Annotated in this window: 107 protein-coding genes (1 of these 107 running past the window's edge); 36 read left to right on the top strand and 71 right to left on the bottom strand. The window is 63.6% G+C overall.

Annotated features, from left to right (window positions below; all coding sequences use genetic code 11):
• Positions 1-12: 12 nt before the first annotated feature.
• From H6718_27405 to H6718_27385, 5 genes are all read right to left on the bottom strand, one after another.
• The gene (locus H6718_27405; GenBank protein ID MCB9589172.1) at positions 13-237 is read right to left on the bottom strand and encodes a helix-turn-helix domain-containing protein; all 225 of its coding nucleotides are present in this window, start codon (positions 235-237) and stop codon (positions 13-15) included.
• A gap of 38 nt (positions 238-275) precedes the next feature.
• Positions 276-845, bottom strand: a complete 570-nt coding sequence (locus tag H6718_27400; protein ID MCB9589171.1) for a transposase — start codon at positions 843-845, stop codon at positions 276-278.
• 599 nt (positions 846-1,444) lie between these two features.
• Entirely contained in the window at positions 1,445-2,053 is a 609-nt protein-coding gene (locus H6718_27395; GenBank protein ID MCB9589170.1) for a DUF4145 domain-containing protein, read from the bottom strand.
• Between the two features lie 53 nt (positions 2,054-2,106).
• Entirely contained in the window at positions 2,107-3,378 is a 1,272-nt protein-coding gene (locus H6718_27390) for a hypothetical protein (protein MCB9589169.1), read from the bottom strand.
• A gap of 400 nt (positions 3,379-3,778) precedes the next feature.
• Positions 3,779-5,011 carry a hypothetical protein gene (locus H6718_27385; protein MCB9589168.1) on the bottom strand — a complete coding sequence of 411 codons (1,233 nt, stop codon included), beginning with the start codon at positions 5,009-5,011 and terminating at the stop codon, positions 3,779-3,781.
• A gap of 329 nt (positions 5,012-5,340) precedes the next feature.
• Here H6718_27385 and nrfH point away from each other — a divergent pair, with 329 nt between their 5' ends.
• The 3 genes from nrfH to H6718_27370 all read left to right on the top strand — a co-directional run bounded on the left by nrfH (position 5,341) and on the right by H6718_27370 (position 8,961).
• A complete protein-coding gene (nrfH, locus tag H6718_27380) occupies positions 5,341-5,874 on the top strand; it encodes a cytochrome c nitrite reductase small subunit (GenBank protein MCB9589167.1) in 534 nt (177 codons plus the stop codon).
• Between the two features lie 4 nt (positions 5,875-5,878).
• Entirely contained in the window at positions 5,879-7,399 is a 1,521-nt protein-coding gene (locus tag H6718_27375) for an ammonia-forming cytochrome c nitrite reductase subunit c552 (GenBank protein MCB9589166.1), read from the top strand.
• A 284-nt stretch (positions 7,400-7,683) separates the two neighbouring features.
• Entirely contained in the window at positions 7,684-8,961 is a 1,278-nt protein-coding gene (locus H6718_27370) for a redoxin family protein (GenBank protein ID MCB9589165.1), read from the top strand.
• Between the two features lie 42 nt (positions 8,962-9,003).
• Here H6718_27370 and H6718_27365 read toward each other — a convergent pair whose 3' ends face one another.
• The 3 genes from H6718_27365 to H6718_27355 all read right to left on the bottom strand — a co-directional run bounded on the left by H6718_27365 (position 9,004) and on the right by H6718_27355 (position 10,759).
• Positions 9,004-9,702 (bottom strand): hypothetical protein, encoded by a 699-nt coding sequence (locus H6718_27365; protein ID MCB9589164.1) that lies wholly within the window; start codon positions 9,700-9,702, stop codon positions 9,004-9,006.
• A gap of 73 nt (positions 9,703-9,775) precedes the next feature.
• The gene (locus H6718_27360; GenBank protein ID MCB9589163.1) at positions 9,776-10,285 is read right to left on the bottom strand and encodes a hypothetical protein; all 510 of its coding nucleotides are present in this window, start codon (positions 10,283-10,285) and stop codon (positions 9,776-9,778) included.
• A gap of 99 nt (positions 10,286-10,384) precedes the next feature.
• On the bottom strand, positions 10,385-10,759 hold the full coding sequence (locus H6718_27355) for a VOC family protein (GenBank protein MCB9589162.1): 375 nt from the start codon (positions 10,757-10,759) through the stop codon (positions 10,385-10,387).
• A gap of 228 nt (positions 10,760-10,987) precedes the next feature.
• On the opposite strand from H6718_27355, the gene H6718_27350 reads away from it, so the two are divergent.
• Complete coding sequence (locus H6718_27350; GenBank protein ID MCB9589161.1) at positions 10,988-11,434, top strand: SRPBCC domain-containing protein; 447 nt, start codon at positions 10,988-10,990, stop codon at positions 11,432-11,434.
• A gap of 104 nt (positions 11,435-11,538) precedes the next feature.
• Here the strand turns inward: H6718_27350 and H6718_27345 are convergent, their stop codons facing one another.
• From H6718_27345 to H6718_27335, 3 genes are read right to left on the bottom strand one after another with little or no spacing between them, the layout of a single operon-like run.
• Positions 11,539-11,946: a hypothetical protein gene (locus tag H6718_27345; GenBank protein ID MCB9589160.1), complete on the bottom strand. Its 408-nt coding sequence runs from the start codon at positions 11,944-11,946 to the stop codon at positions 11,539-11,541.
• A 47-nt stretch (positions 11,947-11,993) separates the two neighbouring features.
• The gene (locus H6718_27340; GenBank protein MCB9589159.1) at positions 11,994-12,647 is read right to left on the bottom strand and encodes a hypothetical protein; all 654 of its coding nucleotides are present in this window, start codon (positions 12,645-12,647) and stop codon (positions 11,994-11,996) included.
• Positions 12,648-12,673: 26 nt separating this feature from the next.
• On the bottom strand, positions 12,674-13,366 hold the full coding sequence (locus tag H6718_27335; GenBank protein MCB9589158.1) for a hypothetical protein: 693 nt from the start codon (positions 13,364-13,366) through the stop codon (positions 12,674-12,676).
• Positions 13,367-13,516: 150 nt separating this feature from the next.
• Between H6718_27335 and H6718_27330 the strand changes: the two genes are divergently transcribed.
• The 3 genes from H6718_27330 to H6718_27320 all read left to right on the top strand — a co-directional run bounded on the left by H6718_27330 (position 13,517) and on the right by H6718_27320 (position 16,337).
• Positions 13,517-14,179, top strand: a complete 663-nt coding sequence (locus H6718_27330; GenBank protein ID MCB9589157.1) for a winged helix-turn-helix transcriptional regulator — start codon at positions 13,517-13,519, stop codon at positions 14,177-14,179.
• A 139-nt stretch (positions 14,180-14,318) separates the two neighbouring features.
• A complete protein-coding gene (locus tag H6718_27325) occupies positions 14,319-14,906 on the top strand; it encodes a protogloblin ApPgb (GenBank protein ID MCB9589156.1) in 588 nt (195 codons plus the stop codon).
• Between the two features lie 261 nt (positions 14,907-15,167).
• Positions 15,168-16,337, top strand: a complete 1,170-nt coding sequence (locus H6718_27320) for an EAL domain-containing response regulator (GenBank protein ID MCB9589155.1) — start codon at positions 15,168-15,170, stop codon at positions 16,335-16,337.
• On the opposite strand, the gene H6718_27315 is transcribed toward H6718_27320, so the two are convergent.
• Complete coding sequence (locus H6718_27315; protein ID MCB9589154.1) at positions 16,283-17,875, bottom strand: hypothetical protein; 1,593 nt, start codon at positions 17,873-17,875, stop codon at positions 16,283-16,285. The two genes, H6718_27320 and H6718_27315, sit on opposite strands and share 55 nt — an antisense overlap.
• Positions 17,876-18,039: 164 nt before the next feature.
• Complete coding sequence (locus tag H6718_27310) at positions 18,040-18,510, bottom strand: hypothetical protein (protein MCB9589153.1); 471 nt, start codon at positions 18,508-18,510, stop codon at positions 18,040-18,042.
• A gap of 459 nt (positions 18,511-18,969) precedes the next feature.
• On the opposite strand from H6718_27310, the gene H6718_27305 reads away from it, so the two are divergent.
• Both H6718_27305 and H6718_27300 read left to right on the top strand, forming a co-directional pair.
• Positions 18,970-19,491: a hypothetical protein gene (locus H6718_27305; GenBank protein ID MCB9589152.1), complete on the top strand. Its 522-nt coding sequence runs from the start codon at positions 18,970-18,972 to the stop codon at positions 19,489-19,491.
• A 98-nt stretch (positions 19,492-19,589) separates the two neighbouring features.
• Positions 19,590-20,423, top strand: coding sequence for a TIGR02452 family protein (locus H6718_27300; GenBank protein MCB9589151.1), 834 nt, complete (start codon positions 19,590-19,592; stop codon positions 20,421-20,423).
• Between the two features lie 71 nt (positions 20,424-20,494).
• Here H6718_27300 and H6718_27295 read toward each other — a convergent pair whose 3' ends face one another.
• Both H6718_27295 and H6718_27290 read right to left on the bottom strand, forming a co-directional pair.
• Complete coding sequence (locus H6718_27295; protein ID MCB9589150.1) at positions 20,495-20,944, bottom strand: GNAT family N-acetyltransferase; 450 nt, start codon at positions 20,942-20,944, stop codon at positions 20,495-20,497.
• 24 nt (positions 20,945-20,968) lie between these two features.
• The gene (locus H6718_27290; GenBank protein MCB9589149.1) at positions 20,969-22,951 is read right to left on the bottom strand and encodes a sigma-54-dependent Fis family transcriptional regulator; all 1,983 of its coding nucleotides are present in this window, start codon (positions 22,949-22,951) and stop codon (positions 20,969-20,971) included.
• Positions 22,952-23,150: 199 nt separating this feature from the next.
• On the opposite strand from H6718_27290, the gene H6718_27285 reads away from it, so the two are divergent.
• The 4 genes from H6718_27285 (at position 23,151) to H6718_27270 (ending at position 26,165) form a co-directional block, all read left to right on the top strand.
• Positions 23,151-24,668 carry an aldehyde dehydrogenase gene (locus H6718_27285; protein MCB9589148.1) on the top strand — a complete coding sequence of 506 codons (1,518 nt, stop codon included), beginning with the start codon at positions 23,151-23,153 and terminating at the stop codon, positions 24,666-24,668.
• 13 nt (positions 24,669-24,681) lie between these two features.
• Entirely contained in the window at positions 24,682-25,050 is a 369-nt protein-coding gene (locus H6718_27280; GenBank protein ID MCB9589147.1) for a DUF779 domain-containing protein, read from the top strand.
• A 186-nt stretch (positions 25,051-25,236) separates the two neighbouring features.
• On the top strand, positions 25,237-25,680 hold the full coding sequence (locus H6718_27275; protein MCB9589146.1) for a hemerythrin domain-containing protein: 444 nt from the start codon (positions 25,237-25,239) through the stop codon (positions 25,678-25,680).
• A 44-nt stretch (positions 25,681-25,724) separates the two neighbouring features.
• Positions 25,725-26,165, top strand: a complete 441-nt coding sequence (locus H6718_27270) for a hypothetical protein (protein ID MCB9589145.1) — start codon at positions 25,725-25,727, stop codon at positions 26,163-26,165.
• Here H6718_27270 and H6718_27265 read toward each other — a convergent pair.
• From H6718_27265 to H6718_27235, 7 genes are all read right to left on the bottom strand, one after another.
• Entirely contained in the window at positions 26,155-27,102 is a 948-nt protein-coding gene (locus H6718_27265) for a lysophospholipase (GenBank protein ID MCB9589144.1), read from the bottom strand. The genes H6718_27270 and H6718_27265 overlap by 11 nt on opposite strands.
• A gap of 23 nt (positions 27,103-27,125) precedes the next feature.
• Positions 27,126-27,839, bottom strand: coding sequence for a hypothetical protein (locus H6718_27260; GenBank protein ID MCB9589143.1), 714 nt, complete (start codon positions 27,837-27,839; stop codon positions 27,126-27,128).
• Between the two features lie 58 nt (positions 27,840-27,897).
• Entirely contained in the window at positions 27,898-28,716 is an 819-nt protein-coding gene (locus H6718_27255) for a Crp/Fnr family transcriptional regulator (GenBank protein ID MCB9589142.1), read from the bottom strand.
• 55 nt (positions 28,717-28,771) lie between these two features.
• Positions 28,772-30,667 carry a PAS domain-containing protein gene (locus tag H6718_27250; protein MCB9589141.1) on the bottom strand — a complete coding sequence of 632 codons (1,896 nt, stop codon included), beginning with the start codon at positions 30,665-30,667 and terminating at the stop codon, positions 28,772-28,774.
• Between the two features lie 81 nt (positions 30,668-30,748).
• Positions 30,749-32,581, bottom strand: coding sequence for a hypothetical protein (locus H6718_27245; GenBank protein ID MCB9589140.1), 1,833 nt, complete (start codon positions 32,579-32,581; stop codon positions 30,749-30,751).
• A complete protein-coding gene (locus H6718_27240) occupies positions 32,578-33,486 on the bottom strand; it encodes a hypothetical protein (protein MCB9589139.1) in 909 nt (302 codons plus the stop codon). Before H6718_27240 ends, H6718_27245 begins: the two co-directional genes overlap by 4 nt.
• 81 nt (positions 33,487-33,567) lie before the next feature.
• On the bottom strand, positions 33,568-34,518 hold the full coding sequence (locus H6718_27235; protein MCB9589138.1) for a pirin family protein: 951 nt from the start codon (positions 34,516-34,518) through the stop codon (positions 33,568-33,570).
• Between H6718_27235 and arsH the strand changes: the two genes are divergently transcribed.
• Positions 34,459-35,280, top strand: a complete 822-nt coding sequence (gene arsH, locus H6718_27230; GenBank protein ID MCB9589137.1) for an arsenical resistance protein ArsH — start codon at positions 34,459-34,461, stop codon at positions 35,278-35,280. The genes H6718_27235 and arsH overlap by 60 nt on opposite strands.
• Before the next feature lie 86 nt (positions 35,281-35,366).
• The gene (locus tag H6718_27225) at positions 35,367-35,600 is read left to right on the top strand and encodes a hypothetical protein (GenBank protein ID MCB9589136.1); all 234 of its coding nucleotides are present in this window, start codon (positions 35,367-35,369) and stop codon (positions 35,598-35,600) included.
• A 790-nt stretch (positions 35,601-36,390) separates the two neighbouring features.
• On the opposite strand, the gene H6718_27220 is transcribed toward H6718_27225, so the two are convergent.
• Together H6718_27220 and H6718_27215 are read right to left on the bottom strand one after the other, a co-directional pair.
• Complete coding sequence (locus H6718_27220) at positions 36,391-36,669, bottom strand: hypothetical protein (GenBank protein ID MCB9589135.1); 279 nt, start codon at positions 36,667-36,669, stop codon at positions 36,391-36,393.
• An 81-nt stretch (positions 36,670-36,750) separates the two neighbouring features.
• Positions 36,751-37,071: a four helix bundle protein gene (locus H6718_27215; protein ID MCB9589134.1), complete on the bottom strand. Its 321-nt coding sequence runs from the start codon at positions 37,069-37,071 to the stop codon at positions 36,751-36,753.
• Between the two features lie 599 nt (positions 37,072-37,670).
• Between H6718_27215 and H6718_27210 the strand changes: the two genes are divergently transcribed.
• Positions 37,671-38,069: a DUF814 domain-containing protein gene (locus H6718_27210; protein ID MCB9589133.1), complete on the top strand. Its 399-nt coding sequence runs from the start codon at positions 37,671-37,673 to the stop codon at positions 38,067-38,069.
• A 92-nt stretch (positions 38,070-38,161) separates the two neighbouring features.
• On the opposite strand, the gene H6718_27205 is transcribed toward H6718_27210, so the two are convergent.
• Positions 38,162-39,877 (bottom strand): von Willebrand factor type A domain-containing protein, encoded by a 1,716-nt coding sequence (locus tag H6718_27205; GenBank protein ID MCB9589132.1) that lies wholly within the window; start codon positions 39,875-39,877, stop codon positions 38,162-38,164.
• Between the two features lie 331 nt (positions 39,878-40,208).
• Between H6718_27205 and H6718_27200 the strand changes: the two genes are divergently transcribed.
• Positions 40,209-41,327 (top strand): DNA/RNA non-specific endonuclease, encoded by a 1,119-nt coding sequence (locus H6718_27200; GenBank protein ID MCB9589131.1) that lies wholly within the window; start codon positions 40,209-40,211, stop codon positions 41,325-41,327.
• Between the two features lie 64 nt (positions 41,328-41,391).
• The gene (locus tag H6718_27195) at positions 41,392-42,240 is read left to right on the top strand and encodes a class I SAM-dependent methyltransferase (protein ID MCB9589130.1); all 849 of its coding nucleotides are present in this window, start codon (positions 41,392-41,394) and stop codon (positions 42,238-42,240) included.
• Positions 42,241-42,244: 4 nt separating this feature from the next.
• On the opposite strand, the gene H6718_27190 is transcribed toward H6718_27195, so the two are convergent.
• From H6718_27190 to coaD (H6718_27180), 3 genes are all read right to left on the bottom strand, one after another.
• Complete coding sequence (locus H6718_27190; GenBank protein ID MCB9589129.1) at positions 42,245-43,870, bottom strand: PD40 domain-containing protein; 1,626 nt, start codon at positions 43,868-43,870, stop codon at positions 42,245-42,247.
• Positions 43,871-43,921: 51 nt separating this feature from the next.
• The gene (locus H6718_27185) at positions 43,922-44,446 is read right to left on the bottom strand and encodes a biopolymer transporter ExbD (protein ID MCB9589128.1); all 525 of its coding nucleotides are present in this window, start codon (positions 44,444-44,446) and stop codon (positions 43,922-43,924) included.
• 142 nt (positions 44,447-44,588) lie between these two features.
• Positions 44,589-45,170 (bottom strand): pantetheine-phosphate adenylyltransferase, encoded by a 582-nt coding sequence (coaD, locus tag H6718_27180; GenBank protein MCB9589127.1) that lies wholly within the window; start codon positions 45,168-45,170, stop codon positions 44,589-44,591.
• 127 nt (positions 45,171-45,297) lie between these two features.
• Here coaD (H6718_27180) and H6718_27175 point away from each other — a divergent pair, with 127 nt between their 5' ends.
• The 3 genes from H6718_27175 to H6718_27165 all read left to right on the top strand — a co-directional run bounded on the left by H6718_27175 (position 45,298) and on the right by H6718_27165 (position 47,854).
• Positions 45,298-45,903, top strand: a complete 606-nt coding sequence (locus tag H6718_27175) for a TetR family transcriptional regulator (protein MCB9589126.1) — start codon at positions 45,298-45,300, stop codon at positions 45,901-45,903.
• A gap of 4 nt (positions 45,904-45,907) precedes the next feature.
• Positions 45,908-46,621 (top strand): hypothetical protein, encoded by a 714-nt coding sequence (locus tag H6718_27170; GenBank protein MCB9589125.1) that lies wholly within the window; start codon positions 45,908-45,910, stop codon positions 46,619-46,621.
• A gap of 120 nt (positions 46,622-46,741) precedes the next feature.
• Positions 46,742-47,854 (top strand): PD40 domain-containing protein, encoded by a 1,113-nt coding sequence (locus tag H6718_27165; GenBank protein MCB9589124.1) that lies wholly within the window; start codon positions 46,742-46,744, stop codon positions 47,852-47,854.
• Positions 47,855-47,868: 14 nt separating this feature from the next.
• On the opposite strand, the gene H6718_27160 is transcribed toward H6718_27165, so the two are convergent.
• Positions 47,869-48,720 carry a GNAT family N-acetyltransferase gene (locus tag H6718_27160; protein MCB9589123.1) on the bottom strand — a complete coding sequence of 284 codons (852 nt, stop codon included), beginning with the start codon at positions 48,718-48,720 and terminating at the stop codon, positions 47,869-47,871.
• 215 nt (positions 48,721-48,935) lie between these two features.
• On the opposite strand from H6718_27160, the gene H6718_27155 reads away from it, so the two are divergent.
• A complete protein-coding gene (locus H6718_27155) occupies positions 48,936-49,505 on the top strand; it encodes a hypothetical protein (protein MCB9589122.1) in 570 nt (189 codons plus the stop codon).
• On the opposite strand, the gene H6718_27150 is transcribed toward H6718_27155, so the two are convergent.
• Genes H6718_27150 through H6718_27140 form a run of 3 tightly spaced genes read right to left on the bottom strand, consistent with a single transcriptional unit; the run spans position 49,498 to position 52,151 of the window.
• Positions 49,498-49,992 carry a hypothetical protein gene (locus H6718_27150; GenBank protein ID MCB9589121.1) on the bottom strand — a complete coding sequence of 165 codons (495 nt, stop codon included), beginning with the start codon at positions 49,990-49,992 and terminating at the stop codon, positions 49,498-49,500. The genes H6718_27155 and H6718_27150 overlap by 8 nt on opposite strands.
• Positions 49,993-49,996: 4 nt before the next feature.
• Positions 49,997-51,646, bottom strand: a complete 1,650-nt coding sequence (locus H6718_27145) for a formate--tetrahydrofolate ligase (GenBank protein MCB9589120.1) — start codon at positions 51,644-51,646, stop codon at positions 49,997-49,999.
• A gap of 28 nt (positions 51,647-51,674) precedes the next feature.
• Positions 51,675-52,151 carry a hypothetical protein gene (locus H6718_27140; GenBank protein MCB9589119.1) on the bottom strand — a complete coding sequence of 159 codons (477 nt, stop codon included), beginning with the start codon at positions 52,149-52,151 and terminating at the stop codon, positions 51,675-51,677.
• A gap of 251 nt (positions 52,152-52,402) precedes the next feature.
• Between H6718_27140 and H6718_27135 the strand changes: the two genes are divergently transcribed.
• The 4 genes from H6718_27135 (at position 52,403) to H6718_27120 (ending at position 58,241) form a co-directional block, all read left to right on the top strand.
• Positions 52,403-54,487 (top strand): PD40 domain-containing protein, encoded by a 2,085-nt coding sequence (locus H6718_27135; GenBank protein ID MCB9589118.1) that lies wholly within the window; start codon positions 52,403-52,405, stop codon positions 54,485-54,487.
• A 372-nt stretch (positions 54,488-54,859) separates the two neighbouring features.
• Complete coding sequence (locus tag H6718_27130; protein ID MCB9589117.1) at positions 54,860-55,849, top strand: hypothetical protein; 990 nt, start codon at positions 54,860-54,862, stop codon at positions 55,847-55,849.
• On the top strand, positions 55,846-57,198 hold the full coding sequence (locus H6718_27125; GenBank protein ID MCB9589116.1) for a serine/threonine protein kinase: 1,353 nt from the start codon (positions 55,846-55,848) through the stop codon (positions 57,196-57,198). The genes H6718_27130 and H6718_27125 overlap by 4 nt, the downstream gene beginning before the upstream one ends.
• A gap of 59 nt (positions 57,199-57,257) precedes the next feature.
• Positions 57,258-58,241, top strand: coding sequence for a hypothetical protein (locus H6718_27120; protein ID MCB9589115.1), 984 nt, complete (start codon positions 57,258-57,260; stop codon positions 58,239-58,241).
• A 57-nt stretch (positions 58,242-58,298) separates the two neighbouring features.
• Here H6718_27120 and asnB read toward each other — a convergent pair whose 3' ends face one another.
• The 4 genes from asnB to H6718_27100 all read right to left on the bottom strand — a co-directional run bounded on the left by asnB (position 58,299) and on the right by H6718_27100 (position 63,439).
• Positions 58,299-60,257: an asparagine synthase (glutamine-hydrolyzing) gene (gene asnB / locus H6718_27115; GenBank protein MCB9589114.1), complete on the bottom strand. Its 1,959-nt coding sequence runs from the start codon at positions 60,255-60,257 to the stop codon at positions 58,299-58,301.
• A gap of 72 nt (positions 60,258-60,329) precedes the next feature.
• The gene (locus H6718_27110; protein MCB9589113.1) at positions 60,330-61,427 is read right to left on the bottom strand and encodes an aspartate carbamoyltransferase; all 1,098 of its coding nucleotides are present in this window, start codon (positions 61,425-61,427) and stop codon (positions 60,330-60,332) included.
• A gap of 112 nt (positions 61,428-61,539) precedes the next feature.
• Positions 61,540-63,021, bottom strand: coding sequence for an urea transporter (locus tag H6718_27105; GenBank protein ID MCB9589112.1), 1,482 nt, complete (start codon positions 63,019-63,021; stop codon positions 61,540-61,542).
• 4 nt (positions 63,022-63,025) lie between these two features.
• Positions 63,026-63,439, bottom strand: a complete 414-nt coding sequence (locus H6718_27100; GenBank protein ID MCB9589111.1) for a hypothetical protein — start codon at positions 63,437-63,439, stop codon at positions 63,026-63,028.
• Positions 63,440-63,885: 446 nt separating this feature from the next.
• Here H6718_27100 and H6718_27095 point away from each other — a divergent pair, with 446 nt between their 5' ends.
• Positions 63,886-65,589 (top strand): DNA mismatch repair protein, encoded by a 1,704-nt coding sequence (locus tag H6718_27095; protein MCB9589110.1) that lies wholly within the window; start codon positions 63,886-63,888, stop codon positions 65,587-65,589.
• A 15-nt stretch (positions 65,590-65,604) separates the two neighbouring features.
• Here the strand turns inward: H6718_27095 and H6718_27090 are convergent, their stop codons facing one another.
• Positions 65,605-66,792, bottom strand: coding sequence for an aspartate/tyrosine/aromatic aminotransferase (locus tag H6718_27090; protein MCB9589109.1), 1,188 nt, complete (start codon positions 66,790-66,792; stop codon positions 65,605-65,607).
• Between the two features lie 266 nt (positions 66,793-67,058).
• Between H6718_27090 and H6718_27085 the strand changes: the two genes are divergently transcribed.
• Positions 67,059-67,673 carry a hypothetical protein gene (locus H6718_27085; protein MCB9589108.1) on the top strand — a complete coding sequence of 205 codons (615 nt, stop codon included), beginning with the start codon at positions 67,059-67,061 and terminating at the stop codon, positions 67,671-67,673.
• A 3-nt stretch (positions 67,674-67,676) separates the two neighbouring features.
• Here H6718_27085 and H6718_27080 read toward each other — a convergent pair whose 3' ends face one another.
• From H6718_27080 to H6718_27070, 3 genes are read right to left on the bottom strand one after another with little or no spacing between them, the layout of a single operon-like run.
• Positions 67,677-68,135: a nitroreductase family deazaflavin-dependent oxidoreductase gene (locus tag H6718_27080; protein MCB9589107.1), complete on the bottom strand. Its 459-nt coding sequence runs from the start codon at positions 68,133-68,135 to the stop codon at positions 67,677-67,679.
• A gap of 12 nt (positions 68,136-68,147) precedes the next feature.
• On the bottom strand, positions 68,148-68,642 hold the full coding sequence (gene coaD, locus H6718_27075; protein MCB9589106.1) for a pantetheine-phosphate adenylyltransferase: 495 nt from the start codon (positions 68,640-68,642) through the stop codon (positions 68,148-68,150).
• Positions 68,639-69,553 carry an NAD-dependent protein deacetylase gene (locus tag H6718_27070; protein ID MCB9589105.1) on the bottom strand — a complete coding sequence of 305 codons (915 nt, stop codon included), beginning with the start codon at positions 69,551-69,553 and terminating at the stop codon, positions 68,639-68,641. Before H6718_27070 ends, coaD (H6718_27075) begins: the two co-directional genes overlap by 4 nt.
• Before the next feature lie 266 nt (positions 69,554-69,819).
• Between H6718_27070 and H6718_27065 the strand changes: the two genes are divergently transcribed.
• Positions 69,820-70,428 carry a MarC family protein gene (locus tag H6718_27065; protein MCB9589104.1) on the top strand — a complete coding sequence of 203 codons (609 nt, stop codon included), beginning with the start codon at positions 69,820-69,822 and terminating at the stop codon, positions 70,426-70,428.
• 93 nt (positions 70,429-70,521) lie between these two features.
• Here H6718_27065 and H6718_27060 read toward each other — a convergent pair whose 3' ends face one another.
• The 5 genes from H6718_27060 to H6718_27040 form a co-directional block, all read right to left on the bottom strand.
• Positions 70,522-71,910: a hypothetical protein gene (locus tag H6718_27060; protein MCB9589103.1), complete on the bottom strand. Its 1,389-nt coding sequence runs from the start codon at positions 71,908-71,910 to the stop codon at positions 70,522-70,524.
• 12 nt (positions 71,911-71,922) lie between these two features.
• Positions 71,923-72,906 (bottom strand): hypothetical protein, encoded by a 984-nt coding sequence (locus H6718_27055; GenBank protein ID MCB9589102.1) that lies wholly within the window; start codon positions 72,904-72,906, stop codon positions 71,923-71,925.
• 1,080 nt (positions 72,907-73,986) lie between these two features.
• Positions 73,987-74,463 (bottom strand): TerB family tellurite resistance protein, encoded by a 477-nt coding sequence (locus H6718_27050; GenBank protein MCB9589101.1) that lies wholly within the window; start codon positions 74,461-74,463, stop codon positions 73,987-73,989.
• A 409-nt stretch (positions 74,464-74,872) separates the two neighbouring features.
• Positions 74,873-75,286 carry a hypothetical protein gene (locus tag H6718_27045; protein ID MCB9589100.1) on the bottom strand — a complete coding sequence of 138 codons (414 nt, stop codon included), beginning with the start codon at positions 75,284-75,286 and terminating at the stop codon, positions 74,873-74,875.
• A gap of 749 nt (positions 75,287-76,035) precedes the next feature.
• Positions 76,036-76,596 carry a hypothetical protein gene (locus H6718_27040; protein ID MCB9589099.1) on the bottom strand — a complete coding sequence of 187 codons (561 nt, stop codon included), beginning with the start codon at positions 76,594-76,596 and terminating at the stop codon, positions 76,036-76,038.
• A gap of 608 nt (positions 76,597-77,204) precedes the next feature.
• On the opposite strand from H6718_27040, the gene H6718_27035 reads away from it, so the two are divergent.
• Entirely contained in the window at positions 77,205-78,266 is a 1,062-nt protein-coding gene (locus H6718_27035; GenBank protein MCB9589098.1) for a serine/threonine protein kinase, read from the top strand.
• Positions 78,267-78,282: 16 nt separating this feature from the next.
• On the opposite strand, the gene H6718_27030 is transcribed toward H6718_27035, so the two are convergent.
• A complete protein-coding gene (locus H6718_27030; GenBank protein MCB9589097.1) occupies positions 78,283-78,960 on the bottom strand; it encodes a hypothetical protein in 678 nt (225 codons plus the stop codon).
• 60 nt (positions 78,961-79,020) lie between these two features.
• Between H6718_27030 and H6718_27025 the strand changes: the two genes are divergently transcribed.
• Positions 79,021-80,325 (top strand): FliI/YscN family ATPase, encoded by a 1,305-nt coding sequence (locus H6718_27025; GenBank protein ID MCB9589096.1) that lies wholly within the window; start codon positions 79,021-79,023, stop codon positions 80,323-80,325.
• Positions 80,326-80,384: 59 nt separating this feature from the next.
• Here H6718_27025 and dnaJ read toward each other — a convergent pair whose 3' ends face one another.
• The 3 genes from dnaJ to H6718_27010 all read right to left on the bottom strand — a co-directional run bounded on the left by dnaJ (position 80,385) and on the right by H6718_27010 (position 84,132).
• On the bottom strand, positions 80,385-81,446 hold the full coding sequence (gene dnaJ, locus H6718_27020) for a molecular chaperone DnaJ (protein MCB9589095.1): 1,062 nt from the start codon (positions 81,444-81,446) through the stop codon (positions 80,385-80,387).
• Between the two features lie 125 nt (positions 81,447-81,571).
• Complete coding sequence (locus H6718_27015; protein ID MCB9589094.1) at positions 81,572-83,401, bottom strand: hypothetical protein; 1,830 nt, start codon at positions 83,399-83,401, stop codon at positions 81,572-81,574.
• 260 nt (positions 83,402-83,661) lie between these two features.
• A complete protein-coding gene (locus tag H6718_27010) occupies positions 83,662-84,132 on the bottom strand; it encodes a hypothetical protein (protein ID MCB9589093.1) in 471 nt (156 codons plus the stop codon).
• 167 nt (positions 84,133-84,299) lie between these two features.
• Here H6718_27010 and H6718_27005 point away from each other — a divergent pair, with 167 nt between their 5' ends.
• From H6718_27005 to H6718_26995, 3 genes are all read left to right on the top strand, one after another.
• On the top strand, positions 84,300-85,697 hold the full coding sequence (locus H6718_27005) for an anthranilate synthase component I family protein (protein MCB9589092.1): 1,398 nt from the start codon (positions 84,300-84,302) through the stop codon (positions 85,695-85,697).
• A gap of 13 nt (positions 85,698-85,710) precedes the next feature.
• Positions 85,711-86,265, top strand: coding sequence for a hypothetical protein (locus tag H6718_27000; GenBank protein ID MCB9589091.1), 555 nt, complete (start codon positions 85,711-85,713; stop codon positions 86,263-86,265).
• A 321-nt stretch (positions 86,266-86,586) separates the two neighbouring features.
• Complete coding sequence (locus H6718_26995) at positions 86,587-87,990, top strand: hypothetical protein (GenBank protein MCB9589090.1); 1,404 nt, start codon at positions 86,587-86,589, stop codon at positions 87,988-87,990.
• A gap of 42 nt (positions 87,991-88,032) precedes the next feature.
• Here the strand turns inward: H6718_26995 and H6718_26990 are convergent, their stop codons facing one another.
• The 14 genes from H6718_26990 to H6718_26925 form a co-directional block, all read right to left on the bottom strand.
• Complete coding sequence (locus H6718_26990) at positions 88,033-89,298, bottom strand: beta-lactamase family protein (protein ID MCB9589089.1); 1,266 nt, start codon at positions 89,296-89,298, stop codon at positions 88,033-88,035.
• Between the two features lie 4 nt (positions 89,299-89,302).
• Positions 89,303-90,289: an NAD-dependent epimerase/dehydratase family protein gene (locus H6718_26985; GenBank protein MCB9589088.1), complete on the bottom strand. Its 987-nt coding sequence runs from the start codon at positions 90,287-90,289 to the stop codon at positions 89,303-89,305.
• Between the two features lie 7 nt (positions 90,290-90,296).
• The gene (locus H6718_26980; protein ID MCB9589087.1) at positions 90,297-91,424 is read right to left on the bottom strand and encodes a hypothetical protein; all 1,128 of its coding nucleotides are present in this window, start codon (positions 91,422-91,424) and stop codon (positions 90,297-90,299) included.
• Between the two features lie 255 nt (positions 91,425-91,679).
• The gene (locus H6718_26975; GenBank protein MCB9589086.1) at positions 91,680-93,251 is read right to left on the bottom strand and encodes an aminotransferase class I/II-fold pyridoxal phosphate-dependent enzyme; all 1,572 of its coding nucleotides are present in this window, start codon (positions 93,249-93,251) and stop codon (positions 91,680-91,682) included.
• 228 nt (positions 93,252-93,479) lie between these two features.
• On the bottom strand, positions 93,480-94,352 hold the full coding sequence (gene truA / locus H6718_26970; GenBank protein MCB9589085.1) for a tRNA pseudouridine(38-40) synthase TruA: 873 nt from the start codon (positions 94,350-94,352) through the stop codon (positions 93,480-93,482).
• Between the two features lie 92 nt (positions 94,353-94,444).
• Entirely contained in the window at positions 94,445-94,795 is a 351-nt protein-coding gene (locus H6718_26965; protein ID MCB9589084.1) for a hypothetical protein, read from the bottom strand.
• Between the two features lie 89 nt (positions 94,796-94,884).
• Positions 94,885-95,538, bottom strand: coding sequence for a hypothetical protein (locus H6718_26960; protein ID MCB9589083.1), 654 nt, complete (start codon positions 95,536-95,538; stop codon positions 94,885-94,887).
• A gap of 186 nt (positions 95,539-95,724) precedes the next feature.
• Positions 95,725-96,309 carry a 16S rRNA (guanine(966)-N(2))-methyltransferase RsmD gene (gene rsmD / locus H6718_26955; protein MCB9589082.1) on the bottom strand — a complete coding sequence of 195 codons (585 nt, stop codon included), beginning with the start codon at positions 96,307-96,309 and terminating at the stop codon, positions 95,725-95,727.
• Between the two features lie 34 nt (positions 96,310-96,343).
• Positions 96,344-97,501, bottom strand: coding sequence for a hypothetical protein (locus tag H6718_26950; protein MCB9589081.1), 1,158 nt, complete (start codon positions 97,499-97,501; stop codon positions 96,344-96,346).
• 130 nt (positions 97,502-97,631) lie between these two features.
• The gene (locus H6718_26945; GenBank protein ID MCB9589080.1) at positions 97,632-99,218 is read right to left on the bottom strand and encodes a phytoene dehydrogenase; all 1,587 of its coding nucleotides are present in this window, start codon (positions 99,216-99,218) and stop codon (positions 97,632-97,634) included.
• Positions 99,215-99,838, bottom strand: a complete 624-nt coding sequence (locus tag H6718_26940; protein MCB9589079.1) for a phosphoribosylglycinamide formyltransferase — start codon at positions 99,836-99,838, stop codon at positions 99,215-99,217. The genes H6718_26945 and H6718_26940 overlap by 4 nt, the downstream gene beginning before the upstream one ends.
• Positions 99,835-100,878: a phosphoribosylformylglycinamidine cyclo-ligase gene (locus H6718_26935; GenBank protein MCB9589078.1), complete on the bottom strand. Its 1,044-nt coding sequence runs from the start codon at positions 100,876-100,878 to the stop codon at positions 99,835-99,837. Before H6718_26935 ends, H6718_26940 begins: the two co-directional genes overlap by 4 nt.
• The gene (thiO, locus tag H6718_26930; protein MCB9589077.1) at positions 100,875-102,029 is read right to left on the bottom strand and encodes a glycine oxidase ThiO; all 1,155 of its coding nucleotides are present in this window, start codon (positions 102,027-102,029) and stop codon (positions 100,875-100,877) included. Before thiO ends, H6718_26935 begins: the two co-directional genes overlap by 4 nt.
• Positions 102,030-102,107: 78 nt before the next feature.
• Complete coding sequence (locus H6718_26925) at positions 102,108-102,761, bottom strand: hypothetical protein (GenBank protein ID MCB9589076.1); 654 nt, start codon at positions 102,759-102,761, stop codon at positions 102,108-102,110.
• A gap of 259 nt (positions 102,762-103,020) precedes the next feature.
• Between H6718_26925 and H6718_26920 the strand changes: the two genes are divergently transcribed.
• On the top strand, positions 103,021-103,557 hold the full coding sequence (locus tag H6718_26920) for a zinc ribbon domain-containing protein (protein ID MCB9589075.1): 537 nt from the start codon (positions 103,021-103,023) through the stop codon (positions 103,555-103,557).
• Positions 103,558-103,629: 72 nt separating this feature from the next.
• On the top strand, positions 103,630-104,001 hold the full coding sequence (locus H6718_26915) for a hypothetical protein (protein MCB9589074.1): 372 nt from the start codon (positions 103,630-103,632) through the stop codon (positions 103,999-104,001).
• Positions 104,002-104,063: 62 nt separating this feature from the next.
• Here the strand turns inward: H6718_26915 and H6718_26910 are convergent, their stop codons facing one another.
• The 8 genes from H6718_26910 to H6718_26875 form a co-directional block, all read right to left on the bottom strand.
• On the bottom strand, positions 104,064-105,395 hold the full coding sequence (locus H6718_26910) for a hypothetical protein (GenBank protein ID MCB9589073.1): 1,332 nt from the start codon (positions 105,393-105,395) through the stop codon (positions 104,064-104,066).
• Between the two features lie 41 nt (positions 105,396-105,436).
• Positions 105,437-106,171 carry a hypothetical protein gene (locus H6718_26905; GenBank protein ID MCB9589072.1) on the bottom strand — a complete coding sequence of 245 codons (735 nt, stop codon included), beginning with the start codon at positions 106,169-106,171 and terminating at the stop codon, positions 105,437-105,439.
• Positions 106,172-106,210: 39 nt separating this feature from the next.
• On the bottom strand, positions 106,211-107,710 hold the full coding sequence (locus H6718_26900) for a hypothetical protein (GenBank protein MCB9589071.1): 1,500 nt from the start codon (positions 107,708-107,710) through the stop codon (positions 106,211-106,213).
• Between the two features lie 10 nt (positions 107,711-107,720).
• Positions 107,721-108,245 carry a hypothetical protein gene (locus H6718_26895; protein MCB9589070.1) on the bottom strand — a complete coding sequence of 175 codons (525 nt, stop codon included), beginning with the start codon at positions 108,243-108,245 and terminating at the stop codon, positions 107,721-107,723.
• A gap of 113 nt (positions 108,246-108,358) precedes the next feature.
• On the bottom strand, positions 108,359-109,975 hold the full coding sequence (gene ffh / locus H6718_26890; GenBank protein MCB9589069.1) for a signal recognition particle protein: 1,617 nt from the start codon (positions 109,973-109,975) through the stop codon (positions 108,359-108,361).
• 209 nt (positions 109,976-110,184) lie between these two features.
• On the bottom strand, positions 110,185-111,006 hold the full coding sequence (gene rsmI / locus H6718_26885; protein MCB9589068.1) for a 16S rRNA (cytidine(1402)-2'-O)-methyltransferase: 822 nt from the start codon (positions 111,004-111,006) through the stop codon (positions 110,185-110,187).
• A gap of 1 nt (position 111,007) precedes the next feature.
• Positions 111,008-112,210 carry an RNA polymerase factor sigma-32 gene (locus H6718_26880; protein MCB9589067.1) on the bottom strand — a complete coding sequence of 401 codons (1,203 nt, stop codon included), beginning with the start codon at positions 112,208-112,210 and terminating at the stop codon, positions 111,008-111,010.
• An 84-nt stretch (positions 112,211-112,294) separates the two neighbouring features.
• Positions 112,295-113,252 carry the 3' portion of a hypothetical protein gene (locus H6718_26875; GenBank protein ID MCB9589066.1) on the bottom strand. It continues 1,253 nt past the right edge of the window, so only the last 958 of its 2,211 coding nucleotides appear in the window; the start codon falls outside the window, past its right edge; its stop codon occupies positions 112,295-112,297.

Here is a 113,252-nt window from a genome sequence, read left to right as displayed (position 1 = left end):
TCTTCGCGATCGTCAACACGCGCGCAGCAAGCGATACGCAGTCGCCTCGCTGGCGATGTACTCGCCCCGCTCCGCGAGGGCCGGAATCACCTGCCGAGGCGACAGGTCGCGGAATTCGGGCGAGGTCAGCACCGCGAGCAGGCGCTTCTCCTCTCCCGGAGTCAGCTTGTTCCTCGGCACTGTGTTGGGACCGTGGCGCCCATCCTCACCACCGCCAACTCGTTTCCAGCGCTGCAAGGTGCGTAGGCTCAGGCCGACTACCTGAGCGCAGCGCCTCAGCGTCGCCCCTTTCGCTTGCGCTTCTTCAACGGCGCCGAGGAGGGCGTGTCGCTCATCGGCCTCGTGTCGGCGCCCTTTTCCGCCCACAAGGCCTTCACTTTTCCCTGAAGCACTAGGAGCGCAGCGGTCTCCGCGAGCGCCTTCTCCTTGCGCTGAAGCTCCTTCTCGAGCCTCTGAATCTCTTTCCGCGCGGCTGCCTCCGGAGTGGTGGCGCGACGAGGCTTGGAGAACCCTTCACGCATCATTGCGCGCCACTGTCGCAAGTGCTCCTCCTTCAAGCCCTTGCGGCGTAACCACACTCCGAGGTCAGCGTCATCAACCGCCGCCGCCTCGACCACTGCGTTGAACTTCTCTTCCGCCGTCCAGTCCTCAGGACGACGCTCAGGCTCTGGTTGCTCTGTCTCGTCGCTCACATCGAACAGGCTAGCGGCCTCACGCTTCCACCGCGAGAGCGTCGGCTGCGACACGCCAACCTCCTGCGAAAGCGCGTAGGCAGAAGGACCGCCTCGCCGCAGCATGCGCTCCACCATGCGAGCCTTGAATCGCTCGCTGTATTGAATCGTCATCGGTCATGTCCTGACCGCCCCCAGAGGTTGCACGAGTACTCAGCCGATCAGCTGAGGGTGACAACTTCCCTGAGACTGGGGGGTAGCGCAGATGGCCCGTCGCTACCGAGAGAGCTTTGGGTTCTTCTTCACTGTCCGTGGCCTTGAGCTGAACGCCGAACAACTTCCCGGTCGCTTCGGAATCCGTCGTGCCCGAGACCGGCTGAGTAATCTCCACCACGGCATCGATCCCGAAGTCGTTCGCTTCCCAGCGAGTTACTCGCCAGGGAGCCATAGCCTCTTCCAGGAGTCGCCGTGATTCGGACTCCGCCTCGAAGGTTCGCGGTACACGAGGCAGATTCTTCTTCGAGGAACCCCCGGTGCGTCTCTTGCCCGAGGAGCGCGCCTTTGCTGTCTTTCGCCCGTTCACATCAACCTGTCTATCAGGTAGACCGGCGCGACGCGAGCAGGGTTCGCGCCCTTCGCTCTCAACAACAATTAGTGCGCGTTTTTACGGCCGATGTGGCAGAAAAACCATGCGGTGTTAGGCGGAACACTTCCTTTCACCAACTGTGCGTGTTTTCGCGTGCTGGAGTGGGATAGCGATGCTTTGAGAAGGCCTATGAGGTCGGATTGTCTGGAGTATACCTACGTGCCATGTGAGCCATTTCGTATACCATCCTGAGCAGTTCGGCTGTGAACATGACCGTGCTTTCAGCGCGGGCGGCGTCGCTGGCGGCCAGCCGATGAGTGGCTTGATTCCCATGGCGCCGAATGAGATCGACCCAGGGCTTCATCGGCGGCGTCACGTATCCCAGGGATTCCAGCGCGGCCAAGTATGCCGCAAAACTCTCGCCTTCAGGAGCCCCCTTATCAACAGCGACGTGCATTAGGATCTTTCGGCAGACTAGTTCTGCCGCAGTGTAGGCGTTAACCTGCAAACAGCGCCTGGCTTCCTCGTAGGCGAACTGGACATCATCCGGAAGCCCTTCTATCGCAGGGCCAAACTTGATGGCCGGGAAGACGACGCCCTGAACCTCAACGGATCCTAGAGCGCATTCCGGACACGCCAACCAGCGATTTACGCGAGTCCCGCTCTTAGCCGTGTATACGGCGACCACCGCTCCCGCGACACGAGTGCCGCAGTGACCGCAGGTATACCCGAACCACGCGTCTTCACTTGTGCCGTCGAGCTTGGTGACTCGCCGATGCCCATCAAATCGAATCATGTGTTCTCCGCATTGTTCTGTGGTGCACGCCTCGCCTGAGCGTCTGGTTCTTACTATCCAATAGTTCGCGGATACCGCAGCGCTAGGCTTCGATCGGCGAGCGATCGCAGCCGTCTTAGTGCGGATTCTTCATATGGCAGGTCGAGAAACGCCCAGACCTCCTCTGGAGATCGGAAGGACCCGAAAACGAATATCCAGTTGTGAAGTAGAATGTGGATGTGGTTTAGCAGTTGTTGCGTGGATTCAGATAGCTCAGGTGGTTGGTTACCCTCATGTACCAATTGATTTCTGAGACTCTGCAAGTGCAGCAACTCCTGCCTGATATAGCTGTGGTTTGCACGGGCAGGATAGCAGGCGAGGGCTCTCTCGACGTTCGTGTCATACGCGCCGTTGAGTCCCCCGGTCAGGTATTCGAAAACTCTCCAGAGACCGTGAAACGCGTCGAGCGGTTGTGCATGATCTAGAGCTCTTACATAGGAGACTAGGCCGTCCTGAACGAAATCGAGGACATTAGAGGCCTTCAAGATATTCGCTACCCGACGCTCAAATTTGAAGAGGTTGCTCTGATTGCCTTCCCAAACTTGATTCGCACCGATGAGGGCCGCCTGATTGTATTGGAACGCACCGGTGGGCACGTGAGTGCTGGAATCATGCAGGGTTGCGAGAGGGCCCATTGTGAGGCGGGAGAGTGGTTTCGGGTGTGCCCCTAAATAGAGTTTCCAGGTTCCGTGCAGGATGGACAGATTCCAGATGCCACGTAGCACGTCAAACGAATGAGTCGCGCGACGAAGGGCCATGTTTTCGGTCCTTCCGTACGCGTGTACCGTCACCCACTTGAAGTGGGGTGAGTCGTAGCCCCCGGGCAGGGCATCAGACAAGTAGTGGTTGATGGCAGTGAGGTCCCACTTCTGGATTCGGTGAAACCTGCATGCGCCGCAAGCGAGGATTCTGGACCGAATTCGAGCGTCGTGAGGAAGAGAGACCGACGTTTGAACTACGAATGGTTGCCAGGCGCGGGCGTGGATCTTTGCCGCTTCACGCTGAATGCTCGAGAGTAGATTTTCCGGGGTGATGCTCTTTTCGGCTGCTATCGCGCCAATTCCCCGTCCGATTGCGAGGTGACGTTCCTCAGGTTCTAGACCTGTCGGCCACTCCAAAGCAGAGTAGAGGGTTGCTACCGTCGCGTGCACCCTAGTGGTGAAAGCGACTCCCTCTCCACCTTCAAACTCGATGCGAGGGTTCGCCCCGCTGCGCCTGCACTCCGAGACGCGAGCGACAATAGAAGCTGCATCAAACTTCTTCTTCCAGGCTGTCTTCTTCGGCATGGCGGCGCTTTGTGCGAGCCCGAGGACGAGGTTACACCTTCTCAATCCTGGGAGCCTACGAAGCCGCAAGATAGCGCAATGTCGGCGCCGCATGGACCTCGCAGCCGCGCGAGCGCTTGCTGAGGTCCGCTTTGGCTATGCCAGCGCCCTTGAGCCCCTGATCTCCGGACTCTCCTCCGCTGAGGACGCGCGACGCGTGGCCCCGCGTCGGTTGTGATTCAATCGAGCAAGGCTTTGGGGAGCGGCGGATTGTCGGGGGTCCACCCTGTAGCCAGGTGGAGTCCGCGTGCCCAACCGGCGTGTTGCCGTCGAAAGGAAGGCGGCGCACACTTGTGGTTTTGCAGCCGTGTGGAATTAGCTGACGCAGCCTAAGGCAGATCGCCCCGGGTTGGCTTCCGCCTCAAGGAGGCGGGGGGCCGCAGCGGAACTCGGGTTGATCGTCGGAGGAGGGGCCGCCGGGGGCGCCGGTGGTCCAGTAGCACCAGATCCCGCCGCAGGTTGGTGCGGGGTTGTTGCAGTAGTGCTTGTGCCAGACGAGGCTTGGGTTGCCGGTGCTGCAGCTGCCGTGCTTCTCATCGGTGCTGGCTGCCGGCACCCAGGGACCCCACACGCCGTTGCTGCCTTGGAGTTGGCAGCGCGAGGGGCTCAAGTCTTCGCACGCGTAGCAGCCGGCTTCGCTGCCGCCGTAGAGCTTCGTCGAGCAGTCCTCGACGAGGGAGTCGATCTGACACGCGCCGGCGCTGCACACCGTTTGCATCAGCTGCTGACCGTTGCACTTGAGGCCGCACGTCTCGAGGCGTCCGTAGCGCTGGCATTTGTTGCCCTGGCAGATTTGCGAATAGACGTGGGTTTGGGGGGGAGAGCCACTGCCGGTGGCGCACACGTTGTGGCAGTCACTGGTTTGCGTACACGGGTCGCCTTCGCCGCCCATCGAGCCGCCGCTCCCAGCCGTGCCCCCCGTTGCCGTGCCGCCGGTTCCGCTGCCTGCGGTAGCACTGCCCCCTGTGCCGCCGCTGCTCATGCCGCCCGCCGACGTTCCTGCGGCGCCGCCGGCTCCGCTACCTGCGCTACCGCCGCTGCTCATCCCCGCGGTACCGCCAGCGTTTTGCCCTGCGGAACCGCCTGAGGACATCCCGGCGGCTCCAGCGCTGCCTCCTGTTCCAGCGCTGCCTCCCGTTCCCGCGCTACCCGCGGCGCCTCCGCTTGGGTTGCCTCCAGCTCCCCCGATCGTGCTGCCCCCAGCGCCACCGGATCCGCCAGCGCCTGCGCTCGTGGCACCGCTGCCGCCCGCACCTGCGCTCGTACCGCCGGAGCCGCTGTTCCCGCCAAAGCCGCCTACGCAGCGACCCAAGCAATCGTTCGGATCGAGGCGCTCACAGGCGAAGCCTCCGCAGTCGGCGGAGTCTCGACACTCTCCGATGTTGCCTTGCACGCACTGCCCGTCGCAGCAGTCGAAGACGCCCCCCGCGTCGGTCTCGCACTCATCGCGCATCTCGCACTGCGCCCCGGCGTCTCCGCCGGTTTTGCGCTTGCTGCTGCTGTCTCCGTCGCATGCGGTGTTGAACCCCAAGCTAACTACAAGAACCACGCCCAGCGCGCCAAGGCGCGCGCCCAATGCTCGTCGCTTCCCCATGCTTCAACCCTACGTGCAGCGAAGAGGAGGGGTCGGGTGATAGATAGGGGATGCGGGTCGATTCGCCGACGAACCCTTGCCATCCAAACGACAGCTATCCGTCGAACTAGCCCGCAGGCCCGCGAAGAGGCGAGTGAGTTGTCTGCTCAGCCGTTGGGGGGTAACGATTGGGAGCTGCGCGGCGAGGGTGCCTTTTATTGCCGTGCGGCAATATTGACCCCTGTGGCGCCCCGCCGGGCGGGAGCAAAGCGCGCGTTGTTTTCGTGACTCCGGGGGTTGGGCGAAAGCGTTTCGCAGGGCAGTGGCGGCACGTGTGCTATGAGGCGTCGGTGCGTCGATTGCGACTACCTACCGCAGCACTCCGCGTCGGTCTTGTCGTCGCGTTCGGAGTCGCGATCGGAGTCGGTTCGCATACCTTTCGCTATGCCGAAGGGTTGTCGTACCTGAAGACGGACCCAGACGCCTGCGCCAACTGCCATATCATGCAGCCTCAGTATGACGGCTGGCAGCGCGCCAGCCACCACACTTCTGCAGTATGCGTCGACTGCCACCTGCCCGCGGAGTTTCCTGCCAAGTACGTCGCAAAGCTCGAGAATGGGTGGAGGCATGGTGAGAAGTTCACGACCCAAACTTTCGATGAACCCCTTCGAGTAGGACCTGCTGGAGAGCGAATCCTGGAAGCGAACTGCCGACGCTGTCACGACGCCGTCGTCCGCGATTCGTTTGGAGAGAGCCATGGCAGCGGGCTCATTGTGGACCCGAGCCACGATGCCAGCCTGCGCTGCACACACTGTCACGCCGGCGTTGGACACGGGGTTCGCGCATTAGTCGGGGGCCCACAGAGTTCAGCCTCGAGGAAGTAGAGTCATGACGAGCAATGCATCGGAGCTTCGCTGGTACCAACGCAAGAGCGTCCTTCTCGGACTGCTTTTGGCTACGGCAGTGGTTTCCGGAGGGATAGCTGCCCTCCTGGTGAATATCTCCGAGCGCCAGGCTGAAAAGCGCCACACGTTTACTCGAGTCGTGGAGGTCACTGAGCAAGACACAGATCCTGAGAAGTGGGGGAGGAACTGGCCAGCACAGTACGACAGCTACCGGCAGACGGCGCAGAGAACGGCGACGCGCTTTGGAGGTCATGGAGGCAGCGAGACCCTGCCAGCGCAGAAGATCGAGCGTGATCCGTGGCTAGCCCGCATGTTCCTGGGCTACGCCTTTTCGATTGATTACCGGGATCGGCGGGGCCACGCCTTCATGCTGCACGATCAAGAGTCAACGAAGCGCCTGACCAAGCCGCAGTCGGGTTCGTGCCTGCACTGCCACGCTTCCATCATGCCGCTCTACCGCGAGCTCGGCGGTGGTGACGCGATGAAGGGGTTCGAGACGAGCTACAAGTACTCTTACCAGGACCTCAACAAGCGGCTCCACGATTCTGGGCATGCACACCCTGTGAGCTGCCCCGACTGTCACGAGCCGACGACCATGCAGCTCCGGGTTACCCGTCCTGGATTCATCCAAGGGATCGCCGCGTTGGCGAACTCCGAGGCTGGGGTGCCCGCCATACCCTCGATCGCTCGCTGGCGCGAGGCCGGCCGGAAGGGGACGTACGACCCGAACCGAGATGCCACTCGCAACGAGATGCGCTCCTTCGTGTGCGGCCAGTGTCATGTCGAGTACTACTGCGCGAAAGAGATGACACTTACGTTTCCTTGGGGGAATGGGCTGCGCGTCGAGGACGCCGAGAAGTTCTGGGATGAGACCAAGTTCGCCAATGGTGACCAGTTCTACGACTTCAAGCACAAGGAGACGGGTGCTGCGGTCCTGAAGGCGCAGCACCCCGAGTTCGAGATCTGGAGTCAGGGCATTCACGCCCGTGCCGGAGTATCGTGCGCAGACTGCCACATGCCTTACATGCGGGAGGGCGCGTCGAAAGTCAGCGACCATTGGGTGCGGAGCCCACTCTTGAACGTCAACCGTGCGTGCCAGTCATGCCACCGTGCTGACGAGAAGGAACTGCTGGGACGAGTCGATGGAATTCAAGAACGCCACCATGAGCTGCTGCAACGCGGAGGAAAGGCGATCGTCGCCCTGATCGATGCCGTGGTCGCCGCGAAGGCGGGGGGAGCCACTGACGATGAGCTGAAGGCAGCGCGGGACCTTCAGCGCAAGGCGCAGTGGCGCTTGGATTTCGTGGCGGCGGAGAACAGCATGGGGTTCCATGCTCCTCAGGAAACGGCCCGGATTCTGGCGCTCGCCATCGACTACGCTCGACAAGGGGAGCTTTCAGCCGTGAAGCGGAGTGTACCCTCTGTTGCCGCTCCTGAGGTGCCGCCAGGCGCGCCAGCCGCCTCCACCGCGGCTCCAGCGGGTTCTGAGTCGCCTGGACACTAGACAGCGGTTCGAGAGTGGTCGAAGCTGGCAGCGTGAAGTTCATCGTCTTCTGGGCAGCTGGCGTGATCGTCGTGCTGCTGACCTGGACGCTCCCAGCGTGGGCAGCCGGGTGACCCGCCTGAAGTAACCCTAGCCTCCCGGGTGGAGGTGAGCGCCGATCCCACGATCTCTCAGCTGGCCAACTGCGCCTGAGCCTGACGGGCACAGGTACGCGTGTTGACGGCAGCCACGAGGTCGATCCGGACCAAGTCGAGCAAGGCGCAGAAGAGGTCCAGACCCACCAGGTGTCTCAGGATATCTTCGAGTTCACGCCGCTGGTTGCCCTCGCGCTGTCTTCCCGCACGGAAATCGAGCTGTCGCTCCCGCTTCGCATGGTGAAGGCGCACGCAAGCTTTCTTGATGCTGAAGGCAAGGAGGTGCCGGACTTCGAGAGCATTCATCATCGAGATGAGACGCTCTTCGGCCCAGGGGACCTGCGGCTCCTTAGTCGTTATCGCTTGGTGCAGCCCAGTCTGTCTTCGACGCTGCTCTTGGACCTGCGATTTGGCGCGTCGCTGCCAACCGGTAGGACTGAGCCAAATCCGTTCGCTTTGGGGCGGCAGGGTATCAAACACCAGCATGCCTTCTTCGGGAGTGGGACCGTAGACCCGCTGTTGGGAGTGGAGGCGTCGACTGGCATCGGGCCGCTCTTGATGAGCGCCTGGTCCAGTGCTCGCGTCCCGTACGCCACGAATCGCCACGGCTACCGGGGTGGTGCGACCTTTAGCCTTGGCGTCAACGCACACTACGACTTTGGCATTTCCACGTGGAGTTTCTTTGCCGGCCCGCAGCTGTATCACGAAGGTCAGGCGAGCTGGGAGAACGGGCGGGAGCCCGCGAAGAACAGCGGACGGACGGATCTGATCGCTGGTGTCGGGGCAGCCTGGCGCCAGGTGGAGTCGACCGCGGTCGAGCTGTCATTCAGCAAGCCGTTTACTCTGGACTCACAGGGCGGGCAGATGGAGATCCCTGTATTCGTCAGTTTAGGTATTTCCGGGAGGTTCCACGCCTGGGGAGAGCCGAAGGGCGACGAGGGCCACGAGGATGAGCATGGGCATGACGACGAGCATGGGCATGACCACGGGCAAGCTGACGGCCACGGGCATGCTGACGAGCACGGGCATGCTGATGAGCACAACGCTGAAGGTCCCGATCATCCGGACCGAGACGACGTCCGTGATCTCGCGCGCGGCGGCATGTCTTTCGACCTGGCCAAGGCGACGGTACCCGGGAAGGTGACGGTGATCGACTTCTGGGCGGAGTGGTGTCACCCCTGCGGACACATTGATCGCGCGCTCCGGGAGCTCGCTTCGACGCACCCGAACCTCGCGGTTCGGCGTGTCGAAGTGGTCGATGCAGACTCGCCGGTCGTGCAGCAGCACCTGCGGGGCGCAAAGGCTCTGCCGGTTGTCTGGATCTTCGACGCAGAGGCAAAGTTGGTCGCGCGTCTGGAGTCGACGGATGCTGACCGAGTTAGACGTGTCCTCGAACGAACGCTGGAGCGCTTCGCTCATCCAGAGTGAACTCCCAGTGTGGAAGTCGGTTCGTCGGAGCAGGTAACTGAGCTATCTCCGTAGTCCGGCAAACAGGCGAGCCAGAGGCTCGCGCGACACATGGGGCACAATACTCGGCATGCACTCCGCGAGGCGCGTCGCGAGGTGCTCCTGTTCTTTCCGCGTGGCGACGAGCTGCGCCAGGGCATCTTCTGCCGATAGACTCAGCCCACGACCCCAGTCCTGCTTGAGCCACTCTGAGAACTCGAGTTCGATCAAGCTGGAGCTTGGGTTGTAGCGGATCCTGATCGCGTCGTAGTCGTGCCCCGTCCACGGCTCGACCCACTCCGTGGTTTGTTGCTCGACGGCTTCGCGCCACGGGTCAATCTCCCCCAAGTCACAACAACAGCCGGGCACGCTGAAGAGCTCGCCTTCGACGAACACGACGAGCCCCCCATCGAACGCACTGAAAGCTTCCTCGAGATCTTCCACTCCGGGAAACTCCTCGCCGTCTTCCAGGGTGGTGTCCAGGGCGTGCTTTGCCAGCGCTTCCAGGGAGTGCGGATCGGCGAGCTGAGCTAGCTCGTAGAACCAGTTGCCCGGGCGCGACTCTGAGACCGGCCTCAAGTGATCGAGCCCGGCGTCCCGGGCGCACTGGCGCTCGTAGTCCCTGAACTCTTCTTGGCTACAGTTTGCGGCAGGCGCGGCTCGCTCCGAGAACGAGAACACCGTGATCTCCACGACCGGGAGGATCTGCACTCTGGAAGTCACCGCGGGAGTTTAGTCGTGCTGTATGACTGGACAAGCGCCGAAGCTCGATTGCGGGAGATGCAGCCTTGATGGTTCAACCCTCCGAACGTTTCCTCGAGGTTTTAGCTGGAGCGCGCTCCAGCATCGCGTTGACTTCCAAGATCGTGGCGGCGTCTTCGACGGTTTTGGTTGTCACTTCACTTCGTGCGGCCAGCCATTGCGCCACCGTGAGCCAGCTCCAGACCGGAGAAGCGCCGACTTTGGTCTTCGGTGGTGGAAAGCCGTCTCCGCGTTCGCCTCTCACCCACAACGCTACTGCCTGACGTGTCTTGCCTGACCGCTCAGCGATGGTGTTGGCGTTGGCTAGGTCATCGGGGACCACTCGAAGCACGCGGCTGCCGATGTTTGCGCGGCGCACGTCGCGGATCGCGGACGTTATCGCTCCCTTGAGTGAGGGCGCTTCGCGGTCGAACTCCAATTCGTAGACCCCTCCCGAGACACTCAACAGCGCATCGTCGCAACTCCCACCATAGAGGTGATCGGCAGCGGTTTCCTCATCAACGTTGGGTTGGCTCAGGAGCAGCGTGAAGTTGTGACTTGGCATGATAAGAGAGGATGACGGCGTGTTGACATTTGTCAACGATGTCTCTCAAAGAGACTCTGGACGAGACGAATCCCCTCCCCCTCAACAAGATAAGAGAAGCTACCAACCACCGTAAGGCACCGTCAGCGCTTCCATCAGGTGGCCATCGGGATCCTTGAAGTAGACACCGCGACCGCCGTCGTGGGTGTTGATTTGTCCCGAGCGGCGCAGGGCGGGGTCAGCCCAGTACTCGAGACCTCGCGCTTGGATGCGCTCGAAGATCGCGCTGAAGTCTTCTTCGCTGACGAGGAAGGCGTAGTGCTGAGCTGCGATGGGCGGCTTGACTGCCATGTAGTCGAGGGACACGTCGTTGTCGAGGGTCACGACGTGGAAGTGGCCGAAGCGGGTGGGAGCTGGGCGCCCAAATAGTTCCGCGAGGAACAACGCGGAGCGAGCTTGGTCGGTGCAGTGGACGATGGTGTGGTTGAGCTTCATGGCTGGCTGTTTTCCGGAAGGCGGGCGTCGCCCCGAAGCGTTAACCTTTGTGCCCCGCTGCGCGTCGCTCAAGGGTACGCGCTAATGCGTTGGATTCTTGCTCATTCATCAGGCGCTCAGAATCCCGACACCGTTGTAACTCACACCTCGGCGCCTCGCTCTCCATGATGAGTGGCGTGCCGGTGCTGACGCCGGCGGTAACTTTCCCCACGATAGGAGAACTCGAGAATGTTCGACATCATGCATCGCCTGGGTGTTCAGGCCTCGCCCCGTGCAGTTTATGATTCCCTCGCCGACTGCCAGCGCTTGAGCGACTGGTGGACTAGCGACACCACTGGCGACGCTGAGAAGGGCGGCGTGATCCACTTCCGCTTCGGCGAGCGAGGCGGCTTCAAGATGAAAGTGCTGGAAGCCACTCCAGAGAAGCGCGTGGTTTGGGAGGTGATCGAAGGTCCTCCGGAGTGGGTAGGCACGAAGGTGATTTGGGATCTCTCCCCCGAGGGCAAAGGCACCACGATTCGCTTCAAGCACGCCGGCTGGCGCGAGCAGGTCGACTTCATGGGTCACTGCAGCATGAAGTGGGGCACCTTCCTGATGAGCCTCAAGCAGCTGCACGAGGCTGGCAAGGGAGCGGCGTTTCCCAACGACGTGCTGATCAGCATCGACTGGGACTGAGACACGCAAGGCGCCTCTCGTATTCGGGAGGCGCCTTGTTGGGGTAGGCTGCCTCGGCAACGAGTTCGCCTGCACCTGGCTCAGCAAGCAACCGCTGAAGTAGCTCAGTCGTCTCTGGCGCCGAGCGTGCGCTGGAGGTCGACGTAGCTCAAGACCGCTCCGATCACACCCAGCGAGCCGAACAACAGCCCCTTCCACAGTGTACCTGGCGGCTGGTTGACACTGCCGAGGATCAACGCCGCTCCAAACGGACCTGCGCCGACGACGCCGATCAGGTTGAAGAGCGCTGCGTCGACGAACTCCAAGCGACTGCTGTTGGGCGCGGCCCGTTTCCGTGCGGCGTAGCAGAGCGCCACGAAGCGCCAGGTCCCCAGCGCGAAGATACTGAGCCACAGAGCGAGGCTCAGGCTGAACAGCTGGGCGGGGACGGTGTAGACGCTGATCAGCGCTGCCAAGAGCGTGTAGGTGACGCAGAGCACCAGGCCCACTTTGGCGAGACGGAGCCAGCGCATGGTTGTCAGTCTACGCGCCCTGGCGTGAATGGTTTCGCCAAGTGTTTCTACTCCAGGATGGCCGAGAAAGGGCACCACGTCTCGATCACGTCGCGCTCGCAGCCGTTCGAGCAGTCATAGGTCTCCGCGCAGTCGGGGTTCTGGCGGCAGCCGCAGCCGCAGTCGTCCCCAAAGCCTTCGGTGTTGGCGGGACAAGCGTAGTCGATGACCGCGCACTCCTTGGGGTCCCTCGCTACGTAGCTGACGCCACTCAGCTCTTTGCAGCCGCCACAAGCCTTCTTCGTGCAACCCCAGCCAGTCGCGTCGGGGTTCGCGATACACTCGCACTCGTTGCAGTCGTAGGCGTCGAGATGTTTGCTCCCGACGCGGAACAGTCGGCCGTACAGGCTGCAGCTCGGGTTCGGAGGAGGTTCCGTGTCCCAGCAGCCGCTGACGCAGTACTGGATGGTGTCGAGCACGCTGCGCTGGCTGCCCTCCGCGCAGGGATAACATCCGTGGGGATCTACGCAGGGCTTCCCGCACTCGGGTGTTTCGCCGTTGCCAGAGGCAGTCGCTCCCGCGTCCCCCCCGGTCGCGGCTGAGCCGCCGGAACCACTGGCGCCACCGGAACCACTGGCGCCGCCACTCTCAGGCCTCCCTCCGGTTGCGGAGCCCGAGCATCCAACTAACAAACACGCTGCCCAGAGCCAGGTCACTCTCATGCTGAGAGGATAGCTCAGCGCCTAGTTCAGTTGTCTGGTGGATCGAACAACATCATTCCACTGAACAGGCAGCTGAACGCCGCGCGCTCGTCTTGGCGCAGGTCGCGACGCAGCCACACGCGCCCGGGCGCCACTGCCTCGGCAGCGGCGAGGCCGGAGTCTCCTTCAATGCGATAGCCGATCGCGTCGCTGACCCGTGCGCCGCCCTGGGCGTCGTGCACCGAGGTGATGACCAGCGTCTCTTTCCCGAAGGTCACGTTGCCAACCGCCTTGCCGCCGTCACCTTGCAATCGGGCGTTGATGAACTCGCCGCTCTTCGCTTCGCAGCGGCAGGTCAAGACGCCATGCCGAGAAGTGATGCTCATCGATCCAAAGTTTGCCTCGCCCTTGTTTTGACGATAGGCGCACAGCCCTTCGTAGGCGGGTGAGTCACCGCCGCCGAACTTGTAGGTGTATCCAGCGCGTAGGTTTTCGTGAGATTGATTCCCGGAGGAAAAGGTTTGGCTGGTGGTCCAGTCACGGTCGACGGCCGTCACGGCGTAGGGGCCGAGGTTGAAGCTCTCGTCGATGAGGGATCCGCGCGCGCTGCTGCGGCCGCTGGTCTCCAGGACTTCGACGTCCTGGCCCAAGTCCGATGGGGCGGCCATGCGTAGGGGCGTGCAGGCGCCGAGGGCCAAGAAGGCGAGGGGGAGGAGGGATTTGGGGGTGAGGGCAGTCAAAGCAAGTCTCCTGAGATGTTCTGAGTTACGGGGACAAATAGCCGCCACTTCCTCCGCGTTAAGCAGACGCGAGTCTTCAGACGTTTGGTCGAACGCCGCGCGACTCTTAGTGCCTTGACAACTTCGGACTCCTAAGTTAGGACTCCGAATATGAGTCCGAAGAAGCGTTTGCCCTACTTCGAACAGCACTCGGAACCCATCGAGGCGCGAATTGCGACCGGGCTACACAAGATCGGGCTCGCCCTGAAGCAGCAGGATTGGCAGCAGGCGAATCAGGCCGGCCTCTCGCCGACCCAAGGACAAATCCTTGGGCTACTCGTCGGGGAGGGACCATTGACCGGCTCTGAGCTGAGTCAGCGCCTGGGGGTGACGCTGCCCACGATCAGCGAGTCCGTGAAGGTGTTGGTGGCGAAACAGCTCGTGGTGAAGAAGCCGGATCCGCGGCATCCGCGAGCGAGCTTGCTCGAGCCGACCAAGCAAGGCGCCGTGTTGGGGACGACCGCGCGCGCCTGGCCCGAGTTCCTAGCGGAAGCGGTTGGTGAGCTGAATGCCAACGAGCAGCAAGCGTTCTTCGCGGGAGTCGTGAAGATGATTCGAGGGCTGCAAGAGCGCGGCCAGGTGCCGCTGAGTGGAATGTGCGTGACCTGCACCCAATTTCGTCCGCATGTCCACAAGGGGAAGGCCCCACATCATTGCGCGCTCGTAGATGCTCCCCTCGCCGCAGCCCAACTGCGGATCGATTGCCCGGAGCATGAGCGCGCGGAGCCTGCCCAGCGTGAAGCCGTGTGGGCGCGCTTCTGCGCAGACGCTTAGTCGTCCAGGCTTCCCCAAGTAGTTCCGTGCGGATAAACATGCGGAGCTGTGCACGCCTGCGGGCGCGGGTTGACTCACAGCGTCCGGGACCACCTCGGATGACTGCACAGCGGAGCTATGCTCCGCGGGAGTATTAGCAATGACCTCGATCCCTGGTTACACCCACGGGAGCAGCAGCCTGGTGCGCTCTCCCATTACGCTCGCCGACTTTGATCGCATGCAAAAGAGCGTTTTGTTCGACGCCGAGGACGTGCGTTACCTGCACATGTCCCACGACGTGGTCAAAGACTACGTCGAAGAAATCCTAGATGTCTGGTACGGCTTCGTGGGGAGCCAGCCGCACTTGCTCGCCTCGTTCACCAACCCGAAGGATGGTCAACCGATACCGAAGTACCTCGAAGCCGTGAGGAAACGCTTCGGGCGCTGGATCCTGGACACTGCCAGCGCACGTTACGACCAAGCTTGGCTCGACTACCAACACGAGATCGGGTTGCGGCACCATCGCACCAAGAAGAACCAGACCGACGGCGCCGACTCCACGGCGATCGTGCCCTTCAGGGACTTGTTCGCCCTGGTCTTCCCGGTCACCTTCACTCTGCGTCCGTTCCTGGGCAAAGCGGGCCACTCATCTGCCGACGTCGAGCGGATGTACCAGGCTTGGCTCAAGGCTTGCCTGTTGCAGGTAACGCTGTGGAGCCACCCTTATGTGAAGGACGGAGACTTCTAGACCCAGCGCGGGGCGGCCCCTCGAGAGAACACCAGCTCAACCGGCCGACAATCCGCTGAGGCTGGTTACCCCAGGGAAACCTGCGACGAGGAACCGCCCCGATATCCCATGGCAAATGCCCCGTCCGTCGACACCGGTGTCGAGACTACCTTGAATGACACAATCGGTGCATCGAGGGGCCCTTTGCACGCTGTGACATCACGTTGCAACGAAGCAGCGGACGGGCTTGAAAATCGCGGGAGCTAAGGACACAACCAGAGTGTGGCCGGCAGCTCCAATCCTCCACGACCAGCCCATGTGCTGTTGGTCGACGACGAGCCGATGTTGCTCCGGGCGCTGACGCGACATCTCGAGCATGCCGGGTACGTCGTGACTTGCTGTATCGACGGTGCAAGCGCGGTGGAGGCCCTGGAGGAATCGACGGTCGACGTGGTGATCAGCGATGTCGCGATGCCAGAGATGAGCGGCATCCAGCTCTTGCGCGCGATCCGTCGCCGACATCACACCATCCCGGTCGTGCTCATGTCTGGCGCGCCAGATGTGAAGTCAGCGGTCGAGGCACTGGAGCACGGGGCCTTGCGCTACCTGTTGAAGCCAATTGCGGCTGCAGAGCTGCTACAGGTGGTGGGGAGGGCGGTGCGACTGCGCGCCCTGGCCTCCGTCCAGCTCGAGACGCTTACGGTTTTGGGGACTGGCATTGGTTGCCCTGGGGAAATGGCTGCGCTCGAGGCAGAGTTTGCTCAAGCCGTGGCCTCGCTGTGGATGGCCTTTCAGCCGCTGGTTTCTGCCAAGCAACGCACTGTGTTTGGCTACGAGGCGCTGCTGCGCACCCAAGGCTGTAGCCTGTACGAGCCCGCCGCCGTACTGACAGCGGCTGAACGCCTAAACGCGGTCTGGGCCCTCGGTCGAGCCATTCGCGCACACGTGGCGCGTCAGCTAGCCAGGACGGAGGCGAGCTCAGTGATGTTCGTGAACCTCCACCCCTGGGACTTGATGGATCCCGAACTCTTTGCTGAGGATGCGCCGCTGACGGCATACGCCGAGCGGGTGGTACTCGAGATCACGGAGCGCGCCGCCTTGGATCGCGTACACGACACCCAAGGGCGCGTGGGCCTCTTGCGCAGCTTCGGCTTCCGCATTGCCGTGGACGATCTCGGCGCTGGATACGCTGGTCTCGCGAGCTTTGCCCAGCTCGAGCCGGACATCGTCAAGCTCGACATCTCACTCGTGCGCGGGATCCACGGCAGCTTGGTGAAGCGGCGCCTGGTTTCCTCGATGGTGACTCTGTGTCAGGAGCTCGGCGCGCTAGTCGTTGCCGAAGGGATCGAGACGGAAGCCGAGCGTGACGTGCTGGTCGACCTCGGCTGCGACCTACTTCAGGGCTTTCGCTTCGCGAAGCCGGGGCCCCCACTGCCTCGAGCCAACTGGTAGCGGCGACGGAGCAGCGCGGCTAGTCCCATCACGACCAACCACGCGCCGCGGGAGTTGCTGTTGGAGGCGAGGTTGCAGTTGCAGCCATCGTCATCGAGCTTCTTCCTGGCGGTGCCGCCATCTGCCTCGATGCCGCCACCGTCGTACTGCTCGTCGCCGCCGGAGCCACCGATCGCGCCTCCGCCGGTTCCACCGCTCGTGCCTCCCGTACCTCCCATCCCTGCGGAACCGCCTGTCCCGCCTGTTCCGCCAGCGCACTCGTCCGCCGTCCCGTCGCAGTCTTCGTCTGCGGTGTTGCCGCAGATTTCAGCGCTGGGCGTGCCAGGGACGGCGTCGCACTCCACGCCGAGTTGATCCGTCGAGCACACGACGAACCCGGAGTTTTCGCAGGCACCGATGCCGGAGCTGCACGTGTCCCCGAGGGTGGGGAAGTCTTCATCGGTGCTGCCATCGCAGTCGTTGTCGCGGCCATCGCAGGTCTCGGTTCCGTTGGGGAAGCTCGTCGGGTCGGCGTCGTCGCAGTCGCTATCGGTGGTGTTCTCACCCCCATCCAAGCAATCTCCGTCTCCATTCTGGTCGATACCGCTCTCGCAGTAGCCGTCTTGGTCGTCATCGATGCGGGGGCCGAGATCGCGATCCCAGGTGGCGAGGCCGCTGAGCTCGAGGAGCCCGGTGCCGTCGAGGGCATAGATCGAATAGCCGCTGCCCGATGACGACGGACCGTAAGCGACGTCGAGGGGTGCTTTCCCCGTGAGTACGACCTCTACTTCCGTGGCTGGCTCGATCGAGCCGTTTCCGTTGGCATCTCGCATGCGCAGCACTTCGCTGGAACGCTCGGCAGCTGCGTAGAGCGTGTTCGTCACGAAGTCGAGCGCCATTGCAGTCGGGTTCTTGCCGGGGATCACGGCGAAGGTGGAGGTCGCCCCCGTGTGATCCATGCGCGTGACGGACGGTGAGGAGTCGTCGGATCCAGTGACGAAGAAGGAATCGTCGATGCCGTGCTCGATCTCGTCAATGTCCGAGATGCCGATTGGGACTTGGCTGACCTGGCCCGCCGGAGTGACCACCGAGATGTAGCTCCTATTGTCAGAAGCGTACACGTTGCCTTGATGGTCGAAGTCCAAGCCTGCCGCGTTACTGGTGCCGCCATCGTCGATGGTGGCGAGCAGCGGCTGCACCGTTCCATCGAGGGCGACACGGGTTATTTCCGCGGGGTATGCGTCGGTCTTGAGGGCGTACAGCAGGTTGTCGCGACCGATCTTGATGTCGCTACGACCGGCCGCAAAGCGCCCGATATTCGCGACTACGAGGCTGATGCTGCCGTCAGTGGCGACGCGGTAAATCGATGCTTGGTTGGCACCCAAGAAGTAGACGCTGCCATCAGGGCCCACTGTTGCCCCGCCCACAGGCCCGTAGGCACTGATGTCGACGTTGCGGGCGATCTGCAGGTCGCTGACCTGCAGGGTCTGAGCGGTGGCTGGTGTGAACCACAACAGGGCGGTGCCCAGAGCGGCGGCGGAAAGGAATCTCGCGTGCATAGGGACTCAATCAAGAGCGCGCATCCGCCTTCTCCTGGGAGGACTGCTGCGCTACTATCTCTTAGCCTCTAGGGCCGTTCAATCTGGATTCGGCAGGCCCAAGACGTTTCCATGCTGGAAGCGTGGCGCGTTTTGCTGTTTCCTCGAGGCAGTACTTTCCTGACTCACAACATCGCGAGCATCTGCGCTTCCGCGCAGCGGGCACGTAGGCGTGCGATTGGTGGCGTAGGGGGCACCACCACGAAGTACTGGCCGGCGCGCGACTTCCACAGCGGAACCGCATCGACGGAGTCGTCCAGGGTCCCAAGGCGCTCAGCAGACGCAGCAAAGTGTTCCGCGCGTCCCTCCTGAAGCAGCAATAGCCAGCTCGCCCGAGCCAACGAGGGAACCTCTGCTTCGAGCAGCGCGCGCGCCATGAGCACGACGCCCAAGGCGCGGGTATCCACGAAGCACACCAGCGGTGCCGGCCCGCTGTCCAGGAAGCGCAGCTTCTTCAGGTGGCTTACGTACGCATCAAGGGAACTCGTTGGTGCATCGATGATGCGTCCCAGATCACCTTCAGCGCTCCAGAGAGCAGTGCGCACGTATTCGTCTTCAGGCAGGCCTTGTGGCGCCAGAATCGGTCGTAAAGACATGGGGCAACTTGCGCCGGGGTGGGGCGCGGAGGGGGAATGCGCGCAACGTAGGGGTTCGGTACTCGTCGCGCTACCACCCTAGTGGGTGTAACCGTCGGCGGATATCGCACTAATCGTAGTTTCCGCCAGGAGCGGCCGTTCCATTCAACGCGACACTCGTGTCGAACACCAACGCCGATGTTCCAGGATTGTTGCTTTATATTTCTATGGGGAAAATGCTGCCAGGTTCGCAGGCGGTGCACCTTGATCGCCGGGATTGGGGGGTGAGGTGCTCTGAAGCAAACCTCCCAGCGCCTGGACAACACTTCTGAGGGGACCAACCAGACGATGACTGCCGTGCGGATGAACCGTGGTCCGTTAACGCGGTGTTTAGCGGACGTAACGTTAGATGAGTCCGACATTCGGCGGATAGCCGAGGAGGGGGACCGGCACCACGTTTGGGAGGAACTGGAGGTGCTGATGGACTCGATGTTGTTCCACCCCAAGCTGGTACACCTGCCGATCGCGTTGGCGGTGCTGATGCCACTCGTCGCGGGCGGTCTGCTAATCGCCTGGTGGCGCCAGTGGCTTCCAGGCCGGGCGTGGGTGATCGCGGTTTTGTTGCAGCTGTTGCTGGTTGGCTCTGGAGTGCTCGCGCTCCAGAGCGGAGAAGCGGACGAAGAACGTGTGGAGCGCGTCGTCGCGGAGACGCACATCAGTGCTCACGAACACGCGGCCAAGCGGTTCGTGCTGGCGAGCGCTGGGGTACTGGGGTTGATGCTGGTCGGGGCGGCGCTGTCTCGCAAGCGGAGTGGTCTCGGGATCGCGGCGGCGTCGGTGGCGGGTACCCTCGGTGTGCTCGCGCTTGGCTACCAAACCGGTGAGGCGGGCGGCCGCCTAGTGTACACCCACGGGGCCGCGGCGGCATTCTCCTCCGAAAATTTCCCTGGGGATAAGCCGACCGTGCGTGCAGCTGGGGCTGAGCACGACGACGATGACTAAGGATGCCTTCAGACGCGGTCACGACGCGCCTCCCCCCAAAGAAAATCGTCGGAGCGGTGCCTTGCGTGGCTTAGTGTTCGTGCTACACCAAGCGGACTATGTCACTGAAACAGGTCGCTCGCGATACCCTCGCGATTTGCGACGCGGGGTCCTACGTTGGCCCCACGGGGGGGCGAGTCGAGATTGGCTCGCAGATCGAGGCGGCGGTCGTAGGGACGCGTCTTTACACACCAAACGAGCTTGATGATCTGCTGGCGTTACCGGGAGGGCCGGGTCCTGCTCCACGCATCGAAGTCAGCGACGAAACGACTCAGGTCGGGGCGCGGCGCTTGGCTAGCGAGGGAGAGAGCCGCGTCGCGTTGCTCAACTTCGCTTCCGCTAGGAATCCCGGTGGTGGATTCATCAATGGCGCCAAGGCGCAAGAAGAGGACGTCACCCGCTGTTCGGCGCTGCACCCGTGTCTCACTTCACCCAGCGTCGAAGCGTATTACAAGGTGAACCGCGCGCTGGATTCCATGCTCTACACGGATCACATCATCTACTCTCCAGCGGTTCCGTTCTTTCGTTCGCGCAGCACGGACCTGATCGACGAGCCGTTTTTTGCTGGGGTGATCACTGCGCCTGCACCCAACGCTGGTGAGGCACTCAAGCGAGACACCGGTTGCTTGCCCGCGGTGGAAGAGACACTCCGTCGCCGCGCGGCCAAGGTACTGATGGTCGCTGCCGATCAGCGGCACCGTGTGCTGGTGCTCGGAGCGTGGGGTTGCGGCGTCTTTCGCAATCAGCCGTCGATGGTGGCCGATGCATTCGGTCAGCACCTCGGTTCCGCGCGCTTCGCTGGCTGCTTCGAGCGGGTGCTGTTCGCGGTGTATGACCGCAGCAAAGACCGCGGCACGCTGGGCGCGTTCAAGCGCCGCTTTGCGACTGCGTAGTCGGACTGGATGCCAGTGCGCGGCTTCGGGTTGCGGACGAATTGTTATGCGGAAATTGAGTGTTACAAGCGCTAGCTCAGGCGCTTGACCATCACCAGCACCTGAGCGCCGCGCTTCTCCGTTTGCACGACCGGCTCGTAGCCGAGCCTCGCGTAGAGACCGCCATCGAGCTGCTCGGTGGCCAAGTACAACTGGGGGATGCCTCGCTCGACGGCAATGCGCTCAACGTGTAGCGCGAGCTTGGAGGCGAGCCGCTTTCCGCGTCGCGCCGGGATCACGTAGACGTTGCCCAGCCAAAACTCAAAGTCGGGAAAGCTCTGGCGCATCTCGTGAGGCTTCAGCACCGCGGAGCCTACCGGCGTGCCCGCTTCCAGAGCCACCACTTGAACCGGCAACGCGTCGCAGCTGAGCTCACCTCGCAGTTCTTCGGCGACGCCGTGGCTGTCCGGGTACGGCCAACCTTTCCACGCTGAAAACCACCAGGCTGCGACTTCGTCGACGGCGTCTGGATGGTCGCTCAAGTAGGCGAAGTCAGTCAGCGCGGCTCAGCCCTTCTTGCTGACTTCGTTCAGGTCGACGCCGTGTCGGCGCATCATGCGGTAGAGCGTGCTGCGAGCGACCCCGAGGCGCTTGGCGGCCAGGCTCACGTTGCCGGCGACCTCTTGGAGTGCGCGGCGCACCGCCCAACCTTGGGCCTCCTGAAGCTGATTCTCAGGCCCATTGCTTGGCGGCGCGGGTTCCTGATCCGCGACGAGATCCGGGGGCAGATGACTGAGCTCCACGCTTCCAGCGCCTTGCGCTAGGACGAGCGCCACATCCAGGGTGCTCTTGAGCTCCCTGACGTTGCCTGGCCAGGGGTGACGTTCGACGAACGCTTCTACTTCCGCTGAGAGCCCGGGTGTGGGCACGACTTCGTGCTTGGCGGCGAGTTGCGCCAGCAGGTGCCTGGCTAGGCTCACGCTGTCACTGCGGGAGCGCAGCGGTGGCAACGTGACCGTAGCGCCCTTGAGGCGATAGAATAGATCCTTGCGGAAAGTCCCCTCCTCGACCAGCGCTGGCAGGTCACGGCACGTCGCGCACAACACGCGCACATCCGCGTGCTCCTGCTTGGTCTCCCCCACACGATGGTAGGTCCCCGACTCGAGGAAGCGCAGCAGCGCGGCTTGCATGGCGAGGGGCATCTCTCCGACCTCGTCGAGGAACAACGTCCCACCGCGCGCGGCGTGCAGCAGACCGTGCCGTCCGCCCTTCTCTGCCCCAGTGAACGCCCCCGGCGCGTAACCGAAGAGTTCGCTCTCCAGCAGCGAAGGACTGAAGGAGCCGCAGTTGACTGCGACGAACGGTCCGGCAGCACGATTGCTGGCGCCGTGGATCGCGCTGGCCAGCAGCTCTTTTCCTGAGCCCGTTTCCGCGAGGAGCATGATCGGGATGTCGCTAGGCGCGATGCGTCGTGCCCAGTCGAGCGCCGTGCGCGTCGGTTTGTCCTCCGCGAAGATCTCCGAGAAGGCGTCCTTGCGAGGCACGCTCGCAGGCGCCCTTGGCGGAGGCGGAATCGTGGACAGCCGCGAGGTCGGATCCATGAAGACCAGCAGCGCGATCACCCGGCCGCCGCTCTCGATGGGTTCAGCGTGCACCCGATGTGCGCGCCCACTGACTGGTGAGTAAACCTCGAGGGTTGTCGCGGATAGAGCGAGCTGCGTCAGCTGCTGAAAATCAAGCCCCAACAGTGCGCCCACGTCACGAGTTGCTTCGCTTCCAGCGAAGAGTTGTCGCGCCGGGCTGTTCAAGCGAGACACTCGCCCAGGCGGCTCGACCAGCGCGACGGGGCAGTTCATGCGCTCGAGGCTGCGCCCAAGCGCGCGGGTGACCGCAGCGCCCGCCAGGGAGTACGCACGGAGCCGCAGGAGCTCGGTCAATGCGGATGCAGCCGCCAGTACCGCTGAGGCGATGGCGTTGTCCGCGCGGGCAACCAGCGACGTGGCGTCGAGGACGGCGACCGGTGTGCCGTCCGCGTCGTGCACCGGAGCCGCGTAGCACACCAGCCCGTGGTAGGGCCGAGCGAAGTGCGCGGTGCCATGCACGATGACCGGTCTCCCCGCGGCAATGGCGGTGCCGATGGCATTGGTGCCGCGTATCGACTCGTTCCAGCTCGCGCCCTCCATCAACAGTACGCGACGCGCTTCGGATGCAAACGAGCCACCGCCGCTCGCGTTGACGATCACGCCGTCCATGTCGGAGACAAGCAGCATGTAGTCCTGGCTGCCAACGCTGGCGGCGGTGCGTTGCAGCACTTCGAAGCCGTCGTGGAGCACCGGTTCCACGCGTTCCGCGCGCTCCCGGAGCTCATTTCCGCGTGTCAACGCGTCTTCGGGTCGAGGCCCGTCGATGGGCGCGCCCAGCGTGCGCGAGCGCTCCCAGTGACTGATCACCGGGAGGTGAGCGCCGAACGCAATTCCGCGTGGGTGCTTGGACTGAAAGTCGAGCCAAGTCCCTTCGGTCGCGTGATCGAGCAACAGCGGGTCGAGCACTGTTCAAGAAGCGTATGCCTCAGTCGGCAGCCAAACAAGCTAGCCCAGGTTTCTGATTCGTTTCGCAACACCTGTCTTGTCGCGGGTCGCTCCACTTCGTCGAGCGCTACCACCCATTGCCGGAGTTTTCCGCAGTGTTTCGCCTTGGCCCGCGCCGTGCACTGGCGCCCCGGACAGACCCACAGAGGGAGGAAGAATCATGCGCTACGAACGACCCAACACTGCCGGCTCCAAAGTGAACTACCAGTCTCGATATGCGAATTTCATCGGGGGTGAGTGGGTAAAGCCCAAGAAAGAGCAGTACTTCGAGAACATCTCACCGGTCACCGGCAAGCCATTCTGCGAGATCCCGCGTTCTACTGCTGAAGACATCGAGCTCGCTCTCGACGCAGCGCATTCAGCGAAGGTGAAGTGGGGTAAGACCCCGGTCGCCGAGCGCGCGCAGGTGCTGAATCGCATCGCCGATGTGATGCAGGAGAACCTGGAGATGCTCGCCGTCTCCGAGACCTGGGACAACGGCAAGCCAATCCGCGAGACCCTCGCAGCAGATCTGCCTCTAGCCATCGACCACTTCCGCTACTTCGCCGGATGCCTACGCAGCGAGGAGGGGAGCATGGCGGAGCTCGATGAGCACACCGTCTCCTACCACGTGAAGGAGCCGCTCGGAGTCGTCGGGCAGATCATCCCCTGGAACTTCCCGCTGCTCATGGCGGCTTGGAAGCTCGCGCCAGCGCTAGCAGCGGGCAACGCCGTGGTGCTGAAGCCGGCGGAGCAAACGCCCTCAACCATCCTGCTTTTCGCCGAGCTCATCAGCAAGGTGTTGCCGCCGGGTGTGTTGAACATCGTCAACGGCTTCGGTGTGGAGGCTGGCAAGCCGCTGGCCCAGAACCGCCGTGTATCCAAGGTGGCTTTCACCGGGGAAACGACCACCGGCCGCCTGATCATGCAGTACGCGTCAGAGAACCTGATCCCCGTGACCCTCGAGCTTGGCGGCAAGAGCCCGAACATCTTCTTCGCCGACGTTTGGGATCAGGACGACGCATTCCGGCAGAAGGCGCTGGAGGGCTTCGCCATGTTTGCGCTGAACCAGGGTGAGGTCTGCACCTGTCCCTCACGCGCGCTGGTCGAAAAGAAGATCTACGGCGCGTTCATGGACAGCGCCGTCGCGCGCGCTGCGCGGGCTCAGCCGGGGAACCCCCTGGACACGGACACCAAGCTCGGCGCCCAGGCGAGCAACGACCAACTCGAGAAGATCCTCTCCTACATCGACATCGGCAAGAAGGAGGGCGCAAAGGTGCTCACCGGTGGCGAGCGCGTTCGGCTAGAGGGGATGGAAGACGGCTACTACGTCGCGCCGACGGTGTTCGAAGGCAACAACTCCATGCGGATTTTCCAAGAGGAGATCTTCGGCCCCGTCGTCAGCGTGGCGCAGTTCGATGGCTTCGACGAGGCGATCAAGATCGCGAACGACACCCTCTACGGGCTTGGCGCGGGGGTGTGGACTCGCAACACTCACACCGCCTATCGCGCAGCTCGCGCCATCGAGGCTGGGCGCGTCTGGACCAACTGCTACCACCTGTACCCCGCTCATGCGGCGTTCGGCGGCTACAAGCAGTCAGGCATCGGGCGTGAAACCCACAAGATGATGCTCGAGCACTACCAGCAGACGAAGAACATCCTGGTCAGCTATGACCCGAATCCGATGGGCTTCTTCTAAGGGGATCCTTCGCATGTCAGGTTCAACTGACACCGACCCTGCGCCTCCTCGAGAGGCGCAGGTCGACGCCACCCCCGCCGCGCTCGAGCTGATCGCCAAGCTCATCGCGATGCACGGTCCGCTGATGTTTCACCAGTCGGGTGGCTGCTGCGATGGGAGCGCGCCCATGTGCTATCCGCGCGGAGAGCTGCGCCTCGGGGTGCGGGACGTGCTGCTCGGTGAGATTGGGGACACGCCGTTCTACATGGGTGGCGATCAGTACGAACGTTGGAAGCACACGCGCCTCACCCTCGATGTGGTGCCGGGGCGCGGCTCGGGTTTCTCCATCGAGGCACCCGAAGGCGTGCGCTTCATCATTCGCTCCGACGTTTGTAGGGTATGACGGTCCGCGGGGTGAGGTAGGTGCGCCTCACCCCCAACCGATCCAACCGCGAAGAATTGCCTGATCGCCGCCGAGTTGTCGGCGTCAGCTTGTCCCATGCTTGGCAACTTGCCACAGTGGCCTGAAACGCATCCGCGGGGAATGCGGTGCTGGGTGGTTGGCCCGCTGTCTGCATTGCCTTTGGGCATGACGATTTTCGAAAGACTACGGGCCGACCACGACGTTCAACGCACGCTGATGAAGCTGGTGGTGAAGACTCACGGGGATTCTCGTGGGCGCCGCGAGCTCTTCGAGCGCCTGAAGAAGGCGATGGAGACCCACGCCGAGGCGGAAGAGCGCGCCTTCTACGCGACGCTGCTCTCGACCGATATGGGGCGTGAGCACGCAGCGCACTCCGTCAAGGAGCACGAGGAGATCCGTGACAAGCTCGAGGAGCTAGCCAACCACGACATGAGCAGCTCCGGCTGGGTCGCCAAGGCGAAGGTGCTGTGTGAGCTGAATGAGCACCACATGGCCGAGGAAGAGCACGAGATCTTCCAGGTCGCCGGTAAGGCGCTCAGCGAGCAGGACAAGCAGCGCGCCCTGCGGGAGTTCGAGGCCTACTACGACCAGGCGCAAGCTGCAGAGTAGGCTCTCACTTGCAGTTTGCTGGCGCCCGTGTCAGCGCATGAGTCATGACGCCGCTTGCTCTCGCGCTGTGGGAACTCCCTCAAAACCTGCTTGGGGTGGGCCTGCTCGGGTTGCACCGCGCGCTTCGGGGGGCAAAGAGCGAGACTCATGCGCGCCAGCGGCTGTTCATCGAATCGGAGTGGGTTGCCGTTTCCCTGGGGTACTTCGTGTTTTGGACGGAGCCAAAGCCGTCACGACACTTCTTCTTGGACGAAGCAACTCGCGACCACGAGTTTGGTCACACGCTCCAGTCTCGCATGCTAGGGCCGCTCTACCTGGCGCTGATTGGGGTGCCGTCCGTCTCTCGCGTGGCCTACGCGATCGCCTACCGTGAGGTCACCGGCAAGCGCTGGCGGCACTACTTCGACGGCTGGCCAGAGAAGCAAGCCGACCGGTACGGTAGCGTCGACCGCGCGCGCATCCGGCGGGGCTGGCCTAAGGACTGACGTGCTTCTCGAGCCAGTTGCGCAGGTCTCCTGTGACGTGGGTCTTCTCTGGCTCGTGTAGGAGGTCGTGATACAGCCCGCGGTACAGCAATAGCTGCTTGTCCGAGGAGCTGGCCCGCTTCACGAACTCCGCACTTCCTCGCGGATCCGTCGCTTTGTCTGCGGTGCCGTGTAAGGCCAAGAGCGGGATCTGGATCGTTTGGGGGTGAGTCCATACGTATTCCAGCGCGTCCAACAGCGCAACGCCGGTTCGCGCGGGGCCCGCTGGCTGATACACCAGGTCACTGGCATCCATCTGGGCGACGCGTGCCGGATCGCGACTGAACCACGCGTTCGGTACATCCACCAAGGGTGCGTTGGGGAGCAGCGTCCCGAAGAACGGAGTCGCCGCAGCCTCGACTGGCATCCGATCCACTCGCAGCGCTGGAGCCAGCAGTACCAGTCCGTCCAAGTCGCTCTGATGCTGCTCTGCGTACAAGGCGCTGAGCGCGCCGCCGACGCTGTGCCCCATCAGGAACAGCGGCATCGGCTGCGGCACTTCACGGCGCGCAAGCGTCACCGTTTGCTGCAGGTCGCGCACGAGCTGGTCGAAGTCATCGAGGGTCGCGCGTTGTCCCGCGGAGCGACCATGGCCGCGCATATCGGCTGCGTAGACGGCGAAACCGCGGGCCGCCATGGCCCTAGCGAACGCTGTATAGTCACCACTATGAGACTTGAGCCCGTGTTGGATCACCAAGGCGGCCCTTGGCGCGGCGCTCGGCTTCCAGCTCTGGCGATAGAGCTTCAAGCCGTCGTTCGCGGCGAAGAGCGTTTCCGTGTGGCTTTTTTCAGGTGCCTGCGCCGTCGTGTCCGGGAGCCTCGCAGCTCGTATGGGAGGCGCACAACCTCCGAGCGCCAAAGCACACATACCAACCACGCAGCTCAGCCGAACCGCCATGTTTCTCTTACTCGTGCGGATCATCACACGCCTCCCGCGAAGTCGAAGCCGAGCGACACGCCTAGCTGGCGAACTCCCGCACGGTCTGTGTAGTTCACACCAAGCATCAACCCGCCCGCTGCGGAGAGCTCTTGCCAGTAGTGATGCTGGCGACCAAAACGCAACCAGAGGCCTGCCTCGAAGTCGTCGAACGGGTAGTCTTCGTCTGCCCGCTGGCGGTTGCTCTTGAGCTGCCAGCTCGGCTGAAAATAGATGAGCGGTCGTATCGGACCCAGGCTCACCCCAGCGCGCAGCTCCGGTGTCAGCTTGAATCCGACGGGAAGCGTATCGCCGAGTCTGTCAAACCCGCCCCCTCCGCAGAGGCTGATGAAGTGTTGGCTCTGCGAGCGCGCGCCAAGTCCCAATATGAAGAGCGTCGCACCATAGCTCGCGCCAGGGTCACCGCCCCCTGCGTAGCCGTCCAGTCCGAGGCAGTAGTTCACGCTGCGTCCGAGATACACCCGGTTGCTGGTCGCGCCTTCGAAAACCGAGACATCGACGGGGGAGCTCTCGGTGGAGCGCTGATAGCGGGCGAACATGGCCGTTTCCGCGAGGTGCGGGGTCGGCTCGGGGTTTAGCTCGCTCGCATCCGCGTACTCAGCCCGAGGCTCTGCCAGAGCGAGGTGGGAGGACAAGCACAGCGTGAGCGCAGGCAACGTGAAGGGAGGCAGGGTGCGCCACAGTCGAGTGGGTGACATGGGTGCTTCTTGCCAGTGCGTGGATGTGGTGTCTGTCAACTGGTGGACACCGGGGCGATCATTCGGGTGTTTCAGTGCCAGCGGAAGTCAGCCGCTCCAAGCGCTCCAAGTGCAGCACGCAAATCACCTTTCCCACGCGCTGCACGTACAGTTCGCGGCTCAGTTCGCCGAGCACGCGATTGACCATTTGGCGCGTGGCGCCGACCAGTTCGGCGAGATCTTGCTGGTTGATCCGCACATCCACGGCGAACCCATGTTGGCAGGGCCCGTGGTTTTCCTTGGCGAGCTCGAGCAAGGTCTCCGCGACGCGGGCCCGAACGTCTTTGAAGACCAACGACTCGAGGCGCCGCACCAGGCGCTGCTGACGATCTTCGACTTCCTGCAGCACCGAGAGGGCGAGTTCCGGGTGCTCGCGGAGCAGGGTGGAAAAAGCGTCGCGCGCCAGTCCGGCAAGCTCACTGGCCTCCAGGCTCTCGACCTCGAGCGCCGTTGGTGCGCCTCCAGTGGAAAGCCGCCCAAAGATGTCCCCCGGCGCGAGAATCGCCTCCACCAACCGCCCGCCGAGGGCGCTGGTTCGACAGAGCTTGATCCCCCCGGAAACGATCACCCAGACTCGAGTGTCTTGCTCTTCGAGCAGCAGGCTGCTCCGACGACTCAACCGCCTGCGCTCTGCGCTGGCTACGAGTTCTTCGAGCCCAGACTTCGCCGAGCCGTCAAACAGCTGGGCCCCGCCGAGCGCCCACACACCTCGCTGAGGCTGACGCGTGGGGCGCCCCGTGCGTTCCTCCCGTCGGTTGAGCAGACTGACCAGCTGTCGCCCAAGGGCGCGCACCGGCGGGAGCTGCTTGATAGCGGTGAAGGGCGCTTCGTCGGACACGACCTCGCGACCATATCACTCTTCGGTCGAGGCCAAGCAGCGCCGCTGGTCGCGGCTAGCGGTCTCGGCGATCGAGGAGGTTCCGCACGCGCTCAGCCAGGACTCCGGGTGCGAACGGCTTGCGGAGGAAGGGGAACTGCTCCGCGTCGGCGTACTCCGGTACCGCTTCCGCGTAGCCGCTGACCAGCAAGACCTGCAGCTCGGGGAAGCGCTTCTTTAGTTCACTAGCCAAGACGTGCCCGGACATCCCCGGCAGCCGGACGTCGCTCACGAGTAGCGCGACCGCGTCTAGATCGGGCAGCTCCAGCGCTCGCTCGGAGCTCTCCGCGGACTGCACATGATAGCCCAGCGCCTTGAGAGCGCGCACTGTAGTGCGCCTGACCAGTGGATCGTCCTCGACCACCAGGACGTTCTCGAGTCCACCGATGCGCTGCCTTACAGACGCTGGGGCCGCGACTGGGACTGAGGCGCTGGCGATGGGGAGCCAGATGTCGAAGCGCGTGCCCACCCCTGGATACGTATCCACGAGGATACTGCCTTCGAGTTGAGTGATGATGCCGTGCACCGTCGCAAGGCCCAAGCCGGTACCCCGACCTTCGCGCTTCGTGGTGTAAAAGGGCTCAAAAATATGGGGCAACACCTCACCCGTGATTCCCACGCCCGTGTCAGCGAGCTGAACCAGCACAGACTCAGAATCCGGCGATGCCACGACCTTGGGAGGCACGCCCCGGCGAGTCGTGATGCGCAGCCGCCCCCCATCGGGCATGGCGTCTCGGGCGTTGACCGCGAGATTCAGCAGCATGAGCTGAAACTGCCCTGGATCTCCCATCAGCGTCGCGCCGTCGGAGCTCAGGTCCGTGTCCAACTGCACGCGTTCTCCAACCGCGCGCTGAAGCAGCGTGCGTACGGAAGTGATCAGCGCATCGATATCAATCGTTTGCGAAACGCCGACCTGCTTGCGCCCGAACGCGAGCAGCGCCCGCGTCAGCTCCGTCGCGCGCTTGAGGGCCGACTCCAGGTCAGCTTTCGCTTCCGTCGCGTCGGCGTCGCGCTCGGCGCCCCAGTGATCGGCGGCGCCCCACATCACGGTCAGGAGGTTGTTGAAGTCGTGAGCCACCGCGCCGGCCAGGCGTGCGAGGGCTTCCATCTTCTGGGAGTGCACGAGCTGAGATTCGAGGCTCTTCAGTTCGGTGACCTCTTGGACCCCGCCGATCACGCCCGTCGGTTTTCCCGTGGCGTCCATCAGGGGCAGCGCGCGGTCCTTCAGCCAGCGCACCTGCCCATCGCGATCGATGACGCGATACTCGGTCATGAAGGGCTTACCCGCGTTGAGCGCCTTTGCCAGCTCGGTCGCGTCGGGGATGTCGTCGGGATGGATGACGTTCAACCAACCACCGCGCGCGGCGACGTCTTGGGGGCTGTAGCTCGTGGCTTGCTCCAAGGAGCCCGCCAGAATCGTGGGCACGAGGGACACCAGATCGGCTTGGTAGACGTAGTCCGAGGCGAGCTCCGAGTAGAGCCGGAGGCGCTCCTCGCTTTGCTGCAAAGCTTGCTCGAACGTTTTCTGCGCGGTGACGTCGCGCACCGCCCCGAGCATGCAGTCGACTTCGCCGCGCTTGTTCAGCACCACCGCGCCGCGCCCTTCGACCCAGTGATCTCGGTCATCGCCGTGGAGAACTCGGTACTGAATCGCGGGTTCACTCGATGCTCCGCGTAGCGAGGCGGCAATCACAGCGGACAGTCGCTCCCGATCATCGGGGTGAATCAGCTGAACGAAGTCCTGTAGCGTTGCAGAATTGTTTCCGCGAAGAATCGGTAGGATGTGGCTCGCGGTGTCTGACCAGCGCACCACGTCGGACTTTGGGTCCCAGACCCAAATCGCTACCCCTGAGGCACGCAGTGCATGCTCTATCTCAGCGGTGGTGAAGCCCTTCAGCTCGTCCCCCGACATTTCCCATCGAGAAAGTACCGGAGCTGGCTCGCGGAAACTAGCGATCGTGTCGGCGCGAGGCACGCGATCCGTTTCGCGGGGCTAGTGAGCGTTCGCCCGAACGGTCTTGCCCACCTTTCGTAGCCGCGCCACGAGCTTCGTCTTGCCGGCGTGGGCCTGCCAGAATCCGCTCGCGCCGCCGTTGCTGGTCATGCGGATGTAAAGCTGATCCGCCTCCGTCAGCACCTGGCGCGCAGTGGGTGCACTCGAGTGCTTTTCGAGCCACTTGGTGTACGCTTCGAGGGCCCGCCAGCGTTCGTCTCCGCGCTCCATCGCCCGCTCCACTGCGCGACGCTCATTTGGAGCTTTCAGGTCTTCGTAGTGCACGCTGAGGCCACGCAAGAAGCCGGAGTCGACCTCTGCAAAGAGCTGCGTGTAGTGTTCTGCCAAGTAGCGCGCGTACGCCAGGGTGTCTTTCTTTTGGAGGCGCGCCGCTTCCGTGTAGCGGTCCTTCCGGGCGCGGTCGCGTACCAGCTTTTGCGCTGCGCTCCAGCTCTTGGCGCGTGCTGCGAGTTCGGTGTCGAGCATCGTTCGGAGCTCGCCCTTGGCTTGCTTTCGCTGCTTCCTCAGCTGCGCGTCCGACAGCGCTACCCGCACCAGGTAGAGTTGAGAGTGGGTCGACAGCTTGGGCAGGGCGAGCGCTCGCTCCGGCTGCCTGGCATTGAGGTACAGCCCTCCGAGCAACGCGGCCTGCTGGGCGTCCGCGGGAGTGCGCTCGAGTTGTTTACGTGCGGAAGTAGTCTGCCCATGCTTCGCCAGCGCGATCGCCCGTGCCTTCCCCCAGAATGCCGTCGGGGCCCGGCTCTGCCGCGGAAACTTCGCCGGCAGCGCCTGAGCCTTCGGTTGACTGGCTGCCCAGTGAAGCAGGCGCTCTTGCAGGTTGATCGACCATTTCGCCTTCTGTGCCGTCTCGCTGAGCTTCCACAGGCCATCCCAGCGCCCCGCGCTGAGCGTGTCTTCATTGCTGAGTGAGGTGAGTAGCAGCGGATCTGTCACTCGGCTCAACACCGCTGCGCTGGGCGGGTTGCCGTTACGCAGCAGGTAGTACATCTCGCTCGCTGCGCGCTGGGGGTGACGCTTGTAGACGTCCAGCAAGATGTCCCACGCCGCGTCCAAGTCTCCCGCGAAGAACTCGATACGGACGCCCCACAAGCGCACGTCGTCCGCCAGAGCGTGCCCCGGGTATTTGCGGAGCCAGTCGCTGCGCTGGTTCCTCAGGGAAGTGAAGGTTTGCTTGGGGGTGAGGCGCGCTATCTCACTCTTCCAACCATTGGGGATGTCCTTGGTCAGGGCTTTCTTCAGCGCCACACGTTCGTCGCTGGCTTTGGAGCTCGGTCGCTTCGCCCAGTAGGCTGCGCGTTTGTCCTTGCCCAGCGGCTCGAGGCTACGCTTTGCCTCGAGTAGAGCGCTTGCTGACTCGGCCACAGAGTTGAACGGGACGGCGCTCAGCGACGGCAGGTCGAGCCACGCGGTGGTCAGACGCTTGGCTTCCGCCTCGGCGGCGTCGAGATCGCCCTTTGCCATCGCGGCGTCGAGAGCGCTCAGCGAGAGCTTGGCCTGAGTCGGCTCCTCTTTGCGATAGCGCTCGAACTCCGCATAGGCCTTGGGATCGCTCTTCACCAATGGGTAGGCGAAGGTCAGCTCCTCTGCCCGAGCGAAGTCCCAGTCCACCTCGCTGTACGTGAGCTCGCTGAGCTGCGAGTCCAGGGGGCGAAGCACGCTCAGGTTGCCGTAGTCGGCTCCTCCACACGCCTCTGCATCAGGTGGCGGTGCGATGAACCACAGTACGAGGGCGGCGAAGCCACACCACAACGCTCGCTCCAAGAGCCAGCCAGAACTCGCCAAGCAACGCCTGGCGTCGATGCGCGCACTCACGATGAACTTCCTGTCGTTGCCAGGACGCGAAGTGCTCCCAGTGTGTCCTGATTGGCTGCGAACACCCACGTGCCGCGGTAGAGTGGATCCTCACGGAACGACACGGAGCGCTGGAGCCAGCAGCCGTGGTCGCTCGCCGCCTTGGCAGGCTCCGTCCCGGAGTTCGTCCGCGCGCGTTCGAACGCACCGACTCCAATGCGAAAGGGCAAACCGTGCTTGGTAAGCTGATTCTCCAGCTTGCGTTGGTTCATGCTCGAGCATTTCAGTCCCGTATCGAACAACTGCAGAATGGTTCCGTCGACCACGCCTCGCAGGTGTTCGCCGTAGCGCGCGTCGGCGACGTGACTCGGTACACTAGTGATCCACAAGGAAACGAGCCCGAGGGGCCCTTTGCGCAGTTCCCGCAAGGCATCCGCCCAGAGCCCGAGCTTGCTGACAGGGACGTCATAGTCGAGCTGGAGCTCCGCAAGCTCCACGCCGCTCTTGCTCACTTCGAGCAGCAGAGGATTCAGTAGCGCCTCGAGCTCGCCCGCGAACGTCTTGACTGAGTGCTGAGTGAGCGCCGGGTGGACGCTGTCTTCCAGACGCACGACCGCGGCGACGCGACGGGTGCCGGTGGTGACTGGGTCGATGCCTCGGCGCATCCTGAGCTGACCGCTCTCCCGACGCACGCTTCCGACTAGCAGTGCCGGTACCAGCGCTTGGTCCGCCTGGTGCGCGACCGAAAAGCGCTCCGCGTCGCGAGTCGTCCACACCCACTGACCGAGCTGCTTGACCGGCGCGGCGTTGGACAGAGATGGGGGAGGGTCTGGTCGCTGGGAGGCGCGTACGGCGAGCGCCGCCGGCAAGACTCCTAGTGCGAGTAGGAGTCCCGCCCAGCGCAGGCTTCGAGAGGAGGGACGCATGGCTTCGTTCTCGTGGTTACTGCAGGAAAACGCCAGAAACCGACGAGCTTCTTCCCTGCGCCGCTCCTTCTGTGCCGTTCGTCAGCGCTCAGGCAGCGGAATGAACTCCGCTTCGTCTCCCGGCACCCTCTCGAAACGGCTGCTTTTGCCCTCGCTCGTCAGACGTTGCCACTCGGCCTTGGCCTCGTCGATGCGCTCACGCTGGCTCGAGACGAAGTTCCACCACATGTGGCGGTCGCCATCCAGCGGCGCGCCACCGAGCAGCATCACTCGGGCGTCGCGCGTGGCCTTGACCGCCGCACCCTCACCCCCAGAAAAGACGGCCATCTGTCCTACGCCGACGGATACGCTAGCTCCGTCTGAGCCGACGCTTTCGAGCTCGCCCACGGCGACGTAGGCGGCGCGTTCAGCGTATCCGTCGGGAAGAGAAACGGTGCTGCCCGCTGAGAGCTCCGCGTCGACGTAGAACATCGGGGAGTGCACCTTGACCGGGGAGCGTAACCCGTAGGCTTCGCCAGCGATCACTCGCAGGCTAACCCCGTCTTGCTCCAGTGCCGGCATTCCTTCCGCGGGGTAATGCTCGAAGCGCGGCTCGATCTCCTCGTCCGCCTGGGGCAACCCCAGCCAAACCTGAACGCCGTGGAGGTTCTCAATCACCTCATCCGGCATGCGCTCGGAGTGCACGATGCCCCTGCCAGCCGTCATCCAGTTGACCGCGCCAGGTCGAATCACCTTCTCCGAGCCGAGGCTGTCGCGATGCAAAATAGCGCCTTCGAACAGATAGGTCACCGTGGCCAGGTTGATGTGGGGGTGAGGGCGCACCTGCATCCCGCCGACGAGGCGCCCGCCCTGCTCTCCGAAGTGATCGAAGAAGATGAACGGTCCCACACGGCGCTGCCGGATTGCGGGCAACACGCGGCGCACCTCAAGGCCGCCGAGATCCTTCCCGCGGCCGTCGATCAACGTTTCCAGATGAGACACGTGGCTGCAGTCGATACACGCTGCAGGTTCAGGATCGGTGTGGACGCTCATTCAAAGCGTGTGACTCTGCGCGCAGCCGGTGTAAAGGCTCAACCAACGGAGCAACCAGTGAGCCTGATCGACGACGACTTGCCGCCTCACGACATCGAGAACGTGCTGCAGAGCCTGGCCTCGGCGCCTTCCACCCACCCTCCGCGCGTGCTGATTCTCTATGGGTCTCTGCGAGAGAAGAGCTTCAGCCGCTACCTCGCGGAGGAGTGTGAACGCGTGCTGACGCGCTTTGGCGCAGAGGTTCGCATCTTCAAGCCGAATGGCTTGCCCGTCTTCGATCGTCAGTCCAACGACCATCCGGAGGTCGTGCGCCTGCGCGAGCTCTCGAACTGGTCCGAAGCCCACGTGTGGGTGAGTCCGGAACAACACGGCTCCATGACCGCCGCGTTCAAGAACCAGATCGATTGGTTGCCCTTGAACGACGGCGCGGTGCGCCCCACTCAAGGTCGCACCCTGGCGGTGCTCGAGGTGAGCGGCGGCTCCCAGTCTTACAACGCGGTGAACCAGCTACGCATCCTCGGTCGCTGGATGCGCATGTTCACGATCCCGAATCAGTCCTCGGTGCCCCAAGCCTGGAAAGAGTTCGACGACGACGGACGCATGAAGCCTTCAAGCTACCGCGACCGCGTGGTCGACGTGATGGAGGAGCTGTTCCGCATGACGCTGCTCTTGCGTGATCGCGTGGATGTCTTGACCACGCGCTACAGCGAGCAAAAGCAGCTGCGGGAGGCCGGGCAGCTGAAAAAGGGGCTAGGAGTCTGAGTCGGGAATTTTGGAATCGACGAAGACCGCGCGGCAACGGCAGTACGCGTTTGACGATGCGTACTGCCAATCTCTAACTTCGCCGCATGCTGAAGCTCCTGCGTTCCCTCATTCTCTTCGCTCTGTTCCTGCCCCTCACCGCCTGCGCTTCGGGGAGCTTTGGTGACAAGTGCGACGTCAACTCGGACTGTGAGGAAGACCTCGTGTGTCCCACCACCGGTCCCATGCTTGGCAAGTGCACGATGACCTGCGACCGCGATTCCGAGTGTGTGAACTTCGGTGACGAGGTGCAGTGCGACGACTCAGTCTGCACGGACTAGCTGACTTGCTCGTGGTTGACCTCTACGCTTTGGACGCGGAGGCTTGCTAGATGTGTCGTCGGCTTGGACGGTTGGTGTGGTTGGCGCTCGCGACCACGGCGTGTGCGCCGTCGCCGTCTGCGTCGCGCACGCCCAGCCTACCGAAGCCGATCAGGACTTCTGCGAAAGACCCTCAACGACCTCCGCACGCAAGGGAATCGACACGAGCTCAAAAACGTCGTGTTCGCCAGATGTACGAACTCGCGGACGCGGCGGAAGCGGCGGCGACCCGGCTTGAAAACGCAAGCGAACTCACCGAAACCGGCGAACTGAGCGTCAAGCCGGGAACGGGGAGGTTCTCTGGAATCGTTCGTCAGCTTCCCGGACAGGGCCCCGAGATCTCTTTGTGCAGTATGGATTTCTCGGGGCCCCAGACGTCCCTCGATTGGGCACCGGGGGTTGAGCTTCACAGCGGGGACTACGTCGAAGGGACCGCTCGACTCACCGTTGGACCGCAGGTCCCATTGCAACGACGGCTGGAGGTTCTCGTGATTTCCATGAGGAATCCTTACGGGGAGTGCCCGAGGACTTCGGCCCTGACCCACTCGCTGAACGCTCAACGAGCAGCAGAGCTCCGCAACGAAGCTCGAAACTTACGTGACGTTGCGCGCCAAGCTGAGCGAAATGAACGGCTCGCGGAGCCATGACCCTTACTTTGTGGTTAGATGTGAAAAAATGTCCGCGTAAAAATGATTCGTCTAGGACTGGCGATGGCGCTGCTTGGGTTGGTCGGATGATTTTCCGCGCGGTACTAATGCCCAGAGAGTCGCCGCGCGACGTGTAGGAGCGCGAAAGCTGCACTCGCCGTCATCAGCAAGGCGATGAGGAAGACTGGCAAGCGCTGGGCTGCTGGCAGCTCCGGCAGGGACTTCCCACCGATCAGCAACGCCACTCCGGCGAAGACACCGAACGCGCCCAGCACGATTAGGATTGGCCCGTACATGCCAAGGGTCAGCGCGAGCACCGTATTCACGACCCAACAGAAAAGCCCCGCGGCAAGCGCTCGGATCCCTTGTTTGCGCGGCGTCACCGGAGCCTTGTAGCAGGAGAGGCCCCCATCGGCAGCTTCACGTTCCGGGGTGAGCGACAATCGCCCACCCCCGACCGTGAGCTACTTGATGCAGAGGCGATGCAGCGTGCCGATGATGCGATCGAAGCGCTTGCGCAGCGCCGGGTCCAGCGGCGCGACTTGACCAAGTGCTGCGGCGACCTCGAGGCAAGCTAGCGTTTCCCGCGCGGACCCCATGGCGGTGTGGAAGCGAGCAGCTTGGTTGCGCCCACGGCTGTAGGAGCCTTCGGCAACGTTGAGCGCGATGGATGACTGCGCGCGCTGCAGCTGCTTTGCCAGGCTTGGATCCGCGAGGAAAATCCGCTTGGAGAGCGGACGGATCAGGGTGAGGGTTTCGAGAATGAACGGATAGATTTCGAGCATCGGTGACCTCCTTTCGATCACCCGATCCCTCCGCCGGCGAGTCGCAGGGGCTGTCCAGGCTGCGAGCGCAGCGAGCACCGGGCGCAGCCCGGCCCCGGCCTGGACAGCGCCGAGCACGCCGGCAAGCTCGAAGTGAGCGAGCTAGGGTTAGAGCCAGCGTTGGAGTTAGTGCACGAGATAGGGCTAGCGTGGGCGCGGGTTGAGGACAGGACATCGCTTACACTTTGGTGTGTGCGCTGATCGAGCAGCCTGCCGGCCAGGCGCAGTCGAAGCCGGCTAGAAAGTCTGCCGGCCAGGCGCAGCCGAAGCCGGCTAGCCATGTGAAGTCAGCGGGGCCAGCGAAGCGAAGCCCCGCGAGTCTTGTGAAGTCAGCGGGGCCAGCGAAGCGAAGCCCCGCGAGCCATGTGAGAGTCTGCCGGCCAGGCGCAGCCGAAGCCCGGCCAACTGTTAGCGATGTCCTGGCACAACTCGAAGAACTCGAACCCCGACACCAACGCCCGCACGAACCCCAACACCCACGCCAACCCAAACGCTAGCGCTAACTCAAACCCTAACCCTTGCCCTCAAACCGAAATCCCGACAAAGAACCCGAACCAAAGATGGCAAGCAAAGGCCGCCCCTACCGCACCTTCGAGTTCCAAGGCTTCTCCATCCTCGTCGGCCGTGGTGACGCAGAGAACGATGAGCTTTCGTTCCGCGTCGCGAAGCAGCGAGACACCTGGCTCCACGTTGGCGGTGGAACGCCCGGAAGCCACGTCGTGATTCAGCGACCCGAGTCAGGGGAAGATCCTCCGCGAGACGTACTGGAGTACGCCGCAAAGCTAGCCGCATGGTTCTCCAAGGCGCGCAACGCAAAGCGCGTCGAAGTACACTACTGTCCCGCGAGCCACGTAAAAAAGCCGCGCGGTGCCCCGCGCGGCTTGGTTCAGCTGAGTAGCTTCAAGAGTATCCGTGTGGCACCGGAGCTGCCCGAAGCCGAGCCACCCGAGCTCGAATAAACACTGCAGCTCGATTGAACACTGCAGCTCGATTGAACACTGCAGCTCGAATAAGCACTGCAGCTCGAATAAGCACTGCAGCTCGATTAGACTCAGTGGCTGAGCTGGGAGCCTTGCACCACGAGTCCGAAGAACTCCTTGCGCAGGTTGTCTTCGCCCTGGGTCGCGCTGACGATCTGTAGGATGTCATCGAAGCGCTGGCCCTGGCTGTGCTTCGAGCCACGTAGGATCTCGGCGAACTCCACCACACCGGCCGCGAAGCGGAAGTCGCTGCTGGCTTCGTCGAAGCTGCTCGCCGCAGCGCTCAGATCGAAGTCAAAGGTCAGCTCCGTGCTTACGTCGCCCTCGGGCTCCTTGTAGCGCAAGCGCACCGTAGCCATGCGGCCTTGGCTCAGGCTCAGGTCGCGCTCGAGCTCGTAGAATGACGTGACGAAGTGGCCAGCGCCCAGGTCGCCAGAGTCGACCGAGTCATTGGTGAAGTCAGAGTTATTGAGCACACGGTTCTCGTAGCCGATCAAGCGGTAGCGCTGGACCGTGTCCTGGTTGAACTCGACCTGGATCTTCACATCCTTGGCAATCACCTGCAGCGTGCTGACCAGGTCCTCGCCCAGTACGCGCGTCGCCTCGTTCTGATTGTCGATGAGCGCGTAGTTGCCGTTGCCATGGTCAGCCAGCTGCTCCATGAAGGCGTCGTTTGCGGACGTACCGAAGCCCAGGACGGAGAGCGTGACACCCTTGTCGCGGTATTCCTCGATCTCCGAGATCAGCGCGTCCCCAGTTAGCCCTACGTTGAAGTCACCATCGGTGCACAGCACGACGCGGTTGACGCCGTTCGCGCGAAACGCGCTCTCCGCCATCGCGTACGCCGTTTGAATCCCCGCGGCACCGTTGGTCCCGCCACGCGCTTGTAGGCGGTTGATCTGATCGAGGATCTCGCTCTTGTCATTCACCTCGGTGGGCTGCATCTCGAAGCGTACGTCCCCGGCGTAGACCACGATACCAAGGCGGTCTGTCGGTTCCAGACGCTTGACCAGCTGGCGCAAGGACCACTGGATGAGCGGGAGCTTGTTGGTCGCTGCCATCGACCCCGACGCATCGATCAGGAAGACAAGGTTCGCCGGCTTGCGTTCCTCGGGAGGCACCTGCTTGCCTTTGATGCCAATGCGGAACAGATCCTGACCCGCCTCGCCGAACTGGGACGGAGCGAGCTCGAAGCTCACGCTGAAAGGATCGGTCGTGGGCTCTGGGTACTGGTAGCGGAAGTAGTTCGTGTACTCCTCGATGCGTACTCCGAGCGGGTCGGGCAGGCTGCCGCCACTGATGCTCTGGCGCATACTGGTGTAGCTGCCGGTATCGACGTCCGCGCCGAACGTGGAGGTGTCTTCAACGGCGGTCTCGATCCAGTCGTTTTCCTGGGGAACAGGTGCAGCCCCGGCGGCGCCACCTTCTGCTGTCCCCCCGGTGCCGTAGCCTCCGGTGCCGTAGCCGCCACCAGTGCCGTAGCCGCCACCAGTGCCCCCGGCCGAGTAGCTGCCGCCAGTGCCGTAGCTGCCGCCAGTGCCGTAGCTGCCGCCGTTTGCGCCGCTCCCCCCAGTGGCGCCGCTTCCGCCGTAGCCGCTGCCGCCGGCTGAGTAGCTGCCACCTTCAGCGTACCCGCCGCCGGAGGAGCCGGCATTGCCCCCCACCGGTGCCGTGCCGCCTTCTGCGCCGGTGCCGGAGCCCGAACCCGCGTCGGAGCCACAAGCGACTACGGCTGATAGCGCGAGCGTGGTGGCCGCCCAAGTGAGGGCTGAAGTAAGTCGATTCATGTGTTTCCTCCGAGAACCAAGTCTCGTTGCGTGCGTGAGAGTCAGTGGTGTTGTGACGGTGCCCGTGGGGCGGTGCTGGCATCTATTCAAGTATCGTGCCGCGGATTTGGGAGCCGAATTTCGCTGCAAGTTGCTGGCGGCACAGGCTGGCACGGTGACCGCACGACCTGGGGCAATGGGGAGCACGAAAGGCAAGAGAAGAGGCCGCGTGGTGTTCAGCGCGGTCTGGCTCTCAGTCTTTTCAATGATACTGACACGGCGACCCCCGGGTCGCGCCGTAGCGGCCGACTGGGGGCTACGCTTGGGGAGAACGCTGCGTCAGAGTGCGGGGATGCGTTGTTTGGCGAGCGTGCTCGGGTTGCTGCTGTTGGGGTGTGTCGGGACCCAGGCTCCGGGGGGCAGCGTGGCACCTGTCTCCTCGGAGCCGTCGCCGTCTCCCGTTCCCAGCGCCGCTCCATCCGTATCCACGGGGAAGCAATTGGAGCAGCTCCGGCTGCCGCCCGCGCGCAAGGAGTCGTACTGCCCTTGGAGGGGAGTCGAATCCGACGAGGTGGACGCAGCGAACCAAGAGCTGCTCCTGAACGGCGCCGAGCGCGCTCGCGCGCTAGCCACGCATCTCCCATTCGGCGAACCTCCCCCCCGAACCGAACACCAGCGGCTGCGAGTGCTGAAACAGTTCGTGATCCAGTACGACCCGGAGCTGCGAGGCCCCATCTGGACTGCCTATCGCTTGGAGCCCCACGACGTCGTGGAGGCGGAGCGGCTGGATGCTTTTCGTGCGGATCCACTTCTCGACCCGGACGTGCGCGCTGAGTGCCGCGACTACGAAGAGCCGATCTTCGACACTGGGCATCTGGTGCCCCGCGCCGACATGAACCGCAGCGAGAGCGCGATGCTCAACACCTTCTTGCTGTCGAATATGACGCCACAGCACTGCGCGACGAATCGCGGGCCGTGGCTCGTGCTCGAAGACCTGGTCAGGCAGTGGGCAGCGAAAGGTCCGCTGCTGATCTATAGCGGCGCGGTATATGACTGGTATGCGCCTGAAGGCCAGGACCCACCAGAACAAGTGCCGCGTATGCACTCACCACGTTACCCTGAGGAAATGGGCGAGGTGAGGCGTGTTGCGGTGCCTTCGCACCTCTTCAAGATCGTGGTCCGCCTGCACCCCGCTGGCGTTCATCGTCCCTATGAAGGCTTGGCATTCCTGATTCGGAACTCGCCACGCAAGGTGCCAAAGCAGAGGCTGAAGAGCTTCCTTCAGAAGGCACTGGTGGCCCCCGGTACACTTCAGCGGCTGACCGGCGTGCGGTTCTTTCCGAGGCTGCATCGAGACGCTCTTGCGCTGAAGGAAGCTCTGCTGAGTCGCAAAGCCGAGACCCTATGGGACTACGAACAACTCACCCCGCAGCTCGCAGGGCCCTGCAAGGACGACTCCGCCGAGTATTAGTGCCCGTGCTAGCTTCGGTGGGCCAGCGCGGAGCGCTCAAGGTAGTGGAGTGAAGGAAGTGAACATGCCGAGCAAAAAATCCGTACCGGATCACACCGCGGTGCGCGTCGCACTGTGGCGTGCGCTGCACGTCGAAATCGATCCGGAGCCCCACGTCTTCAACGACACCATCGGCTTGCAGCTCGCGAACCCCGGACCTGACTGGCGTAACCGTGGGGATATGATCCCGCAGGACAGCGGGATGGGGCGCGTCTCGATCATCACCCGCGCGCGCTTCGTCGAAGACCGAGTGCTCGAAGAGCTCGAGCGTGGGGTAGCGCAGTACGTGATCCTGGGGGCAGGGCTCGATACGTTTTGCCAGCGCCGACCCGAGTTGGCCTCTCGGTTGCGGGTGTTCGAAATCGATCACCCGGACACTCAGGCTTGGAAGCGCGACCGGCTGAAGGATCTCGGATACAGCGCCGAAGCGCAGCCAACCTTCGTGCCCGTGGACTTTGAAGCAGGGGAGTCGTGGTGGGCGAAGCTGCAGGCGGCGGGTTTCAACACAGCACAACCCGCGATCGTGGCCTCCACGGGCGTCAGCATGTACCTCACGCGAGAGGCCATCGTGGCTACGTTGCGAGAGGTCAGCGCGCTCGCGCCGGGCTCGACGTTGATCATGACGTACATGTTGCGTCACGAACTGCTCGGCGAGTGGGAGCGGAACCTCCGCGTGCGGATCGAGGCGATGGCGGCGGAATCGAATACGCCGTTCATCAGCTTCTTTTCCCCGCAGGAAATCTGCGCGCTAGCGAAGGAGTGCGGCTTCAAGAGCGCGGACTACGTCTCCGCAGACGAGCTGACCGAGCGCTACCTGCAAGCGCTCGGCCTGCGTCAGCTGCAGTCGGAGCAGCTCCTGGTCGCCAAAAACTGAGCGCCTACTTCACTTGCTCGGGGACGCAAACGCCGTCCTTGCACTTCTCGTTGCTCTCGCAGGCCCCGTCGTCCTGACACGGCTTGCGGACGATCTTCGCTACCCACTGGGCGATGTGATTGCCGGTGGTGATGTCTTGGAACGGCAGACGGAAGGCAGGTGCTGCAGGGTCCCCGTTGCCCACCTTGGTGGGATCGAACGCCGCCATCCAGAGCTGGGTCGTACCACCCGCAGCGAGGCGAACACCGTACGCGCGGTTGCTGGAGAAGGTGAAGTACATCACCGGGTGCGCGTTCGCGGTGTGCACGCCGGGCGCCCACTTCGGCCAAGAAGACCATCCGGGATCGCTGACAGCGCTCAGGCGTGTGGGAGCGCCGCCCGCCTTCGGCACTACCCACAGCTCGCCATCCACGGTGTTCGAGAACGAGTCCGTGTTGCTCGCCGAGCGATTGTACAGCACCCACTGGCTGTCCGGTGACCACGCTGGGTAATAGTTGTTTTCCCCCTGCGACTGCACGAGGAGCGTGCCCGTACCAAATTGCCCTGAGGAAAATGGTGCGGTGTACAAGCTGCCACCGGTGACCCCTGGGACTGGGAACACGGGCGGCGTGTTCGGCGCTGAGTAGACCAGGGTGGAGCCGTCTGGGGACCAATCCGGCATGGTGCCATTGGCGACGACCTGGGGATTCACGTCGAAGCCGCTGTTCGCGTCGCGCCAGCCAATGGATGCCCCGTTGGAGTAGAGCAGCTGACCGCCGTCCGGCGAGAAAGAGAAGAAGTTGCCTGCGCCAGCCACGGGTCCGTTGGTGCCCTGCACCGCGGCCTTGGTCGCGATGTCGAACTCTGTGTAGGGTGCGGGGGCAGGCACGTCCTTCCCTACCACGATCTTCTTTCCGTCCGGAGAAACCGCGTGGCAACCAACACACGTCAGGGCGCCTGCTTGTTGCGGGGTCAAGAAGAGCTCCGCAGTGGCCAAGGCGTAACCAAAGTCGTAGCGCTGGATCACGCCAGCATCGTTCCAGTAGTAGAGCCCGCCGACGATGTCCTCGAGGCTGAAGGAGATCTGGCGCTCCTCGCTGGTGCCCACCGTTCCAGGGTTCGTACCATCGACGCCGCGCATCGAGTAGGTCACCGGGGCCGCACCACGAGCGCCGTCGGCTAGCTTTTCCCAGAAGGTTTGGTCGGGGGTATAGACACAACCTTGCCCCACCGCGTTGCAGCCCATGTAGACGATGAGTTCAAGTTTAGCCGTGTGGAAAGTGACCTCGAAGAGCGTCTGCCCTCCCCCAGGGATGAAGTGCAGCTCGAGGCTGTTCATGTTCGGCGGCACGATCACGCCGCTCTCCGGGTAGACCCACTCCGGCGCTGCCGCGACCGGCTCACCACCGAACTTCGTCGGAGCGTCGTCCGTCGCGCCTGGGCCGATCACCACGATCGTCTCTTTTTCGGTGCCGCCGTCGTTGCCCCCGCCGACGCCAATGATCGCGCCGGTCCCACCGCTACTCAGGCCACCGCTGCCGGAGCCGCCCTGTCCGCTCACCTTGTTGGTGTCGCCGGAGCTCGCCGAGCAAGCGGCGGCTGCAATGACGCTTAGGGTCAAACCGAGGGTTGCGATGCGTGAGCCAAGCATGCCTTGGTGTCACCGCTTGCCTGCCTGCGGTCAAGGCTTTACCGCGCGGGATCAGTCGGTTGCCAGGCTCACCCGAAACGCGGTCTGCTCGTCTTCGCGCTTGGGGTCGCGGATGGCGTCGATCAGGGCCGTCATCTCGCCGAAGCTCATGTCCCCCGGCGTGTGCAACACGGCGAGATCTTGCTCCGCGTCGCCTTTGCCGCGGTGCATCCCAAACTCCTTCCATTGCTCGGCTACACGCTGGTCCAGGTCGACGTAGGCGAGCTGTCCCTCGCGTTCCTTGGTGCGCTTTTCCAGGTCGATTTGACTGATCACCGTGTCGCCCTTGCGCCAGCTCAAGGTCAGCTTGCTACGACTCCGCGCGTCGACATGGAAGATCGTCGGCTTCTCGTCTCTCACCACGCCCGCTTCTCCGGGCGACTTTGCGGTCGCTTCGAGGCGACTCTGCGCGGACCACACGGCGGTCACCAGCAGGAACGAAATCAAGCACAGCAAGAAGTCGATGTACGGCACCAGCGGTACCTCGTGATTCAACGCTCGCTTGCTCGATCCATGTCCCACGCTGATGCCTGCCATGTGTGCGCCTCCAGGTTTGGTCGTGGCTCAGTGCCAACCGTCCGGTGCGGCAGACCCCGGATGTGAGAGCAGCCTTGGGTTGGGAACGAAGTTCGATTCTCCGCGGAACTTTATGCACAAGCACGCAGCCCTGGCCGTGACCTCAAAGCGACTGGCGCAGGGCGCTCGCGACGCACGGCGCACACCACGCATCCAGTGAATCTCCTCGCTCGGCGCGCCGCTTGAGTTCACTCGAGCTGATCTCCGAGCGGTTCGGATCCGCACTTAGGAACCACGTGGAAATTTCCGGCGCCAGCCCATGGTTCAGCGTCGCAAGCTCTGTCTCGTAACCGGCGTCTGTCTGGTCGCGGATCCCTCGAAGCAAGTAGCGGGCGCCCACGCTGCGCGCGAAGTCCACGGTGTAGCCGCGGGTGTAGGCGACCTCGACCCCCGGCAAGTCAGCCAGCGCTTCTGCGATCAGGCGGATGCGTTCGGGGCCGGTGAACAGCGGCTGCTTGGTGGGGTGAATTGCCACCAAGCACACCACCTTCGCGAACAACGGGAGTGCTCGTTCCACGACGCTGCGATGCCCCAAGGTGATTGGATCGAAGCTACCGCTGTACACCGCGATCTCCGAGCGCAAGTTCCGCAGATGCTGCTGCAGAGGTTCTCCATGGGTTTGGGGGTGAGAACCAACGGGCTCAAGCCCGTGCTCAGCCAGCGCACTCTCTACCGCCTTGGACATCCTGGCCTCCCTGCGCGTTTCGTTGCGCGATAGTAAATTGGTTGAGTAACCAATTTACCTCATCCTGGAGGATTGCCAAGCAGCGGCCTTGAATTAATTTGGTTGAGCGACCAAACTAAGACCCAAGATGGGCAGGCCGAGCAACTCCGAAGAGCGCCGCGGGCAGATCGTGGAGGCGTTCGCCCGCGTGCTCGCGGAGCGCGGCTACGAAGGTGCGACCATCAGCGAAATTGCCCGAGCGGCGGAGCTTCGTTCGGGGCTGATCCACTACCACTTCGGAAGCAAGCACGAGATCTTGCTGGCGCTGGTGGAGCGTTTGCAAGAAGGCCTCGAGGCGCGCTATCGGAGCCGCTTGGGTGAAGCCTGTGATCCTGAGCGCGCTCTCGAGGCGTACATCGATGCGCATGTGGCGCTCGATGACGCTAGCGACGCGAGTGCTGTCGCTTCCTGGGTGCAGATCGGGGCTGAGGCGCTTCACGACACGGATGTTCGCGCGCTCTACAGCGAAGCTTTGGAAGAACGCGTGGGTGAGCTACGTCGGCTTTTCAGCGACGTGCTGCGTGCCCGTGGTGCGTCGACTCGCGGCGCCAAGGACTATGCGGCGGTGGTGAGCGCCGCCATCGAAGGCAGCTTTCAAATTGGGTGTGCCGCCCCGAATGTATTACCTCGCGGATTCGCGGCGAAGGCCATTCGTCGCGTCGCTCGCGGACTCTACGAAGGCCAGGAGGCGTGAGACCATGTCAGACGACGAAACCAGGCTTGCTGAGCTGAAGCTCCTCGCCCCCATCTCCTATCAGCTGGAAGTGCCCGCAAAGCACCCCAGCTGGCAGCGCCTAGCCGAAGCGTATAGCGCGCCGCCGCGGGCTTATCACAACCTGGGACACGTGGTGGCCGTCGCACGCGCGTTTGGCCGCATCAAGAGTCAGCTCCAGCGCCAAGCCGAGGTCTACGCGGCTGTGCTGTTTCACGATGCGATCTACGAGGTCGGCAGTGAACACGCGGAGAGCAATGAGGTGCGGAGCGCGCACTTGTGTCACGAGTTGCTCTCCGGTGCGCTCTCACCCCAAGGTGTGGACCACGCCTGCGACCTGATCCGTGCGACGCAGTACCACCTGAAGCTTCGCGGGACCGCGACGGGTGACTTGGCATACTTCCTCGATTGCGATCTCTCCATATTGGGCGCTGACGAATCGGGCTACCAGCGCTACCTGGATGGTATCCGTGAGGAATACAGCTACCTACCGCCAGGAGCCTTTGATCTCGGACGCATGGCGTGGCTGCGGGGCATGCTGGGGAAGACACGGGATGGGGAATCCCATCCAGGGCAGGCCGACGGGGAGCCGCGCATCTTCTCTACTGAAGCATTCGAGAACGGGCTCGGGGAGCGTGCGCGAGCCAACTTGCGACATGAGCTCGCCCAGTACGAACGCGCAGGTGGCGGACCGATGTAGGCAGGAGCGGGCGTGCGTTTCCGCGGCATGTTGCCACGTCGTTAGTCTAGGCAGGGTGCTGCTAGTCGCGTTGTCACGAGCCGCCTTGACTGACATCGGGCGCCTCATAGACTCCCGCCGGTGCTTAACAAGGTCTCGGTCCGGGCGCTGCTCGTTGCTTCCGTCTTAGGCTGTGCTTCTTTGGTTGGGTGCTCGAGCACGGCGGTCAACGTCAATGACTCGACCGGTGGCGCAGCAGGCGCTGGAGGGAGCGTCGGGGGAACGAGCGGCTCGGGCGCCAGCGCGTCGGGAGGCAGTGCGGGTTCGAGCGGCAGTGCGGCATCCGGAGGCAGCTCCGGTTCTGGCGGTAGTGCTTCGGGGGGCAGCGCCGGTGCGGGGGGTAGCAGCGGTGGAAGCGCAGGTGCCGGCGGGGCGTTTCCGTGCGACACCGCAGCGGCCTGGGGGACGCCTTACAAGATTGATGGCGTGAACAGCGCGAGTCACGAATCGCGCGCCTGGCTCTCGGAGAACCGCCTCGAAATCTACTTCGGAAGTGCCCGAGGCCTGAACGGTGGTTCGCCTACCGGCGACTTTCATTTTCACCTGTTTCACGCCTCGCGCGACCTGCCCACGGGGGCGTTCAAGACGCCGGATCCGCTCCCGACAGCCATCAACTCGAACAACGCGGACGCGCCGTGGTTTAGTGCGGACGGCAAGACGCTCTACTTCTCGCGTCAGCTTAGCTCCCACTGGGACATCTTTTCTGCCGACTGGGCGAACCAAGCCGCACTGGATCCCAAGGGCGTGCCTGATCTAAACGACACAACTTATTCGGACTGGATGGGGAGCTTCGTGAGTGACGCTAGCCTGATCTATTTCAGCTCCGAGCGAATCGGTGGAGGCGACCTATTCGTAGCCTCAGCCGCAGCGAACGGTGGCTTCGACCCGCCCAAGGCGCTCGATGCGTTGAACTCGACCACCGCGAACGATGCGAACCCGGTCGCGCACGGGGCGCAGACGCTCTACTTCTCGTCGGATCGCTCGTTCCCGGGCGCGAAGGGGTCTTCTGACATCTACGTCGCGCGAGCGAGCGGTGCCGCCACCGGGTTTGACTCCATTGAACTCGTGGAAGAGCTCAACAGCCCGTTGCGCGATGTCCCATCGTGGGTCTCTGCGGACGGCTGCACGATGATTCTGAACAGCGCGCGTGACGGGGACTGGAATCTCTACTTCGCAGAAAAGCCCAAGCTCTAGCGCGGTCGCTTCTCTCAGAGCTCGAGTAGCATCCAGCTGTCGCAGCCAAAATGGCCCGTGGCACCCCGCGGCTTGTCCAGCGGCTGGAAGCCGAGGGAACGGTAGAGCGCGCGTGCCCGTGTCATGTGCTCCAGTGTCTCCAGGTAGCAGTGAGTGAACCCCGCTGCCTTGGCCTGCTCCAGGACACGGACTAGCAATTGTCGCCCGACGCCGTGACCGCGTGCTTCCGGGAGGAAGTACATCTTGCGCAGCTCGCACGTCTTGCCCTCACCCCCGGCCAAGGGCGCAAAGCCTCCTCCGCCGACGACGCGTCCCTCACGCGTGACCACGTAGTACGCCGCGCGTTTGCCTCGATAGGCCTGTGACATGTGATCCACCTCGGGATCGTTGATGGCATATCCAGGGCCTTCCGCGCCGTACTCCGGCATGACGCGACGTATGATCCCGGCGATGTCGGGGTCGTCGTCTGCACGGCACGGCCGGATTTCGAACTCTCGGCGCGAGCGGGCCCGCTGCAACGCTCGGGCGTAGTTGGCCATGCCCTCCACGATGCTCTGTCGAGTCTCTTCGCTCAGGTCGTCGAGGGCGCTCTTCACTTGCCCATCGGCAAAGTCGTGGATGCGCCGCAACTTTTGCTTGCCCTTGGTCGACAGCACCAGCGGCCGCTTGCGTCGATCGGTCGCGTCTCGCTCGCTGATCAGTTCCGCGCGCTTGAGCGAGGAAAGGACGCGGGAAATACCAGACTTGTCCAGCTGGAGGCTGTCGCACAGCTCCCTCGCGGTTCGCACCCCATGGTGCCCAAGCTCGATCAGGACGTGGCACTGCGCAGGCGTCACCCCAAGATCCGAGAGCTTGCTGTCCAGCATCCCGAGCTCTCTAAATACCGTGCGGGATGCTTCGCGCAGCTGAGCCACCTGAGGCTCTTGCGTTGGAGCGCGTGGGGATTCGCCCCGTCCAGATGTCCTTGGACTCATATGGTTGACTAGATCAACTAGTTATCTGCTGGCGTCAAGCGTATACATGCACGCTCGCGTTGCTTGGGCCAGTTGACCTGGGGCGAGTCCCGCTGGAAGATTCTCAGGTGGGGGATGCTCGCATCGCGCCGGACGTCGCTGCCAAGGGCAGCATCGTGTTGCCCATGATCAAGCTGATGCGGCAGAACCGCGCCCGCGCGCTTGAGGTGCTGCCTCCCGACTTGCACCACTACCTGGATGAACGCGTCATCGTGACTCACTGGTATCCAGGTGCAGATCACCATCGCCTGACACAGGCGATGGGCGAGCTCGTCAGCGGAAACTGGGAGATGCTCGGCCGCGGGCTCGCTCTCGCAGAGCTCACTGGCGCCTACCGGCACGTGCTCAAGCCCCGTGAGCCCGTTCGCACCCTGCGAGCACTGCCAGGCTTGTGGAAGCTCAACCACAACACCGGTGAACTCGACGTGCAGTGGAATCCGCCGATGGCGACCGTGGTCGTGTCGGGCTGGGGCCTCGCGCTGCAGGAACATGTATCGATCATGCGAGCGTACATGCTGCAGCTACTCGAGCTCTGCGAAGCAGTGAAGCCTTCGGTGCGCGTGACTCGGCACGAACCGCCGCCAAACTCTCTGGTAATCGTCGAGTCGGAGTTCGGCGAACCCGAAGCCTCTAAGTAGGCGGCGCGGCCTGCTGCTTGGCGTGCCGTCGACGTCGCACTAGGCATGCTATTTCCGCAAAGAAACGAACCAGGCCTTCGACGACGAGGGTGGCGGCGCTAGAGAGCACGACGAAGCCGGCCCACAAGATGCGCGGCTTGGCCAAGATCTCGAACGTCGCTGCCATGAACACAATGAAGCCTGCCGCGAGGTTGGCCAAGAGCCCCAAGGTAGCCGGGAACAGCCTCCACGCGGGATCGATGCGCACGCTCCGCCAGAGCAGAAACAGTGTGAGCACACCGAGCCCCAGCAAGAGCCAGATCGGTGGACCAGCCAAGAGTTCCCAGCCGCTCTTGACGTAGACCGTCCCGGGCTGACCGTTACAGGCACCGTACTCCACGCGCTTCCAGTCGAGTGGCAACAGGGCCGCGATCAGCGCCAGGCAGACCGGTCGGATCCAGACGTTCCTCGGTGGGCGGTCCTGGAACTCAGCTTGCTCGGATTGCACCTCGCTAATGTAACCCGACAACCTGCCAAGTTCCGTCGACCAGTCGAATGTCGACGTCTTCCGCTGCGGGTCGTTCCGGCAGCCCCGGCATCGTCAAGATGGGCCCGCAGCGGGCGACGATGAAACCAGCGCCGTTCGACACATCTAGCCCAGTGACGTGCAACGTGTGACTGCGCGGGCGGCCGATTAGAGTTTGGTCATCGCTGATTGAGAGGTGCGTCTTTGCAAGGCACACCGGGAGCCCATCGAGGTTCCAGCGGCGAAGCCGCTCCAGGTCTGCCTGGGCCGCCTGACTTAGGTCGACTGACTCGGCTCCCAATATCCGTGTGGCTATGCGCTCCAGCTTCAGCTCTAGTGGGTCGTCGCTTGCGTAGGCGTGGCGGATGCTGGGCGCAGGGGCGGCGAGCAACTCGCTGACGCGCGTTGCGAGCTCTTCGCCTCCTGCTCCCCCAGCCGTGAAGACGTTCGCCTCTGCGCACGGGACGTTGAGCTCTCCCAAGCGCTGGCGGAGCAACTCGAGCTCCTGTTCTGAGTCATCAGGGAAGCGATTGATCGCCACGACGGGTCTTTCGATGCCAAGTCCGCGCAAGGCGTCCAAGTGGGCCTCGAGGTTTTCGATCCCCGCGGCAACTGCATGTGCGTTGGGCCCTTGGGCGAAATCGGCACCACCGTGGTGCCTCAACGCACGGATCGTCACCACGCAAACCACCACGTGAGGGGCGAAGCCCTGGCTGCGACCCACAAGGTCGATGAACTTGAAGCCTCCGAGGTCGAAGGCGAACCCGCCTTCAGTCACCACCACGTCGGCCAGGCGGAGCGCGAGCCGGGTTTGAATGGAGGAGCTAGTGCCTTGGGCGATATTGGCGAACGGGCCGCCGTGAAGCAGCACGGGGTTCCCCTCCAAGGTCGTCACCAAGTTTGGGGACAGCGCATCTAGAAGGACTGCCGCCATGGCGCCGTGTACGCCCAGCTGTTCCGCGAAAACCGGTTCCCTGCGGATATTTTCACCGATCACGATTCGACCCAGCCGCTCGCGAACGTCTTGGGGGCCGTTGGCCATGCAGAGGACCGCCATCACCTCGCTGGCTGCCGTGATGACGAAGCGATCTTCGCGCTGCGGACCACGGCGAGTCGCGAGCCCAACTTGTAGCTTGCGCAGCGCACGATCGTTCATGTCCAGCGTGCGTGGCCAGAGGATCTTCGAGGGATCGAGCTCGAGGGCGTTGCCTGCGAAGACGTGATTGTCGATGACCGCGGAGAGCAGGTTGTGGGCCGCGCTGATGGCGTGAATATCCCCAGTGAAGTGCAGGTTGATGCGCTCGGAGGGGATGACGCGTGCGTTGCCACCGCCGACGGCTCCGCCTTTGCGCCCGAAGAGCGGTCCCATCGAGGGCTCTCGCAGCGCGCCCGCTGCTTGGATACCCTGCCGACAGAGCGCGTCCACGAGGCCCACGGCGACCGTGGTCTTACCTTCGCCCGCGGGGGTGGGGGTGAGGGCGGTTACTAGTACCAGCTTACCTTGCCGCGCGGTAACGTTTGCCAGTCGTTCGGGATCGAGCTTCGCGATGTCGGTGCCGTACCAGCGCACTGCCTCAGGCGGTACTCCAAGTCGGCTGAGCGCGCGCTGCAGTGGCGCGCCAGAGGGGTGATTCATGTCGACCTTCTACTACGAGAAGGACTGCTTAGGCGTCACCCAGTTCTTCGAGTAGCTCCGCCCAGCTCTCCCCGGAGTCGACCATCAACTCCTTGGCGATTTCTTCCAGCGCCGCTCGTTCGTCCTGGTTTACTGCCTCGGGTTGGTCCAGTGCGCCCGCGGTCGTGCGTGCGATTGCCTCTGAGTAGGCCAGCAGCTGGGGCAGCTCGCTGAAGTCCACTTCCATGTCGTCTTCCGCAGTGGACAGCAGGTGCAGATCGTGGAGGCCTTCCTTGAAGTACTCCTTCGAAGGCCGCTGCTTCAGCCAGCCGTCGAGCACGTGCGCTCCTCCAGCACTGAGCTCGAAGTGACGAGCGGCGAGCGAGTGGATCCGCTCGACCTGTACATCCTCCATCTTGCCGTCAGCCCAGGCCACATAGACCAGGGGGAGGAGCTTGATCACCCGGTAGTCGTCGGGGTCGATGCCGAGATGCTTGAGGGAAGCCTTGAGTCGATCGCGCTGCATGATGAGCCCTCCGGTGCATCCGTTGTGCCAGTGCAACGGATGCGCGTCGCAGCCTATTCCGGGCAGGTCGGGCCGTGAAGGCCGCGCAGCCAGTGCGTTGGTTGACGTTCGGCTCGCAATCTTTGCTGACACGCACCACCGAGCGAACGGTGCTCAAAGGTGTGATGGCTCATTCCGCCGGTTGCTTTCGTAGTACTCGCTTGAACGGTCGTTTGGCGACGGCCGGGCTGGGATTGGGTAGACTACTGCATGTGAAGGCATTGAAGTTCGGGGTGCTCGCTGCGCTGTGTTTTCCCAGTTTTCTGCTGGGGGCCTGTGGTTCCGACGACGGCAGCACGGTTGGTGGCGGAAATGGCGTGTTCGGAGGCAGCGGCGGCGTCGGCGGAGGCGGCAGCGGCGGTACGGCTGGTGTTGGCAACGGCGGGAGCGGCGGCTTCCTAGACGGCGGCGGCGACGTCATTACCGCTCTATCGATCGATCCGCCTTCCGCGACGCTGACATCGACCGATGGGTCTCAGCCCACGCAGACCTTTCGCATCGTCGCCACCCTCCAAGGGGGAGGAACGAAGGACATCACCGACGCTGATCTCTCCCTCTCCCCCCTATCCCTCGGCGTGATCGACCCTGCAAACGGCGTCTTCACGGCGAACGGCATCGTGGGCGGCGCCGCCGTTCTGACCGCGACCCTGGCAGACAACTCCTCGGTCAGCGCGACGGCGAATATCACGGTCAACCTCGACCGCACCTTGTTCGCGGGCGGCGCGCCAATGGATTCCGACACTCATTTCGGCACGCTGGTTCAGGATGCGACCCGTGCCGCTGGTCTGGTGTATCCCCTCGACCAGGCGGTGATGCCTCAGAATGTTTACCCTGCGGATATTCAGTGGTTGAACGGCGCGCCGAACGACATCTTCCGAGTGCGGCTGTCCAAGCCGCATGCAACGGTCACCGCGTACGTCTTGCATTCCGGTGCGGGTTTCAACAACGACTACTTGGTGGATGTAGCGGCTTGGCGAAGCATCGCGCAGACCGATCCGGATGATCCGGCTGCGTTCACCGTCGATCGCTGGGACTCTGCAGCGAACGAAGCCATTCAGGCTGACGCCCCAGCAAACGTCACCTTCGCGAAGGGCGCTCTAACCGGCAGCGTCTACTACTGGGACATCCAGGATACGCGAATCAAGCGCATCGATGACGGTACGGGAACCGCGGTTTCTTTCATGCCGACCCCACCGGCCAGCTCCGGTGGGGGCCAGAACTGCATCGGTTGCCACTCCGTCTCGAACAGCGGTCGCTACATGGCCGGTCGCTTGGGTCCGGGTAACAACATCGGCGGCGTTTTCGATCTCACCGCTGACCTCACCGGTAGTCCGGCACCTTCCCTCTGGCCCATCAACGACGGCTCACTAAAGTGGTGGGATAGCTCGTGGAGCCCCGACGACACCCGTTTGGTTGTGAGCTTCCAAGCCGACTCAACGAGGGACATCAAGATCTACGATCCGTTTGCTGGCACTGAGGTATCGGTAACCGGGACATTGCCGCACGGATTGCAGCCCAGTTGGTCGCCGAGTGGGAGCAAGATCGCGTTCGTCTCCGAGCCGGACAACTGGGGCGGGCAGCTGACCTCGGGGAACATCTCGCTCCTCGATGTCACCGGACCGGATACGTTTGGCGGTGTCACCCAGATCCACGTTGGCTCATCGCTTTCCGCTCAACCCGAAGGTGGCGTCGCCGACAGCTACCCCACCTGGGCTCCTGACTCAGCGCGCGTCGTGTTTGCGCACGGAACCGGTTCTCGCAGTGATGCGCCGGACGGCAAGGTCTCGGCGCTCTACATCATGAACGCAGACGGCAGCAACGTGCTCCGTCTCGACAAAGCGTGTGGTGCGGGTGTTGACAACTTCCAGCCGAACTTCTCGCCCTTCGATGAGGGCGGCTACTACTGGGTCGTCTTCCTCTCGCGGCGCGACTACGGAAACGCAACCGCCGGTACCCGTGGCACTCAGCGTCAGCAACTCTGGGTTGCTGCCATCAATAAGGACGGCACCGTGGATCCCAGTCACGTGCCGTATTGGTTGCCGGGGCAAGATCCCCAGCACAAAAACATCGCCGCGTTCTATGCGCCCCGTGCATGCCGCCAGGATGGTGACTCCTGCACGGTCAATGGTGAGTGCTGCGGCGGCGACTGCCGGCCGGATACGAATGGCACCCTGGTCTGCGCTCCGCCTCCGCCGGAGAAATGTCGCAAGTTGAACGAGACCTGTTCAAGCTCCGCTGATTGCTGCGATGAGCGTGAGTGCGTGAACAACGTCTGCGTCGATCAGATCCCCAAGTGAAACGAGGCGCCGCACTTCGCGTGGCGGCGTCGAACAAATTTGGGCCATTCCATGTTGCCCGAAGGACGCGTGCCGGACGCCGGGTCGAGGCGAGCCTCCGTGGGCGTGGGTTGCCCTGTGGCAAGACGCGAACCTGAGTCTGGGACTCACGGTACGTCTCAATGGAAGGCGCCGCTCCGGGCGCTCGTATCTAAGGGACAGTGCTGCAGACGCAAGCCAGAGTCCTCTTGCTCTCGCTGCGGTCTGCGCTACCCGCGCACCGCCAATCGACGCGAAAATTGAAGGAAGCTCGCGTAGCGATTGGCCAACTCGCCGCTTTCAGCTTATGAGCGCCAAGTAAGAAGTTAGCCTTCCTACTTCATAGAATCCCCCATGCGAACCCGCTCCGTCCTGCTGCTTGCCAGTCTGCTTTGCACCTCCCCCGCGATGGTGAGCGCCGCGCCTTCTCAAGACGCCGCGGTCGCGATGTCGCTCTACAAGGAGGGGCGCGCCCTCGTGAAGCAGGAGAAGTGGGCTGAGGCGCTCGAGAAGTTTCAAGCGAGCCAGCGCCTGAACCCGACTTTGAAGGCTCACTACGAGATCGCGAACTGCTACGAGCAGCTCGGTCGTACGGCGAGCGCGTGGTCTCACTTTCTGTTGTTGGCCGACGAGAGCAAGGTCGCGGACCAAAAAGAGCGTGCCAGGTACTCCAAGGCGCAGGCGGATCGACTGGAGCCGAGTCTGGTGCGCCTAACGATTCGAGTCGGCAAGGCTGTACCAGACCTGCGAGTGACGCGGGGGGAGACCGTCGTTTCAACCGCGGAGCTGGGGACAGCAGTTCCGGTGGATCCAGGCAAGGTGCGCGTGACGGCGAGCGCGCCTGGCTACAGAGAATTCTCTGCGGAAATATTCGTAGACGCCGACAATCCACAGGCCGAGGTGGTGATCCCCGAGCTGGAGGCTTTGCCTCGAAAGCGTAGGGCGTCGCCCGTCACCAGCGCAAAGCCGTCCCCAGCTTCGGACGACTCGGCTGCGCCGCCCGCCGTCCCTCACGATGACGGCAGCTCATGGGGGGCGCAGCGAGTGATCGGAGCAGGAGTGTTTGGTGTCGGCGTGGTATCCGCGCTGATTGGTGGCTACTTCGGCTTGCGCGCCATCGAGCTCAATCAAGACGCCAAGGACGCTACGGATCCAAAGCGTCGCGGGGAACTGAACGACGAACGCTTCGCCAAGGGGGACCTCTCGACGGGATTCTTCATCGCTGCCGGTGTGCTTGCGGTTGGGGGCGGGGTGCTCTACCTCACGGCGCCCGACGCTGCTCAGCAGGCTGCGGTGGAGGTGTCGCCTCATCAGGCCCGACTGCTCTGGGGAGCTCGCTGGTGAGCGACTGGCTCGAGCCAGGGCTGGTCATTGACGGCCGCTATCGACTCGAGCGGCGCCTCGGCACGGGCGCGATGGGAGAGGTATGGGTCGCGGAGCACCAGCTCTTGCGTTCCCCATGCGCCGTCAAAGTGATCCGTGCGGATCACACGAACGAGGACGCGGAGGCCCGATTCTTACGCGAGGCCCAGGCTGCGGCCCGTATCCCCAGCACACATGTCGTGAAGGTCTTCGACTTCGGGATCTTCGAGGGGAACCCCTACCTCGCCATGGAGTTGCTTCAGGGGGAGGCGCTGGACGAGCGATTGGCACGGGTCAAGCGCCTGAGCTTGGCGGACACGGCTCGAATCTACCGCCAGGTCTGCCGGGGAATCGAGCAGGCGCATGCCGCGGGCATCGTGCACCGCGACCTCAAGCCGGCGAACCTCTTCCTGACGAGAGACGGCGACTCCGAGGTGGTGAAGATCCTCGACTTCGGTATCGCCAAGACCCTCGGGGTGGACTGGAGCGATGATGAGTCGACCGCCGCGGGCCAGCTCTTAGGTACCCCTTACTGCCTCAGTCCGGAGCAGGCGATGGGGAACGCGATCGACTATCGTGCTGACCTGTGGTCGCTCGGCGTGATCATGTTCCAATCTTTTACCGGGCGGAAACCTTTTCGAGGAACCAACCTCACGGATCTATTGGTCTCCATCTGCACCGCAGACCCGCCGAAGCCGAGTGAAGTCGTGGAGTGTCCGGTCGAGCTCGACCAGTGGTTCGAGCGGGCTCTCCAGCGCAACCCCGCGAACCGCTATCAGTCCGCGAGTGAGCTCTATCAAGCGTTCGCGGCGGCCATTGGTATCGAGACCCACGCGTCCGTCGACGAGTCCATCCCTCCACCCGCGATCGCCGCCGTTGAACAAACCCCGGCGCAGCGGCCGTCGTATGAGTCGACGCAGCACACCGCCGCGTTGAACGTGAGCGCTCCGCGCCGCTCGCGTTGGGGTGGCCTGGTCGCTGCAGGCAGCGCGGCGGTTGTCCTGTTGGGCGTGCTGGGTTGGCGCCTCGCCACGGGTAGGGCAGGGGACGCTCCCGACGCGGGGGCAGCGCCGCCTGTGCCTTCCGAAGCACTGCGGCCTGCTCGCCTCGCGAGCGCATCGCAGGTTGCGGGGGAAACCGTAGATGTGCCCAGCGCGGAAGTTGCACCCCTCGCTGATAGCGCCGAGCCAGCGCCAAGCGTCGAGGCAGCCCCGAGCCCCACCCAGACTACGCCGCCCACACCAACCGTTCGGAAGCCTGGAAAGCGTGTGCCAGGAAAACCGCAGAAGGAACCGGCAAGCCCGGTCGACGACGACAACCCATTCCGTTGAGACAGGCTTTCAACGCGGACCGCGTTGCTGGCAGACTCCGCCCCGCAAGGAGTCGGTTCATGGGATTACGGTTTGGCTTGGTTGGGCGCGCGATCACTCTGAGCGTCGTGTTCTGCGCGCCTGTCGGGGCGCAGCAGCCGGCGCCGTCGCCGCAGCCCTATCCTGCGCCGCAGCCGTATCCTGCGCCTCAGCCCTATCCGGCCCCGCAGCCCTATCCCGGTCAGCAGCCTTATCCCGGTCAGCAGCCGTACCCAGGTCAGCAGCCGTACCCAGGTCAGCAGTATCCCCAAGCGCCTTATGGCGTGCAGCCACAGCCGCATGGCCAGCAACCCTACCCACAGCAACCTCCCGGGGCTGCGCCGCCTGCGGCCCCGGAAGAAGAGGAGGACAGACAGTTCGCGGGCTCTGTCGGACTCAAGCTGCTCCTCGGTGGTAGTGTCTGGTCGACCCCCGACAATGTTCCCGACGGCTACGAGGGACTAGGCTTCTCCGGCGTGGGAGGTGGTTTCGCGTATGGCGGCGCGCTGTACCTCGAGGGGCGTATCGCAACCTATCTCGGGCTCGAGTTCGATTTGGGCTACGACGACACAACGCTGCGGCGTCAGGTGACGTTCGACCAGGTCGTGGACGGTGACGAGAGCTTTGAATCCTCGGGGATCTACTTTGGCTTTCTGGTGAAGGGTGTCGTGCCGACGCAGTTCGGGCGCTTCTGGGTTGGCTTGGGCCCCAAGTTCGTGAACCCAAGCTCCAACGAGGCGAAGCTGGACAGCAAGGACATTCCAATCGATGCCGGAGCGGTGCAGGCGAAGGGCACGAACTCCGTCCTGTTGGACATGGGACTGGGTATCGTGATTCACGCGACGGACACGATCGAGGTGCCGATTGAGTTGCGCGCTGCAAAGAACCTGAGTCAGGAAGCGAACTGGGAAGATCGCGTCAACGTGAAAGGGCGGGACGCTACGGGTCAGGTCACGAGCTACGAGGTCACCGCGCAGAGTTCTTGGGACTTTCGGCTCGGCATTGGCCTCGGCGTGCGGTTCTAGCTGCAGAGTCGGGTGAGGCGACTGGGCCGCTGCGCCTCCCCCCCAAAAAATCTCACGTCACGACAGGGCGCGATCCAGTAACTCCTGTTGGATCAGGTGCAGGCCCAGGATGTGGTTCAGCAAGATGTCGTTGCGAACGGCCTTGGCATGGTCCTGCTCTCGCCTTGAATCCTCGAGGAACTGATTCACGCGGTCGACGTCGAATAGTCCTAGAGCCTTCACGTGATCTGGCGTGAGGCGCTCGCTGAGCATTTCGTCGATCGCCTGGCGCTTCTTGCGATCCGTATGAGCCGGGGGCGCCATGAACGCGAACTTCTCTCGCTCGTACAGCACCTGGGGGAGCACGCCTCGCATGGCCTCCCGAAGGACCCACTTTTCCACGCCCTGCTCGCTGATGCGCAGCCGCGGCGGCAAGGTGCGGGCGAACTCCGCGACGTGTTGGTCCAAGAAGGCTGGGCGCGATTCCATGGAGTTTGCCATGTCGACGCGATCGCCTCCCCAGGTCAGGATTTGACCTTCGAGCATGGTCTTGATCCAGGTGTACTGAACCTTGTCGAGGGGATGACGCCCCTTCAGCTTGTGTGAGTCGAGCTTGTCCGCGATTGCCTGCACGGGATCGTAGTCTTTGAGCTCCTCCAGCACGTCGTCGGCTAGCAGCGGACGCGCTTGAGCCAGCGTCAGGAGCCAGCTCTGAAGCCAGGACGGCGTGAACCCGACGAGCTCATCGAAAGCCGGATGGGACGCGTCCTCCTCCGTCAGCACGGAGCCTTTGAACACCGCGTTGCGCTCCGCCATTGCGGACTCCGCCGCCTTGCCTTGGTGCGCAAATTCCGGTGCGTGACGAAACATGTCCCGCTTGAAGAAGACGTATCCGCCGAATAGCTCGTCGCTGCCTTCGCCCGTCACGACCACTTTGTAGCCGCACTCCCGGACGCGTTTGCTCATGTGCCATTTGGCGACGCCCAGGGTGTTGTAGAAGGTTCGCTCCGAGTGCCACACCGTGCGAATGAAGCTGTCGCCGTAGAGCTCGTCAGCACCCAGCTCGAGGATCTCTTGGTCGGCGCCGGTGCTCATTGCCATCTCGGTGGCAATCGCGGCTTCGTCGTAGGCCTTGTTGTCGAAGCTGATGGTGAATGCCTTGACTGGAGCCTGTTGCAGGGCCGTGGCGAGACCGAGCATGGAGCAGCTGTCGATGCCGCCGCTCAGGTAGCAACCCACGGGGACATCCGCCTCGAGCCTTGCGCTGACTGCATCAACCAAGCGGTCTTGTACCCCGCGGATATAGGGTCGCGGATCGGGGTCCGGATCGTGATCCTTCGCGTCGGGGAAGTCCATGTCCCAGTAGCGATGGACGCGTCCCACCAAGCGACCCGCTTGCTCCTGCACAATCAACATGCAGCCCGGCTCAAGTGCGTGGATCCCCTCGAAGGAGGTCGTCCCAGGCACCATCACCTGCATCATCTGGTTGAGGGCAGCCCGCTTGTCCAATTTGCGTGGCACATCGGGGTGCGCGAGCAGCGCCTTGCACTCTGAGCCGTACACCAGGAGGTCGTTCTTCAAGTGATAGTAGAGCGGCTTGATGCCAAAGCGGTCCCGCACGAGCACCAAGCGCTTCTCTTTCTCGTCGAAGATCGCGATGGCGAACTCTCCGCGGAGGCGCTCGACGAAATCCAATCCATGGCGCATGTAGTGGAACAGAGCCGTCTCGCTGTCGCTCTTGGTGGCGAATCGCTGACCCTCGCAGACATATTCTGCGCGGATTTTTTTGTAGTCGTAAAGCTCGCCGTTGGAGGTGAGCACGAGCCCTTGCTTGCGCGCGAACAGTGGCTGCTGACCTGTCCGCAGATCGATGATCGTCAGCCGAGTGTGTCCCATGGCCAGCCCTCGATCGCGGTCAACATGGCTACCGCTGCCGTCGGGGCCGCGATGGTGCAGTCGTGCCATCATTCTGCCGAGCAGTGCGTCCGCGTTGCCGGGTAATTTTTCGGGTTGCCAGAACCCAACGATTCCACACATGGGTGGCCTCCTATGACTGGTGGTTGTCCGCGCCTTCCGGGCGCGAATCGGACCCGCAACGCGGGCGAGCGCTCACTGGGTGAGCAGACGAATGCCTCCCGGGATCGCGGCGACGCGCCCTAAGAGGCAGATCAAAATTGCCTGACGGATGAACACCGCCCCCGCCGCTTGAGCGAAGTAGAGGTTGTGGGGGGTGCCGTCCAGAGACGTATCGAGCTCCGAACGCCGAGCCATCGGGTGAAGGATGATTGCGTCGGGTTTGAGATTGCTTTCCGCGTGGAGACGGTAACGGCTGTCCAGGGTCTTGTAGCTGTCTCCGAGCAGGGCGATCGAGTTCATGTAAATGACATCTAGCGACCCGATGACCTCTTCGATGTCGTTCGTGAGGTCGACCTTCAGATCACTCTCAGCGACCCAGGCAGCGAGCTCTACACCCAGGGGGTCCGCCATTTCAGACACCACGGTGATCTTCGAGATCCCGGCGGAGAAGGTCAGCGCCATGCGCATGAAGCTCTTTACGGCGCGCATGTTGCCTGGCGTACCCACGATGCCTAGGTGAATACGCTGCGCCTCGGGAACTTCCGGCGCGGCCAACGCGGGACGCCACTTGAGCAGGGAGTACCAGTCGACGAGTGCTTGCGTCGGGTGTTCGCCTGAGCCGTTGCCCGCGTTGATCAACGGCAACTGGAGGTTGGTGCGGATCCGCCTCACGGCGTCCGTTTCCGTGTGGCGCATGATGACGAGGTCGCCGTAGGTGTTCATCATCTCCCCGATGTCTTCGAGGCTCTCACCCTTTGCGGCCCCTGTGGTGCGTCCATCGGGCACGCTGAGCACCTTGCCGTCCAGGCGCAACACGGCGCTCTCGAATGAGAGTCGTGTTCGCGTACTCGCCTCGAAGAACGCCGTGATCACCAGCTTGCCGTCCAGTGGGTGGTGGCTCGCAACCTCCGACAGCTCCAACAACGCCGCGAAACGTGCGAGTTCAACGATCGTCTCGCGGTCGAATTGACCCGCGTGAACCACCGACTGGCCATTCAGCATCTCCAAGCGGTCGAAATCGATACGCTTGGCGTTAGCGCTCAAGATGGCGCTCGGGTCAAGGCGCCGCCCCTTGGAGTTGGAGTGAAATGGCCCCGGCCCGGAGTGGATGCCATCGGCTAGCTCTACCATAGCTTGCCCTCCTTCAAGTCTCGCACGAGCAGCACGACGACGAGCACCGCACCAATCGCGGTCAGCGTGACGCCGCCGTAGACTAGGATCTCAAAAAATCCGAGAGGAAATATCATTCTGCACCGCCAACAGGTTGAGGCTCGAGGGGCGCTTCGCTCGCGTCATCTTCTTCAGGTCGACTTGGATCGAGCGTGGCCCAATCGAACTTGTGTGGCGCGATGAACGTGCTCACCAAGACGCAGGTCATCGAAATCACAGTGCCCACCAGCGCGGCGACGTACCACGCCACCAAGAAGTAAGCGCATAGCCCGCCGATGCTGCCAAGCAACATGCCCAAGGCAGCTCCGTGAGGATTCGTCTTCTTCGAGTACAGGCCCATGGCGATCGGCCAGATGGTGCTTGCGACGAGCGCCCCGGCGAAGAACAGCACCGTGGCCAGCGTTCCGACTCTCGGTAGGCAGACGAGCCAGGTCACCACGCCGAGCCCCACGATGACCCAGCTCGAGATCTTCTCGAGTTGGGTATCTCTCGCCTTGGGCAAGATGAACTGCTGGATGACGTCCTTGGTGATCAAGTCAGCAGTGGCTGCCAGCAGGCTGTCGATGCTCGAGGCGATGGACGAGAACACGACGACGAAGACCACGACGGCGCCAACGGAGCCGAGCAGCTTGCCCGCAACGACGGGACCGACCATGTCCGGTCGCACGATGTTGACGTCGAGCAACGGCGCCGCCAGCGCGATGAAGCCAGCCGCGACAGGGATGGGGAGCCACAACAAGCCGCCAAGCAAGTACGCCTTCTTGCCAACCCCTTCGCGCATCGCAAACGCGCGACTCCACCACACATTGCTGTGGAAGATCTCGCCTAGGCCGAACAGCAAGTTGTTGAACACCGCCATCACAGCAGCAGGGAACATCACGTGCATCAGCGCAGGGCGCGTTGCTTGAGTGTGAGCGTGCACCTGAGACAGGTCGACTTGGCTCAGCGTGGCCAAGGCGACCACCACGACGCCGACCAGGATGATGAAGCTTTGGATGAAGTCGGTTCCGATGACCGCGTACAGTCCGCCGAACAGCGTGTACAGCACGCACACACCGAGCACGACGGTCATTCCGTACGTATACGGGATCCCGCTCAGCGCCTCGAGCAGAGTGCCGCCGGCCATGGCCATGCTGATCATCCACGTAAGCGCGTAGAAGAGGCTGATCAGCAAGAACAAGAGGTACGCCGTGCGGCCGTAGCGCAGGCGCACGAACTCCCCGCTTGTATATCCGCGCGGCATAAGCTGGCGAATGCGTTGCGCCATCGGCGCGAACAAGAACAGACCGAAGGAAGCGGTGGAGTACGCCAGCATCCCCCAGATGCCGAACTCCAGCGCAAACTGCGGGGCGAGCATCGTGGTGTTGGATGTGACCCACGTTGCCACGGCGGTCGCCGTGCCGAGCGCCAGCCCCACACTGCGCCCTGCGAGCATGTAGCCGTCTAGACCCGACGCCTTCTTGCCCCAGTAGCGGCCGAGAAGGATCCAAGCGAGGCTGAAAAGCGCTAGTAGCAGCCAGCCCGTGCGCTCGGGCAGGATGGTCTCGTTGATCATGATTTCAGCTCGCTTCGCTTCGCGCGGTGCCGCGCAACACGACGAAAGCGGTTGCCAGGAAAACGAGCGCGCCGACGCCCATGAGGCTCAACGCTCTGGTTTTGGGCCAGTGGGTGATCACGAGCTCTTGTGGTTTCGACCACGCGCTCCACGCGGCGTCCCCTTGGCGCGCTCTCACGCGGAAATAGTACGAGCCGTCGAGCAGACCCGAGACGTAGCGACCCTGATCGGGTCCGGTGTACAGCGTCTTGGGGTCGCTGAAGGCTGGATCCACGGAACGCTGGAGTTGATACGTCGGCTCAGGTCCGCCCTGGTGCTCGGCCCCCCAGGTCAGCGTGGTGCTACCCGCCTGGGACTCGATGCGCGGGTCGCCGAGCAACTTGGGCTGTAGAGGCTCGGCTTCGCTGGCATACGCCAAGGCCGGTTGAAGCCACGCCAGCGCAACGACTGAGAGCGTCAGGAGCAGCGCAGAACGCGCAAAAAACGCTCGGAAAACCCGCAAATCTGGGGAAACGGACGTACAGCGGTGGCGTCCGCTACTCGAAAGCAGCGCGGCTGGGGCCGCGGCTCGAACACTCTGATCGGCGAGAATTGAACTGACTCGGCGGCTACTTCGAACGGAACTTACACAAAGGATCGGTCGCTCTCCCTTTCAAACGCCGGTGCACCCTAACGGCTACATGCCTCGATTGCCACCCGCACACCCATTCAGTTCGAGGAAACTCGAGGGCAACCTTGGATCACCCCTGTGTCGTAGGCGCGCGCAGACCTAGATCAGAGTAATCTTCTGCATTGTTGTTCGTTGGAGCCTCCAAATCCGGCCGCGCGCCACACCTGAGATAGGTCAGACGAAACGAGCGCTACTTGGCACTGAAAAGCATCCCCGATCTGCTGTTCGCTGATCCGCTGCCACGGCTCGACCTCGATCGCCTGAGGCGTGTGGTGTCGTTCGTCTATGCGGCGGGTGACTCAGGTGGTGCGCTAGCTGAGGCGCTGTGTCGCGTGAGACCGATAGAAAGCAGCTTCGAGCCGGGGTGCTTTGCGAGAGACGTCTTCCTGGACGATCTCGCATCGAGTCTGTTCGCCGTCACGTTGGAGGGCCGGGAGTTCGGCGTGGCCCTGGAGTATGCGCTCAACGTCGTCGCGACCCCGCCTCGCGCAGAAGAGGACGTGGCCTACCGCCGAGGGATCCTCGACGAGCTGATGGCACGGCCCGCGTTGGTCGAGCGAGCTGGGGAGAGCTACGCGGCGATCGCACGGCTCAAGCAGCATCTCGAAGACTCGGATCCTTCCAATCCCGTGGAGTCGGTTCGCCGTCGGCTGGACCTGTTGGAGGATGTACGTGGGGTGCTGCTGGGGCTGGCCGCGTTTTCGGAGTGCAAGTCCGGCCTTGGAAGGATCGCTGAGTGGGCTGCGGGCCAGCGCGCACGCCCGGAGTTCGCGCGCCTGACTGAGTTGCTCGACTTCGAGACCAACCTCTCGCTGATGGACTTGAGGGTGCGCGTCGGAGCTGATGGCCGACTGCGCGGCTTCGACATCGTCAAACTCGAGGAGAACGTCAGAAACCGCTTCTACCTGACTCCCCTCAAGCGTTGGCTGAACCGCATTCACATGTGGTTCCGCGGTTATCGCTTTGGCGAGCACGAGCTCTTGTCCCGACTGGTCGACTCGGCGTTTTCCGCGTTCGAACCCCAGGTAGCTGCGCTTCTGCAACTCGGCCTCGATCTTGGAATGTACGTTGGCCAACTCCAGTTTCGTGCCCGCGCGCAACGCGTAAAGCTCGACATGCGCTGCGCAGACTTGGTTTCGGGGGGGGAGGGAAGTCGTCTCGAACGCCTCTTCAATCCGTTGCTCCTCGCTCACGGGGTCGAACCGATTCCGTGCGATATCGAGTTCGGGGGCAACTGCTCGGTACTGGTCGTCACTGGGCCGAACTCAGGCGGCAAGACGCGCTTGATGCAGTCGTTGGCGTTCGCGCAGCTGCTCGGTGAGGGAGGGTGGTTGGTTCCGGCGGCGCACGCACGTTTGGAGCGGGCGGGCGGTCTGTTCGCGTCTCTGATCGAGGAACCGGCGGCGGACCAACGGGAGGGGCGCCTTGGTAGCGAGCTACTGCGTATCCGTAGGGTATTCGAGCACGCGCGACCAGGAGCGCTGGTGTTGCTCGACGAGCTTTGCTCGGGGACGAATCCCTCGGAAGGGGAGCAGCTCTTCGAGCTGGTGGTCGAGCTACTGTTCGAACTCCGTCCGAGGGCGTTCGTCACGACTCATTTTCTTGAGCTCGCGCAGCGCCTCGAGCGCGAACTCAAGCCGGATCACCCAGGGGACCTTGGCTTCTTACAGGTGGAACTCGACGAGCACATGGTGCCCACCTTTGGCTTTGTGCCCGGTGTGGCCAGCACCTCGCTTGCGCGTGAGACTGCCTCCCGTCTGGGCGTTACACGCGATGAGCTACTCGGGTTGATCCGCCGTCATCCGGCGCTGCCAAGCCCTTCAGAGCCGCCTGTGGTGGACAGCCAAGCGAACGTGGAAGCGCCGGACTCCGCATTTGATTCCGTGCGGCAAAGCTAGGTCGCTGCCTTCAACTCAGCCGAGGACGTCGGTGATCGCCGACACCAAGAGCGGAAGGTTCTTGCTGGTGATGCCCGCGACGTTGATGCGACCCGAGCGCACCATGTACACGCCGTGCTTCTGCGTCAGCTGGTCGACTTCCTCTGGGGAGAGCCCCGTGTAGGAGAACATCCCCTTCTGATTCAACATGAAGCTGAAGTCGCGTTTGGCTCCCGACGCCTTCAGGGCATCGACCAAAGACACGCGTAGCTCTTGTAACCGCGCTCGCATGCCGGCGACTTCTTTCTCCCACAGCGTCCTGAGCTCCGGATTGGTCAGCACGCTGGTTACCAGTGCGCCACCGGTCCGCGGCGGGTTCGAGTAGTTGGTGCGGATCGCGATTTTCACGTGGCTGAACACCCGCGACGCCTCGTCAGCGTTTTCGCCCACGAAGGTCAGCGCGCCGATGCGCTCGTTGTAGAGGCTGAAGTTCTTGGAGAACGAGCTGGCGACGAAGAACGGTGCCTTGCCTTTCGCAAACGCGCGAATGCTCGCGACGTCCTCGTCCAGTCCATCGCCGAAGCCCTGATACGCCGTGTCGAACAGCGTGAGGAAGCCGCGCGCCGCTTGAACCTTCTGCAGCTCCTGCCACTGCTCCGGAGACGGGTCGAAGCCAGTGGGGTTGTGGCAGCTCGCGTGGAAGAGCACTAGGTCTTGTTCGTCGGCCTGAGATAAATCCTCGAGCATGGCTTCGACGTTCAGGCCCTTGCGACCCGCGTCGTAGTAGCGGTAGCTCTTCACCTCGAGGCCCGCCGCCTTGAAGATCGCGTTGTGGTTGGCCCACGTTGGGTCGCTCAACCAGACCTTGCCGGGGCGGTGCTTGGCCACGAAGTCCGCGGCCACGCGTAGGGCGCCGGTGCCGCCCGGAGTCTGCGCCGTCACGCCGCGACCACCAATATCGCCAGCCAAGGCGCCGAGCAGGAGCTGCCTGACTTCCTTGCCATAGGCCTCGGGCCCGGTGATGGGCAGATAGCTGCGGTCAACCTCTGATTCCGCGAGGATTTTCTCCGCGCGGCGGACACACTCCAACGAAGGCGTCTTGCCCTCGTCATTCTTGAAGACGCCGACTCCGAGATTGATCTTGGTATCTCGAGGATCGGCACGGAAGGCTTCGGTGAGACCGAGGATGGGATCTGCAGGTGCGCTCTCGAGACGTTCGAACATGGCTCTCCTTTGAGGCATCCGGGGAAGCTTGCGTGGATGCGACGGGCGAAATCTGCCCTGCGTCCATCCAGGGTCAACCGAAGACTGATCGGATGGCTGATTCTGCTGTGCCACGTTGGGCCGGCGGCTCTCGTTGAGCATCTTGAGCGCTCAAACGTGGCTTCTCCGCGCTTGATTCAAGCGCTTTGGCGGCCTTGGTATGTTGCTTGCTCAGGTCTTCAGCAACGGCGCCCGCGGGCGGCAGTCGTTCTCGAAAGGCTCTCGCGATGAATCGTTTCTCTCTCGTCACGCTGCTTGGTCTGGGTATCGCACAACTCGCCGCCTGCGGAGGTGACTCCTCAGATGACGGAAGCGGAGGGGCCGGCAACGCAGGGAACGCGGGGAGTGCTGGCAGCGCGGGGGTTGCTGGCAGTGCCGGAAACGCGGGTGCGGGCACGGGCGGTGAGGGCGGGACACTAAATGCTACGCGGAAATGTGGGTTGGGGATTGAATGCGAAGCAGGTGACACCTGCAAGTACTCGGGCTTTGAAACCGGTGTCACCTGTGACTGCGATCCCTCCGGTCACTTCCTTTGCGACTCCGGGGGCGCTGGGGCTCCTCCGTTCGAACCATGCAACGAGCGGGCTGCGTCGGGTCAGGGCGGCTCGTGTAGGCTATCCAACGGCTACTGCACCCGAACCTGCACGGAGAGCGCGTGCGAGGTGACCTGCGACGGCGAGCCCGCCACGGTCGAGTGGGCGGAAGAGTGCGCCCCGAGTATGTGTGGACTCGACTATTGGGGCTGGGGCGGCTGTGAAATCAGCACTGGCCCATCTTGCAGCTACCAGATTGACTGTAGCGAGCCGGGCAAGGAATACGCCATCACCGGCACGTGCGAGTAGAGTTCAGCGCGGCTCCAGGATGACCACCGGGATCACTCGATCCGTCCAGCTCTGGTAGTCCTCGAAGTCCGAATACATCTCGAGGAGGCGCGGCCAGAGTTTCGCGCGCTCTTCGGGGCTGGCGGTGCGCGCCTTCAGTTTCAATGTTTCCCGGCGGATTTGCACTTCGCACTCCGGCTTCGCTTGCAGGTTCAGGTACCACAGCGGGTGCTTGGGCATTCCGCCTTGAGACGCTACGACCACAACGCTCTCGCCGTCGCGGATGTAGAGCAGCGGTGTGGTCCTCGGCTCGCCTGATTTTCGTCCCGTCGTCGTCAGCAGACAAACCGGGGCGCCGCCCAAGAAGCGTCCGCCGAGTTTGCCGCCGGACTTCTTGTACACCCAGGTATTCGCATGGGACATCCAACGCATGATGCGGGGGACGATTGGTGAGTCTAGGCCGTCGGGGCGCGGTTTCGGCATTGGGGTCCTCGTTCAGACTTCGGTGAGTCCAGGCAGTAGTCGGGCGCGGACGCGCTGCGCGACTTCTGGAGTGCAGTAGCGGGAGACGTCTTCGCCGGCGAGCACTAGCTCCTTGAGCCGGCTGCTGCTGACGTCGCTGAGGTCAGGTTCGGCGGCCAAGAGCACCGTGGCGAGCTCGGGTGCGAGCTTGCGATTCTCAGCCGCCATGTCGGTCTCGTAGGCGGCGTCGGATGCCCCGCGGATACCGCGCACCAAGACGTTGGCGCAGATCCGCCGCGCGTAGTCGACGACCAGCCCACGAGTGTGTCCCGTGCTGACGTTCGGCAGCGGACCAAGCACTTCGTCGAGCATCTCCAAGCGCTCGGGCACGCTGAAAGTCGCTTGCTTGTCGGGATTGTCGGCTACCAGCACGCGCACATGGGTGAAGAGCCGCGCGGCCTGCTGCACTACCGAACGGTGTCCTTCGGTTATCGGGTCGAATGTGCCTGCGTAGACGGCTATCGTCATGGCTGGGTGATGGTATGTCGATCGACGCGGATAGGGGTAGCCTCGACTCGAGTCAGCAGCTGGTCGAAGACGTCTCCAACGGGTGCATCCAGTGTAAGGGAAGCGTGAGCGTGCCCTCGGGTTTCCCCCAGGTTCACGATCACCACAGTCTTTTCCCGCTCGGTTGCGCGCCGCACGAAGCGAAAGCCTGAGAATACGACGAGGGAAGAGCCGGCGACGAGCAAGCCATCCGCCGCGTCAAAGAGCTCCCAGGCTGCGTCGACGGTTGGTTTCGGAACTCCTTCGCCGAAGAAGACCACGTTGGGCTTCAGGACGCCCTCACACCGCTCACAGTCCGCGACACGGAAGCTCTCTACTACGCCCCGATCGAGCTCCGCGTCGCCATCCGGAGCCAGCTCTGCCTGGCGGTGCTCCCAGCCGGGGTTCAACTCCCGGAGCCGAGCTTGGAGGTGATCCCGTGAGGAAATGCCTCCGCAGCCAAGACAGCGCACCTCGGCCAGGGCACCATGAAGCTCGACCACGTTGCGCGTACCGGCCTTGGTGTGGAGTCGGTCTACGTTCTGCGTGATAACCCCGACGACGTTCCCGCGCTGCTCCAGCGTCGCGAGGGCCCGGTGGGTGCGATTGGGCAATGCCTCGCGGAAACGGGTCCAGCCGAGCATGCTGCGCGCCCAATAGCGCTGTCGCCCTGCCACGCTGGCTACGAATTCCTTGTACTGGATTGGGTTCCTGGCCCGTCGCGCCGTCTCCGGTCCGCGGTAGTCTGGGATGCCGCTCTCGGTACTCACCCCAGCGCCCGTCAGGACCACCCAGCGCTGACCTGCCACTAGATCGGCGAGGCGGCCGAGGGACTCTTGGTCGACTGGAATTGCAGAAGGCGTGGATGACGCGCCGAGCATGCAACGACACATAGGACGCTACATGCCGGTGGACCAGTCGGCACGTTCACTGAAGGCCGCTGCAAAGTGGCCGATTCTACTGGCACTTCCGTTGGGCAAGAGCTAAGGGTCCGCCCACAGAGACGGTAAACGCCGTCCGGCGATGAACTACCCCTCGCTTTGCCCAGCGTGCCTCGGCGCAAAGGGCCACGCAGCGCCTGTGCTGCTGTACGAGCGAGCTGGCGAGTAGGCCGCTGTTCTCACCTGAAGTTCCCGCGTTGCGGGATGGAGGAGTTCGAATGCAGCTGTGGTCTGCTTTGTTCACCCTGGTCTTGGTGCTCGATCCGCTAGGCAACCTGCCAGTGTGCGTTTCATTGATGAAGTCCGTGCCGGAGGCGAGGCGTCGGCGGGTGCTAGCCCGTGAGGCGCTCGTTGCACTGGTCGCGCTCCTGCTGTTTCTCTTCTTTGGTCCGCAGCTGCTTTCCTTGATGGGGGTGAGCGGACCGGCGGTGCGCATCGGGGGTGGCGTCATCTTCTTCTTGCTCGCCCTGCGGATGATTTTTCCCGACCTCGGTAGCATCACAGGTGACTCCGAGGACGGCGATCGCGAGCCCTTCATCGTGCCGATCGCGATTCCGCTGATGGCCGGACCGTCGGCGCTCGCTTCCGTGACTTTGCTCTCGAACACCTATCCAGGGCAGGTGTGGATGTGGCTTGGCGCCGTGCTGGGCGCCTGGGTGATCGCCTCGGTGGTGCTGCTATTTGCACCTGATGTGCACCGTTTGATTGGTCAGCGCGGTGAGCTGGTGACCCAACGACTGATGGGCACGCTGCTGGTGATCATCGGGGTACACATGATCATGACGGGCGTGAGCGGGTACTTTCCCCTCACCCCCAACCCTGCGTGAGGCTGAGGAGCCTTCGCAAGCGCTGGTTGGGGCACAAAACGCGACCGCCTCGCATTGCTGCGAGGCGGCTTGCGCGTTGTTTGGAGTAGCAGGTCAGAGCTGTTCGAGGAACGCGATCAGGTCCTGCTTTTGGCGATGGTTCAGGTGGATTGGGTAGTCGCGACCGTCCGCCGAGTGGTTGTACTGCGGGCTGTTGAAGTAGTCGACGACCTCTTCCAGAGTCGCAGCCGAGTTGTCATGGAAGTAGGGTGCTGCGTCCTTGATTCCGCGAAGCTGCGGAACCTTGAAGCGCCCGATGTCTTCGGAGCGCGCCGTGCTGGCCGCGAGGCCCACGTCGAAGGTCACCGTTAGATTCCGCGTGGTACCGTCTTCGTTCGCCAACGGTAGAACGATGGGAGCGAAGCCGGAGCCCGTGTACTGCGTGAAGCGCAGGTTGTGAGTGTTCGCTTCGGCGACACCTACGTTGTAGAACTTGCCCACCGGCGGCGCGAAGCCTGGGTTGTCGACACTGCGTTCCGACTGGCCGGTGCCGAGCGCCTCGATGTTCTCGAGGCCGTTGAACACGTTCGGCGTGTTGTGGCAGCTGTAGCAGTACTTGTCGAAGACCTTCTTTCCGCGTTTCTGCGACTTCGTGAAGATCGGCACCGTGTAGTACGGGTCGTTCACCAGCGTGTCGTACATCGGGTCGTTGGGGTCCCGCAGCGCGTTCAACACCGGATCGCTGACTTGAGCGAACATGAACGCTTCCATGTCATTCCCAGTGGGTACCGGGAACAGGTCATCGAAGCGCCCGTCGGTGTTCTGCGTGTGGCTGAACACCGCACCGCGCGCCGTCTCGAACATCACGCGGCCCCGGCCATCGTTGAGGAAGCCGTTGTTGAAGCCGACGTTGATCAGCTGGATCGACTTACGCCAGAAGAACACCTGCTTGTACGGGTCCGTGTCGTCGCGCTGGGGGTTGAACCGATTGGGCCGATACTTGATCAAACCACGCAGGTTCAGGTTGTCCATCGCGTCGGGGTCACCGCCAGCGTCCGCGTCGATGCCCGTGAACAGCGTGTCCGTGAGGGCAATGCTGTCGGTCAACGGCGGGGCTGGTAGACCCAAGCGCGCGCCCAGGCCGCGGTGACAGGTGAAGCAGCTGCGACCGTTGCTGGTCACGTTGCCTCCGTACGGAAGTGATGCGCCTTCGAAGAGCGCTTCAGTGGTGTCTTCGGTCTCGAGGTCTGCTGCCAAGCCGAACTTCTTGCGACCGTTCTCCGTATCAGCCCCTGGTTGGAGGGGGTTGAAGCGGACTCGGGCCTCGAGATGCAGGCTGCGGCTGCCGGACGGCACGAGCTTGCCGTTGCCGTTGTTGCACAGCGCTTGATCCGTGCTCGAGGTGACGGGCTCTTCACCACCCGTCGGTCCTTGACTACATGCTGCGAAGCCTCCACTGAAGGTCATCGCGACTACCAGACTCAATGTACTTGTCTTCGTCATGACGTCCTCCTCTCAGGGGCTAGGCGGTGCACAGAAGTTGATGCCTTTAGTGTGGACCGGCTGGAAGTAGTCAGCGCACTGACCTGCTCCCGGCCACGGTCGGATTGGCGGAGCGACGCTGGCGAACGCTGCGTCGATATCCAGTGACCAGCCCTTGGGCACGACACCGCCCACCAGGGTGGTGTTGCTGAAGCTGCCGATCAGGGTCTGAAGCGGCGGATCCGTGAAGGCGACCGCAGGCTCCACCGTGATGTCGAACAACATGCCCGAGCGCACGTAGTCAGAGAAGGGCGGCGCGTCCGCGACCGTCGAAGGTGGCGTCATGTAGGGCCGCAGCTCGGATAGATCCACGCGGAATGGGTTCACGCCGCACAGGTTGGGCGGCGGGAAGGTAAAGAGGTGGTGTCCCAGCTCCGGTCGATCGCCACGTCGGACGTGGTCGAACGGGAACGTCCACTCGAGATCCACGTCGCCATTGGCCTTCGGCTGGAACTTCGGGGTGGGGAACATCTTGAGGGTGGGGAACGGCACCACGATGGGGGACGGCGGCGTCTCGAAGTCCCATGAGCTGCCGAGCAGGTCCAAAGTGACCGGGTCGTAGTAGAAGTCGAGCATCGGCCCGCTAGCGACCAACCACAGCTGGTAGTAGCCGTCCTCGATGTCTTCCGGCTCCGGCAGGAACGCGTTGGGGAAGAAGTTCACTCCCTGCGTGCGGTCCACGTCAGGGAAGCGGTCGAGGACGCCCTTACCGGTGGCGTGCACCTTCACCCAGTTCTCTTCTTCGTCCCACTTGATCTCGAGCTTGACCTCGCCATCACACTTCTTGGTCTTGAGGACGGTGAGCTCGAAGGGGATGGCACCTCCGCGATGTAGCGGGATTTCCAGCTCACCCTTCTCGTACGTGCCCGCAGATGCGGGGGTGGTCTGCTGATTGTGCGTTGCGTAGCTGCCTGTCGACGCGAACGCCGCGGCAAGACCTACGCTCAAGCCCATCATGAGGCCGAGCCTTTTTCGCTTCCTCGTGGAAGCGCCTGCTTCGAGTGTCTTCATGCCACCTCCGCTGCTGCCCAAAGAACCACTGTTACTAAGTACGTGAGCTGTCGCTCGGATCTTCGCTCGCTGGTCGCGCTCTGCCTAAACGCGAGTCCGATGCTCCCCCAATCCCGATCGTTTGCCCCAAGGCGCGAAAAACCCCGAACGCGTGCGCTGAGCGCTTACGTTGCTCGGTGGAACTGCCTGACAGTGTTTCCACATGAGTATTCGCGAGGGCGCGCTCCTTGGAGCGCTTCGGTCGAGAAAAAGGAGGGTCGGAAGGAGGAGCGGAGGGGTAGCCGCTCCAGAGTTTCGTGCACTGTTCCGTTTCGCGTTGAGCGACGGGAAGCGCCCGAGCATCTGATGTCTCATACAGGGGCGTACGAGGTCAAACCGTTTTCCTATCGCAACACAACATTACTCCCACGGTATCTCACTCTCAGCCGCGCTATCTTACCTGAGCCGCATGTCACCTCAGCCGCATGTCACCCGTAGCCACCCTGTTTGTAGCTGTTGCCGCGCACGTGTTGCCGCGCGGCTGTTTACTCCCCGCGGCTGTTTACTCCCCGCGGCAAGAGTAGGCCGTGTGTACCTAGGCTTGCGGGAACGCAGCGGTAGTTCGCGTTCAATGCCGTAGCTGGCTTTTGCGCGCGAAGCGGGCCTTTTTTTGGGGGGGAGGGAAAGCCGAGAAGCGTCGACTGGGTCGTTTGCCTGACGTTCGTTTGGCGAGCACGGTGGCTGCTGCCAAGTCGCTGGCAACTTATGCAAGTCACAGGTAGGCGAATGCCTTACCTCGCGGAACCGCGCGGCAGCGGGTCGTCGCGATTGCTGGTGGATGTGGAGTCCCAGCCGCGGGTCGAACGCCGTGACTGGAAGTGCGTCCTCGAGACTTTGCGCGTCGCGTTGATCCGTATTGGTTCGCGAGGCGTACAAAACGAAACAGGGCACGCGCTGTGAAAGCGGTGCCCTGTTGGGTTGCAGCTGGGCTGCGAACGAAGACGTGTCTAGGCGTTCAGCAGCGCAGATGTGGTCTGCTGTGTGAGGTCAGGCGTGTCGCCCTTTGGCGAGCAGCGTCTGCAGCTTGTTCTCCGAGAAGCCGAACGCCTTTCCTAGGGCACGCACCGCTAGGCCCTGCTTCTCGCCAATCCCGCCGTCCTTCCACGCGACCGCGCTGGCGACCACGAAGACTCCTTCGCGCAGGGCGTCGTCTTCCAGGGTGCCAGCAATTGCCTCGAAGCGAACGTCGCGGCCCTCCGACTCCAATCCCTCACCAGCGTACTCGAGCATGCCCGCGATGGCGTCGGAGTCTACGTCGCCTTCGGTGAGCTTCGTGAACCCGTCGATGAGCGTGTGGGTCTCGTTTTCGCTCAGCGACCCGTCTGCGACAGCCACGATGTATGCGGCTTCGACCATTGCCCCTAGGATCGCCATGCCCTCTGACTCGGCCTGGGCCGCCCGCTCAGCGGCAAGCGCCTGCTGTACTTCATCCATCCCGTCCAACGCGTTCTCGATGTCGCTCATGAGTCCTCCTCAGCCCTGGGAGTACATCATTCTGCCGGTGGGGTCAGCGGCTTTGAGCGGACAGATCGCGAGGGGTGGCGAAGCGCCTGGGATTTCCAGCTGGTCGGCGCGACTGACTCCCGGTTCTGGCGGTGCTCTGCTCGAGCTCGTGCGGAGCTGTCTAGCCGAAACGCTTGCGCATGGCGGGTAGCTCCAGGGATCACGTCACGGCTGCGTCGCCTCCTGAGGCGCATCGTCCTTTGCGGGGCGTCGTCTTTTGCGGGGCACCGCCTTTGCGGGCATCGTCTTTTGCGGCGCAGGCCTGACGCGCGCATGCCTGGAGGAAAATACAGGAGGTCGTGAGCCTCAAATAGGCAGGGCGGGATATTCCCTGTGGAATATCCCGCCCTGTGGGTTGGACCAGCCGACGTCAGTTGGAGCCGGCGGTGCCAGCGGTGCCAGCGCCCGCGCTGCCAGCAGCGCCACCGGTGCCTGCGCTGCCAGCAGCTCCAGCGGCGCCAGCAGCTCCAGCGGCGCCAGCAGCTCCAGCGGCGCCAGCAGCTCCAGCGGCGCCGGCAGCTCCAGCGGCGCCAGCAGCTCCAGCGGCGCCAGCAGCTCCAGCGGTGCCACCCGTCGCGCCGGTGCCGCCCGTCGCGCCGGTGCCGCCCGTCGCGCCGGTGCCGCCCGTCGCGCCGGTGCCACCCGTTGCGCCGGTGCCACCCGTTGCGCCAGTGCCACCGCTCGCGCCGGAGCCGCCGCCCTCTTCGTCGTCGCTACAGCCAACCATGGCCAAAGCGCTGGCGCAGATCAGGAGCGCCCCGATGTTAAGAAGCTTGTGTTTCATACTTAGTCTACTCCGTGTGGAAATGTTTCGTCTCGAGCCCGAAGGTTCGAGCCGTGTGCTCGACATCGTTGCCTCTGTCGAGCGGCCCGTTCGCTTCGTTGTTTGACCAACGAGGCGAAGCGTTCTTTTCGAGCACGCCTCCACGGGCGAGCTTCATCGAGGTACGTCTCCCGGGACCAGCCCGAGCGAACGGTGTTCTGCGAGCGACATGCCAACAGCCTCGCCGTGTACTTTAGCGCAGCGGAGCGAACAGGGATGCACAACTGACGCATTGGTAGCTTTTTTCGGCTGCGGAACCTGAGCGCTCGTTTCCTTGAGGCTTCGCTCAAGTGTTCGTGAGCGGCGCGTGCGCGCTGGGATCAATGCCGCGCGGATTCTGACTATGACATCGGTGTCAGAGTTTCTGGTGGAGCCGCGACACCGGATTCGATCACTCGCACCTGCTCGCTTTTTTCGTGGAGATGCTCGCGTTTTCATCGAGCAGCACCGCTTCTCGGGAATAGACGCGGCGTTCGACAGTTCGAGCCGGCGGCCGATGTTGCGCGGAAATGTCTGCGCGTGCACCCGCACGGATGTGCGCACCTGCCGCGGGAAAGTTTCCCTGGTCAGCCGCGCGGCGTGGAGTCCCGTTTCAGGAGTGTTTCGATGTGAGACCTTGGCTCAACCGCGACACCGAGATCAGGGTCACAAAGCAAACAGGCGGTGCGCTGATGCGCACCGCCTGTTGATCTGAGCTAGCTTGGACTCGCTCAGGGGCAAGCGCCGATGCCCGTCGCGTGGGGGCAGTGCGTGCTCGCCGGCTGGCCGCTCTCCACAAAGCCCAGGTGCGTCTCATAGCAAGCGCTTTCGCCTGAAGTCTCGTACTTGGTGACGCAGGCCGCCTGGTCCGCATAACGATCAGTACCGCCGTACCCACACTCCTTCTCGTAGCGTGCGCAAAACGCCTCTGCCGCGCTGCCGCCACCCGTGCCGCCGGTTGCGGACCCTGCGGAACCGGCGGTGCCTCCGGTTGCTGCGCCCGCCGAGCCGCCGGTTGCTGCGCCCGCCGAGCCGCCAGTTGCTGCGCCCGCCGAGCCGCCGGTCGCGCCGGTCGCGCCGGTGCCACCACTGGTGTTGCCTGCCGAGCCACCCTGTGCGCCCGTTCCACCGCTGGTGTTGCCCGCCGAGCCACCCTGGGCGCCGGTGCCGCCCGAGCCGCTGGAGCCGCTGGAGCCGCCACCACCCTCATCGTCATCACCGCAGCCGACCAGGCCGACCGAAGCTCCAAGCAACAAGACAGCACCAAAGGCGAAGAATTTCTGTGTGCGCATATGTCGTCCCCAAAAAGTGTGTTGCCCCGTCCAAGGGGCGCACCACCCCTGAGGGTGGCTGGAAGAACTGGCGTAACGATCGTGTGCCAGCACCCGAAGCCTGACGACACCGGCGTCGATTGGTCAAGTCCGTGACAGCCGGAGTGACGCAGTGCTCAGGCTGGATTTGGCTGCATTAGGGTTTGGGCAGGGATGCCGTTCCTCCCCCCCAACCGAGCATACGGGAGCGTGCGGTGAGAGAAACCAACGGGATCCGTGCCTCGCCGCCTCGCGTCCCTGGTCTCCATGAACTGCCACATTTTGCAGTGGTTGAGCTGAAGGTCTGCAAGATGTTTCCGTGGAACAAAGTGCAGCCAGAGTAGGGGACCCAGTGCGGGAAGTGCATCACCCGCGCCCGCTGGATGACCGTTCCGGCGGTTTGCCGAAGCCGCCGGGTCGCGCGCATGGGTGTTTGATTCCACGGCGCTTGGTTTCAGCTGAGTGTCTCGTCAGCCAAACGCGTGTTCGTCTCCTCACGGAGACCACAAGCGAAGCCGCAAGTGCCGCGATGGAGCGCTTTCTGCGACGTACGTAGAGGGACACCGCGCTACGCTTGAGCAACGACCCCGATGGACAGCGAGAACCCAATCAGCTTGCGCTGGGCACGCGTGGTGGAGGCGACGTCGCGCGCTCCGCTGCCGATGTCCGAGCTGCGCCTGCGCGCGGGCGACATGCTGGGTGAGTTCACGCTGCTGATGAAGCTCGCTCAAGGCGGGATGGCCACTATTTGGGTTGCCGCGCGGCAAAGCAACGACGGTCGACCGGAGCTGGTGGCGATCAAGACGATGCTGCCCCATCTGTGCGGTGACCACGCGTTCGTCAGCATGTTCCTCGACGAGGTGGGTTTGCTCACCGCAATTCATCACCCCAACGTGATCGAGGTGCGTGATGTGGGCTTGCACTACGGGCTGCCCTACGTTGCCCTGGAGTGGATCGACGGCGACAGCTTGGGCCAGTTGATGACCGAGGTCACGAATCGCGGCGAATCTCTCCCGCTCAACGTCATGTTGCGCATCGTCGGTGAGTGTTGCCTTGGGCTGCACGTTGCCCACGAGCTGCGTAACGAACGGGGCGACTTCGCCGGCGTGATTCACCGTGACGTATCGCCAGCAAACATCGTCGCTGGTGCGACCGGGGACGTGAAGTTGATCGACTTTGGCGTCGCCACTGCGGTGGACCGCTTGAGCGAGCAAACCGGAACCGGCGTCTACAAGGGCAAGGTCACGTACATGGCCCCGGAACAAGCCATGCGCCTGAAGATCGATCGGCGTGCGGATGTTTGGGCTGCAGGCGTGGTGCTTTACCGTATGGTAACTGGGCGAACTCCATACCAGGGGTCCATGCTCGAGGTGTTCCAACAGCTCAAGCTCGGCGCGCCCTACACCCCGCTCCCGCGTAGTGTTCCCAAGCCTTTGGCTGATGTGATTCACACGGCACTGCGCCGCGACCGCGACCAGCGCTACCAAACCGCGGCTGACTTTCGCCGCGGCATTCAGTTCGCGGCGGCCCAGCTCTGCGAGCCACTCACCAAGGATCAGTTCGCGAGCTACGTGAGAAAGTACCTGGGCGAGAAGCTCTCGACCCAACGCGCGCAGATCCTCGAGGCCATGGGCAGCATCGAGTTCGCTTGAGCGAGGAGCTTCCGGCCTACATCAAGCGGCAGTACTTCTCACCGCCGCTGGCTTTTCCGTAGGGTACCGAGTTCGACGCCGGCTTGAGGTAGATGTGCCCATCGCCAAGGGGCTTCGGAATGATTGCGCCAGCAGTCAGCGGACGCCCGAAACGCGCGTTTTCTACGATCACGATGATGTCGTCACCGTCCTGCTTGAAGCCCCAGTAGGACGCGCCGAGGCTGTCGTCTGGCTCTCCGGCGCAGGTCTTCCCCTCGGAGCTCAGCGCGACCACGAGTTGACTGTTGGGGTCCGTGCGCGGGATCGGACCTTGCCACATGAAGCTCGGGTCCGTGGGTTGTCCCACCTTGAGGGCCAGACAGCTGCAAGCTGACGTCTGCTTCTTCGCGTCATCGGTGAGGGCGACGTCATGCCGGGCGCCGAGCAGCGCGTACTCACCCTCCATGGGCGACTCATCCAGGCTGCGGTCCACGGGCGTCAGAGGCTGGTCGAAGTCCTGGGTGTCTTCCTTCTCGCCGGCGTTGATGTTCGCGTTCGCGCTTACTGAAGCTCTGCAGCCTCCGGAGCTGATGGCGGCGGCGCCGAGCAAACACATCACCGCGGCTTGGCTGCGCGTGCGCTTCGTAGAGCGGAAGGCGAGTCGACTCGTGGTGGAGCTCAAGCTTGTGCGGATCATGCTGTAAAAGCGTGTCACCGAGCCTAGTTCGCGGGCAACTCTTATGCTGCAGCGAGGCGAGTAGGCTAGTCTTCGGCTGTGGACATCGATGCCCTGAAGGCCAGTCTGGCCAGCACTTCGACGTTGCGTCCGCACGGCAAAGTCAAAGCGGTCACGGGATTGTCCTTACGGGCCAGCCTGCCAGGTGGGCGAGTCGGCGATGTGGTGCTCGTTAGGCGGCGGGGACAGCCGCTCGAGGCGGAGATCGTCGGCTTCGTCGAGGGCGAAGTGGTCGCGATGCCTCTCGGTAGCTTGGACGGCGTCGGCCCCGACGACCCAGTGGAGAGTCTTGGCACGCCGCTGCAGGTGAGCGTCGGGCCGGGAATGCTCGGGCGGGTTCTCGACGGGCTGGGTCGCCCTTTGGGCGAGCCGCTTGGTGGTCCTTTGGAGCGGGTCCCTGTGGACCGAGCACCTCCGGCAGCGCTCGAGCGCCGTGCGGTGGACGCCGGCTTGGCCACTGGTGTTCGCGCCATCGACGGCTTGATGACTCTCGGTGTTGGCCAACGCGTGGGCCTGTTCGCGGGATCCGGTGTTGGCAAGAGCACCCTGCTTGGAGCGATCGCGCGCGGGACCTCAGCGGATGTGGTCGTGGTTGCCTTGGTGGGTGAACGCGGACGTGAGGTGAATGAGTTCTTGGAGCAGGCTCTCGGCGAAGCCGGATTGGCTCGCTCGGTGGTGGTGATCGCGACGAGTGACGCACCCGCGCTCGAGCGCTTGAAGGCGGCCCAGGTCGCCACCGCCATCGCCGAGTACTTCCGCGATCAGGGGCAGAGCGTGATGCTGTTGGTGGACTCCGTGACGCGCTTCGCTCGCGCACAACGCGAAGTGGGGCTTGCGGCGGGGGAACCCCCCGCGCGACGAGGCTATCCGCCGAGTGTCTTTGCGATGTTGCCGCGGTTGCTCGAACGTAGCGGGCAAGGAGTGAACGGGTCGATTACCGCCATCTACACCGTACTGGTTGAAGGTGGGGACATGGACGAGCCGATCGCGGATGAGGTTCGCGGCATCCTCGATGGCCACATCGTGATGGACCGCAAGATCGCGGCGCGGGGACACTACCCAGCGATCGACGTGCCCGGCTCGCTTTCGCGGGTCATGCCCCAGGTGGTCGAGGCGGAGCACCTCTCCGCGGCGGCGCGCGTGCGCAGCCTGCTGGGCGCGTTCGAGGAGAAGCGCGATTTGATCGCGCTGGGAGCGTACTCGAAGGGCAGCGACGCCTTGGTTGACCGCGCGATCGCAGCTCAGACCGAACTTACGCAGTTCCTCCAGCAGGCCCCGAAGGACGTGTTTGCGTTCGACGAATGCGTACGCCGCCTGGCTCAGATTGCCCAGCGCTACCGCTGACGTCGGTTGCTGCCTTCAATCGCAGACGCGAGGGACAATTCCCTGGGGAAATGACGGTGTCAGCTGGCTAGCTCGGCATCCAGCTCGGCGAGCAGCTTCTTCGCCTTGCGTGAGAGCTTCTTTGGTACCGCTACGTTGACGAAGATATGCAGATCCCCGCGGGCGCGGCGGTCGAGGCGCGGAATGCCTTTGCCTCGCAACGTCAATACGGTGCCCGGCTGGGTCCCCTTGGGGACCTCCACTTGAACCTTGCTCTGGTCCGGAAGCTCGACGTCGAGCTCCGTGCCGAGGGCCGCCTCCGAGAACGCGATCACCTCGCGAACCAACAAGTCCGCGCCGTCTCGCTCCCAGCGCTCGTCCGGTGCCACCTCGACGTCGACGTACAGATCGCCAGAGGGCGCACCCTCGGGGCCCGGCATGCCCTGGCCGGAAACTCGCAGGCGGACCCCGGAGTCCACACCCGCTGGGAAGGTGACGAGCACCTTGCGCTCCTTGAGCACCTGCCCTTGACCCTTACAGTCTCCGCACGGATTCGTGATGATGCGCCCTTGCCCCTGACAGGAGGGACAGGTGGTGCTGAACATGATGAAGCCGCGCTGCGTGGCGACCTGGCCCGCACCCCCGCAGTGACGGCAGGTCTCGGCTTTGCTGCCCTCGGCTGCCCCGCTGCCCTTGCAGGTGTCGCACGGCGCGGCGCCCCGGACCTTGACTTCCTTCTTGCAGCCAACGAAGGCCTCTTCGAGGGTCAACCGAGTCTCCACGCGGATGTCTTGGCCGCGCGCTGCTCGGCGGCGTCCGCCGCCTCCGCCCGCCCCGCCGAAGAAGTCGGAGAACAGATCCTGGAAGTGCGTGAAGATGTCGCCGATGCCCGCGCCTTGGAAGTCGAAGCCGGCGCCGCCGAGCCCGGCGTGCCCGAATCGATCGTAGGCGGCGCGCTTCTCTCCGTCGGACAGCACGCTGTAGGCCTCGGTCGCTTCCTTGAACGATGCCTCGGCTTCCGGGTTGTCCGGGTTGCGGTCCGGGTGGAACTTGACGGCGAGCTTTTTGTACGCCTTCCGGATTTCGTCGTCGCCGGCGTCCTTTTGGACACCCAGCACTTCGTAGTAGTCGCGCTTGCTCATGGGGGGATTCATCGGTCCACGCTGTCGGGCACGGACGCTATCGGGTCAGCGCCCGGCGGAGGGTTGGGGAGCCGCGCTGCGCTTTAGCACGGCCACACGATGCGGCCGCCTAGGCTAAGTCGTGATCACGACCTGTCAACGTGGCCCTCAGAGACGGAGGTCCCGAGGTTGGCCTGCAGTTGCGCGATCAGCGCTGCCTTTCGCTGCAGCTCCGCGCGCGCGCTGGCCAGTTGCCTCGAGAGCTGCACCGCCGACTCGCCGGCGCTCAGGCTGGCCAGGCGACCCTCGAGCTCTTCGATCGACCAGCGGGCGGCCTCGAGGTCCGCTTGGAGGCGCGCGTTCTGTTCCGCGACCTCTGCCACCTGCGCCTCCTCCAAGGGGATTCGCGCACGGGTCTCGGCCGCGGAGCTTGTGGCAGCTGGCGAGGGTACTTGAAGCGCCTGGTCGTGGAGTCGCTCACGCAGCTCCATCAACTCGGCGACCAGTTGCTTGCCAACGCGCTCTGCCGTGAGCAGCTCGGCTTGCAGTCGCCGGATCTCCCCGCCGCGTTCGCGCAAGGCTTGTTCGAGCCGGTTGAGCTCCTCGGCGTTCTCTCGGGAGCCGCTAACCGCGGCTTCCGAGAGCTTCGACTCCGTCTGCTTGAGACTTGTTTCCGTGTGGCGAAGCTCTGCCTGAAGCTTACCGGCGCGATCCCGGGCTGACTCGCGCTGCTCTTCGACTTGCTTCAGCTTGTCTTGAGTCTGCGTGCGCTCGCGCTCGGCGCGCTCGGCGCGCTCCTCGGCCCGACGGCGCTCTGCCTCGAGCTCCTTGAGGCGACCTTCGAGACGTCCAGTCTCCCGGTCTTGCGCTTGGTGTTGGGCGCCGCTTTCGCTCATCACTTCGAGCTCGCGCCGTGCGGCGTCTAGCTCCCCAGCGAGGCTGCTCCACTTTCGACTCGCCTTGTCGAACTCGGACTGGATGCTGTCAGCACGAGCATCTGCGGCCGCCGCGCGCGCTTCGAGCTCCGAGATCCAGCGGCCACGCTTGTCGACCTCGCGCTCGAGCTCTGCGATGCGCCGGGTGCGTGTGGCCTCCTCCTTCGACGCGCTCTCCTTGGCGGCTTGGGCTGCCTGATTCTTTGCGGCCTCCAGCTTCGCGGCTTGTTCGCCACGGCTGGCTCCAGCCTCGGTCAGCTGGGCCTGCAGCTTCTCCAGCTCGGCTTCCAGCTTCTCCAGGCGCCCGCGGGCGCTGCGCTCCCGCGCTATGACGGCCTCATGTTGCCGCGAGGAGACACTCCCGCCTCGCTGGGCCAGTGCGTCTCGGGCAGAGAGCTGCACCACCGCAAACTCTTCCAGCTTGAGCTCGCGCTGGGCGGCGAGGGCGACGAAGAACTCGGGCTCCTCTGCGCCGCCCGGAACGAAGCCGTTGTCGAGGGAGACGGCGGGTTCTCCGTCGGGTGCGAAGTCGACGACCGCGTACGCAACGAAAGGGGTCTGCCCGAGCATCCGCACTTCTTCGAACTCGCTGCTAACGGCGTCGTAGAGCTCGTAGTAGCTGAGCCGAGGCTGCGCGGTGCTGGGCAGCAATGAGATGCGCACGTCGGGGTTCCGCGTGGCAATGAGTGCGGCGCCGCGCGGCCCGAGGCAGCGCTTTACCTTGCGCAGCAGCGCCGGCGGGTCAGCTTCCGCGCTCAAGTCCTCGACGATCGCGACATCGAATGCTCCGTCGCGCACGGCCAAGCCACCCTCACCCAGGGGCGCGTAGGAGACGCTGCGCGAGGTGTTGCGAGTGGCGGCTTCCGCTACGCGGGAGCTATCCGGGTCATAGACATGGACCAAGCGCGCACCGCGTTCCAGGAGGCGCTCGGCGATGTCGGAGCTCGAGTCGCCGAAGACGATGGCTCGCCGCCCTTCGAGCAGGCTCTCTACATAGGCGGCAAGCGCTACACTTGGTCGCAGGATTTCGCGTTCAGCCATCGTCGCTTTCTGAAATGCTCGCCATAGCGGCGCATACGATCTCGTGTTCTCTCGCTCGGTGCCACGAGTGGCAGCTCGCCGCCTCGCTTTTATGCAACACCGCGAGCGGAGGGTAGCCCCCACGAGGGAAACCTGGAAAGTTCACGAGTTTTTGCGCTCGATGCGGTCGCTCGGAGAGGGGGCGCCCCACAGGCGCTACGGAGCAAGCGTTCAGCGACGTGGGTTGTTTGCTGCCAAAGCGGTCGCGGTGCACTACCCGATCAGGGCTGACGGCAGGGCTTTGGGACGACGCACGGGTTGCCGCAGTTCAGTGCCATCGCGTACAGGCCGACTTGGGACGGCTTGGTGCGCCCGAGTCCGGTGCCCGCCAGGCACATCATCACAGCGTCGGCCACTCCCTGCTCACCGGTCGGAGAGATGCACAGGTGGTTCACGCACGTGCCGTCTTTCTCGCCCAAGGCGGGGGGGCAGTCGGTGTCCGTGGAGCACTCGATAGCGCGGCAATCTCCGGGCGCTGCGGTGCCTCCTTGGCTGACGTTGCAGACCCCCACCAAGCGCGCCTCCGAGCTGAGTGCCAGCGCGGGTTTGTCAGCGGGCGCTTCGGGGCCAGCAACCTGCTTGAGCTTGCACGTCCCGTTTCGATCACACTCGGCCTCGAAGCTGCGCCCTTCGGTGTCCTTCAGGGTGCGCTTGCTGATGCGTCGGCATCCGGGAAGGAGCGCCGAAGCCACGAGCAGAGCAGTTGCCCAGCGGAATGCGTGGCGTGCGCGAGATTCGGTTGAATGGCCTTTCGTGATCACGCCGCTGACTCTAGTGGCCCCAAGCTGACGGACCAGACAATTTTGGCAGCATCGAACGCTGGGCGCTGTGCCGTGCGGTCGGCTAACTTCTCCGGACCATGACGCAGCAGTCGTCCACAAGCTCCGCAATGATCCATCGGCGCACCCTGGTGGTCGATGGCATCACCCCAGTGGGAGCTTACGCCGCCCTTCGTAGCAACGCGGGGGAAGGCTCTTTCCTCCTCGAGAGCGTCGTCCCCGGCGAGCGCTGGGGGCGCTATTCGATCCTCGGCTATCGGCCGCGCCGGGTCATCACGCTCTTCGGTGAGGCCGGGGTGGATCCGTACGAGCGCCTGAAGGAGCTCGCCCCCACCGGGGCGAGCGACGACGTCGATGTCGCTGAGCGCTTCGCGCGAGCCTACGTGGGCCTGATTCCCTACGACATCGTTCACTTCGCCACCAAGGTCGACGCCTGGCCCGGGGAGCGCCCGGTGGTCGCACGTTTGCTCGCGGAAGCGACCGTGATCGTCTTTGACAACCTCACTCACACCGCGACGATTGCGGCGCACTCGGAGGCGGACCTGGAGCTTGCGGTCGCCGAACTGAGCCGCGTCCCCGCATTGACTCCCCTCTCCCCCCCCGATCCCAATCGGATCCCTGAGGATCTGGAAGTGGATACTTCGGACGCTGGATATGGCGAGACCGTCGAACGCGTGAAGGAGTACATCCGAGCCGGTGACGCGTTCCAGGTCGTGCCAGCGCGAACCTTCTCGGTGCCTGCTCGTGACGCGGATGCGTTGGACGTCTATCGAGCGATGCGTGTGCTCTCCCCCGCGCCGTATATGTACTTGCTGGAGCTGCCCGAGCGCGATGGTGCCGAGGAGGTTAGTGTGATTGGCGCTAGCCCAGAGACTCTCGTTCGAGTGGAAGGGCAGAAGATCACGCTACGCCCTATCGCAGGGACGCGCCGTCGCGGTCGCACTCCGGAAGAAGACGACGAGCTGGCCGCGGAGATGATGGCGGACCCCAAAGAGATCGCCGAACACGTGATGCTGATCGATCTCGCGCGGAACGACATCGGAAGGGTCGCTCGGGCAGGCAGCGTCGAGGTGCCGGTACGCATGACCGTCGAGCGCTACAGTCACGTGATGCACATCACCAGCGAAGTCACCGGTGAGCTGAAGCAGCGCATGGGGCCGTGGGATGTGTTGCGCGCCACGTTCCCCGCGGGAACTCTCAGCGGCGCGCCCAAGGTGCGGGCGATGCAGATCATCCGCGAGCTGGAGCGTCGTCCTCGCTTCGCCTACGGTGGCGCCGTGGGCTACGTCACCCAGGGTACGGACCTCGATTTCGCGATCGCGATTCGCACGGTGGTCAAGCGTCGAGGGCGTTTCGAAGTGACCGCGGGAGCCGGGCTCGTCGCGGACAGCGTTCCGACCCTCGAAGCGAAAGAGACGCACAACAAAGCGCGCGCAGCGTTGGCTGCTATCGCCGCGGCTATCCCTCAAAACAGGTAAGCAAGTCAGTTCGATGTCGCTGATTGATGAAAACGCCTACGGGCTCTGGTTCTCCTACTTTGAGATCGAAGACGACGAGTACAGTCTCGAGACGGACGACTTCGTTGGGAGGTTCCTGCGTTTCCGCGAGGTTGTAGTCTCTGCGCTGGCCGACAAGCCACCGACGGAGAACTACACCGTGACTTACTTCGGGCATGCGCTCTACGTGGAGTTCGCAGAGGGCGAAGAGAGCAACGATCCGTTCGGCGTGCTGAAGCACGTGCGCGCGACGCTGGAAGAAGCGGAGATCCCTAGCGTCGCTGTGCTCACCCATGGCAGCCGCTGGGTGCCCGACGGCGACCTCGAGGGAAGTGAGGTGAACCACGTGTCCTTCCCCAGCGAAGCCCTCCGGCGCGCGTTGTACGCGGACACGGCGTCGCGCCCGTCAGATGAAGAGGACGCCGAAGACGGCTGGGGCCCGGGCCTCTACGTCGACACGGAAGCAGTTGAATCCATGGGGAAAACCCTGAAGAACGCGCCAACGGCGCTCGCCGTGGCCAGCGCGACCTTCTATCGCTTCGGCCGCTGAGCTGTTTGCGGGGTCGCTGAGTTATCGCGGCGCGTTTGAGCGCTTGAGCTTGGCCTGGGTCTTGCTCTTTGCCGGAGCATGTCCCCTGCATCGCGCACCCCGAGCCCGACGAAACGCTTTGAACTGGCTCAAAACGGCCCGCTCGCTCCAACGGATTTCGCTCCCTTGGGCCTCGGGATGGATGCTCTCGATCCGGAAGAGGGGATCGCATCGATCCGCGCCACCCGAAGCCGGGTAAATGCATCACGCAGCGTAAAACTGACCCCCAGAGCGAGCCAAATGGGCAGTCGCGGCGAATCGAGTCACCCTAGCTTGGTCTCCATGCTGACGACACGGGTGGGACTACTGGCTCTGGTGCTTGGCTTCGCGGGGTGCTCCGCGGACTCGGGCGGCGCGAACGGCGGAAGCGGAGCGGATGGCAGCGGTGCTCAAGGTGGCAGCGGTGCTCAAGGTGGCAGCGGTGCTCAGGGCGGCAGCGGTGCACAAGGTGGCAGCGGTGCTCAGGGCGGCAGCGGCGCTCAAGGCGGATCCGCAGGGCAAGGAGGCGACGGCGGAGTGAGTGCGGGTGGCGGTGGTGGCACTGGCGCGGTCGAAGGCTGCAGGCAGATCGACAGCTCGAGCTACGACTACAGCGAAAACGTGGCACCGTCCCAGAGCCCACCCGGAGGTAGATCTCCCAATGAAGTGCCGATGTTCGTGAGCATTGGCTGGGACGACAACGGTTACTCAGGGCTCGACGGCAGCGCCGGTACCGGTGCCATGGACTGGGCAGTGAAGATGCTAGCCGCGCGGAAACACATGGACGGCAGCCCCGTGTACAACACCTTCTACCTCACGTCAGTGTACGGCAATACCTGGATGAGTGAGAGCCCGACCTTCGTGAAGCGCGCCTGGCATGCCGCCTACGAAGGCGGCCACGAGATCGGCCTTCACACGGACAAGCACGACCATGGTTCGACCTTCGACGCCACCCGTTGGAACACGGAGATGCAGAAACCGATCGACCTCTTGACCGCGTCGTTCGACCCGAGCGAGGACAACTTCTCTCCGGACGTGAGCAAAGGCGTGGGAGTGCCGCGAGGAGACATCGTTGGCTTCCGCACGCCCTTCCTCGAGTACGACGATGCGCTGTTCGATGTGTTGAAGCAGCACAAGATGTTCTACGACACCAGCATCGAGGAAGGCTGGCAGCCGGAGCAGGACGGGACGAACTACAACTGGCCGTTCACCTTGGACAACGGCGCCCCCGCGCACGATCTACTGGTCGAATGGGGTACGAAGACCGAGCCGCTGAAGGGCCACCCGGGCCTCTGGGAGATGCCGGTCTACCCGCTGGTGGTGCCGCCAGACTCCGTCGCCAGCCAGTATGGCATCCAGCCCGGGCTCCGCGCGAAGCTCCACGCCTTGCAGTCGTGGTTCGATGAAGATAGCGGCAAGATCACCGGCTTCGACTACAACCTGTGGGTGTCCTTCAAGCTCACCAAGGCTGAGTTTGTTGCCACATTGAAATACAGTCTGGATCTGCGTCTACAGGGCAACCGCGCGCCGTTCATGCTCGGTGCACACACCGACTACTACTCGAGCAAGTACACCGCTCCCGAGAATGCCACGACCCAGGAGCGACAAGAGGCAATCGAGGAGTTCCTAGACTACGCCCTGAGCAAGCCCGAGGTGCGCGTCGTTGCGGTGAAAGACATCCTCACCTGGGTGCGCAGCTGCAACTAGTGTCCTGTCTCCCGGGTTTTGGGGGGAGGAGCACTGCCTTGGTTAGCGGGGCGCTCTAGACGCGCTCCGCCAAGCTCGGTCGCTCACTGCAAGGCACTCGTAGATCGCCTTGCAGAGCCTTCGCGCGCGGGGTGAGCGGATGTGATAGTCCATCTTGTTGGCGAGGTAGCCAATCGCGAGCTGATTTTCAGGGTCACACCAACCCATGGAGCCGCCCGCGCCGGGATGACCGAAGCTCGTCTGATTGGGGGAGAACATCCCGGTCTCTTCCTTGAGGAAGCCCTGGCTCCAGCCGAGCGGCTTCCTCAGCACCCGGTCTTGGGCTGACCAGGACTGACGCTCCATCACCGGGCCAATCGTCTCGGGCTGCACCAGGCGCACGCCATTCGCCTGACCACCCAACGCGAGCGCGCTGTAGACACGGCACAGGCCGCGAGCGCTCATCAGGGCGTTGGCCCAGGGTAACTCCAAGCCATGCACGCGTCGGGAGTTGAAGTTGTCGAGGCCCCTTGGGCCCAGCTCCGCTGGGTGGGCGAACGCGCGCGCGGTGTCCCCGCCGCTGACCACCTGGCGAAACACTCGGCCCTCGTTGGTGGTCAACAGCAACTGCGGAACGACGTTGAAAACGCGCTCCCGCAGCGTCGAGGGGTAGTTCTTAGCGACTCGCCCTTCGAACTCAGTGGGGAGACCGAGATAGACGTCCGCGTTCAACGGCTCGCCGACTTCTCGGCGCAAGAATGCTCCGAGGGTCTCCCCTGCGATACGCTTGAACAGCTCCTGGGCGTAGAGACCGTAGGTGACACCGTGGTAACCCTGGTTGGTGTCAGGCGTCCAGGTCGGTACTTGTTCCGCGAGGATCTGAGCCACGCGCTCCGGCTCATGCTCGATCAGATCCAGCGTGATCGGGGTGGAGACACCGATCAGCCCTGAGCGGTGGTTCAGCAAACAGCGCACGCTGATCTCTGACTTCCCGCGTTGGCCAAACTCCGGCCAATAGGTGGCAACGGGGGTGTCGTAGTCCAGCTGCCCGCGGTCGCAGAGCATCAGGAAGCACAGCGCAACCAAGCCTTTGGTGCTCGAGAAGCCTGTGCTCAACGTGTCCGCTTGCCAGGGGATCTGGCGCTCGCGGTCACGCACGCCACCCCACAGATCGACGACATTGCGTCCTTGGTGAGTGACCGAGAGCGCTGCACCCCACTCGGTGCCCTCGTTGAACCCAGCCTCGAACGTCGCTCGCACGGCCTCGAAGCCAGGCGCGACGTCGCCCTTGACCGCTGCGTCGTGAGTAAAGAGGCGAGGAGCAACCATCGGTTCAGAGCCAGCCCGCGTCGCGATACCAGTCAGCCGTGATGCGCGCGCCCTCGTCGAAGAGCACCTGAGGCTGCCAGTCGAGAGCCTTCTTCGTTTCTTCCGCGCTGCAGACCCAGTGGGGCGCGAACAACTCGTTCAGCTTGTCGCGAGTGAGCATCATCGCCTTACCTGAGACCTTACCGTAGAGCTCGCTGCCGAGGGCTGCGGTGGTCATGACTGGACGCGGGATTGGAAAGCGAAGCCACGCGCGCTTGCCGAGCGCCTGCTCCACCCGCTCGATCATGTCGGAGAACTTGTAGGCGTGGCCATCTTCCAAGAAGAAGGCGCTCCCGCTCGGCGTGTCGGTAAGTACCGCGCGGATACAAGCGGCAGCCGCGTCAGCACCGTAGATCAGGCTCACGCGGTTCTCCGTCGTGCCGAAGTAGGGGATCACCCGGTTCTTGATTGCCTTGTAGAAGGCGAGGATCTCTTGATCGCGAGGACCATAGATGGCCGGTGGCCGAATGATGGTCACCGGCAGCTCGTGCTTCTTTGCGAGCACAGCGTGCTCCGCTGCGAGCTTGCTGCGGCCGTAATGGGTCACGGGGCCAGGTGCGTTGTCTGGGTCGACGGGGCTGCCGTCTTCGCTTGGCCCAACCGCTGCAAGGCTGCTCACCAGCACGAAGCGCTTGATGCGCTCCTTGTGCTTCAGGGCGGCGTCCAGCAGGTTCACCGTGCCTCCGCAGTTCGTGCGGTGAAACTCTTCCGGCTTCTTGGCTTTGACCAGGCCCGCGGAGTGAATCACCGCGTCCACGCCGTCCACCGCGCGCTCGAGGCTCGGCACGTCGCCGATCCCGCCTTCAGCTAACTCGAGGTTGCCGAGCGTCTCCAGGAAGCTGATGTCGCTGGTCTTGCGCACCAGCGCGCGAACGGTGTGGCCTTGCTGAGTGAGTTGTTCAGCGATGTGTGAGCCGAGGAAGCCAGAGCCTCCGGTGAGCAGAACCTTCATGTGTCCCTCAGATCTCCCGCTCGTACATGCGGTAGCGCTTGTAAATCTTGCCGCCCATGAACTTGATACCCACGTTCACGGGGCCGTTGTCTTCGAGGGTCCAAGAGAGCTCACCCCATTGGACGCCGAGCTCTTTCGCCGCGTCGTTCATCTTGGCGTACAGATAGGTGCTGAGCGGAGCGTACTTGCGCACGTGGCGGTACTTCTTGCGGATGCCGAGGATGATGAGCCGAGCTTGCGTTGGCCCCTTTACCTTGAGCCGGTAGAGTAGCTTTGCAATTCCCGTGGGGAAAAGCGAGCCGTTCAGGTCCTGGATCATCGCATTGATGTTGGGCAACGCCAGCGCTACGGCTGCGGCCTCACCGTCGATCTCGGTGATGTAGGCCAGCTTCGGAATGAGGATCAGCTTCATGTCCGATGCCATCTTGGAGAGCTCTTTCTCCGTGAGCGGGACGAAGCCCCAGTTCTCACTCCAGGCATCGTTGTAGATGTCCATGATGGTGCGCACGTCGCCTTCGATGTTCTTCATGTCGACAGTGCGCGTCTTCACCTCGGGCATGGACTCGACGTCGGCTTGCGCCTTGCGAGCGCGCTTCGGTACTTCGCCGACGGTGTAGCGCCAAGCGTAGAGGTCCTTCACCTTCTCGAAGCCGGCGCCCTTGATCAGCGTGTCCTGATAGGGCCGATGGTGCGTCATCATGAGCATCGGAGGCGTGTCGAAACCGTCGACGAGGTTTCCGATTTCCTCGTTGATGCACAGGCTCTGAGGGCCACGCACGCGCTTCATCCCGCGGTCCGCCAGCCAGCGCCGCGCATTGTCGAGGAGCGCCGTCGCGACCTCCTGATCGTCGATGGTGTCCATGAACCCAAAGAAGCCAGTGTCGTCGTTGTAGCGGCTGAGGTGCTCGCGATCGATTGAAGCCGTGCAACGCCCAACGCAGAAGCCGTTGCGATAGGCCGTGAAGATCACCGCTTCGCCGTGCTCGAAGAAAGGGTTCTTCAAGCTAAGGCGATCCTTGATCTCCATGTTGAGGGGGCGCACGTACTGCGGGTCATCGCGGTAGATGTGATCCACCACGTTGAGGAAGTCTTTCAGGTTCCCGCCAATCGGCGTTTCGCGGATCTCGACAGCCATCGCGGCGCAGCGAACACCCATGAGCATGCGCTGTCAACGCTGCAAGCGTGGACCAACGCACCTCTCCCCCAAACTCAAGTGAGGCCTCGACGACCGCATACCGCGCTACGCTGTAAGCAGCTGTTGAGGCCTCATGCGACTCACAACTGACGGCGTGTTTCGCAGGTGTTCAGCAGACTTTCCGCGCCACAAAACGCGCAGAGCGGTCACCCGTTCAGGCGGCCGCTCTTGCGCAATCAAGGACTGGAGGCGATCTCAGATCACGCCGTACTTCTTGCCGACGGCACGGAACGCTTCAAGGCCCCGATCCAGGTGCTCCCGCTCATGGGTCGCCATGTAGCTGGTGCGCAGCATCGCGTGCTTCGGCGGGACACCGGGAGAGATGAACGGGTTCGTGTAGACCCCGTGCTCCTCGAGCAACTCCCGCCACATCATCAGCGTGCGCAGATCTTGGCGGATGTAGATCGGGATGACCGCGGTCTCCGTCTTGCCCAACTCGAAGCCCATCTTCTCGAGCTCGGTCTTCATGTACGTGAAGTTCTCCCGCAGCTTGGCGATGCGCCACGGCTCCTCGAGCATCATGTCGAAGGCGGCCATGGCTGCGGCGACACTGGGCGGCGCTGCGCTGGCGGCGAACATGAAGGAAGGCGCGAAGTGGCGGATGTAGTCCAGCACCTTGCGCTCGCCAACCAGCCAACCACCGATGCTCGCGAGAGACTTGGAGAACGTGCCGCCGACCAAGTCGACCTGATCCATCAGACCGAAGTGTGCAGCGGTTCCCTTGCCCTCGGGTCCAATCACGCCGAGTGCGTGGGCGTCGTCCACGAACAAGCGGGCGCCGTGCTTCTTCACGACCGGCACGATCTCGTCGAGGTGGGCGATCTCGCCTTCGGCGCTGAAGACGCCGTCGGTGATCACCAGCGCGCCTTCGCTGTCTTCCAGCTTGCTCAGGCGGTCATCCAAAGACTTCGCGTCGTTGTGGCGGTAGCGCACCATGCGGGCACCCGCGGCCTGACCGAGGCGCACACCGTCGTAGAGTGACGCGTGCACGTTGCGGTCGATCACCGCCACGCTGCTCTTGTTGCTGAGCAGTGCCGACAGGCTCGCGATGTTGACCTGGTAGCCCGTGGTGAAGACGAGCGCCGCTTCCGTGCCGAACCACGCCGCGAGCTTTTCCTCGAACTCCTCGTGGAGCTTCATCGAGCCGTTCACGAGGCGTGAGCCGGTCATGCTGGTGCCGAAGCGGTCGATCGCCGCTTGAGCTGCTTCGCGCACCTTGGGGTGCGTCGTGAGCCCGAGGTAGTTGTTCGAGCCGAACATCACCACGCGCTTGCCGTCGATCTCGGCTTCGGGACCATCGTTGAAGTCCAGCGGACGGAAGAACGGGTACATGCCCATTTTCCGTGCGTTATCTGCGGCGGTGAACTTGTAGGCTTTCTCGAAGACGTCTCGTCCACCGATGCTGGCGAGGCTCGCGCGCTCCTTCATCGACTCGCCGAGGTCGTCCGAGCCCTTCACCGGCACGCCACCGCTGATGGCTACGCGAACACCGTTGCCGTTCTTGTGGCCGTTCTTTGCGTGACCGTTCTTGTGGCCGTTGGTGTGGCCATTGACGCCGTTGTCGCTCGGATGATCGTCGAGCGCTGGGTCGATGTTTGGCAGGCCGTGCCCGTTCTTCAGGATGTCCCACGCCGCAGCAAATCGCCCACGCGCGTCCATCACACCTTCCGCCGCCTTCATCACGCGGTCATCGGAGATGAAGCGCATCATTGCGGGGCTGGTGGCCACCTTGCGGCCACGATCGAACATCTTGTCCTTCAAGCTCATGGGAGACTCCCTGAATCGTTCCGTTGTGCAACGTCCGCCGGCGCGCTGAGAACCACTCAGCGTTGCGAAGTCGGAGACGAACAAACGCTACGAATTCGTTGCAAACGGCGGTCGGAAGCTAGCGGCGAGGGTCGGTTCAGTCAATCAACGTGCAGCCCTCAAGTGGTCAATCCAATGCGTGAGTGGATTGACCAGCAGAGCCGCACCGCGAAGGGAAAAACGCAGCGATCAGCTTGCGGGCTTTGGTTCCACGAGGCGCACTCCGGAGGAAGGCCACACGTTGTCCAGAGGCACGTCCAAGTCGATCGCTTGCAGGTAGAGGCCGTCCGGGGGCGCGGTCATTCCCAGGTGGTTCCGATCCAAGCTCTGAAGAGCGCGTTTTACCGCGCCGGGCGCCAGCCGACCGCGACCAACATCCACCAACGTACCGATGATGATCCGCACCATGTTGTACATGAAGCGGTTCCCCTCGATATCGAAGTAGACGACCCGCGGGTCATCCTGACTGGCCTCCAAGCTGGCGCGAAGAATTCTGCGCACCGTCTCGGTGCGCTCGTCTTTCGCCCCGCGGAACGCCGCGAAGTCGTGCTCGCCTATCAGGTCCGCTGCTTCGGCACGCATCAGCTCGAGATCCAGGCGCGCGTAGTGACGCCATGCGCGACGCTCCCAGAACGGGTCGCGAGCGTCGGAGCAGAGCAAGACGTAGCGGTACCACTTCTTCTTGGCGAGGTGGCTCGGTTCGACGCCGGGTCTGACTTGCGCGACGCGTACGACGGAGATCTCATCCGGAAGGTGCTGGGAGAGGCCGAGCAGCCAGCCTCGTGGTGTGATCTGCTTGTTCGTGTCGAAGGCCGCGAGCTGACCTCGGGCGTGTACGCCCTTATCCGTGCGGCTACACACTCGTAGTAGGGTGGCCTGGGGATCCATTGCGCGGATCGCTCCATCGACCTCACCGGCGATCGTGCGCAGGCCTTGCTGACGCGCGATGCCGTGGAACAGATGGCCGTCGTAGGCGAGGGTGAGCAACACGCCATGCTCACGCTTGGGGATGCGCGGCTGGGGAGTCTCCGCTGGGGCGTTCCCCAGCTCATCGCTCGTCATAAGAACCAGGGCGCTTGGTCATTTCCCTGCGGAACCGATGGCTCGCGCTCAAGGGAATGCCTGAAGGAACTCGGCACGCGGGAAACGTTGGCTCAGTTGGTGCCGCCAGTACCTGCGGTGCCGCCAGTACCTGCGGTGCCGCCAGTACCTGCGGTGCCACCCGTACCTGCGGTGCTGCTGGTGCCGCCGCTGGAGTTGACGACAACCGTGCTCTTGTCAGTGATGCACTTCTCGTCAGCCAGGGTCTTCAGTTCCTGTTCAGGCTGAAGCGGGTTTTTAGGGTCAACGGCCGTGCCGGGCTTGTAGTCCTTGCGGTCGTCGTCGGTGTAGCGGTGCTGGTAGAGCGAAGCTTCCGAACACGTCGGCGTCACGCCATCGCTCGAGCAGCCGAACAGACTCAAGCCGGGGACCACACACGCAGCAAGCAAGACAATCCAGCGCATAACCGAGACCTTCCTGACGCCCACGGAACCCGATCCCGGACGCCCTGTCAACTCTGCAGCAACTCCGTAGGGGGCTGAGCCTTTCGGGATCAACCGCCGGTGTTGGGCTTGAAGCTGACCGGAACCGCGACGTCGACGCAGCCGCCCGCGGGAGCCGGGAGCCCACCGCTACGCAGCGCCGGCGCCACACAGCTCGCGCCAACACCGCCGAAATCTTGGGTGATGCTCACGCTGCAGGCCTGGCCAGTTGGACCGACGCGCACCTGTGCCATGACCGTACCCGAGAGACCGGAGTTGGCCCGCAGCATGCGCTCATAACAGCGTCGTGCCGAGGCGGCCCGACCAGCCAACGCGGAGCGGAGTGCGGGGGTAACCGTGCCCTTGCATGCGCCAGAGCAACCGCCGCCGCCACCGCCACCCTTGACGGTGCCTTTGGCGGCCACCTTTTTCTCGACGTCAGGACCAGCGTCTTCGATCTTGGGTGGCGGAGGAGGCGGAGCTTCCAACACCGGCTTGGGCGTCGTCGTCGCGACCGGTGGCGGCGGAGGTGGCGCTTCCTCCTCCTTGTCCCCCGAGAACTTCCAGAAGATCAGCCCGCCAGCGACCGCGACCATCAACAGGGTCACGATAATGAATCCGCTTCCGGATTTAGTAGGCGGCGTGGGGGTGGAATCTGCCATCAACGTCTCCTGGAACTGTTGTTCGTTCGCGGCGCTACGAATCGCGAACGTGCGGCGTGACACACCGCATGCATCTCAAAGCCTGCTTAGCGGGCAGCGCCCCGAGCGTACAAGACCCGCAGGGCGAAACCCAACGCAATTGCCAACGATGTGGCGAGTTTGCTGCGGAATAAACTTCAACGGTTTCGTCAGTTTCCAGCTTTGCGGGGGGCGGGGTGGGTACCGATCCAGAGCCGCGCGGCAGCCAGCCTATTCGGGCTCCGCGGCCAGCTCGGCTGCGTCAGTCGACGGCCGGAGCGCAAACCAGCTTAACCCAGAGTCGCCCCAGCTTCGCCGTTGCCCAGCAATCAGGTGACTCGTGTCGGGCAAGCGAAAGGGTCGGTCGGCCCGGTGACCAATCACGACGACCGCATCTTCGCTAAGCAGGTTCCCATCGAGCAACGTCCCCAGCGACTCTGCGACTCGGTCAGCGATCGGCCACGGGGGGTCGCACAGCACGAGATCGAACGGCGCCTGGACCAACAACGCTTTCTTCGCCCGCTCGACCTTGAGGGGCAACAGCGCGGCGCGGTGCTCGACCTTGAGCGTTTGCAGGTTGTGCCGGATAGCCTCGAGCGCAGCACGATCCGGGTCCACGAAAGTCGCGTGGCTTGCACCCCGACTGAGCGCCTCGATGCCAAGGGCCCCGGTACCAGCGCAGAGGTCTGCGACCTTCAAGCCATGTATATCCCCGAGGATACCGAAGAGCGCCTCGCGCACTCGGGCAGCCGTCGGACGCGTCGAGAGCCCCGGGGGCGCCTTGAGAGGGCGCCCGCGGAACTCACCGCCAATCACTCGTATGCTCAGAGCGAACTCCGATGGGCTTCTGTTAGAAGCTCCAGGTGACCCGCAGTCGTCCCCCTTGGGGGCCGAGCGCCGACTCGACCCGCGGGCGATAGCTGGCCGTTTGGGGTTCGTCTTCAGCGGTGAAGAAGAGGTAAGCGCCGACGCCGCCAATCACTGCGCCCGCGCCAGCGAATACGAACTGCAGCGTCTGGAAGGTGCTCGCCGTCGAGCACTTGTCGGAGATCTCGCTGGGATCCGGAGCGCCCGTGAAGGTGGTGCCCCTATCAGCGGTGTCACACACGTCTTCGCCTTCGCTCACGGAGTTGCGATAGCGGTCGAAGCCGTCGTCGTTGTTGATCGAGTTGACCTTGATGGCGGAGTACACCGCGCCTACCAAGAGTGCCGCACCGACGCCCATGCCCGCCAGCCCGATCACCTTCTTGGTGTTCATGGGCTTTCCGGTGTCCATCCCCACCTCGCCGCCTCCACCAACCTGGGCGGCGGTGGAGCGCATGGCGATCTCGAGCTCGGAGCTTTCGCCTTGCACCACGGTGACGTCGCGACTCTCGTCGCCGAACCCGGGTGCCCGCAGCACGACGGTGTGCTCACCACCTGGCAGTGTCAGCTCGGCGCGCCCGTCGACGAACGCCGTCGGCGCCGCGCCGTCCACGCTGACCGTCTTCGCGTCCTTGGACGTGATCACGAGTTTCCCCGGGGCAGTGCCCACGAGCTCCGCGAACGCGACCTCCGCGATCTGCAGCAGAGTCTCGTCGGAGGCGTCGGAGAGGTTCTCCGAGTACTTGACCTGAGTCTCTTTCCCCGAGGCGCCATCGTAGAGATGCAACGTGCCGGCGACGTCCTTGCCTTGCTTCTCCAGCGAACCCCAGACGAAGTGTGTGGCCTTCACGCGATCGGCGATCTTCTTCAAGCACGCTTCGTCGGGGGTCGTCTTGCACCCAAGCGCCGCGGTGAGCACCTCGAGAGAAAAGTCTCCCTTGCCAAGTGTCCAACCGCTCGAGCGATCCACCGCGCGCTTCAACGCGATACTCAACGCCTCCGCTTGTTCGTAAGCGGTGTCGCTGTACAGGGTCAGCACTTGGATCGTCTGCTTTTCGCCTTTTGCTTGCGCGGACGCGGTCTGCGCTGAGAACAGCGACAGGGCAAAAACCAGCAGCGCCAAGAAACGAACTACGACACGCATTTTCCTCCACCGTTCGCGCCCGTGAGGCACGAACAGTCAACAATTACCGCGCCATCGCGCGACTGACGAGGGGTATTCGCGTCGACCAAGGGACCGCAGTCAGGCGGGTCCCTCAGCACGATGTTTCCCGCTAGCTCGTCTCGATTTTGCTCCACATTTGCCGTCTCATCTTCTGACGCGTGCGATCCCGCCGAGTGATGGCGCGCGCCGCGCCCCACGCCGCGAGCAGCGAGCCTTCTTGCCCGAGCGCCGGAAGCACCGTGCGTCCCACGAGGTAGGTACCCGGGATGGGACCGCGGATGGGCTCTCCGGAGAGCTCGAGGAAGCCCGGAGTGTCTACGGACCACATGTACTCCATGGGCTCCGGACCTGCGACACCGCCCGGCAGATGGATGCGATCGATTTCGTGGCGTCGCCGATTGCGCATCTCCCACAACGGCAATCCGTCGTGGGGTGAGTCGATCACCAGCGCCTGATCCTCGACGAACGGCAGGTGCGTGCGCAGGGTCGACAACACGGCTTCACGAGCCTCGAGCAAGGTGAGGGTGCCGCGACTCGGAAGGATGGTCTCCGCGGTCAGGATCTCAACTGGCTCCGTGTCGCGCTGCAGCTCCCTGCTGACTCTGGGGCCACGCTGCAGGTGTACCACCGGACGCCTGGGGTTTTGGGGGTGAGAGTGCTCCCGAGTATTACCTTGCGGAAGCAAGAAGGACTCGGGCGGTAGCTGACGCGGGAGTGCTCGTGACGGAACGCACAGGGTCACGACGAAGCGCCCAGCGCTGACCGTCAAGCGCGGCCAGTCCTTACGTGCTCGCGCTGTGATGCCCTCACCCCCGGCCAAGTCGGCGACCGCTTCGCCTGACAAGTCGCTGACCACCGAGCCGGTGCCTACGGGTTCTTCTTCGCCGTCTTCGAGGACACCCACCACTTGTCCCCGCCGCACGACCAACTGCTGAGCGCGCTGGGCGAGGCGGTACTCCCCGCCGTGGGCCCGGATGCGATCCAAGAAGAAGCTCTCGAGCTCCGATTCGCCGCCGGGCAGCGCGTGGACACCGCGGGTCCAGGCACCGTGCAGTCGCGCTAGGGCCAGCGGCGGCAGCTGCTCACCCGGCACCGCAAGATCTGTAGCGAATCCCGCCGGGATCGTCGTTACCTCGCGGTAAGGGTGCCCGGTGGGGAACTTCGCGAGCAGGTCTTGAGCCGTTTCACCGTTGATGAGCGGGAGCTCGCGCACGACGCGGTTCGTCTCGAAGCGCTCCCAGAAGCTGCCGGGGGGCCACACCGCGTCGCGTTCGAAGGCAGCGTCGATCGCTGCGTTGTACTCGGAGAAGCTCGCGTACAGCTCGTCGACCAGCTGGCGTACTTCGGGAAATTCGCGCTCGATCTCCCGAGCGAATAGCTCGGACTCAGGGGGGATCTCGACGGTGCGCTCCGGCGACAGCACGGCAAACATCGGATCGAGCTGCTTCGTGCGCCGCTTGAAGGTCGTCGCTTGCGCCAGCTCTTGCAGCGTGCGCAGCCACACTGGCGATGCCGCCGCGAGCAACGTGAAGGTGCGACGCCGCAGGGGAAATCCCTCGAAGTCGTAGGTCGGTGGGCGGCTGCCCTGACCCAGGATGAGCACGCGGAAGTCGCGCCGCGCGAGCAACGCGGCTGTCGCCAGGCAGCCAATCGATCGGCCCAGCACCACGACGTCGTAGTAGCGGGTGGGCGTCATCGGCTGCGCACCTTACGGCGACCCTCGGTGCCCGAAGGATCGAGCTGCACGCTGCCGCTCGCGATGCGTTTCAGCACGTCGACCAGCAACGCGTGTTCTTCCACCAACAGGCGCTGCTCGACGCTCTCCAACGACTCGTCCACGCCGATCGGGATCGCGCGTTGGTCGATGATGGGCCCGGTGTCCGTACCCTGGTCGACGAAGTGAACCGTGCAACCCGTCACCCGCACTCCATACTCGAGGGCTTGTGCTTGCGCACGTACGCCCGGAAAGGCGGGCAGCAGCGACGGATGAACGTTGATGATGCGGTCCCTGAATCCGTCGATGAAGAGCGGCGTCAGGAGCCGCATGAAGCCCGCAAGCACCACCCACTCCACGGCGGATCCTCGCAGAATTTCCAGCATTTCTGCGTCGAACGCCTCGCGATTGGGAAACGTTTTGTGGTCCAGCACTCGCGTCGCCACGCCCGCAGCCCGAGCGCGCTCAAGCGCTTGCGCTTCGCTACGGTTCGAGAGCACCAGCCGCACCTCGGCGTCCAGCGACTTGGCGTCACAGGCGTCGAGGATGGCCTGCAGGTTCGACCCGCGGCCAGATACCAGCACTCCGAGCTTCAGGGTCATGAATCCAATACTTCGACCGCAGCTGCTTCGTCGCCCTGGATTTCCACGTTGCCGAGGCGCCAAGCGCGTTCCCCCGCGGATTCAAGCGTCGCCAAGGTCAAGTCGGCGGCGTCCGCGTCGACTACTGCGACCATACCGATACCGAGGTTGAACGTCTTGCGCATCTCGTCTTCATCGACCGGGCCGCCTCGCTGGATGATGCCGAAGATCGGGTGCCGCTCGTGATCGAGTCGAACCTTGGCCACGCTGCCCTTGGGCAGGATGCGCGGGAGGTTTCCGACCAGGCCGCCGCCGGTGACGTGACACAAGGCGTGCAGCCCTTCTCCGAGCTTCTCGCCGAGTGCGCCGACCGCACGCGCGTAGATGCGAGTGGGGGTGAGCAGTGACTCTCCCAGCAAGGCTCCCAGCTCCGGGACCTCTTCGCCGAGCTTCAAGCCCATCTCTCCTTCGAGCACCCGACGCGCCAGAGAGTAGCCATTGGAGTGAATCCCGGAGGAACCGATTGCGATCAGGGCGTCTCCCTGCTTCACGCGCTTCGGGCCGAGCACCTTGGAGGCTGATACAACGCCCACGGCAAAACCCGCGAGGTCATACTCGCCCTCTGGGTACATGCTGGGCAGCTCCGCCGTCTCTCCGCCGATCAGCGCGCAACCAGCGAGCTTGCAGCCGTCCGCGATGCCTTTGACGACTTGTTCGGCTACGTCGACCTCGAGCTTCCCGCAGCCGAAGTAGTCCAGGAAGTACAGCGGTCGCGCGCCGGTCGTGATCACGTCGTTGACGCACATCGCCACCAGGTCTTGCCCTACGGTATCGTGCTTGCCTGTTGCAAACGCGAGCTTCAGCTTGGTACCGACCCCGTCGGTTCCACTGACAAGGAGTGGATCTGGGATGTCAGCGGGGAGCCGCACCATGCCAGCGAAGCCGCCGACTTCGTCCACCACTTCAGGGATGCGGGTGGCCAGGGCGAGTGGCTTGATTCGACGAACCAACTCGTCGCCTGCTTCGATGTCTACGCCGCTCTGCTTGTAGGTGACGCTCATGTCTTGGACTCCGCTGTTTGGGCTTCGCGAGGGGACTGCACGGCCGCGCGCCGCGCTGAGAAGGCTGCAATGTCGATCTGCTGTCGCTGGCCCAACACGCTTCGGCACACGATGTCCGCGGTGACGGGGGCGAGCAGAATGCCGTTCCGGTAGTGCCCCGTGGCTAGCACGAGGCCGCTGATGGCGCAGGGACCCAAGATGGGCCAGTGATCGCTAGTATACGGGCGGAAATTCGACCAACTGTCGCTGAGCTCCGCGTCGGCCAGCGCCGGACACAAGTCGATCGCCGCATCCAAGAGCTCGCGTACGGCGTGAGCCGTGACGCGCTTCTCGTAGCCGACGAACTCCAGCGTGGAACCGACGAGCACCCGTCCGTCATCTCGCGGTACCAGGTAGCACCTCGGTCCAAACACGATGCGGGTCAGCGGTGGAGTGCGACACGTCAGCTGAAGCACTTGCCCCCGCGCCGGCACGATGCTGGGACGGGGCAGGGGTACGCCGGGGATCAACGTGGACCAGCTCCCGGCGGCGAGCACCACGCGCTGGGCCTCCAGCCGCTTCCCACCTTCCAGGACGACCCCTCGCACGGTCTGGCTTGCTGCGTCGACGTCCAGCTGCTGGACGTAGCTGCCGCTTTGAAACCGCGCGCCGGCGTTCTGAGCGGCGAGCTGCAGCGCGCGGAACAGCTTTCGAGGATCGACGCGCGAATCCGCAGGGAAATCAACGGCGCCGACCAACGCCTGGCTCAGGTTCGACTCGAGACTCCGCAGCTGGCGCTTACCCAAGAAGGCCGCTCCATGTGCGCGGCGCTGCCAGCCAAACTGCTGCTTGAGTTGCCCCAAGCGTTCCACGCCAAAGGCTACTCGCAACGCGCCGCTCGGGCGGTGTTCGATGTCGATTCCGGTGCTCTTGGAGAGCGCCTTGGCCCAAGCCGGATACAGCGCGCGGCTCTCCAAACAAAGCTCGGTCATCGCGTCGAGCTGATGCGACTCGACTTGACCTCCAAGGATCCCCGCCGCGGCGCTCGATGCTTCAGCGCCTGGCACGCTCCGTTCGAGGACCAACACCGAGCAGCCTCGCTTCGCAAGCTGCCAGGCGGATGCGCAGCCCATGAGGCCGCCGCCGACGATAAGAACACTCGGGCGGGCCATGCGGCGGTTGGTGTGCCCGAAAGCGACCGCGATTTCGAGGGACAAATGCGCGCGCCGTCAGCTCACGCGGCGATCCGTTCAGTCTGCGTCTTTTGCTGGGCGCCACAGGCGATACAGGCCGAACGCGTTGAAGCCTGCGAATGCAACGAACAACAGGATGAGCCCAATCGCCCAGCGAGAGCCCTGGGGAGCGTGCCCATCCATGAGCAGCCACGCATCTTTTGGCATGCTCCCGCCACTCGCAGTCACCGCACGATCCAGATCGTTGTGACTGAGGCCCGATTTCTCGAGCGGCACCAAGCGCCCAACGAAGGATGAAGGCGGCACGAAGTGCGGCCCTTCGAGGCCATCAGGTACCCGGACCTCCACCCAAATTCGCTCGTTCCCGGCGACGTGGGCGAGTCGATACGAGTCGCTTTCGAGGGGTCGGGAGTAACGTACGGCGCTGTCGCTGGCGAGCAGCGCCTCTCCCCGGACGTAGTGATTTTCGAGCGCTGGTCCGAGCTGAACGTCCGTGAGGTAGCCGACGTCTTGAGGGCTGCCGCTCGCCAAGGCGTAGGACGCTTGTCCTCGCAGCGCGTAGGCCATCACCAACGAGAGCACCAACGTCACGCTCATGGTGACCAACGTCAGCCGTCGACCTGGACGGCGCGGCTCGGGCAACGCCTCGAGGTCCGGATCTCGCGAGAGTCCGAGCTCGAGCCCTGGGCTGACGGTTTCCTCTGCGCTCACGTTTGCTCGACCAGTCTAGACTTTTTTTGGCTGTGGGAGGGTTGAAGACGCGCGTAGCCAGCGACATCGACAGCACCTGAACGGCGCCCTGACCTGACGGCTTCCTGCGCTGTGGCGGGCTCGGACACCCGCTCGGGGTCAGAGTTCCGCACTTACGTATGGGCTCGGATTCGCCGTAACTTCAGAGCTTTCCGGGTCACGAGATTGGATTGCGGAGTGCTCTAGGATAGGCTCTCAATCCGACCCGTCGAGGAGGGACATGGCTCAGCCGAAGCACATCATCTGCCCGTCCTGTGGCTTCAAGAACGCCACGCCGCTGCCCAACAACCGCTGCGTTTCCTGTGGCGCGAAGATCGATGACATCAAGCGCACGCTCTCCCGTCAGGAAGAGCTGGAGCGGCGCTACCAACAAGAAGGCTTCAGCCTGATGTGGTTTGGCGTCTCCATGGTGATCATGGGGGTGCTCACCGCCGCGCTCGTCGTTGGTTTGCCCATCGTGGTGCCGATGCTCGATTTCGAGGGCTCCGCTGGCATGGTGGTGGCCATTCCCGTGTGGTTCGTCGGTGGCATGCTGGTGGGGCTGATCTCTCCCGGCAAGACCTTCATCGAACCAGTCGTGGCGTCGTTCTTGATCGCGATGCCCACGGCGTTTCTCCTGTTCGGCAGTCAAACCGTGAAGACGATGCCGGCCTTCATGTACGCGTTGATGAGCGCCGTGGGTGTGCTCTTCACGTTGATTGGGGCGTACATCGGTGAGCGCATCCAGATGGGGCCGCCACCTAAAGTGGCGGAGTAAGCGATTTCGACCTCAGCGACGCGAGCGCTGCCGTTCCGTTGGAATGGCAGCGTTTTGCTTTTTTTCTTGGGGGTGAGCGGTGCCACCGCGTGCGACGACAAGACTGCGATCCGGGATGAAGCCGCAAGTCTCAGTCGGGCCGTGGACGAGCTGCGCGAAGCCCCGAACGCCGACAAAGCCAGCAAGCTGAAGGCACTGCGAGCCCTCGGCTGTAACCACGCGGATACGTGCGGTTTTCGTGATCAGTGCGCCGACGCATACGGCGAACACGTCAAAGGCCTCGAGGGCATTGCCAAGGCGAAGGCCATGGATGATCCGTTCATGTCAGCCTCCGAGTTGAAGAAGGCAGAGGAAGCGCTCAAAGCGGCCGAGGAAAAAACGGCTGCCTGTGCCGATCGCCAGGGCGCGCTGGTCCGCCAGTACCGCCTTCGAGATCTGCGTTGACGGGGCGCTGACTACTGTGTCGAGCCAGCTCTAGTGTGCAACGTGCCGAGCAGCTCACGCGGTCAGTTGCATTGGATCGGCCCGTAGGGCAGCGCGTCGTTGACGGCGAAGCCGAGTTGAAGATCGTCGCGGTGCCCGGTGCCTAGGTAGTCGTGGATCTCTTCGGTGACGCCGCCGATCGCGGTGTTCGAGCCGGGGCCGGTTTCGTACCCGGCAGCCGCGACCACGGCGCGCCCGTTCGCTGGGTTCTTGATGATCATGCGCGTGCCCGCCGCCGGCTTGTTGCGCCAGTACATGTTCACGTACCAGGCCTCCGCGACTACAGGGAGCGGAACGCCGGTGGAGCCTTGCCCGTATTGGGAGCCGCCTTCCCCAGCGGGAGCCCACGGCTCGCTGCGGCTCATGCTGTAGCCGGTCGCGGTTTGGCTCAAGTTGTAGTGGCGCGTGATTTGGTCGGTGAAGCTCGTCGGCCAGCCGCCGCCGAAGTCGTCGTTGACCGTCACGAGGTGCGCCTCCTTCACCACGGGGCCCGTCGCCGGCGTGCGTAGGTAGCGGTAGGTCTTGCCGTCGTTTGGATCCGTGGCCTCGAAGCAATCAAGGGAGACGTCACAGCTGGTCCAGAACATCTTCAGGTCCAGCGGATAGGTGGCACAGTCACCAGCGGCTGCCGGGCTGAATGTGACGTCCAAAGTATAGCCGCCCGGAAATTCAGTTCCGCTGGAGTCGGCCCAGGTGTCGACCACCACATAGTAACTTCCAGCACCGATGTCGTAGTTGAAGCTCGCGTCATCGCGCTCCAGACAGCCGCTGCCGCTCGCGGAGTCGAGCAGGTGCACATCGACATCGACGCCGTCTCCGTCGGTAACGCCCACGCTCAGACGTCCAGCTTCGGGGACATCGACCAAGTAGACTACCTCAGGGCCCGACTCGGTAGTGCTCGGCGCACAGCTGTAAGTATCCACTTCGTCGCTCGGCGCGTTGGTCGTGTCTCGTTGGTCCGAGTAAGGGAAGCTCTGAATCTGAATCGGGTTGCAGAACGTACCGACTGGACAGTTCCCCCCGGAACCGCCCGTGCCACCGTTCTGTACGCCCCCGCTTCCGCTGCCGCCGTTGCTGGTGCCGCCTGCGCCGGAGCCGCTGCTACCGCCGTTGGTTGAGCCGCCGTTGGCTGACCCACCGGTAGCGGTGCCCGCTGCAGCTCCATTGCCACCGGAAGCGGACGAGCCGCCGTTTGCGCCGTCTCCGCTACTGCCTTCGCTCCCGCCTCCGCCGGAGCTTGAACACGCCGGAGCCCACAAGAGGAGCAACGCGAAGGGAGCCACGACCGCGCTCGCCTTCCAGTTCATCGGCGTCACCATCCGCGCGGTGCTGGACCACCTCTGCTTCCAAGCCATCCCGCTATTATGCCGACGGAAATGCCGGTCAGCGAGCGGCGTTACCAGCTGTCGTCGCTGCTCGATTTCGATTCTTCACTGCTCGAGCCGCCGCTTCCCCAACGCCAGCTGAAGTTTACGAAGCCACCGTAGCGGAACACGAAGTCGTTCGTTTGATCGGCGCCCGCTGTGCCCTCGGAGCTCATCACACCAACGCCCGCCTCGGGTCCGATGTCCAAGGCGAACGAAGGCGACAGGTTCCAGCGCACGAGCGGCGCGACGCGGCCGTGCAGAAAGGCCCGCGTCGTGCGCAGTTTCGTGCGATGGCTCTCATAGCCAGCTCCCAGGCTGATCCCGAGCTCCCAGGCGGGCGCCAGATTCACGAACCAAATATTGGCTGCGGAAATGGCCCACCCGCTCGAAGCGCTGATGCCGGTCGTCCCCGACTTCACGTAGCGCCCCCGCACCTCCAACTCACTCGTAGGTGCGTAATGGTAGCCGACGCGTAGCCCGATGCTCGTTGAGTTCTCTGGAAGGCCCTTGTCGCTCCAAAAGGCGTAGCCAACGTGTGCGCCGACGAGCCACAGCGAGTAGGCCGCCACCTTGGACGTGGAGGCTTTGGCTTCTGGTTCCGGCGCGGGCTCGGGCTCGGGCTCCGTTGATGGCGGACCGACTACTGGCTTCTCTTCCTCGGGCCCGGGAGGCAGCGTTTGCCCCAACCCGGCGCCTGCCGTCGTCAGCGCAGCGAACAGGGTGGGGAGCACAACCCAAGAAGCTCTGGGCGATCGCCGGATCATCCCTTCAGCATAACCGACCCAGCGACAGAGCGGCGAACTTCAGGGTTTGCCGGGGTTTACGACCTTGAGCTTGGGCGCTGCGCTGGTGCTGGGCGCTGCGCTGGTGCTGGGCGCTGCGCTGGTGCCTGGCGCTGCGCTGGTGCCTGGCGCTGCGCTGGTGCTGGGCGCTGCGGGAGGACGAGACGATGCCCAGATCACGCGACCGAAGCGCGCTGCCTTGTGGAAATTGCCTTGGCCGAGGATCGGGCTCCAAGAAACCCCGCCGTTGTTCTCCATCGCGTAGAAGTTCATGCGCCACGCGTCCCCGGGCTTCGGCGGAAGCTGCTTGGCCTTGTTGAACGACTTCCAAGGGATCGCGACCTCGACGACGTAGCCTTGATCCTCGTCGTCATCCTTGTCCATGGTGCCGTTGAGGGTGACCGCGCTAGTCAGTTTTGCTGACCAGTCTTGGTGCCCGAACGGTCCGTTGGGTTCGACCTTGGGCGTGTTGTAGCCGTCGAACTGCGAGTCGAAGACGAGGTTCTGGGGATTGATCTGGATCTCGTAGTAGTCCTTGTTGTCCCCATCGCCGTCGGGGTCGGTCATGATCTCGACGGTGTCTTTCGTCCACAGGTGAGGGTCCACCTGCTTGGGATCGAAGCCGCCGGTGAGCTTCTTGTCTTGGATCTCGAAGCCCAAGTACATGTTCTCCTGATCCCACAGGAGCTTCACGCTGCCGTTCACCGGGAAGCGGGTGTTCGGCTTGCCGCTACGCACATCGATGAACGGCCCCGTGCTCGCGGCGCTCTTCCAGGCCGGTTCGTCGAGCTTGCCATCGACCTTGATGCTTTGGCCTTCGAGCAAGTCCGTGACTCGCAGCGTGGGTAGCCCGGAGCGCGGTGCCGCACCTGGAGTCACGCCGGTGTTCAGCGTGGCGACGAGAGCGCGGTTGTGCGCATCTTTCGGGCCGCTCTTGATCGGTACTCGCGACGTGTCCTTCCAGATCCCTGTGGTGATCTGAATCTTCGTGGTCTTGACGCTGGTCGGGACGGTGAACTCTTGCTCGTCCACGTAGACCTTGCCGGCCTCCCAGGCGCTCGGCCACATCACCTGGTGGTTGCCGTCCAGCTGACGTAGTGGACCCACGTTGTCGACGTTGAGGATGCGTTCCCCGGAGCCGTCGAGCACATGAGTGAATAGGTTCCAGCCATCTTCACCGAGCGGCTGCTTGACCTGCCAGTACATCGTCACCTTCAGCTTGGCGCCGGGGCGCGCGACGCCAGCGGGCTCCACTTTCGCGCCGAGTAAGGTGATTTTCCCGTCGAAGTCCGCGTTCAAGGCGGTGCCCACATCGGCAGGTGCGCTTGCGAGCACGTACTTGGCGAGCGCTGCCTTGTCTACTTTTTTCCCTGCGGAATCGTCGACGCAGCCAGTGGTCATCGCCGTGAGCGGCGCCGCCAAGAGCAAGCAGCGTGCTGCGATGCGTAGCCAGCGCGACGCCTTGCCGTTCGACCCTCCAGTGTCTCCCTGCATCACCCCACCGCTCCGTAAGTCCCCCACGCGCCTCTCGTCACTTCGTGACGGGCAAGCGCACAACGAGCGCGCGGTTCTTGTCGTCGGTGACTCCACCGATCAGATCCAAGCGAACTACGCCGGTCCAGACGCCGACCGCGAGGGTGATGAACGGCGTGTCGAGCTCTCGCGGGAGCTGGATTTCTTGCTCGTCGACGTAGAGCTTGCCTCGTTGCCACGAGGAAATGCTCCCGGCGCTGCGCAGGGGCCCGACCGTGTCGAAGTTTGCTAGCTGGCGCCCGCTCGCATCCAGGAGGTGCGTGAACAACCGCCAGTCACCTTGAGGCGGGCTGTCTCCACGCCAGTAGAAGGTGATCTTCACGGTGCCACCGGGCTTCACGCTGGATTGATCCAGCTTGTAGCCCTCGAGAGACACGCGGCTCTCGAAGTCGAAGTGACTAAGGACGGCGCCTTCCGGAAGCTCCGGGACTGCCAGCGCCTCCATCTGCTGGTTAGGGCCAGCAGGTGGGCCGCCCGCGCCTGGCTGAGGTTCGACGCAGGCGCCGAGCCAGAGCAAGCTCACCCCCAAAAAAAGCCTGGGAAGGAGCCGTGTGGCGAATCCTCGCGGATTCACTCGATCGGTCAAAGCGTAAGTCACTGCCATTCCTCGCTAAGCGACGCGCGAGCCCGCGTCGGTTACTTGCGGCCCTTCTTGCGGGCCGAGCGCTGCGCTTTGCGCTGGTTCTTGCGCTGGTTCTTCTCGCTCTTCGAGAGCTTGCGCATTTGCGGCGTCTCTTGGCCCATGCCGGGCATGCCCATGCCAGGCATTCCGGGCATGCCTGGCATTCCCGGGAAACCCATGCCGGGCATTCCGGGGAAGCCGCCCATGCCGGGCATCCCGGGCATGCCGCCGCCTTGCTTCATGGCCTTGCGCATGTTGCGCGCCATGTTGAGGTTCTTCATGCCGGGGATTTTGCCGAGCAAGCCAGCATCCATCCCACCCATGCCGCCCATCATCTGCTTCATGAACAGGAACTTCTGCACCAGCTCGGTGACGCCCTGCTCCGGTTGGCCGGAGCCCTTGGCGATGCGCTGAACGCGCGTGGGCTCGCGGATGAGCAAGTTCGGGTCGCCCTTTTCCGGGCGAGTCATCGACTGAATCATCGCCTCGATGCGCGTGAGCTCGGCATCGTCGAGGTTGACTCCGGGCGGAACCATCCCGCCGAGGCCAGGCATCTTCTCCACGAGGTCCTTCAGGGAACCCATCTGGCGGATCATGCGCACCTGATTCAGGAAGTCCTCGAGGGTGAACTCGCCGCTCATCATGCGGGCGGCGTCTTCCTCGGCCTTCTTCTGATCGATGACGTCCTCGAAGTCCTTCATCAGGCCGACGACGTCGCCCATGCCGAGGATGCGCCCCGCCATGCCTTCGGGGCGGAACTCTTCGAGCTTGTCCGTGGTCTCGCCCATACCGGCGTAGAGGATCGGCGCGCCGGTCACTTCTTTGACCGACAGCGCGGCACCGCCGCGAGCGTCGCCATCGAGCTTGGTGAGGATCACGCCGCTGATGCCGAGGCGCTCGTTGAAGCTTGCCGCGGTCTTGACGGAGTCCTGACCAATCATCGAGTCGATGACCAGGAAGATGTTCTGCGGGCTGACACCGCTCTTGATGTCGCCGAGCTCTTGCATCAACGCTTCGTCGATCGCGAGACGGCCGGCGGTGTCGTAGATGATGATGTCGCAGCCGAGCTTCTTTGCTTCCCCGGGCGCGGCCTTGCAGATTTCCACAGGGCTTTGATCTGGGATGTTGAAGACGGGGACGTCGATTTGCTCACCCAGCACCTTGAGCTGCTCGACGGCGGCGGGGCGCTGCATGTCGGCGGCGACCAAGAGCGGCTTCTTGCCGTCTGCCTTGAGCATGCGGGCGAGCTTCGCGGAGCTGGTGGTCTTACCGGAGCCTTGCAGACCCACCATCATGATGCCGGTCTTGCCGCTCGGGGCGAACTGAATGCGGTCGCCTTCGTAGTCCATCATCGCGATCAGCTCGTCGTGGCAGATCTTGATGAATTGGTCCCCCGCGGAAACGGTCTGAGCAGCACCCTTGTGCTTCACCTTGACCTGCACGGTGGCGCCGAGGGCTTTCTCCTCGACCCTCGCCAGGAAGCGCTTGACGACGCCTAGCTCGACGTCAGCCTCCAGCAAAGACAGGCGCACTTCTCGCAAAGCGGCCTGAATGTTCTTTTCGTTCAGCTCCGTCAGCCCCGCGAGGCGGTTCTGGGCTTCCTTGAATCCTCTTTTGAGCGCGTCAAACACGGCGCCCAGGTCTTAGTGTGGAGCGCGTCCCTTCGCAATCGCAGACCCGAGTGGGGGCGCTTCGGACCTACGTTTCTGGCTCCTTCAGGACGATTTCGCACCCAAGCGGCCGGAACAAAGCTCAAGTCACCCCCCGCATCCATCGGGTTTTTTGGGGGTGAGGCGCCCTGTGGGGCAAGCGTGCCTGCCCGCGTGGGGTCCGTTTGGGGTCAGTCTGCTAGCTGCAAAATGCGCTGGTAAATCTCGCGTCGCGGCCGGCCGGTATGCTCAGCCAGCTCCTGAGCAAGGTCCTTGGCTGAGCGCCCCTCGTGGAGTCCGCGGCGAATGGCTGCGTCGAGTTCATCGGCGCTTACTTCTGCTTTGAGCGGGCTGTGGGGGCCGAGCACCAGGGTCAGCTCGCCGCGCCAATGCTCGCGTTGGCCGAGCTCGCTCGCGGTGCCCCACACGAACTCTTCATGGAGCTTGGTCAGCTCGCGGCCAACACAGACTTCACGCTCGGGGGTCAGCGCTGCGAGGTCCTGCAGGGTTTGTTGAGCGCGGTTGGGCGACTCGAACAGCACGACCGCCTCCGGCGTCGCCTGAATGCGCTCGAGCGCCTCACGTCTCGCGCTGCCCTTGCGAGGCAAGAAGCCGATGAAGCGGAAGCCACCGTCCACCAACCCAGAAGCCGCGACGGCGGTGGTCACCGCTGAGGGACCCGGCACGCTCTCGATCTTGATGCCGCGCTCACGCGCCGCGCGTACCAGCAGGCTGCCTGGATCGCTCACACCCGGCATCCCAGCGTCAGTGACCAAGGCGATCGACTCGCCTGCTTCGAGGCGCGCCACCAAGCCAGATACCCGCGCGGCGATTTGATGGCTCTCGATGCTCTCGAGGGGCTTGCCGGTAATGCCCAGGTGGCTGAGCAGCTTCTTCGTGTGCCGCGTGTCCTCCGCGGCGACGCGATCCACTTCCTTGAGCACGCGGATCACGCGCTGGCTGAGATCTTCCAGATTGCCGATCGGAGTACCGACGACGAACAGCGTGCTCACTTCAGGTGTCGACCTCTACGGCATCCCCGAGTCTTTCCCGGAGGAACTCTCTCAGGTGTCCGATCATGCGCGCTTCGAGCTGCCGAACACGCTCGCGGCTCACGCCGAATTCGTTGCCGAGTTCCTGCAGGGTGAGGGGATCTTCCGCAACCGTGCGCTTGTCGAAGATGATCGCCTCCTTGCCCTTGAGCGTGAGGCGGAACTCTTCCAAGTTCTGACGCACAAGGTCGGAGAGCTCCGCGCTCTCGGTCATCAAATCGGGACCCTGATCGGAGGTGGGCATCAGATCCAGACGACTCGTCTGGCGCCCATCCGCATCGCCAACCGGCGCGTCAAGGGACGCATCGCCGCGCGCCAAGCGCTTCTCCATCATGGCGACGTCTTTTTGGTCGACGTCGAGGCGCTTCGCGATTTCCTCGTGAGTCGGCTCGATGCCCATCTGCGCCAGGCGCTGCTTCTCCTTGTTCAGGTTGAAGAACAGCTTGCGCTGGGCCTGGGTGGTGCCGATCTTCACCAGTCGCCAGTTATTGAGGATGAAGCGCAGCATGTAGGCGCGGATCCACCATGCTGCATAGGAAGAGAGCTTCACGCCGCGGTACGGGTCGTAGCGCTTCACCGCCTGCATGAGGCCGATGTTCCCCTCCTGGATGAGGTCCATCATGTTGCGGTACGCGCGGCGGTACTCGTACGCGAGCTTCACCACCAAGCGCAGGTTGGTGGTCACCAGCTTCGCTGCAGCGTCCACGTCACCACTCTCGGTGTATTTGATGGCGAGCTGCTTCTGGTCGTCAGCGCTGAGCACGGGGTGGCGCTGCACCTCACGCATGTACATCGCGAGAGGATCGATGGTGCTGAGCGCGGTCTCTTTGCTCTTCGGCGTCGGGACCTTCTCGAGCTCGCGCTCATCGATCACTTCAGCTTCCGCCTCGACCACGTCGTCGTCAGCGAAATCCTCGTCGGACTCTTCGCCGTCCTCGTCGTCGCGCTCGTCTGCGTCCTCCGCCTCTTCTGCGGTGGCTTCCACCTCGAGCGCGGGCTGGCGCGGCTTCTTCTCGCGTTTGGCGGAGGTCTTTTTGGTGGTTTTCTTGGCTGCCAACGTGCGCGCGTCCTTGAGCGGGTCTGTCCTGCGTGCGGGGACCCGAGGTTGTGACGCGACGCGAGCGCGGTCAAGCGGAGCTGGTGCAGAAGGCGGCGATGGCCACAGAACTTGGCTGGCCTGAGCCTTTTGGTAGCCGAGAACCGCCGGTGGGCGCTTGCACTTCCAGACCGCGATGGCTCCTGCGCCTCGCTAGGTCTGCTCCAGCACGCGCAGCAGCGGTTCCGCGCTCAAGTCCGCTCTGCAGCCGCTCAGCTGTTCCGCGACGCTTTGCCAAACGCTGGCTGGTTCGCTCCGGATCACGGAGAGCTCTCCGTTGGTGTCGAAAAATGTGTACAGAGTCGAAGACCTGTTGCCTCGCAAGCTGACTAGGCACTGGTGCGCCAGGTCGCCTGCGTCGGCAGCCATGGGTTCGGCCTCGTACCCGAGGCTGCGCAGGCTGTTCACCACGAGCGCGGGGGCGAGCGCCTTGGCCGTGTCGAGTGCAGCTCGAGAGGCCTTGGAGTTGCCCGCGGCACGCTCGGCGAGTGCGAGGGCCAGCTGGGCCCCGAGGCGAGAAGGCGTAACCTGTGTCGCGTGACGCAGACTCTTCAGTGCACGATCCAGCTGGCCCAGCGCGTACATCACTTCCCCGTGGTAAGCATGGGTGGCCTCCTGAGGTAGATATCCGAAGTAGCGTCGGCCCTCGTCCCACGCCTCCAGTGCCTGTGCGTAGCGTCCAAGGCGCGCGAGAGCTGCTCCCCGTCCAATGTAGCCCCAGCGTGTGCGGGAATCCGCCCAGGTGCGTTCGAACGCGTCGAGAGCTTCCTCGTAGCGACCAACCCAAAGCAACACTTCCGCGCGGTAAGTAATTAGGAAGGGGTTCGTGCGGTGCTCTGGGTCTTCCTGAAAACGCTTCAGCACCTTTTCTAGGGGTGACGTCAGCAGCTCGCGCTGTAGGCGTTCGGCGCGCCTTCGCGCTGTCTCTAAGGGGGCTCGCTCGAGGCGTTTTCCGAGAACCAGGGTTGGGGTATCGGAGTAGTTGCCCCCCAAGTCTGCGATGGCCTCGCGGAGCATCTCGAATACCGCTGAGTGCCCCCGGGCATACGCAGCTTCGACCCGCTGCGATCCGACTAGCTGTTTTAGAACCTCTCGGGCCTGGAAGTCGTTC

The sequence above is a fragment of the Polyangiaceae bacterium genome (assembly GCA_020633205.1).
In the GTDB taxonomy this organism is placed as follows: domain Bacteria; phylum Myxococcota_A; class Polyangia; order Polyangiales; family Polyangiaceae; genus JAHBVY01.
The sequence above is the reverse complement of the archived record's forward strand: the minus strand, read 5'-3'. Positions and strand labels throughout refer to the sequence as shown.

What these genes read in the sequence shown, in the direction of transcription:
- H6718_27400 (MCB9589171.1), bottom strand. Translation starts at nt 845, where the DNA reads ATGACGATTCAATACAGCGAGCGATTCAAGGCTCGCATGGTGGAGCGC.
- H6718_27395 (MCB9589170.1), bottom strand. Translation starts at nt 2,053, where the DNA reads ATGATTCGATTTGATGGGCATCGGCGAGTCACCAAGCTCGACGGCACA.
- H6718_27390 (MCB9589169.1), bottom strand. Translation starts at nt 3,378, where the DNA reads ATGCCGAAGAAGACAGCCTGGAAGAAGAAGTTTGATGCAGCTTCTATT.
- H6718_27385 (MCB9589168.1), bottom strand. Translation starts at nt 5,011, where the DNA reads ATGGGGAAGCGACGAGCATTGGGCGCGCGCCTTGGCGCGCTGGGCGTG.
- H6718_27375 (MCB9589166.1), top strand. Translation starts at nt 5,879, where the DNA reads ATGACGAGCAATGCATCGGAGCTTCGCTGGTACCAACGCAAGAGCGTC.
- H6718_27360 (MCB9589163.1), bottom strand. Translation starts at nt 10,285, where the DNA reads ATGCCAAGTCACAACTTCACGCTGCTCCTGAGCCAACCCAACGTTGAT.
- H6718_27355 (MCB9589162.1), bottom strand. Translation starts at nt 10,759, where the DNA reads ATGAAGCTCAACCACACCATCGTCCACTGCACCGACCAAGCTCGCTCC.
- H6718_27350 (MCB9589161.1), top strand. Translation starts at nt 10,988, where the DNA reads ATGTTCGACATCATGCATCGCCTGGGTGTTCAGGCCTCGCCCCGTGCA.
- H6718_27345 (MCB9589160.1), bottom strand. Translation starts at nt 11,946, where the DNA reads ATGCGCTGGCTCCGTCTCGCCAAAGTGGGCCTGGTGCTCTGCGTCACC.
- H6718_27340 (MCB9589159.1), bottom strand. Translation starts at nt 12,647, where the DNA reads ATGAGAGTGACCTGGCTCTGGGCAGCGTGTTTGTTAGTTGGATGCTCG.
- H6718_27330 (MCB9589157.1), top strand. Translation starts at nt 13,517, where the DNA reads ATGAGTCCGAAGAAGCGTTTGCCCTACTTCGAACAGCACTCGGAACCC.
- H6718_27325 (MCB9589156.1), top strand. Translation starts at nt 14,319, where the DNA reads ATGACCTCGATCCCTGGTTACACCCACGGGAGCAGCAGCCTGGTGCGC.
- H6718_27315 (MCB9589154.1), bottom strand. Translation starts at nt 17,875, where the DNA reads ATGCACGCGAGATTCCTTTCCGCCGCCGCTCTGGGCACCGCCCTGTTG.
- H6718_27310 (MCB9589153.1), bottom strand. Translation starts at nt 18,510, where the DNA reads ATGTCTTTACGACCGATTCTGGCGCCACAAGGCCTGCCTGAAGACGAA.
- H6718_27305 (MCB9589152.1), top strand. Translation starts at nt 18,970, where the DNA reads ATGGACTCGATGTTGTTCCACCCCAAGCTGGTACACCTGCCGATCGCG.
- H6718_27300 (MCB9589151.1), top strand. Translation starts at nt 19,590, where the DNA reads ATGTCACTGAAACAGGTCGCTCGCGATACCCTCGCGATTTGCGACGCG.
- H6718_27285 (MCB9589148.1), top strand. Translation starts at nt 23,151, where the DNA reads ATGCGCTACGAACGACCCAACACTGCCGGCTCCAAAGTGAACTACCAG.
- H6718_27280 (MCB9589147.1), top strand. Translation starts at nt 24,682, where the DNA reads ATGTCAGGTTCAACTGACACCGACCCTGCGCCTCCTCGAGAGGCGCAG.
- H6718_27275 (MCB9589146.1), top strand. Translation starts at nt 25,237, where the DNA reads ATGACGATTTTCGAAAGACTACGGGCCGACCACGACGTTCAACGCACG.
- H6718_27270 (MCB9589145.1), top strand. Translation starts at nt 25,725, where the DNA reads ATGACGCCGCTTGCTCTCGCGCTGTGGGAACTCCCTCAAAACCTGCTT.
- H6718_27265 (MCB9589144.1), bottom strand. Translation starts at nt 27,102, where the DNA reads ATGGCGGTTCGGCTGAGCTGCGTGGTTGGTATGTGTGCTTTGGCGCTC.
- H6718_27260 (MCB9589143.1), bottom strand. Translation starts at nt 27,839, where the DNA reads ATGTCACCCACTCGACTGTGGCGCACCCTGCCTCCCTTCACGTTGCCT.
- H6718_27250 (MCB9589141.1), bottom strand. Translation starts at nt 30,667, where the DNA reads ATGTCGGGGGACGAGCTGAAGGGCTTCACCACCGCTGAGATAGAGCAT.
- H6718_27240 (MCB9589139.1), bottom strand. Translation starts at nt 33,486, where the DNA reads ATGCGTCCCTCCTCTCGAAGCCTGCGCTGGGCGGGACTCCTACTCGCA.
- arsH (MCB9589137.1), top strand. Translation starts at nt 34,459, where the DNA reads ATGAGACACGTGGCTGCAGTCGATACACGCTGCAGGTTCAGGATCGGT.
- H6718_27235 (MCB9589138.1), bottom strand. Translation starts at nt 34,518, where the DNA reads ATGAGCGTCCACACCGATCCTGAACCTGCAGCGTGTATCGACTGCAGC.
- H6718_27225 (MCB9589136.1), top strand. Translation starts at nt 35,367, where the DNA reads ATGCTGAAGCTCCTGCGTTCCCTCATTCTCTTCGCTCTGTTCCTGCCC.
- H6718_27215 (MCB9589134.1), bottom strand. Translation starts at nt 37,071, where the DNA reads ATGCTCGAAATCTATCCGTTCATTCTCGAAACCCTCACCCTGATCCGT.
- H6718_27210 (MCB9589133.1), top strand. Translation starts at nt 37,671, where the DNA reads ATGGCAAGCAAAGGCCGCCCCTACCGCACCTTCGAGTTCCAAGGCTTC.
- H6718_27205 (MCB9589132.1), bottom strand. Translation starts at nt 39,877, where the DNA reads ATGAATCGACTTACTTCAGCCCTCACTTGGGCGGCCACCACGCTCGCG.
- H6718_27200 (MCB9589131.1), top strand. Translation starts at nt 40,209, where the DNA reads ATGCGTTGTTTGGCGAGCGTGCTCGGGTTGCTGCTGTTGGGGTGTGTC.
- H6718_27195 (MCB9589130.1), top strand. Translation starts at nt 41,392, where the DNA reads ATGCCGAGCAAAAAATCCGTACCGGATCACACCGCGGTGCGCGTCGCA.
- H6718_27190 (MCB9589129.1), bottom strand. Translation starts at nt 43,870, where the DNA reads ATGCTTGGCTCACGCATCGCAACCCTCGGTTTGACCCTAAGCGTCATT.
- H6718_27185 (MCB9589128.1), bottom strand. Translation starts at nt 44,446, where the DNA reads ATGGCAGGCATCAGCGTGGGACATGGATCGAGCAAGCGAGCGTTGAAT.
- coaD (MCB9589127.1), bottom strand. Translation starts at nt 45,170, where the DNA reads ATGTCCAAGGCGGTAGAGAGTGCGCTGGCTGAGCACGGGCTTGAGCCC.
- H6718_27175 (MCB9589126.1), top strand. Translation starts at nt 45,298, where the DNA reads ATGGGCAGGCCGAGCAACTCCGAAGAGCGCCGCGGGCAGATCGTGGAG.
- H6718_27170 (MCB9589125.1), top strand. Translation starts at nt 45,908, where the DNA reads ATGTCAGACGACGAAACCAGGCTTGCTGAGCTGAAGCTCCTCGCCCCC.
- H6718_27160 (MCB9589123.1), bottom strand. Translation starts at nt 48,720, where the DNA reads ATGCTGGACAGCAAGCTCTCGGATCTTGGGGTGACGCCTGCGCAGTGC.
- H6718_27145 (MCB9589120.1), bottom strand. Translation starts at nt 51,646, where the DNA reads ATGAATCACCCCTCTGGCGCGCCACTGCAGCGCGCGCTCAGCCGACTT.
- H6718_27140 (MCB9589119.1), bottom strand. Translation starts at nt 52,151, where the DNA reads ATGCAGCGCGATCGACTCAAGGCTTCCCTCAAGCATCTCGGCATCGAC.
- H6718_27130 (MCB9589117.1), top strand. Translation starts at nt 54,860, where the DNA reads ATGCGAACCCGCTCCGTCCTGCTGCTTGCCAGTCTGCTTTGCACCTCC.
- H6718_27120 (MCB9589115.1), top strand. Translation starts at nt 57,258, where the DNA reads ATGGGATTACGGTTTGGCTTGGTTGGGCGCGCGATCACTCTGAGCGTC.
- asnB (MCB9589114.1), bottom strand. Translation starts at nt 60,257, where the DNA reads ATGTGTGGAATCGTTGGGTTCTGGCAACCCGAAAAATTACCCGGCAAC.
- H6718_27110 (MCB9589113.1), bottom strand. Translation starts at nt 61,427, where the DNA reads ATGGTAGAGCTAGCCGATGGCATCCACTCCGGGCCGGGGCCATTTCAC.
- H6718_27105 (MCB9589112.1), bottom strand. Translation starts at nt 63,021, where the DNA reads ATGATCAACGAGACCATCCTGCCCGAGCGCACGGGCTGGCTGCTACTA.
- H6718_27090 (MCB9589109.1), bottom strand. Translation starts at nt 66,792, where the DNA reads ATGTTCGAACGTCTCGAGAGCGCACCTGCAGATCCCATCCTCGGTCTC.
- H6718_27085 (MCB9589108.1), top strand. Translation starts at nt 67,059, where the DNA reads ATGAATCGTTTCTCTCTCGTCACGCTGCTTGGTCTGGGTATCGCACAA.
- H6718_27080 (MCB9589107.1), bottom strand. Translation starts at nt 68,135, where the DNA reads ATGCCGAAACCGCGCCCCGACGGCCTAGACTCACCAATCGTCCCCCGC.
- coaD (MCB9589106.1), bottom strand. Translation starts at nt 68,642, where the DNA reads ATGACGATAGCCGTCTACGCAGGCACATTCGACCCGATAACCGAAGGA.
- H6718_27070 (MCB9589105.1), bottom strand. Translation starts at nt 69,553, where the DNA reads ATGTGTCGTTGCATGCTCGGCGCGTCATCCACGCCTTCTGCAATTCCA.
- H6718_27065 (MCB9589104.1), top strand. Translation starts at nt 69,820, where the DNA reads ATGCAGCTGTGGTCTGCTTTGTTCACCCTGGTCTTGGTGCTCGATCCG.
- H6718_27060 (MCB9589103.1), bottom strand. Translation starts at nt 71,910, where the DNA reads ATGACGAAGACAAGTACATTGAGTCTGGTAGTCGCGATGACCTTCAGT.
- H6718_27055 (MCB9589102.1), bottom strand. Translation starts at nt 72,906, where the DNA reads ATGATGGGCTTGAGCGTAGGTCTTGCCGCGGCGTTCGCGTCGACAGGC.
- H6718_27050 (MCB9589101.1), bottom strand. Translation starts at nt 74,463, where the DNA reads ATGAGCGACATCGAGAACGCGTTGGACGGGATGGATGAAGTACAGCAG.
- H6718_27045 (MCB9589100.1), bottom strand. Translation starts at nt 75,286, where the DNA reads ATGAAACACAAGCTTCTTAACATCGGGGCGCTCCTGATCTGCGCCAGC.
- H6718_27040 (MCB9589099.1), bottom strand. Translation starts at nt 76,596, where the DNA reads ATGCGCACACAGAAATTCTTCGCCTTTGGTGCTGTCTTGTTGCTTGGA.
- H6718_27035 (MCB9589098.1), top strand. Translation starts at nt 77,205, where the DNA reads ATGGACAGCGAGAACCCAATCAGCTTGCGCTGGGCACGCGTGGTGGAG.
- dnaJ (MCB9589095.1), bottom strand. Translation starts at nt 81,446, where the DNA reads ATGAGCAAGCGCGACTACTACGAAGTGCTGGGTGTCCAAAAGGACGCC.
- H6718_27015 (MCB9589094.1), bottom strand. Translation starts at nt 83,401, where the DNA reads ATGGCTGAACGCGAAATCCTGCGACCAAGTGTAGCGCTTGCCGCCTAT.
- H6718_27005 (MCB9589092.1), top strand. Translation starts at nt 84,300, where the DNA reads ATGACGCAGCAGTCGTCCACAAGCTCCGCAATGATCCATCGGCGCACC.
- H6718_27000 (MCB9589091.1), top strand. Translation starts at nt 85,711, where the DNA reads ATGTCGCTGATTGATGAAAACGCCTACGGGCTCTGGTTCTCCTACTTT.
- H6718_26995 (MCB9589090.1), top strand. Translation starts at nt 86,587, where the DNA reads ATGCTGACGACACGGGTGGGACTACTGGCTCTGGTGCTTGGCTTCGCG.
- H6718_26990 (MCB9589089.1), bottom strand. Translation starts at nt 89,298, where the DNA reads ATGGTTGCTCCTCGCCTCTTTACTCACGACGCAGCGGTCAAGGGCGAC.
- H6718_26985 (MCB9589088.1), bottom strand. Translation starts at nt 90,289, where the DNA reads ATGAAGGTTCTGCTCACCGGAGGCTCTGGCTTCCTCGGCTCACACATC.
- H6718_26980 (MCB9589087.1), bottom strand. Translation starts at nt 91,424, where the DNA reads ATGGCTGTCGAGATCCGCGAAACGCCGATTGGCGGGAACCTGAAAGAC.
- H6718_26975 (MCB9589086.1), bottom strand. Translation starts at nt 93,251, where the DNA reads ATGAGCTTGAAGGACAAGATGTTCGATCGTGGCCGCAAGGTGGCCACC.
- truA (MCB9589085.1), bottom strand. Translation starts at nt 94,352, where the DNA reads ATGACGAGCGATGAGCTGGGGAACGCCCCAGCGGAGACTCCCCAGCCG.
- H6718_26965 (MCB9589084.1), bottom strand. Translation starts at nt 94,795, where the DNA reads ATGCGCTGGATTGTCTTGCTTGCTGCGTGTGTGGTCCCCGGCTTGAGT.
- H6718_26950 (MCB9589081.1), bottom strand. Translation starts at nt 97,501, where the DNA reads ATGCGTGTCGTAGTTCGTTTCTTGGCGCTGCTGGTTTTTGCCCTGTCG.
- H6718_26945 (MCB9589080.1), bottom strand. Translation starts at nt 99,218, where the DNA reads ATGACGCCCACCCGCTACTACGACGTCGTGGTGCTGGGCCGATCGATT.
- H6718_26940 (MCB9589079.1), bottom strand. Translation starts at nt 99,838, where the DNA reads ATGACCCTGAAGCTCGGAGTGCTGGTATCTGGCCGCGGGTCGAACCTG.
- H6718_26935 (MCB9589078.1), bottom strand. Translation starts at nt 100,878, where the DNA reads ATGAGCGTCACCTACAAGCAGAGCGGCGTAGACATCGAAGCAGGCGAC.
- thiO (MCB9589077.1), bottom strand. Translation starts at nt 102,029, where the DNA reads ATGGCCCGCCCGAGTGTTCTTATCGTCGGCGGCGGCCTCATGGGCTGC.
- H6718_26920 (MCB9589075.1), top strand. Translation starts at nt 103,021, where the DNA reads ATGGCTCAGCCGAAGCACATCATCTGCCCGTCCTGTGGCTTCAAGAAC.
- H6718_26910 (MCB9589073.1), bottom strand. Translation starts at nt 105,395, where the DNA reads ATGGCTTGGAAGCAGAGGTGGTCCAGCACCGCGCGGATGGTGACGCCG.
- H6718_26905 (MCB9589072.1), bottom strand. Translation starts at nt 106,171, where the DNA reads ATGATCCGGCGATCGCCCAGAGCTTCTTGGGTTGTGCTCCCCACCCTG.